99 protein-coding genes, 5 tRNA genes, 1 other RNA gene, 1 pseudogene and 1 riboswitch (2 of these 107 running past the window's edge) are annotated in these 115,343 nt (G+C 59.2%); of the genes and pseudogenes, 88 read left to right on the top strand and 18 right to left on the bottom strand.

What is annotated here, in order from left to right:
* The 15 genes from cobN to K341_RS0101605 all read left to right on the top strand — a co-directional run.
* On the top strand, positions 1 to 219 hold the 3' portion of the coding sequence (gene cobN, locus K341_RS0101675) for a cobaltochelatase subunit CobN (RefSeq protein ID WP_026761659.1). It extends 3,465 nt beyond the left edge of the window; 219 of the gene's 3,684 nt are visible here — the last part of the coding sequence; the start codon falls outside the window, past its left edge; it ends in the stop codon at positions 217 to 219.
* Positions 206 to 1,207 carry an ABC transporter substrate-binding protein gene (locus K341_RS0101670; RefSeq protein ID WP_026761658.1) on the top strand — a complete coding sequence of 334 codons (1,002 nt, stop codon included), beginning with the start codon at positions 206 to 208 and terminating at the stop codon, positions 1,205 to 1,207. The genes cobN and K341_RS0101670 overlap by 14 nt, the downstream gene beginning before the upstream one ends.
* A complete protein-coding gene (locus K341_RS0101665) occupies positions 1,204 to 2,193 on the top strand; it encodes an ABC transporter substrate-binding protein (protein WP_026761657.1) in 990 nt (329 codons plus the stop codon). The genes K341_RS0101670 and K341_RS0101665 overlap by 4 nt, the downstream gene beginning before the upstream one ends.
* An 84-nt stretch (positions 2,194 to 2,277) precedes the next feature.
* Positions 2,278 to 4,167: a TonB-dependent receptor plug domain-containing protein gene (locus K341_RS0101660; protein WP_026761656.1), complete on the top strand. Its 1,890-nt coding sequence runs from the start codon at positions 2,278 to 2,280 to the stop codon at positions 4,165 to 4,167.
* A gap of 21 nt (positions 4,168 to 4,188) precedes the next feature.
* Positions 4,189 to 5,208: a magnesium chelatase ATPase subunit I gene (locus tag K341_RS0101655; RefSeq protein WP_026761655.1), complete on the top strand. Its 1,020-nt coding sequence runs from the start codon at positions 4,189 to 4,191 to the stop codon at positions 5,206 to 5,208.
* Positions 5,209 to 5,257: 49 nt separating this feature from the next.
* Positions 5,258 to 7,189 carry a VWA domain-containing protein gene (locus K341_RS0101650; RefSeq protein WP_026761654.1) on the top strand — a complete coding sequence of 644 codons (1,932 nt, stop codon included), beginning with the start codon at positions 5,258 to 5,260 and terminating at the stop codon, positions 7,187 to 7,189.
* Between the two features lie 93 nt (positions 7,190 to 7,282).
* Complete coding sequence (locus K341_RS0101645) at positions 7,283 to 8,119, top strand: ABC transporter ATP-binding protein (RefSeq protein WP_009752539.1); 837 nt, start codon at positions 7,283 to 7,285, stop codon at positions 8,117 to 8,119.
* On the top strand, positions 8,116 to 8,925 hold the full coding sequence (locus K341_RS0101640; protein ID WP_026761653.1) for a nucleotide-binding protein: 810 nt from the start codon (positions 8,116 to 8,118) through the stop codon (positions 8,923 to 8,925). Before K341_RS0101645 ends, K341_RS0101640 begins: the two co-directional genes overlap by 4 nt.
* Complete coding sequence (locus K341_RS0101635; protein ID WP_026761652.1) at positions 8,915 to 10,213, top strand: nitrogenase component 1; 1,299 nt, start codon at positions 8,915 to 8,917, stop codon at positions 10,211 to 10,213. Before K341_RS0101640 ends, K341_RS0101635 begins: the two co-directional genes overlap by 11 nt.
* Entirely contained in the window at positions 10,206 to 11,501 is a 1,296-nt protein-coding gene (locus tag K341_RS0101630) for a nitrogenase component 1 (protein WP_026761651.1), read from the top strand. The genes K341_RS0101635 and K341_RS0101630 overlap by 8 nt, the downstream gene beginning before the upstream one ends.
* Positions 11,494 to 12,528, top strand: coding sequence for a FecCD family ABC transporter permease (locus K341_RS0101625; protein ID WP_026761650.1), 1,035 nt, complete (start codon positions 11,494 to 11,496; stop codon positions 12,526 to 12,528). Before K341_RS0101630 ends, K341_RS0101625 begins: the two co-directional genes overlap by 8 nt.
* 13 nt (positions 12,529 to 12,541) lie before the next feature.
* Positions 12,542 to 13,600: a radical SAM/SPASM domain-containing protein gene (locus K341_RS0101620; RefSeq protein WP_026761649.1), complete on the top strand. Its 1,059-nt coding sequence runs from the start codon at positions 12,542 to 12,544 to the stop codon at positions 13,598 to 13,600.
* A gap of 41 nt (positions 13,601 to 13,641) precedes the next feature.
* On the top strand, positions 13,642 to 15,612 hold the full coding sequence (locus tag K341_RS0101615) for a TonB-dependent receptor plug domain-containing protein (protein WP_026761648.1): 1,971 nt from the start codon (positions 13,642 to 13,644) through the stop codon (positions 15,610 to 15,612).
* A gap of 106 nt (positions 15,613 to 15,718) precedes the next feature.
* Positions 15,719 to 17,671 carry a TonB-dependent receptor plug domain-containing protein gene (locus K341_RS0101610; protein ID WP_026761647.1) on the top strand — a complete coding sequence of 651 codons (1,953 nt, stop codon included), beginning with the start codon at positions 15,719 to 15,721 and terminating at the stop codon, positions 17,669 to 17,671.
* A gap of 117 nt (positions 17,672 to 17,788) precedes the next feature.
* The gene (locus K341_RS0101605; protein ID WP_026761646.1) at positions 17,789 to 19,828 is read left to right on the top strand and encodes a TonB-dependent receptor plug domain-containing protein; all 2,040 of its coding nucleotides are present in this window, start codon (positions 17,789 to 17,791) and stop codon (positions 19,826 to 19,828) included.
* Between the two features lie 117 nt (positions 19,829 to 19,945).
* Here K341_RS0101605 and ssrA read toward each other — a convergent pair.
* Positions 19,946 to 20,297, bottom strand: a transfer-messenger RNA (tmRNA) gene (ssrA, locus tag K341_RS12195).
* A 138-nt stretch (positions 20,298 to 20,435) separates the two neighbouring features.
* Here ssrA and lpxC point away from each other — a divergent pair.
* From lpxC to K341_RS0101495, 22 genes are all read left to right on the top strand, one after another.
* The gene (lpxC, locus tag K341_RS0101600) at positions 20,436 to 21,260 is read left to right on the top strand and encodes a UDP-3-O-acyl-N-acetylglucosamine deacetylase (RefSeq protein WP_026761645.1); all 825 of its coding nucleotides are present in this window, start codon (positions 20,436 to 20,438) and stop codon (positions 21,258 to 21,260) included.
* A gap of 1 nt (position 21,261) precedes the next feature.
* Positions 21,262 to 21,702, top strand: a complete 441-nt coding sequence (gene fabZ, locus K341_RS0101595) for a 3-hydroxyacyl-ACP dehydratase FabZ (protein WP_026761644.1) — start codon at positions 21,262 to 21,264, stop codon at positions 21,700 to 21,702.
* Positions 21,703 to 21,872: 170 nt separating this feature from the next.
* Complete coding sequence (lpxA, locus tag K341_RS0101590) at positions 21,873 to 22,685, top strand: acyl-ACP--UDP-N-acetylglucosamine O-acyltransferase (RefSeq protein ID WP_009349740.1); 813 nt, start codon at positions 21,873 to 21,875, stop codon at positions 22,683 to 22,685.
* 12 nt (positions 22,686 to 22,697) lie between these two features.
* Positions 22,698 to 23,501 carry an LpxI family protein gene (locus K341_RS0101585; protein ID WP_026761643.1) on the top strand — a complete coding sequence of 268 codons (804 nt, stop codon included), beginning with the start codon at positions 22,698 to 22,700 and terminating at the stop codon, positions 23,499 to 23,501.
* Positions 23,502 to 23,519: 18 nt separating this feature from the next.
* Positions 23,520 to 24,653 carry a lipid-A-disaccharide synthase gene (lpxB, locus tag K341_RS0101580; protein WP_026761642.1) on the top strand — a complete coding sequence of 378 codons (1,134 nt, stop codon included), beginning with the start codon at positions 23,520 to 23,522 and terminating at the stop codon, positions 24,651 to 24,653.
* A 24-nt stretch (positions 24,654 to 24,677) separates the two neighbouring features.
* Positions 24,678 to 26,408 carry a lipid A export permease/ATP-binding protein MsbA gene (msbA, locus tag K341_RS0101575; RefSeq protein ID WP_026761641.1) on the top strand — a complete coding sequence of 577 codons (1,731 nt, stop codon included), beginning with the start codon at positions 24,678 to 24,680 and terminating at the stop codon, positions 26,406 to 26,408.
* Positions 26,405 to 28,930: a tetraacyldisaccharide 4'-kinase gene (gene lpxK / locus K341_RS0101570; protein WP_026761640.1), complete on the top strand. Its 2,526-nt coding sequence runs from the start codon at positions 26,405 to 26,407 to the stop codon at positions 28,928 to 28,930. Before msbA ends, lpxK begins: the two co-directional genes overlap by 4 nt.
* Before the next feature lie 32 nt (positions 28,931 to 28,962).
* Positions 28,963 to 29,697: a 3-deoxy-manno-octulosonate cytidylyltransferase gene (gene kdsB / locus K341_RS0101565; protein ID WP_026761639.1), complete on the top strand. Its 735-nt coding sequence runs from the start codon at positions 28,963 to 28,965 to the stop codon at positions 29,695 to 29,697.
* A 73-nt stretch (positions 29,698 to 29,770) separates the two neighbouring features.
* A complete protein-coding gene (gene kdsA, locus K341_RS0101560; RefSeq protein ID WP_026761638.1) occupies positions 29,771 to 30,598 on the top strand; it encodes a 3-deoxy-8-phosphooctulonate synthase in 828 nt (275 codons plus the stop codon).
* Positions 30,599 to 30,607: 9 nt separating this feature from the next.
* A complete protein-coding gene (locus K341_RS0101555) occupies positions 30,608 to 31,594 on the top strand; it encodes a KpsF/GutQ family sugar-phosphate isomerase (protein WP_026761637.1) in 987 nt (328 codons plus the stop codon).
* Positions 31,594 to 32,151 carry a KdsC family phosphatase gene (locus tag K341_RS0101550; RefSeq protein ID WP_026761636.1) on the top strand — a complete coding sequence of 186 codons (558 nt, stop codon included), beginning with the start codon at positions 31,594 to 31,596 and terminating at the stop codon, positions 32,149 to 32,151. The genes K341_RS0101555 and K341_RS0101550 overlap by 1 nt, the downstream gene beginning before the upstream one ends.
* A 115-nt stretch (positions 32,152 to 32,266) precedes the next feature.
* A complete protein-coding gene (locus K341_RS0101545) occupies positions 32,267 to 33,181 on the top strand; it encodes a lysophospholipid acyltransferase family protein (RefSeq protein WP_026761635.1) in 915 nt (304 codons plus the stop codon).
* Between the two features lie 2 nt (positions 33,182 to 33,183).
* Positions 33,184 to 33,726, top strand: coding sequence for an LPS export ABC transporter periplasmic protein LptC (gene lptC, locus K341_RS0101540; protein WP_026761634.1), 543 nt, complete (start codon positions 33,184 to 33,186; stop codon positions 33,724 to 33,726).
* The gene (locus K341_RS0101535) at positions 33,723 to 34,415 is read left to right on the top strand and encodes an LptA/OstA family protein (protein WP_026761633.1); all 693 of its coding nucleotides are present in this window, start codon (positions 33,723 to 33,725) and stop codon (positions 34,413 to 34,415) included. Before lptC ends, K341_RS0101535 begins: the two co-directional genes overlap by 4 nt.
* A 12-nt stretch (positions 34,416 to 34,427) precedes the next feature.
* On the top strand, positions 34,428 to 35,147 hold the full coding sequence (gene lptB, locus K341_RS0101530) for an LPS export ABC transporter ATP-binding protein (RefSeq protein ID WP_009349752.1): 720 nt from the start codon (positions 34,428 to 34,430) through the stop codon (positions 35,145 to 35,147).
* Positions 35,148 to 35,175: 28 nt separating this feature from the next.
* Positions 35,176 to 35,433, top strand: coding sequence for a hypothetical protein (locus tag K341_RS0101525; RefSeq protein WP_026761632.1), 258 nt, complete (start codon positions 35,176 to 35,178; stop codon positions 35,431 to 35,433).
* Entirely contained in the window at positions 35,430 to 35,678 is a 249-nt protein-coding gene (locus K341_RS0101520) for a hypothetical protein (RefSeq protein WP_026761631.1), read from the top strand. Before K341_RS0101525 ends, K341_RS0101520 begins: the two co-directional genes overlap by 4 nt.
* Positions 35,679 to 35,863: 185 nt before the next feature.
* Positions 35,864 to 37,390 carry a Na+/H+ antiporter NhaC family protein gene (locus K341_RS0101515; protein ID WP_026761630.1) on the top strand — a complete coding sequence of 509 codons (1,527 nt, stop codon included), beginning with the start codon at positions 35,864 to 35,866 and terminating at the stop codon, positions 37,388 to 37,390.
* Positions 37,391 to 37,654: 264 nt separating this feature from the next.
* Positions 37,655 to 38,581 carry a DUF1848 domain-containing protein gene (locus K341_RS0101510; RefSeq protein ID WP_026761629.1) on the top strand — a complete coding sequence of 309 codons (927 nt, stop codon included), beginning with the start codon at positions 37,655 to 37,657 and terminating at the stop codon, positions 38,579 to 38,581.
* Positions 38,582 to 38,795: 214 nt separating this feature from the next.
* Positions 38,796 to 39,092 carry a zinc-ribbon domain containing protein gene (locus K341_RS0101505; RefSeq protein WP_009657408.1) on the top strand — a complete coding sequence of 99 codons (297 nt, stop codon included), beginning with the start codon at positions 38,796 to 38,798 and terminating at the stop codon, positions 39,090 to 39,092.
* A gap of 101 nt (positions 39,093 to 39,193) precedes the next feature.
* Positions 39,194 to 39,970, top strand: a complete 777-nt coding sequence (locus K341_RS0101500; protein WP_026761628.1) for a basic amino acid ABC transporter substrate-binding protein — start codon at positions 39,194 to 39,196, stop codon at positions 39,968 to 39,970.
* Between the two features lie 178 nt (positions 39,971 to 40,148).
* Positions 40,149 to 41,471: an NAD(P)H-dependent oxidoreductase gene (locus K341_RS0101495; protein ID WP_026761627.1), complete on the top strand. Its 1,323-nt coding sequence runs from the start codon at positions 40,149 to 40,151 to the stop codon at positions 41,469 to 41,471.
* Positions 41,472 to 41,778: 307 nt separating this feature from the next.
* Here K341_RS0101495 and K341_RS0101485 read toward each other — a convergent pair whose 3' ends face one another.
* Both K341_RS0101485 and K341_RS0101480 read right to left on the bottom strand, forming a co-directional pair.
* Complete coding sequence (locus K341_RS0101485; RefSeq protein WP_009349762.1) at positions 41,779 to 42,300, bottom strand: YjbQ family protein; 522 nt, start codon at positions 42,298 to 42,300, stop codon at positions 41,779 to 41,781.
* Positions 42,301 to 42,339: 39 nt separating this feature from the next.
* Positions 42,340 to 43,047 carry a triose-phosphate isomerase gene (locus tag K341_RS0101480; protein WP_026761626.1) on the bottom strand — a complete coding sequence of 236 codons (708 nt, stop codon included), beginning with the start codon at positions 43,045 to 43,047 and terminating at the stop codon, positions 42,340 to 42,342.
* A 192-nt stretch (positions 43,048 to 43,239) separates the two neighbouring features.
* Here K341_RS0101480 and K341_RS11550 point away from each other — a divergent pair, with 192 nt between their 5' ends.
* The 14 genes from K341_RS11550 to K341_RS0101405 all read left to right on the top strand — a co-directional run bounded on the left by K341_RS11550 (position 43,240) and on the right by K341_RS0101405 (position 54,568).
* On the top strand, positions 43,240 to 43,923 hold the full coding sequence (locus K341_RS11550) for a GntR family transcriptional regulator (protein WP_390901068.1): 684 nt from the start codon (positions 43,240 to 43,242) through the stop codon (positions 43,921 to 43,923).
* 120 nt (positions 43,924 to 44,043) lie between these two features.
* Entirely contained in the window at positions 44,044 to 44,451 is a 408-nt protein-coding gene (locus K341_RS0101465; RefSeq protein ID WP_026761624.1) for a transcriptional regulator GutM, read from the top strand.
* A 44-nt stretch (positions 44,452 to 44,495) separates the two neighbouring features.
* Positions 44,496 to 45,485 (top strand): PTS glucitol/sorbitol transporter subunit IIB, encoded by a 990-nt coding sequence (srlE, locus tag K341_RS0101460; RefSeq protein WP_026761623.1) that lies wholly within the window; start codon positions 44,496 to 44,498, stop codon positions 45,483 to 45,485.
* 15 nt (positions 45,486 to 45,500) lie between these two features.
* A complete protein-coding gene (gene srlA, locus K341_RS0101455) occupies positions 45,501 to 46,028 on the top strand; it encodes a PTS glucitol/sorbitol transporter subunit IIC (protein ID WP_026761622.1) in 528 nt (175 codons plus the stop codon).
* 16 nt (positions 46,029 to 46,044) lie between these two features.
* On the top strand, positions 46,045 to 46,416 hold the full coding sequence (locus K341_RS0101450) for a PTS glucitol/sorbitol transporter subunit IIA (RefSeq protein WP_026761621.1): 372 nt from the start codon (positions 46,045 to 46,047) through the stop codon (positions 46,414 to 46,416).
* A 135-nt stretch (positions 46,417 to 46,551) separates the two neighbouring features.
* On the top strand, positions 46,552 to 47,511 hold the full coding sequence (locus K341_RS0101445; RefSeq protein ID WP_026761620.1) for a sugar-binding transcriptional regulator: 960 nt from the start codon (positions 46,552 to 46,554) through the stop codon (positions 47,509 to 47,511).
* A gap of 119 nt (positions 47,512 to 47,630) precedes the next feature.
* Positions 47,631 to 49,217, top strand: coding sequence for an ArnT family glycosyltransferase (locus K341_RS0101440; protein WP_026761619.1), 1,587 nt, complete (start codon positions 47,631 to 47,633; stop codon positions 49,215 to 49,217).
* Positions 49,214 to 50,203: a glycosyltransferase family 2 protein gene (locus K341_RS0101435; protein ID WP_026761618.1), complete on the top strand. Its 990-nt coding sequence runs from the start codon at positions 49,214 to 49,216 to the stop codon at positions 50,201 to 50,203. Before K341_RS0101440 ends, K341_RS0101435 begins: the two co-directional genes overlap by 4 nt.
* A gap of 163 nt (positions 50,204 to 50,366) precedes the next feature.
* A complete protein-coding gene (locus tag K341_RS0101430) occupies positions 50,367 to 50,747 on the top strand; it encodes a desulfoferrodoxin family protein (protein ID WP_026761617.1) in 381 nt (126 codons plus the stop codon).
* A 194-nt stretch (positions 50,748 to 50,941) separates the two neighbouring features.
* Positions 50,942 to 51,895, top strand: a complete 954-nt coding sequence (gene prmA, locus K341_RS0101425) for a 50S ribosomal protein L11 methyltransferase (RefSeq protein WP_026761616.1) — start codon at positions 50,942 to 50,944, stop codon at positions 51,893 to 51,895.
* Positions 51,895 to 52,641 carry an RsmE family RNA methyltransferase gene (locus tag K341_RS0101420; RefSeq protein ID WP_026761615.1) on the top strand — a complete coding sequence of 249 codons (747 nt, stop codon included), beginning with the start codon at positions 51,895 to 51,897 and terminating at the stop codon, positions 52,639 to 52,641. The genes prmA and K341_RS0101420 overlap by 1 nt, the downstream gene beginning before the upstream one ends.
* 16 nt (positions 52,642 to 52,657) lie before the next feature.
* Positions 52,658 to 53,203, top strand: a complete 546-nt coding sequence (locus tag K341_RS0101415; RefSeq protein ID WP_026761614.1) for a TlpA family protein disulfide reductase — start codon at positions 52,658 to 52,660, stop codon at positions 53,201 to 53,203.
* Between the two features lie 39 nt (positions 53,204 to 53,242).
* Positions 53,243 to 53,926, top strand: coding sequence for a cytochrome c biogenesis CcdA family protein (locus K341_RS0101410; protein ID WP_026761613.1), 684 nt, complete (start codon positions 53,243 to 53,245; stop codon positions 53,924 to 53,926).
* A 141-nt stretch (positions 53,927 to 54,067) separates the two neighbouring features.
* Positions 54,068 to 54,568 carry an ECF transporter S component gene (locus tag K341_RS0101405; protein ID WP_026761612.1) on the top strand — a complete coding sequence of 167 codons (501 nt, stop codon included), beginning with the start codon at positions 54,068 to 54,070 and terminating at the stop codon, positions 54,566 to 54,568.
* Between the two features lie 82 nt (positions 54,569 to 54,650).
* On the opposite strand, the gene K341_RS0101400 is transcribed toward K341_RS0101405, so the two are convergent.
* On the bottom strand, positions 54,651 to 55,673 hold the full coding sequence (locus K341_RS0101400; protein ID WP_026761611.1) for a LacI family DNA-binding transcriptional regulator: 1,023 nt from the start codon (positions 55,671 to 55,673) through the stop codon (positions 54,651 to 54,653).
* 253 nt (positions 55,674 to 55,926) lie between these two features.
* Between K341_RS0101400 and chvE the strand changes: the two genes are divergently transcribed.
* The 5 genes and pseudogenes from chvE (at position 55,927) to K341_RS11540 (ending at position 62,572) form a co-directional block, all read left to right on the top strand.
* Positions 55,927 to 57,024, top strand: coding sequence for a multiple monosaccharide ABC transporter substrate-binding protein (gene chvE, locus K341_RS0101395; protein ID WP_026761610.1), 1,098 nt, complete (start codon positions 55,927 to 55,929; stop codon positions 57,022 to 57,024).
* A 90-nt stretch (positions 57,025 to 57,114) separates the two neighbouring features.
* Positions 57,115 to 58,673: pseudogene (gene mmsA / locus K341_RS11545) on the top strand (multiple monosaccharide ABC transporter ATP-binding protein).
* Positions 58,674 to 58,689: 16 nt separating this feature from the next.
* Entirely contained in the window at positions 58,690 to 59,880 is a 1,191-nt protein-coding gene (gene mmsB, locus K341_RS0101385; protein ID WP_009657374.1) for a multiple monosaccharide ABC transporter permease, read from the top strand.
* Positions 59,881 to 59,905: 25 nt separating this feature from the next.
* The gene (gene xylB / locus K341_RS0101380; protein ID WP_026761609.1) at positions 59,906 to 61,381 is read left to right on the top strand and encodes a xylulokinase; all 1,476 of its coding nucleotides are present in this window, start codon (positions 59,906 to 59,908) and stop codon (positions 61,379 to 61,381) included.
* A gap of 282 nt (positions 61,382 to 61,663) precedes the next feature.
* Entirely contained in the window at positions 61,664 to 62,572 is a 909-nt protein-coding gene (locus K341_RS11540) for an AraC family transcriptional regulator (protein WP_248676858.1), read from the top strand.
* Positions 62,573 to 62,640: 68 nt separating this feature from the next.
* Here the strand turns inward: K341_RS11540 and xylA are convergent, their stop codons facing one another.
* Positions 62,641 to 63,969 (bottom strand): xylose isomerase, encoded by a 1,329-nt coding sequence (xylA, locus tag K341_RS0101370; RefSeq protein WP_026761608.1) that lies wholly within the window; start codon positions 63,967 to 63,969, stop codon positions 62,641 to 62,643.
* Between the two features lie 246 nt (positions 63,970 to 64,215).
* Here xylA and hcp point away from each other — a divergent pair, with 246 nt between their 5' ends.
* The 3 genes from hcp (at position 64,216) to K341_RS0101355 (ending at position 67,657) form a co-directional block, all read left to right on the top strand.
* Complete coding sequence (gene hcp / locus K341_RS0101365) at positions 64,216 to 65,880, top strand: hydroxylamine reductase (RefSeq protein WP_026761607.1); 1,665 nt, start codon at positions 64,216 to 64,218, stop codon at positions 65,878 to 65,880.
* 161 nt (positions 65,881 to 66,041) lie between these two features.
* On the top strand, positions 66,042 to 66,410 hold the full coding sequence (locus K341_RS12885; protein WP_248676857.1) for a hypothetical protein: 369 nt from the start codon (positions 66,042 to 66,044) through the stop codon (positions 66,408 to 66,410).
* A 500-nt stretch (positions 66,411 to 66,910) separates the two neighbouring features.
* Complete coding sequence (locus K341_RS0101355; RefSeq protein ID WP_248676856.1) at positions 66,911 to 67,657, top strand: hypothetical protein; 747 nt, start codon at positions 66,911 to 66,913, stop codon at positions 67,655 to 67,657.
* A 103-nt stretch (positions 67,658 to 67,760) separates the two neighbouring features.
* Here the strand turns inward: K341_RS0101355 and K341_RS0101350 are convergent, their stop codons facing one another.
* The 4 genes from K341_RS0101350 to K341_RS0101335 are packed head-to-tail and all read right to left on the bottom strand — an operon-like array spanning position 67,761 to position 72,769.
* Positions 67,761 to 69,389 carry a dipeptide ABC transporter ATP-binding protein gene (locus tag K341_RS0101350; RefSeq protein ID WP_026761605.1) on the bottom strand — a complete coding sequence of 543 codons (1,629 nt, stop codon included), beginning with the start codon at positions 69,387 to 69,389 and terminating at the stop codon, positions 67,761 to 67,763.
* A 27-nt stretch (positions 69,390 to 69,416) separates the two neighbouring features.
* Positions 69,417 to 70,949 (bottom strand): ABC transporter substrate-binding protein, encoded by a 1,533-nt coding sequence (locus K341_RS0101345; RefSeq protein ID WP_026761604.1) that lies wholly within the window; start codon positions 70,947 to 70,949, stop codon positions 69,417 to 69,419.
* A gap of 49 nt (positions 70,950 to 70,998) precedes the next feature.
* Positions 70,999 to 71,838, bottom strand: coding sequence for an ABC transporter permease (locus tag K341_RS0101340; RefSeq protein WP_037349232.1), 840 nt, complete (start codon positions 71,836 to 71,838; stop codon positions 70,999 to 71,001).
* 4 nt (positions 71,839 to 71,842) lie between these two features.
* Positions 71,843 to 72,769 (bottom strand): ABC transporter permease, encoded by a 927-nt coding sequence (locus K341_RS0101335; protein WP_037349230.1) that lies wholly within the window; start codon positions 72,767 to 72,769, stop codon positions 71,843 to 71,845.
* Positions 72,770 to 73,161: 392 nt separating this feature from the next.
* Here K341_RS0101335 and serA point away from each other — a divergent pair, with 392 nt between their 5' ends.
* From serA to K341_RS0101290, 8 genes are all read left to right on the top strand, one after another.
* A complete protein-coding gene (serA, locus tag K341_RS0101325) occupies positions 73,162 to 74,742 on the top strand; it encodes a phosphoglycerate dehydrogenase (protein ID WP_026761601.1) in 1,581 nt (526 codons plus the stop codon).
* A gap of 103 nt (positions 74,743 to 74,845) precedes the next feature.
* Positions 74,846 to 75,715, top strand: a complete 870-nt coding sequence (gene htpX / locus K341_RS0101320; protein ID WP_026761600.1) for a zinc metalloprotease HtpX — start codon at positions 74,846 to 74,848, stop codon at positions 75,713 to 75,715.
* A 123-nt stretch (positions 75,716 to 75,838) separates the two neighbouring features.
* Positions 75,839 to 76,828: a UDP-glucose 4-epimerase GalE gene (gene galE / locus K341_RS0101315; RefSeq protein ID WP_026761599.1), complete on the top strand. Its 990-nt coding sequence runs from the start codon at positions 75,839 to 75,841 to the stop codon at positions 76,826 to 76,828.
* A gap of 62 nt (positions 76,829 to 76,890) precedes the next feature.
* Positions 76,891 to 77,601 carry a purine-nucleoside phosphorylase gene (deoD, locus tag K341_RS0101310; RefSeq protein ID WP_026761598.1) on the top strand — a complete coding sequence of 237 codons (711 nt, stop codon included), beginning with the start codon at positions 76,891 to 76,893 and terminating at the stop codon, positions 77,599 to 77,601.
* Positions 77,602 to 77,672: 71 nt separating this feature from the next.
* Entirely contained in the window at positions 77,673 to 81,464 is a 3,792-nt protein-coding gene (locus K341_RS0101305) for a phosphoribosylformylglycinamidine synthase (RefSeq protein ID WP_026761597.1), read from the top strand.
* Positions 81,465 to 81,515: 51 nt separating this feature from the next.
* The gene (locus K341_RS0101300) at positions 81,516 to 81,965 is read left to right on the top strand and encodes a hypothetical protein (protein WP_026761596.1); all 450 of its coding nucleotides are present in this window, start codon (positions 81,516 to 81,518) and stop codon (positions 81,963 to 81,965) included.
* Positions 81,966 to 82,051: 86 nt separating this feature from the next.
* The gene (locus K341_RS0101295; protein ID WP_026761595.1) at positions 82,052 to 83,068 is read left to right on the top strand and encodes a macro domain-containing protein; all 1,017 of its coding nucleotides are present in this window, start codon (positions 82,052 to 82,054) and stop codon (positions 83,066 to 83,068) included.
* An 88-nt stretch (positions 83,069 to 83,156) separates the two neighbouring features.
* Entirely contained in the window at positions 83,157 to 83,804 is a 648-nt protein-coding gene (locus tag K341_RS0101290) for a vWA domain-containing protein (protein ID WP_026761594.1), read from the top strand.
* 139 nt (positions 83,805 to 83,943) lie between these two features.
* On the opposite strand, the gene K341_RS0101285 is transcribed toward K341_RS0101290, so the two are convergent.
* The 3 genes from K341_RS0101285 to rpmB form a co-directional block, all read right to left on the bottom strand.
* A complete protein-coding gene (locus K341_RS0101285) occupies positions 83,944 to 85,281 on the bottom strand; it encodes a PepSY-associated TM helix domain-containing protein (protein ID WP_026761593.1) in 1,338 nt (445 codons plus the stop codon).
* A gap of 27 nt (positions 85,282 to 85,308) precedes the next feature.
* On the bottom strand, positions 85,309 to 85,848 hold the full coding sequence (locus K341_RS0101280; RefSeq protein WP_026761592.1) for a beta-class carbonic anhydrase: 540 nt from the start codon (positions 85,846 to 85,848) through the stop codon (positions 85,309 to 85,311).
* Positions 85,849 to 85,937: 89 nt separating this feature from the next.
* Positions 85,938 to 86,129 carry a 50S ribosomal protein L28 gene (gene rpmB, locus K341_RS0101275; protein WP_009349805.1) on the bottom strand — a complete coding sequence of 64 codons (192 nt, stop codon included), beginning with the start codon at positions 86,127 to 86,129 and terminating at the stop codon, positions 85,938 to 85,940.
* 486 nt (positions 86,130 to 86,615) lie between these two features.
* Here rpmB and codY point away from each other — a divergent pair, with 486 nt between their 5' ends.
* The 5 genes from codY to K341_RS0101250 all read left to right on the top strand — a co-directional run bounded on the left by codY (position 86,616) and on the right by K341_RS0101250 (position 88,479).
* The gene (gene codY / locus K341_RS0101270) at positions 86,616 to 87,446 is read left to right on the top strand and encodes a GTP-sensing pleiotropic transcriptional regulator CodY (RefSeq protein WP_009349807.1); all 831 of its coding nucleotides are present in this window, start codon (positions 86,616 to 86,618) and stop codon (positions 87,444 to 87,446) included.
* Positions 87,447 to 87,547: 101 nt separating this feature from the next.
* Positions 87,548 to 87,622 (top strand) — tRNA-Glu (locus tag K341_RS0101265).
* A gap of 5 nt (positions 87,623 to 87,627) precedes the next feature.
* Positions 87,628 to 87,704, top strand: a tRNA-Asp gene (locus tag K341_RS0101260).
* A gap of 6 nt (positions 87,705 to 87,710) precedes the next feature.
* Positions 87,711 to 87,786, top strand: a tRNA-Phe gene (locus tag K341_RS0101255).
* A gap of 81 nt (positions 87,787 to 87,867) precedes the next feature.
* Positions 87,868 to 88,479, top strand: coding sequence for a DedA family protein (locus tag K341_RS0101250; RefSeq protein WP_009349808.1), 612 nt, complete (start codon positions 87,868 to 87,870; stop codon positions 88,477 to 88,479).
* A gap of 68 nt (positions 88,480 to 88,547) precedes the next feature.
* Here the strand turns inward: K341_RS0101250 and K341_RS0101245 are convergent, their stop codons facing one another.
* Entirely contained in the window at positions 88,548 to 90,512 is a 1,965-nt protein-coding gene (locus K341_RS0101245) for a methyl-accepting chemotaxis protein (RefSeq protein WP_026761591.1), read from the bottom strand.
* A 261-nt stretch (positions 90,513 to 90,773) separates the two neighbouring features.
* On the opposite strand from K341_RS0101245, the gene K341_RS0101240 reads away from it, so the two are divergent.
* On the top strand, positions 90,774 to 92,270 hold the full coding sequence (locus K341_RS0101240) for a nitrogenase component 1 (RefSeq protein ID WP_026761590.1): 1,497 nt from the start codon (positions 90,774 to 90,776) through the stop codon (positions 92,268 to 92,270).
* A complete protein-coding gene (locus K341_RS0101235) occupies positions 92,240 to 93,460 on the top strand; it encodes a nitrogenase component 1 (RefSeq protein ID WP_248676855.1) in 1,221 nt (406 codons plus the stop codon). Before K341_RS0101240 ends, K341_RS0101235 begins: the two co-directional genes overlap by 31 nt.
* A gap of 70 nt (positions 93,461 to 93,530) precedes the next feature.
* Here the strand turns inward: K341_RS0101235 and brnQ are convergent, their stop codons facing one another.
* Positions 93,531 to 94,874, bottom strand: a complete 1,344-nt coding sequence (gene brnQ, locus K341_RS0101230) for a branched-chain amino acid transport system II carrier protein (RefSeq protein WP_026761588.1) — start codon at positions 94,872 to 94,874, stop codon at positions 93,531 to 93,533.
* Positions 94,875 to 95,148: 274 nt separating this feature from the next.
* On the opposite strand from brnQ, the gene K341_RS0101225 reads away from it, so the two are divergent.
* From K341_RS0101225 to K341_RS0101195, 7 genes are all read left to right on the top strand, one after another.
* Positions 95,149 to 95,223, top strand: a tRNA-Gly gene (locus tag K341_RS0101225).
* Between the two features lie 6 nt (positions 95,224 to 95,229).
* Positions 95,230 to 95,303 (top strand) — tRNA-Cys (locus K341_RS0101220).
* Between the two features lie 68 nt (positions 95,304 to 95,371).
* A complete protein-coding gene (miaB, locus tag K341_RS0101215; protein ID WP_026761587.1) occupies positions 95,372 to 96,682 on the top strand; it encodes a tRNA (N6-isopentenyl adenosine(37)-C2)-methylthiotransferase MiaB in 1,311 nt (436 codons plus the stop codon).
* A 166-nt stretch (positions 96,683 to 96,848) separates the two neighbouring features.
* Positions 96,849 to 99,458 (top strand): DNA mismatch repair protein MutS, encoded by a 2,610-nt coding sequence (mutS, locus tag K341_RS0101210; protein ID WP_026761586.1) that lies wholly within the window; start codon positions 96,849 to 96,851, stop codon positions 99,456 to 99,458.
* Complete coding sequence (gene mutL / locus K341_RS0101205) at positions 99,455 to 101,320, top strand: DNA mismatch repair endonuclease MutL (protein ID WP_026761585.1); 1,866 nt, start codon at positions 99,455 to 99,457, stop codon at positions 101,318 to 101,320. The genes mutS and mutL overlap by 4 nt, the downstream gene beginning before the upstream one ends.
* Positions 101,317 to 102,114 (top strand): class I SAM-dependent methyltransferase, encoded by a 798-nt coding sequence (locus K341_RS0101200; protein WP_026761584.1) that lies wholly within the window; start codon positions 101,317 to 101,319, stop codon positions 102,112 to 102,114. Before mutL ends, K341_RS0101200 begins: the two co-directional genes overlap by 4 nt.
* 99 nt (positions 102,115 to 102,213) lie before the next feature.
* A complete protein-coding gene (locus tag K341_RS0101195; RefSeq protein ID WP_026761583.1) occupies positions 102,214 to 102,960 on the top strand; it encodes a metallophosphoesterase family protein in 747 nt (248 codons plus the stop codon).
* A gap of 66 nt (positions 102,961 to 103,026) precedes the next feature.
* Here K341_RS0101195 and K341_RS0101190 read toward each other — a convergent pair whose 3' ends face one another.
* The 4 genes from K341_RS0101190 to moaC form a co-directional block, all read right to left on the bottom strand.
* Positions 103,027 to 104,085, bottom strand: coding sequence for a sulfate/molybdate ABC transporter ATP-binding protein (locus K341_RS0101190; RefSeq protein ID WP_026761582.1), 1,059 nt, complete (start codon positions 104,083 to 104,085; stop codon positions 103,027 to 103,029).
* Positions 104,085 to 104,753 carry a molybdate ABC transporter permease subunit gene (modB, locus tag K341_RS0101185; RefSeq protein WP_026761581.1) on the bottom strand — a complete coding sequence of 223 codons (669 nt, stop codon included), beginning with the start codon at positions 104,751 to 104,753 and terminating at the stop codon, positions 104,085 to 104,087. The genes K341_RS0101190 and modB overlap by 1 nt, the downstream gene beginning before the upstream one ends.
* Positions 104,753 to 105,562: a molybdate ABC transporter substrate-binding protein gene (modA, locus tag K341_RS0101180; RefSeq protein ID WP_037349225.1), complete on the bottom strand. Its 810-nt coding sequence runs from the start codon at positions 105,560 to 105,562 to the stop codon at positions 104,753 to 104,755. The genes modB and modA overlap by 1 nt, the downstream gene beginning before the upstream one ends.
* A riboswitch (molybdenum cofactor riboswitch) is annotated at positions 105,555 to 105,688 on the bottom strand. (Overlaps the previous gene by 8 nt.)
* A gap of 7 nt (positions 105,689 to 105,695) precedes the next feature.
* Entirely contained in the window at positions 105,696 to 106,172 is a 477-nt protein-coding gene (gene moaC, locus K341_RS0101175; RefSeq protein WP_009439134.1) for a cyclic pyranopterin monophosphate synthase MoaC, read from the bottom strand.
* Positions 106,173 to 106,508: 336 nt separating this feature from the next.
* On the opposite strand from moaC, the gene K341_RS0101170 reads away from it, so the two are divergent.
* The 7 genes from K341_RS0101170 to fdnG all read left to right on the top strand — a co-directional run.
* Complete coding sequence (locus K341_RS0101170; RefSeq protein ID WP_026761579.1) at positions 106,509 to 107,537, top strand: molybdopterin-binding protein; 1,029 nt, start codon at positions 106,509 to 106,511, stop codon at positions 107,535 to 107,537.
* 8 nt (positions 107,538 to 107,545) lie between these two features.
* The gene (locus K341_RS0101165) at positions 107,546 to 108,748 is read left to right on the top strand and encodes a molybdopterin molybdotransferase MoeA (protein WP_026761578.1); all 1,203 of its coding nucleotides are present in this window, start codon (positions 107,546 to 107,548) and stop codon (positions 108,746 to 108,748) included.
* 21 nt (positions 108,749 to 108,769) lie between these two features.
* Complete coding sequence (moaA, locus tag K341_RS0101160) at positions 108,770 to 109,768, top strand: GTP 3',8-cyclase MoaA (RefSeq protein ID WP_026761577.1); 999 nt, start codon at positions 108,770 to 108,772, stop codon at positions 109,766 to 109,768.
* Position 109,769: 1 nt separating this feature from the next.
* The gene (locus K341_RS0101155) at positions 109,770 to 110,693 is read left to right on the top strand and encodes an MOSC domain-containing protein (protein WP_026761576.1); all 924 of its coding nucleotides are present in this window, start codon (positions 109,770 to 109,772) and stop codon (positions 110,691 to 110,693) included.
* Positions 110,690 to 111,835, top strand: a complete 1,146-nt coding sequence (gene mobB / locus K341_RS0101150; RefSeq protein ID WP_026761575.1) for a molybdopterin-guanine dinucleotide biosynthesis protein B — start codon at positions 110,690 to 110,692, stop codon at positions 111,833 to 111,835. The genes K341_RS0101155 and mobB overlap by 4 nt, the downstream gene beginning before the upstream one ends.
* Positions 111,836 to 111,854: 19 nt before the next feature.
* Positions 111,855 to 112,655, top strand: a complete 801-nt coding sequence (locus tag K341_RS0101145) for a formate dehydrogenase accessory sulfurtransferase FdhD (RefSeq protein WP_026761574.1) — start codon at positions 111,855 to 111,857, stop codon at positions 112,653 to 112,655.
* 100 nt (positions 112,656 to 112,755) lie between these two features.
* Positions 112,756 to 115,343, top strand: partial view of a formate dehydrogenase-N subunit alpha gene (gene fdnG, locus K341_RS0101140; protein ID WP_026761573.1) — the 5' portion only. 430 nt of this gene lie beyond the right edge of the window; 2,588 of the gene's 3,018 nt are visible here — the first part of the coding sequence; it begins with the start codon at positions 112,756 to 112,758; its stop codon lies off the right edge, out of view.

Raw genomic sequence — 115,343 nt, 5'->3', positions numbered from 1 at the left:
GACTGGATGTATGAGAAGTATGCCGAAAAATATGCGCTCGACGAGGACATGCGGGAATGGATGAACGAGGTGAACCCGTGGGCGCTGCACCGCATCGCGGAGACACTGCTCGAAGCGGCGCACCGCGGACTTTGGCGGGCGCAGGAGGAGACCCTTGCGCAGCTGCGGGAACTCTATCTGTCGATGGAAGGAGAGCTGGAGGAACGTGCGGACGGATAAACGACTAGGCGGCATTTTACTGCTCGTCCTATTTTTACTGACCATCATCGGTGCAGGATGTGGGAGCGATCAGGCGGCAAAGCCCGCGGAGAAGCATTTCGTCACCGACGCGCAGGGGACGAAGGTCGAGGTGCCTGCAAAGGCGCAGCGCATCATGACCTACTCCATGTCGATGGACGAGATCGTGCTCGGACTCGTCGAGCCGGAGCGCATGATCTCCGTCGACGAGCTGCACACCGATCCGATGCGCTCAAACGTGGCGGCATACGCGCAGCGCGTGCCGAACGCGATCCCGCGGATGCCCTCGGTGGAAAAGGCGGCGTCCATGAAGCCCGATCTCATCTTTACGATTCCCTTCATGCCCGCCGAGCAGGTCGACGCCCTCCGCGCGCTCGGTATTCCCGTCGTCGCGTGCCGGCAGGTGCGCAATCTCGACGATGTGATCTACAACATCCGTCTTGCGGCGGATGCCGTGGGCGAGCCGGAGCGCGGGGCAAAGCTCGTCGAAATGATGCAGACGGAGCTCGCGGCGCTCAAGGCACGCGTGGACGCCGTACCCGAGGAGGAGCGCGGCAAGAGCGTCGCCTTTATCTCCATCATGGCGGGCTACGGCGGCGCGGGGTGCAGCTTTGACGTCATGTGCGACTACGCGGGCGCGATCAACGCAAAGGCGGCGGCGGGGAATAAGAGCGGGACGGTCATGACGAAGGAACAGCTCGTCGCGGCGAACCCCGACTATATCTTCCTCCCGTCCTATCGGATTCCGAGCTCGAACGAGGAAACCTACGGGCGCGAGTACATGAGCGACCCGTCGCTCGCGCAGATGACGGCGGTGCGCGAGGGGCATATCAAGCATCCATGGGGGCACTATGTCTACAACGGCTCGCAGAACATCGTGTTCGGCGCGCAGGAGACGGCGGCGATGCTCTACGGCGACGCATTTGCACAGCCGACGAACCGTCATTTGACCGCCGTGGAGGGTGAATGATGAAAAAAATACGACTCTCGATTGCCGTCCTGCTCCTCTTCATGCTCGCGCTCGCGGGCTGCGGCAGGGACACGGCGCAGAATGTGCCGCAGGGCGGCTACGACGTCACCGATATACAGGGGCATGTCACGCATTTTGCAGAAAAACCGAAGCATATCGTGACGCTCTCCCTCAGCACCGACATCACCATGCTCGGACTGGTCGAGCCCGAGCGCATGGCGGCGATCAACGCACTCGCGGATGATCCCGTCAGCTCGAACATTGCGGGGATCGCGCAGAATATCCCCGAGAAAATCGGAATGCCGACGAGCGAGCAGCTCATGGCGCTGCATCCCGATCTCGTCGTCGCGCCCGACTGGGGAGACATCACGATCGTCGACAGCCTGCGCGATCTCGGTATCCCCGTCGTCGTCTGCAAGGGCGTGCGCAGCATCGACGAGATACGAGAGACCGTCACGCTCCTCGCCGCGGCGGCGGGAGAGCCGGCGCGCGGGGAAGACCTCGTGCGGCAAATGGATGAAAAACTCGCGGCGCTGAAGGAAGAGACAAGCAAGATCCCGACAGCGGAGCGCAAGACCGTTGTCCTCATCTCGCTCATGAGCTCGTACGGCGGCATCGGATCGACCTTTGACGACGCGTGCGGTTATGCGGGCGTGAAGAACGGCATGGCGGAGCTGGGGATACACACGGGGCAGGTCATGACGAAGGAACAGCTCGTCGCCATCGACCCCGACATTCTTTTCCTGCCGACCTACAACGCGCACGGCACGTATGATGTCGCCGCGTTCCGTGAGAAATACCTCGGTGATCCCGCGCTCGCAACACTGAAGGCAATCAAGACAGGCGCACTGCGCGAACCGCGCGAGGGCTACATCTACAACGGTTCGCAGGACATCGTATTCGGCGCGCAGGAAATTGCGTACATGGCGTACGGCGACGCGTTCGCGCAGCCCGACGGGCTGCACCTCACGGCGGTCAAGCGCTAGACAGTCGGATCATGCGCGTCCGTTCCTGTATGAGGAGGACGCGATGATATATATCCCGCTTTCAAACATATAGGAGGAACTGAAATGAACGCATGGAACACAAAGAATGCACATCGAAAACTCTCGGCTGCTGTTGCGGTTGCACTGCTGACGGGGGGGTATTGTACTAACGATGTGTATGCAAATGAGGTGCAAGATCGTGATACATATACACTGCCGGATGTCGTTGTGACGGCGGAGCGCGTGCCCACTCAGGTTTCTCAGACGGCGGCGAACGTCGCGGTTGTGACCGCCGAGGAGATCGCGGAGAATCACTACCGCAACGCTGCGGAGGCGATCTCTCATGTAAACGGTGTCGTCGTCATGCAGTCAGGTATGCAGGACATGGTACGACTGAACGGCGATGATCGAGTCCTCGTGCTCGTTGACGGCCGACGCATCAACAGTGATCAGGGAACGGGGAGCGGCAGAGCGGGCGCGTCACTGAAGGAAGTGCCGCCCATGTCGATGATTGAGCGTATTGAGATCGTGAAGGGCGGTGGATCGGCACTCTACGGCAGTGATGCGGCGGGCGGCGTGATCAACATCATCACGAAGCGCGGTAAGGAGAATCGTACGACAATCGATGTGGCTGCGGGGGCGTGGAGCACGCAGGAGTACCGCGTCATGCACGAGGGCAGCGCGGGGGACTGGAGCTGGAGTATTGCGGGCGGCATCGACCGACGCGGCTATATGCGTTATAAATCGGACGGTGAGACGCGGAAAATGCCGAAAAGCGACTACCGCAACAACGAACTGAGCCTGCGTGTCGATAAGAAACTCGGCGCGGGCGATTCGCTGACTCTTTCGGTTGTGCATCATAGGCTTGACGGAAACAGCCATAACCTGCAATTTGGGAACACCGACCATGTGGACCGGCTTTATAACGACTGGAGCGCTTCGTACAATTTTAAGGAAAATACGACGACGCCGGGCGTTCTGCGTGTCTTTGACAACTATAAATCCATGAAGTTCAGCGGGGCGTTCCAATCCCGCCTCACGGGTGTCGACTATCAGAACGGGTGGCAGCTCGGGAAGAACCATCGCCTTGTTGCAGGGGCGGAATGGCACCGCAGCAGCTCGACGAACCTTGCGAATGGCTACGATGGGGAGCGGCTGACAAATACGGCGCTCTATGTGCAGGATACGTTTGAACATGGGAAATGGTCGCTGATCCCGGGCGTGCGGATGGATCATCACAGTACGTTTGGCACACATTATACGCCGAAGCTCGCCGTGAACTATGCGGCCAGCGACAAGACGCAGCTCTACGCATCGTGGGGCAGGGTGTTCGCCGCGCCGCAGGCGGACGATCTCTTTTACCACAGCGTCAGCCCATGGGGCGGCATGTACGGCAACCGCAATCTGAAGCCCGAGAGCGGACATACGGAGACGATCGGCGTGCGCCATGCTTTTGATGCGAAGAAGTCCCTTGAGCTGAGTGTGTTCCAAAGCAAAATCCACGATGCGATTCGTTGGACGACGCCGAATTTCTCCGACTACTATGCGACGAATATCGACTTGGAGAAGAAGCGGGGGCTGGAACTGACCTACCGGCAAGAACTGAGTAAGGAGTGGAGCTACGATCTCGGCTACTCCTACATTCGTACGGAGCGTGACAAAGGAACGGGGCAGGGGCTCGTTTGGGAGAATACGAACGCGCGGCCGAACGGCTACCGCATCGGCATTCGCTATGGTGCGGGCGCATGGACGGCCAATCTGAATGCAACGATGGGAGCAGGGCTCGACCGCACGGTATTTGGACAGAAGAGTTATACGATCGTCGATTTGAATGTCGATTATGCGATCGATGCGCATACGAGCGCTTATGTGAAGCTGCTGAACCTTACGAACGCGCAGTACCCGGTGTATAACAGCAAGTATTATCCCGGTCAGGGACGTTTCTTCCAAGCGGGACTGACCTACGAGTTCTAACATATTCGACTGAGGTTTTTGATGAAACAGGAGTATACATATCCCTTTGCAGCCATTGTCGGGCAGGACGAGATGAAACTTGCGCTCATTTTGAACGTTATCGATCCGACGCTCGGCGGTGTGCTGCTGCGTGGGGAGAAAGGCACGGCGAAGTCAACGGCGGTGCGCTCGCTCGCGGCGCTGCTGCCGCCGCTGCATACCGTGCGCGGCTGTCGCTATCGATGTGCGCCGACGGGCGAAACGCTTTGTGCCGACTGCATGGAAAAAGTCGCGGCGGGGGAACAGCTCGCCGAAGAGACGCACCCCATGCGCGTCGTGGAGCTGCCTGTGAACGCGACGGAGGATCGCGTCGCGGGGACGCTGGACATTGAGGCGGCGATTCTCGAGGGGAAGAAAAAGTTCGAGCCGGGCATTCTCGCCGCAGCGAACCGCAACATCCTCTATGTGGACGAGGTGAACCTGCTCGAGGATCACATCGTCGACATCCTCCTCGACGCGGCGGCGATGGGCGTCAATACCGTGGAGCGCGAGGGCATCTCCTACGCGCATCCCGCGCGGTTCGTGCTCGTCGGGACGATGAATCCCGAGGAGGGCGAGCTGCGCCCGCAGCTGCTCGACCGATTCGCGCTGTCCGTGGAGATTCGCGGCGAACGCGACGCCGCGCAGCGCGCCGAGGTTGTGCGCCGCCGCCTTGCCTACGAGCGCGAACCTGCGGCGTTCGCGGAGGCGTATGCGGGGGAGCAGGCGGCGCTTGCCGCGCACATCGCCCGCGCGCAGGAGCGGCTTGCATCGCTCGTTCCGGATGATGAGAGCATCGACAAGGCGGCGCGGATCTCACTCGAACTCGGCGTTGACGGTCACCGCAGCGACATTGTGCTCATCAAGACGGCGCTCGCCCATGCCGCTTACGAAGGACGCGACGCCATCGCGGCGGACGACCTGCGCGCGGCGGCGCATCTCGCTCTTGCCCACCGCGTGCGCCGCCGTCCCTTTGAGGAGACGGTCGTCGACTGGGCGCGCGTGGGGGAGATTCTCGCATGAGGATACTTTTGCGCGCTCTGCCGTGCGGCATGTCGCGGCTCGATACGCTATGAAAAATACTGTTTATCCCCTGTCCGCGATTGTCGGACAGACGGCGGCAAAGCGTGCGCTCCTGATCGCCCTCGTCAATCCGCGCGCGGGAGGGCTTCTCCTCTCGGGCGCGCAGGGAACGGCAAAGACGCTCCTCGTACGCGCGGCGGGCGCGCTCCCGCAGGTGGGGAAACTCACGCAGCTCCCGCTCGGTGCAACCGACGATATGGTATTCGGCGGCACGGACATCGAGCGCCTGCTCGCGGACGGCGTACGCACGGCACAGCCGGGCATTCTCCGGCGCGCGGCGGGCGGTCTGCTCCTCCTCGACGAGGCAAATCTATTGCCGCGCCCCTTCCTCCACGCGGCGCTTGCCGCGGCGGCGGAGGACTCCTCCGTCATTCTCGTCGGGACGATGAATCCCGCTGAGGGCACACTGCCCGCCGCCGTGCTCGACGGATTCGGCATGTTCGTCTCGCTCTCGGGGGCGGACGATGCGGTGGAGCGGCGTGCCGTTGTCCGCCGTGCCTGTGCCTACAGCCGTGCGCCCGAGTCATTTGCCGCAGACTATTGTGCGGCGGAGGAGGAACTTGGCGCGTCTATTGCGGCGGCGCGGGAGCGTCTTGCGGATGTTGCCGTCTCCTCCGCGATGCGCACGCTTGCGGCGGAGTTCGTCGTGCGGGCGCGCTGTGCGGGCAACCGCGCGGAGCTGTTTCTCACGGAGACGGCACGCGCGATTGCCGCCCTCGCGGGACGCGCCTATCTCCTGCCCTCCGATATGGAGGAGGCGGCGCTCTACGTCCTGCCGCACCGCATGAGCGCGCCGCCCGAGATGCCCGCGCCCCCGCAGAGTGCGGAGGAAAATGAGGGGGACGGTGCGGACGGCGACACGCAGGATGCGGACGATACGGCGCAGGAAGAGCAGGGGCAGGATGCATCGCAGGGAGATCATCCCGAGGTGGGAGATGCCGCAGGGGATGATTCCCGTGCCGACGAATCCCCGACCGAGGAGCGCACGGAGGAAAGCGCGGACGAGGACGGCGGCGATTTGGGTGACGCGGAGCCGCCGCAGAATCCTGTCGGGGGCGGTACGGACGCGATATTCGACGCGCTCGCACAGATGACGATGCCGCTGCTGGATTTTACGCGGGAGCGGCGCGCCGTGGGAGCGGGCAGCGGCAAGCGCCTGACGGCGGCGAGCACGGCGGGCGGGCGCATGGTGCGTGATGCCGCCGCGCGCGAACGGGAGCATGATATTGCCCTTGCCGCGACACTGCGCGCCGCCGCGCCCTATCAGCGCCTGCGCCGCAGTGCGGCGGACGGGCGGCGCATCGTCATCGCGCGGAGCGATCTGCGGCGTGCGGTGCGCGAGCGAAAACGCGGTGCGAATATCCTCTTTGTCGTGGATGCGAGCGGGTCGATGGCGGCGCGCGCGCGGATGCGCGCGGTGAAGGGGGCGATGCTCGCCCTCCTGCGAGAGGCGTATGTGCGCCGTGACCGCGTGGGTCTCGTCGCGTTTCGCCGCGATCGTGCCGAGACACTGCTGCCGCTGACGCGCAGCGTGGAGCTGGCACAGCGGTTGCTGCGGGAACTGCCGACGGGAGGGCGCACGCCGCTCGCGGCAGGTCTGTCCGAAGCGCTCCTGCATCTCGCGGGGGCGGCGCGGCGCGGGGAACTCGCGGAGACGCTGCTGGTGCTCCTCACGGACGGGCGGGCGACTGCCGCACCGGAGGGAGAAGACCCCGCGCAGGCGGCGCTCACGGCGGCGGAGACCATCGGGAATACGGGCGTCCGCGCTCTCGTTCTCGATACCGAGCAGGACCTTGTGCGCCTGCACCTCGCGGCGCAGATTGCGGCGCGGATGCACGCGCCGTGTTATACGATCGAAGAGTTGTCGGTACAGAGAATTTTACATCTTGTCAAAGGCGTGACGCGGGATTTTGGCGCCTAGCGTCGTCATTTTTGGCAAACGCTTCGTCGACGTAGGTTATGCCTTACGGCAATCGATACCGAATACATTATTGCTCTTGAAAGGAGGTCTTTTATGAACGCTGTTCTTGAGGCGCGCGATTTGTCCGTCGGCTATGCACGGCATCATACGATTCTGCACCATATGAATTTCACCGTCGGGCGCGGCGAACTCGTCGGCATCATCGGTTCGAACGGTGCGGGCAAAAGTACCCTCCTCAAGACGATGCGCGGGCTGCTCGCGCCCCATGCGGGTGAGGCGCTCCTCTACGGGCGCCCCGTCGATAGGTACGGGGAGAAGGACTGCGCGCGCCTCGTCTCCTACCTCCAACAGCAGGTTGCCATCTCCTTCGGCTACACGGCGCACGACATCGTGATGGCGGGGCGCTATCCCTATCTGAAATTCTACGAGCAGGAGGGGCCGGAGGACGAGGAAATCGTCCGCGCCGCGATGGAGTACACGGGCGTCTGGGACATCCGTGACAAGGCGGTGCAGGAGGTCTCGGGCGGTCAGCGTCAGCGCGTCCTGCTCGCAAAGATCCTTGCACAGCAAGCGCCGCTCCTCCTGCTCGACGAACCGGCGACGGGGCTTGATTTCATCTATCAGGAAGAGATTTTTCGCCTGTGCAGTGAACTCTGCGCCGCCGGGCGCACCGCGATGCTCGTCGTGCATGAGCTGTCCCTCGCCGCACGGTTCTGCTCGCGGCTTCTGCTCATCGGGGCGGACGGCATCGTGGCGGACGGCGCGCCGGAGGCGGTCATGCGCGAGGAGACCCTCTCCCTCGCGTACGGCACGCCCGTGCGCGTCGCGGAGAACGCGCGGACGGGGCATATCGAGGTGTTTACGGAGTCGGAGCGGCGCACGCTCTCACCGCTGCTTGCGGTATCCGAGGACAAAGGAGCGACGGCATGAAGAAAATCGCGTTTTACGGCAAGGGCGGCATCGGAAAATCGACGACCGCGTCGAACGTCTCGGCGGCGTTTGCGGAGATGGGGCGGCACGTCTGTCAGATCGGATGCGACCCGAAGAACGATTCCACGCGCCTGCTGCTCGGTCGCATCTGCAAAGAGACAGTGCTCGATATCGAACGCGAGAAAAAGGGCACGGCGCAGCTCTCGGACATCGTTCACACGGGCTGGCACGACATCAAATGCATCGAGGCGGGCGGTCCCGACCCCGGCGTCGGCTGTGCGGGGCGCGGCATCATCGTCGCGCTGGAGCGGCTGAAGGCGCTGCATGCCATCGAGGACGAGGACATCGTGCTCTATGACGTCCTCGGCGACGTGGTCTGCGGCGGGTTCGCCGTACCGATTCGCGAGGGATATGCGACGGAGATCTACATTGTCTCCTCAGGCGAGCTGATGAGTCTCTATGCGGCGAACAACATCGCAAAGGGCGTCGCGCGCTTCGCCGCGCGCGGCAGCGTCCGGCTCGGCGGCATCATCGGCAACAGCCGCAACGTCGCGCGCGAGGAGGAACTGCTCACGGCATTTGCCGCGCGTCTCAATACGCGTCTCATCGCGTTCGTACCGCGCGCGCAGATCGTCCACGCGGCGGAGATTCGGCGCAAGACGGTCATCGAGCACGCGCCCGAGGATGCGCAGGCGGAGGTCTACCGCAGGCTTGCGCGCGCGATTGAGACGAACGACCGGCTCTCCGTCCCGCAGTCGATGGAGTTTGAGGAGCTGGAGGCATTGGTGGAGTCCTATGGCAACTGAGGCAAAGCGGCTCATCTTTCGCCGGACGAACTGCAGCTGCGCGATGCCGGGCGTTTGGCGCGCGCTTGCCTATGTGCGCGGCGTGGCGGTCGTGTTCCACAGCCCGCGCGCGTGCGCCCATATCGCGCGTACATTAGAGACCGGGGCGCATTACCGCAGCATGGCGCGCGGTGCTGCGGAGGAGCGCGGGGCTGTGCCGCTCTTTGTGAGCGGGATCGCCGAGGACGAGGCGGTGTTCGGCGGCGAGGAGCTGCTGCGCCGCTGTCTCGACCACGTTGTCATGAACGCGCATCCGGAGGCAATCTTCATCGTCTCGTCGTGCGTGGCGGGCGTCATCGGCGACGATGCGGAGCGCATCGCAGAGGAGGCGGCGGAGGAATACGGGATTCCCGTCATCGCGCTGAAATCGCACGGGTTTCTCGACGGCGAATACTTCGGCGGCTATTTGGAGACGATGCGTCTGCTTGCCGAGAACTTTATGGAGCCGTCGGCGGAAAAAAAGCAGGGGCGCGCCGTCCTTCTCGGCGACTGCGGCGGCGCGTCGGGCGAATACGTCCGCGAGGTGCGGCGTCTGCTCGCGGCACTCGGCGTGCGGGATGTCCTTCAGTTCCCCTCCTATCTCTCGCTCGCCGAGCTAAAAGCCGTGCCCGCCGCAGAGTTCTCCGTTTTGCTCGGCAGGGAAGGGGACGCGGCGCACGAACGGGAGGTGCGGGACTTTGCCCGTCTCCTCACGGAGCGGTTCGGCATCGTCTGCGCAGGGGACATCTACCCCGTCGGCATGGGAGAGACGCTGCGCTGGATCGCGCGTATCGGTGCGCTCACGGGACGCGAGGAGGCGGCGGAGGAGCTGATTGCGCAGGAGCGTACGGCGTTTGACGCGGTGCTTGCCGCGGGACGGGACGCACTCGCGGGAAAACGCGTCGTGCTCGCCGTCGGGCGTGCCGTGCGGTATTTTAAGCCGGAACCGCTCTGCCGTCTGCTCGAGGAACTGGGCGTTGTGCTCACGGGCGTGGTGATTCTCGACGCCTATCTGCCGGACGACCGCGCGGAGATGGAGCGGCGCGTGCGGGAGGCGAGTTCCGCGCCCGTGATTGCGGAGCGCGACGCGGAGCCCTTTTACGCGGCGGCGGACTTCGTGCTGACGACGCATGAGCTCGCGAATCCGCGTCTGCGGCAAATCTTCCTCCCGATGCTGCCCGTGGCGGGGCGGCGCGGGGAGGAACTGCGCATCGACTGTATGCGGCGCTGTGCGGCGCGGCGGCGGGAAGGGGGCGTGCTCTATGCCTGAGGACGCGTTTCAAAGCGTCTGCCGGCATTCGGATTCCTGCGCGCTCGCGGGCGCCGCGGGATTTTTCGCAGGGATTCAGGACGCGCTCATCGCCGTCAACGGCCCCATGTGGTGCTATTTTTACGCGATGCGGACGCTCGAACAGGAGTGCCCGATGATTGCGCAGCGCATGATTTCAACGCAGCTCGACAATGACGCCATCGTGTTCGGCGCGGAGGAGTACATCCGCGAGACGCTTGCGCCGCATCTCGACCCGCCGCCCGCCTTGCTCGCGGTGGAAAACAGCTGCGCGGCGGGGCTCATCGGCGACGATGTGCGGAGCATCGCGCGCGGCATGGGCTTTCCCCGCGTCGCCGCCTTTGACAGCGGCGGGCTCGGCGGCATGTTCGCCGCGGGCTACCGAAAAGCCGCGCGCGCCTGTATGGAGGAGATCGCCCCCCGGAGGGCGGCGCGGACGCCCGGACGCGTCAACCTCCTCGGGCTGACGCCCGCCTATCTGCGCGCGGGGAATGATCTGTGCGAGCTAATGCGGCTTCTCGAACTGTCGGGCTATACGATCGGCGCGCCGGTGGGCGGCGGATGTACGGCGGCGGAGCTCGAGACGCTCGGCACGGCGGAGCTGAACATCGTCGTTCACGCCGAACTCGGCGCGGAGCTTGCGGCATATTTGGAGCAAACGACCGATGTGCCGTACATTGCGCCGCTTCCGCCGTACGGCGTCGAGGGAACGCGCCGCTGGCTCACGGAGATCAACGATGCCCTGCGCGCGCCGCGTATCGACGCCGCGCTTACCGAGGCGGAGCGGGTACAGCGGCAGATCTTCTTCCGCATCAACGCGGCAAAGAGCATGTGGGGCGATCTCTGGTACGAGCGCGCCGTCATCGCGGCGCCGCCGTCTGCGGCACTGGGCATCGCTCACGCACTGCGCGGCGAATGGGCGGATATGGGGCGTCTGACCGTGCTGATGGAGGACTTTGGCGGCCTGGCGGAGCGATACGCCGCGGATATTGCGGACGAGATCGCCGCGCCCGAGAGCGCCCCGGGGCGCGCGGCGATTGCGGCGCTCCGTGAGGGAATCTTCCTTGGGAGCGGCAGCGAGACTGCGGGGGTGCCGCCCGAGGATGCGGTCGCGCGCTTTCATATTGCTCAGCCCGCACCCGACGCGGTGCTTTTGACCGATGCGCCGCTCATGGGACTGCGCGGCGCGGCATACGCGCAGGAATATCTTTGGAACGATCATATCCGGCGGGCGATCCGCCGTGCGGAAAAGGGGGGAGACCATGCCTAGAAAATTTTCACTGCGCGCGCTTGCGCCCGTCATGGGAGTGCTGCTTATTCTCGTGTCGTTGTTCTCGCTCTCGTGGGGACAGTTTGATATTTCCTTTGTGCAGGTGCTCGCCTCGCTCGCACACGCGGCGGGGCTGCCCGTGCTCACGGACGTTGCGGTCACGCCCGAGCAGGAAGCGGTGCTCTGGCATATCCGCTTTCCCCGTACCTTCGTCGGGCTGATGGTCGGCGCGAGCCTCGGCGCGTCGGGGACGGTCATGCAGGGCATTTTCAGCAACCCGCTCGCCGACCCCGGCATCATCGGCGTGTCGAGCGGCGCGGCGGTCGGCGCGGTCATCGCGATCTCGCTCGGGCTATCGGAGGAGAGCATGTTCTTTTTGCCGATGTTTGCCTTCCTCGGCTCGCTCGCGGCGGTCTCCCTCACGGTCATGCTGTCCATGCGGCACGGCAAGATTCCCGTGATGATGCTGCTCCTCGCGGGCGTCGTCGTCGGCATGCTGCTCGGCGCGATTACGGCGGGCATCTTGACCGTCATCAGCGAGCAGAAAATGCAGCAATATCTCTTTTGGACGATCGGCAGCCTCGACTATCGCCGCTGGGAGCATGTCCTGCTCGGCGTGGGACCCATCTGCATCGGGCTTGCCGTCATGCTCTTCATGGCGCGCCACCTCAACATCCTCGTCCTCGGCGACGTCGAGGCGCGCGCCGTCGGGATGCCCGTCACGCGCTATCGTCTCATTCTGCTTGCCGTCGCGTCCATGACAACGGCGACGGGCGTCTGCATCAGCGGCAACATCGGATTTGTCGGACTCATCGTGCCGCATATGATGCGCATGATCGTCGGTCCCGACCACAGGCGTCTGCTCCCCGCGAGCATCCTTGCGGGCGGGATGTTGCTTGTGTTCTGCGATACGCTCGGGCGCATCGTCCTCGACCCCATCGAGATTCGCGTCGGTATCATGACTGCACTGCTCGGCACGCCGTATTTCCTCTATCTCCTGCGGAAAAATCGGCGGATGCTCTCGTGACGGAGCGGCGCGGATGAAACACTGCAAGCTGCTTGTGCTCGCGCTGACGGGGGACTGCAACTTCGCCTGCCGCTACTGCTACGCGGCGGAGATGCGGCGCGAGACGATGGATTTTGAGACGGCACGGCGCGCAATCTCTCTCGCCGCGACGGGCGGCACGCCCTTTGTCCTCCAGTTCAGCGGCGGAGAGCCGCTGCTCGCGTTCCACCTGATCGAGGAAATCGTGCGCTATGTCGAAACGGAGCACATCCCCGCGCGGATGCAGGTGCAGACGAACGGCTCTCTCCTCACCGAGGAGCGCGCGCGCTTCCTGCACCGGCACCGCGTCGGCATCGGCGTGAGCATTGACGGGCGCGCGGCGGTACATGACCACCTGCGCAAGCTCCCTAACGGTGCGGGTTCTTTTGCCGCCGTCATGCGCGGCATGGAGGTACTGCGCGCCCTGCGGATACCCGTCGGCGTGACTGCGGTCGTCTCGCGCGAGAATGTCCGCGATCTACCGGGACTCGCCGAGCTCGCATACTACCTCGGCAACGTGCGGCGCATCGGGCTTGACCTCCTGCGCGGGCAGGGGCGCGGGAGAGGGCTCGTCCCCGCGGGGAAGGCGGAGACCGCGGCGGCGGTCACGGCGCTCTGCCGCCGCCTCGACGAACTCGCCGCGCTCACGGGCATCCGCATCGCCCTCACGCAGACGGAACGCTGCGGCGCGCTCGCGTGCGGGCGCATGGAGGCGTTCGAGCACTGCTTTGTCCTGCGCGGCGAGGCGGCGTTCGTGCAGGCGGACGGCGGCATTTATGCGTGTTCCTCGTTCTTCGGGGACGTGCGGTTCTTCCTCGGCAATGTCATGCAGGGCATCTCCAAGGAACGCGAACGCGCGGTCGCCGCGCTCGTGCATGACGGCATGGCGCGCTGCCGCTCCTGCGATACACTCGCCGCGTGCGGCGGCGGATGCTTCGCGCGGATGCACACCGCGGGCACAGATAGTGCCGAGTGCGGCATGAAGCGCGCCGTCATCGCCCATGCAGCGGGCGGCGTACAAGGAAGTATCTCTCATGCAAAGAACCGCATGTAAAGATAGATGAACTAATTTTTATAGGGAAAGGAAATGTTTTTATGAAGAAAAGCCTCTTACAGACGTTGGTCGTCACGGCAATTCTCTCCGGTATGAATGGAGTTGTGTCCGCAGGGGGGGGACAAGATACATCAAAACTCGATGAGTATACGCTCGACGATGTGGTTGTCACCGCACAGCGCGTCGAAACCAAGGATTTGGATACGCCCGCGACGACGACGGTGATCACCGCGCAGCAGCTGAAGGACAGCGGCGCGCAGACGGCGTTTGATGCACTCGAGCGTATACCGGGAGTGAATGCATATTCTTACGGTCCTGCAGGCGAGGGGAGTATTGATCTCTCCCGCATCAATATCCGCGGATTGGATAAGGGGACATTGGTACTGATTGACGGCAGCCCCGCTAACCTCATGAACTATAATCAGATGATGAATGCGATCCCCGTCGAGTCCATCGAAAAGATTGAGGTCGTTAAGGGAGCATCCTCCGTTCTCTATGGTGCGGAGGCGATGGCGGGCGTTATCAATATCATTACAAAGAAACCCACTGATGATAAACTTCATGGAAGTGTCACAGGGATGATTGGCAGTCATGAGAAGAACTATGGAATTGCAGTCTCAGGGCAGAATTTTAGTATTCAGTATAAGAAAGAATACCGCAAGGAGATTTCCCAGTATAACCGGATGTTTCCGTACACGTACGCAGGGCGGAACTTTACGCGCAAATCCAGCGATAATTCGATGCGGGATTCCATCTTTCTCAACCTGCGCCTGAGCGATAAGCTGACTGCAAATTATACGTACAATGAAACTGACCGCGGGCATCGGGAGTTTAAGTATGATACGCATGTAAAAGACTGGGTCACGCCGTATAAGCACTATCGCTACGAGTATAAGACCAACCGATTCGCGCTCATCTATGACGACAAGCATACGGGGCTGAAATCAAGCCTTGCCTATCTCAAGCATACGACGCGCCCGCTCAATGCCGACAGCACTACAGACACGGATGCGACGAGTTGGAACTTTGACACACAGAAGAAATGGGATCTGCGCGGCGGGCTTGATACCCTCGTCGCGGGATTTGATTTCCATCGCGAAGGGCATGTCAAGCGTCATTCCGCAAATCATGGCAGTCTCCATCGCGATCAGTATGCCGTTTTTGCAGCCTATACACGTCAAATGAACGATCGATTCTCAGCAACGCTTGGGATTCGCGAGCATTTTGTTAAGGGAAACGGGTACGACCGGGGGCAGAGCATCTTCCTGCCACAGGTGCAGACCCTCTACAAGATGAGCCCACGCGCTTCGTGGTACGTGAACGTAGGCAGGTCGTTTGAAACTCCCGCGGTGAACTCGCCCTACTACAGTGCCAAGGTGTCGACACGGTATCGACTCAATCCGCAGGATGGATGGACGTACGAAACGGGCATCAAGTTCGGCGACGTGAAAGAATCGCTGAAAGTCGCGCTCTTCCATATGGACATCAATAACAAGTTCAAATGGGTGAAAGAGAATACGGTGATTTCGGGCGGTGACCCCGATACGTGGGTACAGACCAATCTCGACAAGTTCAAGAACACGGGAATTGAGCTGGAATACAGCAGGCAGCTCAGCGACCGCCTGAGCATTCGTACCGGCGGTTACTACGGGAATCCCAAGGCAAAGAGCAGCAACGGCGATTGGACACAGTCTGATGCACGGGTTCAGCTCTTTGCAGGGCTCCAGTACCATGTCAATAAGCTGCGCCTTAACACGGATTGGTACGTTACGGCAAAGAGACAGCCGTCGGCATATCTCCTGACCGGTGTTTACGGAGCAAGCAGCGGGAAGTCGGATCATGCAATACCGAATCGTATTGAGGGAAATCTGACGATGGAATATACGATTTCTCCAGTGCAGACCGTATCGTTCGGCGTTTATAACCTGCTTGACCGAGATAATCCAATCAATGACAATGAGCATTGGTCGCTCCCGCGGAGCTATCGTCTGTCCTACACCTATCGCTTCTAAGATAATCATATGCATCGTACAGCGTCTAACCGCACGGAGCAGCGTGCCGTTAGACGCTCGCATAATATGTTGCCCAGAACAATTGAAAAATTAAGGAGGAACAGTTTTGAAGAAACAACTGCTGCAGACGGCTGTCATCACTGCGATTCTCTCCGGTATAAATGGAGTTGTGTCCGCAGGAGGAGAACAAGATGCCTCGAAACTCGATGAGTATACACTTGACGATGTGGTTGTCACCGCACAGCGCGTTGAGACCAGAGATTTGGACACGCCCGCGACGACGACTGTAATTACAGAGCAGCAGCTGAAAGACAGCGGCGCCGTTACGGCATACGAAGCGCTTGAACGCGTGCCGGGACTGAACTCAAGCGCCTATGGACATGGCGGCGAGCAATACGGCGGCATGTTCTCGCGTCTCAGTGTCCGAGGACTTGACCGAGGAACCCTTTTGCTCATTGACGGGACTCCGGCGAATTTGCTGAACTATAATTCTATGCTGAACTCGATTCCCGTGGATGCCATTGAGAAAATCGAAATCGTGAAGGGGGCGGGATCGGTTCTCTACGGTGCGGAGGCAATGGGCGGCGTCATCAATATCATCACGAAGAAGCCGGAGGGGAAGAAGGTGCAGGGGCACGTTACGGGTGCTGTCGGCAGCTATGATAAAAACTATGGCGTCATGGTCGGGAATGAGCATGTGATATTCTCCTACCGCAGAGATTACAGAAAGCCTGTTCACCAAACGAGCCGCATTTTTTTCAAAACGCCGACAACAACCACGACACGCAAGAGCCGCGAAGCCGGGACAAAGGACAGTGCGTTTCTCAGCCTGCGTATTACCGATAAACTAACCGCTACCTATGCCTATAACGATACCGATTCCACAACGAACGAGTACGATTACCAACCCGCCCTGCGCGACTGGTCAAAGCTCAAAGCGTCACGGCGGTATCACTATAGACAGCAGCGTGTCGGCGTGACTTATGATGATGCCGATCGGCAGTGGCACAGCAAGTTTGCGTGGATACGGCAGGAAGTTCGTCCCATGACCAAGGATGCCAGCTCCGATACCAATTCCAACGCATATCATTTCGAAGTCCAGAAGGCGTGGAATTTTCGTGAGGGCAAGGACAGTCTCGTCGGCGGACTTGAATTTCATCGTGAAAACTATCTGAATAACGTAAAAACAGAAGCGCATTTGGAACGTGATTCCTACGCCGCGTTTTTCTCTTACACACGGCGGCTCAGCAATCGGTTCTCCGCAACACTTGGCATGCGCGAGCATATCGTCAAGAAGAATACCTATGAGCGGCGCCAGAACGTATTTCTCCCGCAGATCCAGACGGTTTACAAAATCACGCCAAAAGCCTCATGGTATGTCAATATCGGAAAATCGTTCGAGATGCCGGCGGTCAACTCTTGGTTCACGAAGCGGAACGTATTCAAGCTGTATCCGATGAAACCGCAGGTCGGGTGGAACTACGAGACGGGAGTCAAGTTTGGCGACAATAAAGAATCGCTCAGGGTCGCAGTATTCCGCATGGCGGTCAAAAATCAATTTGTCTGGGCGGTAGAGGAAGACCCGGTTACTCATGAAAAATTTGATATACAGACAAATGGGGACGAGTTCCGAAACATCGGCATCGAGTTGGAGTATCACAAGCAGATTACGCCAAATCTACAGGCACGAATCGGCGGATACTACGCAAATCCGCGTGCAAGAGAGAAGGGGGAATGGAGACAGTCGGATGCGCACCAACAGTATTTTGCAGGACTCCTGTACCGCAAAGATAAGCTGCGCATCAGTACGGACTGGTATGTTACGGCAGGGCGGCAGTGGGCATATTATACACTGACCGGGAAAACCGCATCAGGAAAACCGGATCACAAAATCCCCAACCGCATCGAGGGACAGCTCACGATGAGCTATGAAGTAACGCCCGATCAGACGCTCTCGTTCGGCGTCTATAACATACTCAATCGAGAGAATCCGATCATTCAGCACGAATACTGGTCGCTTCCGCGGAACTATCGCCTGTCGTACACATATCGGTTCTAAAATTAAACATATCGCCGTCATATCTGCATGGATGCGGCAGCACCGTGTCCATGCGGGGCGGTATGTGAATAAATATCGCGCTGAAATGGTGTACAGCGCCAAAAAGGAGGAAAAACTTTGAAAAAGCAACTGCTGCAAACAGCGGTAATTACCGCGATTCTTTCCGGCGTGAACGGAATTGTATCCGCCGGGGGGGGACAAGATGCAGACGTCATGCCTGTTTATACTCTGGATGACGTTATCGTCACCGCGCAGCGCGTCGAAACTAAAGAGCTCGACACGCCGGCGTCAACGACGGTAATCACGCGCGAGGAGATCGCGCAGAGCGGGGCGAAAAGTGCCGCCGATGTGCTGAGCAAAGTCAACGGGCTGACCTATAAAACCTTTGGACCCGGCGGCGCGTCGATGGGGACAATGACGAACGAGGTCAATATCCGGGGCGTAGAGGGAGATGCACTCATTCTTGTCAACGGAAATCCCGTTGCGTGGCGCGGGAAATATAATCTCGACGCAATGGCGGCGGAGAATATCGAGCGCATCGAGATCGTTAAGGGAAGCGGTTCCGTTCTCTACGGCAGCGAGGCGATGAGCGGCGTCGTCAATATCATTACGAAAAAGGGCGGAGAAAATTCCGTTACCGTTGGCGCGGGTAATTTTGGGCAGCGTGCTTATGGCGTCAGTGTCGGCAACGAGCGCTTTGGACTCAGCTATCACGTAAAACGCTGGGGGGAAGTCGGCAGAATCAGTGCGTCCGATTTGAAATTGACGAACGACAGCGGAACCAAATTGCTCTTTGGCGAAAATCATACCGATGTCGATAAGGTAAAGAAGGAGGATCTCGCGCTGAACTACCGCATCAGTCCCTCGTGGGATATGGTGTATCACTATTACAATACCGAGGCGCGGTATAAGCGATTTATCGATCGTGTTGACTATACGCTTCCCACTGCAAGAATCAAAGCAGGAGAACCATACAATACGCGTATGTACGAGACGGATCAGCACACGATGCAGCTGCATTATAAGGCGCATGACTGGAAGGTCGATCTGTATTTCAACACGACGGAATCCAAAGGCGATGGACCGACCTACATCAGTCAGCGCACCGGCAGACGTACGACCGGCACGCAAAAGACGTCTGCCAACTGGTATCAAAGCCGCGAGCGCAACCGCAGCTATGGGGTTGACGCACAGCATGACTGGAAGTTCGGCGAGAAATCAAGTCTGATTGCCGGCATGAGTCTCGCACGCGAGGACTATCGCAAACTCGCAACAATTTCGACAGCGGAAAAGGACACGCTCCATTATGCACGTAATAACTGGGGACTGTTTGCGCAGTGGACGCAGAAATTTGACGAGCGCAACACGGGGGTTTTCGGGATGCGCGAGACGTGGACAACAGGCGAAAGCAACGGTTCAAATTTCAGCAATTTCAGCATGGCAGGACAGTTCCTGCACAAGCTGGACAAAGAGAGCAGTCTGTATCTGAACATCGCCCAATCCTTTAAGATGCCGACCTTCTCACAGATGTACAATTTGAATGACCGCGCGACGCCGAATCCGGGATTGAAACCGCAGACGGGCGTCAATTACGAGATCGGCTGGAAGAAGGATCACGGGGCGCACCGCCTGCGCGCGGCGCTGTTCCATATGCGTATCAAGGACAATATTACGGCATCGGTTGATAAAAAGACCGGGTCAGCCGTCTATACCTACGTCAACGAGGACTTCCGCAATACGGGGGTTGAACTGTCAGATACGATCACAGGCAAGCATGGGTTCACCTACAATTGGGGACTGACATGGCAGAACCCCGTGAGCAGGAAATCCGGAGACGCGTCCAAGAGTTACTGGGATCGGAAATTCGGCAAGATTCAGCTGACGGGCGGTATTTCCTATGCACACGGCAAATGGACGTCTGCGCTTTCGGCTTCGTATCTCGCCGACCGTGTGCAGACCCCTTCCAAGGAGCATTCTTACGCGTGCAAACCTTATCTTCTCACATCGTGGAACACAACCTACCGACCGGATGAGCACAGTGAGCTCTCTCTCTTGATCGACAACCTGCTTGATCGGGAGGATAATCTCGGACACTCCGGTTCGGTTTATTGGTCAACGCCTGTGAACTATATGCTCAACTATACGTATCGGTTCTAAAAGGCGTGCTGCTGTGACGCATTGAAGGATACAGGAGCACGATGCTCCGAATATATTACGGCAATGAAAAAATCCCGCGCCGGAGAAATTCCCCGCGCGGGATTTGTCGTATTCATTTGGTGGAGATGAGGAGAATCGAACTCCTGTCCGAAGATAACGTCACATGGGCTTCTCCGAGCGCAGTCTGTGCTTTTATTTAGGCGACGCATCCCCCGCAGACAAGGTATGCGCTGCCGATCACGATTGATTTCCCCTGAGAGTTATCGTGCGATGGCTCCCGGGTATCCCGCGTTTGACCCCTTGCTCCGTCCGTGCGGGAGACGGTCGGAAAGGGGCTGGCTTAAGCCGCCAGAGCGTAGTCTTCGTTTGCTTTTATGTTTAATAAAAGTTTTCACCTTACTAACGGGTTGATGACCCCCCGGCTCGCTGTCCACATACCGCCCATCCCCGTCGAGACCATTACATCCCCGGTACCGGAAGCATGTGATTTGCTTGCCCTTATATTATCAGATGTTATATCGTCTGTCAAATCTCTTGCAAGTTCGCAAAATTTTTAGTATCATGTATCGTGGATTGAAATGCGACAGAATTCGCAGGAGGCGATCGCTTGCAAAAAGAAAGAACGCTGGCGGCGCGTGCGGTCTATGACGGCATCGGGCTACATTCGGGACGCCGGGTTCATATGGAACTCGCGCCGGCACCGCCCGGGACGGGCATCCTGTTCGGACGCTCGGATCTGCCGGAGGAGCCGCCCGTCGCCGCCGTTGCGGCAAACGTGACGGCGACGCTGCGTGCAACGACGATTGGCGCGGGGGCGCTGAAATTCTTCACGATCGAGCATTTGATGAGCGCACTGCATGTGCATGGGGTCGATAACTGCCTTATAACGCTCGATGCGGAGGAACCGCCCGTCGTGGACGGCAGTGCGCACACTTTTTTTAACCTCATCGCGGACACCGGGACGGTGGAGCAGGCAGCGGAGCGCAGGACGATGGTCATTGACCGCATCTATCGTGTGGACGACGGCAGCCGGTTTGTGATGGCGCTGCCGTACGACGGGCTGCGCGTCTCGTTCACGTCGCTCAACGAGCATCCGCTTATCGGCGTGCAGTATTTCGACGTGGAGGTTACGCCGGAGACGTACGCGCGGGAGATCGCACCGGCGCGGACGATCGCCTATGAAAAGGAAATTGAGGCGCTGCGCGCGCACGGCCTCGGACTTGGCGGATCGCTCGAGACGGTCATTGTCTATAACGACGAGGGGTGGCTGAATCCGCTGCACTTCCCGAACGAGCTGGTGCGCCACAAGATTCTCGATGTGATCGGAGACATCCGTTTGGCGGGCATCATCCGGGGGCATATCGTAGCGGTGGCGTCGGGGCACGCGCTCAACACGGCACTGGCGAAGCAGATTGCAGAGAAGGGGAATTAGCATGACTTTGGACATCAATGAGATTCAGCAGATTCTGCCGCATCGTCCGCCGATGCTGCTTGTGGATCGTATCGTCGATCTGGTTCCGTTCAAATCGGCAACGGGCATCAAGTGCGTGACGATGAACGAGCCGTTCTTCCTCGGTCATTTCCCCGGGCACCCGATTATGCCGGGCGTACTGCTCCTTGAGGGAATGGCGCAGGTCGGCGGCGTCACGATGCTCTATCCGGACGAACACCGCGGCAAGATCGCGCTTTTTGGCGGGATGGAAAATGTGAAATTCAAACGCCCCGTCGTCCCCGGCGACGTGGTGGTGACAAAGGCGGAGCTTGTGCGCGTGCGCGGCGTGTTCGGCGTGCTGCACGCGGATGCCTATGTCAACGACGAACTCGTGGCGGCAGCAGATTTCAAATTTGCCCTGAAAAATGGGGATGAAATCTGAAAAAAGAGCCATAAATACAGGATAAAAGGACATAATCCACGCTCAGAAAGGAAAAAGCCCGTTTTCGGCGGATTTTTCGATGTGAATATGCGATGCTCACGCAGGATTATAGCAGAGAGTGGAATATGTCTGCCCTAGCGGAGACGCCGGGGCTGAAGGAGTTGAAATAGATGACAGGCAGCAGCAAGGTTATCGCCTATATCCATGACACCGCCGTCGTTGCGCCGACGGCGCGCATCGCGCGGAACGTGGAGATCGGCCCCTACGCGGTCATCTCGGATCATGTTGAGATCGGCGAGGGGACGAAGATCGAACCGCACGCCGTGATCAAAGAGTGGACGAAGATCGGCCGGGACTGCCATATTTTTCAAGGCGCTTCCATCGGCGAAGTGCCGCAGGATCTGAAATTCAAAGGCGAAAAGAGCTATACGTTCATCGGCGACCGCACGACGATTCGCGAGTGCGCGACGGTGCACCGCGCGACGGGCGAGGGAGAGGAGACGCGCATCGGAGACGACTGCCTCCTCATGGCGTATACGCATATTGCGCATAACTGCATCCTCGGCAACCGCATCATCATGAGCAATGCGGCGATGCTCGCAGGACATGCCATCGTCGAGGATGGCGTTGTGATCGGCGGCATGGCGGGCGTGCATCAGTTTGTGAAGATTGGGCGCAACGCGATGATCGGCGGCACGTCAAAACTCGTGCAGGACGTCGTGCCGTTCACGATGGTGGACGGACATCCTGCACGTGCCGTCGGTCTCAACAGCGTCGGCATCTCGCGCGCGGGCATTCCCATCAATGTGCGCCGCCGCATCAAGCAGGCGTACAAGATCCTCTACCGCTCGGGGCTGAACCTCACGCAGGCGATCGCCGTCATCGAGCAGGAGGTGGATTCCTGCGAGGAGATCGACCATCTCCTGCGCTTCCTCCGCAACGCGGAGCGCGGCATCTGCCGGGAACGTCACGAGGATGAGTAAGGGGAGAGATTCATGGAAAAAATAGGTCTGCTCGCAGGCGTCGGACATCTGCCTGCTGCGTGTGCACGTGCGGCGCGTGCGCTCGGCTATGAGGTGCATGCGGTTGCGCTTCTGCCGGATACGGATCCGGAGCTGAAGGATGCGGCAAATGTCTATCGCGAGATCAGCATCGGTCAGATCGCTTCCATCCTTGCGTATTTGCAGCAGGAGGAGATCAAAAAGGTCACGATGATCGGCAAGGTGACGAAGGAACTCCTCTTCACCGGGGCGATCGTGCCGGACGAGATGCTGCGCGGGATGCTGATGCAGCTGCCGAATCAGAACGACGATACCATCATGATGATGTTCGTCGGCGCCTTGATGAAGATCGGCGTGACGCCGCTCGATCAGACGGCGCTCATTCGTCCGCTCATGCCGGCGGAGGGGACACTCACGAGCCGCGCACCGAGCGAGGTGGAGCGCCGCGATATGGAGTTCGGTCTCCAAATGGCACGTGAGATCGGGCGTCTCGACGTCGGGCAGACTGCCGTTGTGAAGGATAGGGCGGTTATGGCGCTCGAGGCAATCGAGGGGACGGACGCCTGCATCCGCCGCGGCGGGCAGCTTGCGGGCAGCGGCGCCGTCGTCGCGAAGGCGGCAAAGCCGCAGCAGGACAGCCGATTCGATGTGCCCGCGGTCGGGCTGGATACCATCGAATCCCTTGTTGCCGTCAAGGCGTCGGCGCTCGCGATCGAGGCGGGCAAAACGCTCTTCATCGACAAGGAACGCGCCGTTGCACTTGCGGAGGCGAACGGCATCACGATCGCGGCGCTCTAAGAGAAGGAGGTCTTGCCGGTGAAGATCATGCTGTCGGCGGGCGAGACTTCGGGCGACCTGCACGGGGCGGCGCTCGCGCGGGAACTGCGGGCGATCGATCCGGAGGTTTCGCTCATCGGCTTCGGCGGGGCGCGGATGGCGGAGGCAGGCGTTGTGCTCCGCCAAAACTATACGGACTACAACGTCATGGGCATCTCGGCGGTGCTGATGAATCTGCGCCGCATTCTTGCCCTCCTCGACGACCTCACGCGGCTCATGGAGGAGGAGCGTCCGGATGTGCTCGTCATCATCGACTATCCGGACTTTAACTGGCGGCTCGCAAAGCGGGCAAAAGAGCGGGGCATCCCCGTCTTTTCTTATATTCCCCCTTCTGCATGGGCGTGGCGCAAGGGGCGCGCGAAGGACTGCGCAAAGATCGCGGACGAGCTCGTGGCGATCTTCCCGCATGAGCTCGCGCCGTATGAGGCGGCGGGGGCGAACATCTCGTTCGTCGGCAACCCTCTCGTGGATACGGTACGGGCGGAGCTGCCGCCCGAAGAGGCACGCCGGCATTTCGGCATCGCGGACGGCGAGGTTCCCATCCTGCTCATGCCGGGCAGCCGCCGTGAGGAGATCGAACGGCTCCTCCCCGCGATGCTCGGCGCGGCGAAGATTCTCTCAGCGGCGGATCCTGCGCGGCGTTTTTTTCTGCCTGTTGCGGGGGGCGTCGACGAGGAGCGGCTTGCCGCGCACCTTGCGGCGGCGTCCGTACCCGTGATGCTTGCCCGTGACGCGCGCTATGCGCTCATGGGCATTGCACGCGCGGCGATGGCTACGTCGGGGACGGTCGTGATGGAGGCGGCGATTATGGGGCTGCCTGCGGTCGTGCTCTATCGGCTCTCGATGCTGTCCTACATTGTCGGGCGTCTGCTCGTCGATGTGGAGCGGTTTTCCCTGCCGAACATCCTCCTTGGAGAGACCTTTGAGACCGAACTCCTGCAGGGCGACGTCGAGCCGCGGCGCATCGCGGCGGAGATGGAGCGTATCATCTGGGACGGAGAGGATCGCTCCTATGTGACCGAGCGCCTTGCGCGCGCTGTCGCGTGTCTTGGAGAAAAACATGCTGCGCACCGTGTCGCGGAGAAGATCATCGCTCTGGCGCGGCGCGCATAAATTTTTATTTTCACCGGGAGAGCTATGAAGAATTACAAGAGACTGCTTGCCTACATGCAGCCGTATGCAAAGAAATTTGCACTCGCCGTCTTGTGCATTATCCTTGCCTCGTCGGCGAATCTATACGTCCCTTGGATCATCAAGGACATGATCGACGATGTCCTCGCGGATAAGAATATGGCGCTGCTCAACGCGATCTGCGTGGGCATCGTTGTGATTTTCTTCCTGCGCGGGATTTTTTACTTCGGGCAGTCTTATCTTGTCTCCTACATCGGGCAGAAGGTCATCATCGATGTGCGCGAGGTCATGTTCCGCAAGTTCCAGCGGATGCCGCTTGCGTACTACGATCGCCACCAGACGGGCGAGATCATGAGCTATGTCACGAATGACGTTGCCGCGATACAGGCGGCGCTTGTGGACAATCTCATCGATATGGTGACGGAGGGGTGTATCCTTGTCGGATCGCTCGTTCTCATGTTCTATCTCGATTGGAAGCTCTCTCTCTTAACGCTTGTTGTTATTCCGATGGTCGGGCAGGCGATGAAGATCTTCGGGCGGAAGATTAAGAAGTCAAGCGGCGTTATTCAGGCACGGCTCGCGGAAATCACGGCGCTCCTGCAGGAGAGCTTTGCCGCAACGCGCGTGGTCAAGTCGTTCGTGCGCGAGGACTATGAAATCGATCGCTTCGTCAACTGCAACAACCGCAACTTTGACGCCGTGATGAAGAACGTCCAGCAGACGAGTATGCTGACCCCAACGGTCGAGTTTCTCGCGGCGATCGCCGTGACGTTCATCGTGTGGTTCGGCGGCTATGAGGTTGTCAACGGTGACATCACGGCGGGAGCGTTCGTCGCGTTCCTTACCTATGCAGTGAACCTTGCAAATCCCGTAAAGCGTCTCTCGCGCATCTACGGCAACCTTCAAAAGGCGATGGCTGCGGTGGATCGCGTCTTTTCCGTTGTGGATCTTAAAGAGTCGATCACGGATCAACCGGGGGCGCAGCCCCTGCCGCCCGTGGAGGGGCATGTCCGCTTCGAGAACGTTACGTTTTCTTACAAGGAGGGGCACGCGGCGCTCAGCGGCGTGACGCTCGATGCCGCCCCGGGAGAAATGGTCGCCTTTGTCGGCCCCTCGGGCGCGGGCAAATCAACCATCGCGAATCTCATTCCGCGGTTTTACGAGGTCGACAGCGGCACGATTCTCATTGACGGGCACGATATCCGCGATGTGACGCTCGCTTCCCTGCGCGGGCAGATTGGGCTTGTACCGCAGGAGACGATGCTCTTTTCAACGACGATTCGCGAGAACATCCGTTATGGCCGCCTCGATGCGACAGATGCAGAGATCGAGGAGGCGGCACGGGCTGCGAACGCGCACAACTTCATCATGGAGCTCGAGCGCGGCTACGATACGCAGATTGGCGAACGCGGTGTGAGTATTTCGGGCGGTCAGCGCCAGCGCATCGCGATCGCGCGTGCGATCCTCAAGGATCCGCGCATCCTCATCCTCGATGAGGCGACGTCCGCGCTTGATACGGAGAGCGAGAAGATCGTGCAGGCGGCGCTCGACCGGCTCATGGTCGGGCGGACGAGCTTTGTCATCGCGCACCGCCTTTCAACTATATTCAACGCCGACCGCATTTATGTCATCGACGCGGGGCATATCGTAGAGCAGGGGACGCACGAAGAGCTTCTCGCAAAGGGCGGGCTCTATCGGCATCTCTATGACATTCAGTTTCAGGGGGGCGACGTATGAGATTCCTCTACAATCTAGCGGCGATCCTCATTGTCACCATCATCATACCGATTTTCGTGTTGCGTGCGACACGGGAGCGCGGGTTTATCGAGCGCATCAAACAGAGCTTTGGATTCTACCCGCAGGAGACCATCGACAAGGTCGCGGGGAAAAATGCGATATGGGTGCATGCAGCGTCCGTCGGCGAGATCGTCGCGACGAGCCCGCTCGTACGCGAGTTCCGCAAGGTGTTCCCGGACAGCCCCATCCTCGTCTCGGTCGTTACGACGGGCGGCTACGAGATGGCGCACCGCATCATCAAGGACGCGGACGCCATCATCTACTTCCCGCTCGATCTGCCCTTCCTTGCCTCGCGCGTTGTGGGGCGCATCCGGCCGCGCGTATTCCTGCCCGTTGAGACGGAGCTTTGGCCGAATTTCCTCAAAAAAGCGAAGCAGCTCGACGTACCCGTCATGATGGTCAACGGGCGCATCAGCGATCGCAGCGTCAAGCAGTACAAATACCTCTTTGGAATGCTGCGCGAGATGATCGGCACGGTGAAATGCTTTGCCATGCAGTCCTCCATCGACGCCGACTATATCATGCGTCTCGGCGCGCCGCGCGAGCTGGTCACGGTGACGGGCAATACAAAATTCGACCAGGCGTATACGAGCGTCAGCGCGGAGGAGCGCGCCGCGCTCATCGAGGAACTTGGACTTTCGGGCGCAAGCCGGATCATGATCGCGGGCTCGACCCATCGCGGGGAGGAGGAGCTTGTCCTCGCCGCATTCAAGGCGGTGCGCGAGAAAGACCCGGGCGTGCGCCTGATCATTGCGCCGCGCGAGGTGCTGCGCACCATGGAGGTGGAGCACCTTTGCCGCAAGGCGGGCTTTACCGTTACGACGCGCAAGGAGCTGCAAAAAGGAGACGCCGCGCGCGGCGAGGACATCGTTATTCTCGACACGGTGGGCGAGCTCGGGCGCGTCTATGGACTCGGCGATGTCATCTACATCGGCGGCAGTCTCATCCCGCACGGCGGGCACAATATCCTGGAACCCGCGGCGCATGGCAAGGCGATCATCGTCGGCAATCAGATGTTCAATTTCAAGGACATTCACGCGCTGTTCCGCAACCGCAATGCCGTCGTCACCGTAACGAACGGTGAAGAGCTGACGCGCGAAACGCTGCGTCTCTTTGGCGACGCTGCGGAGCGTGCGCGGCTCGAGGCGGAGACCCTTGCCATCATCAACGAGAACAAAGGCGCGTCGGAGAAATCTGCACGCATTCTTGTCGAGATGCTTGAAACCTATGAATCGCGCCGCTCCATTCGTGCGCAGGAGCGGATTGTCGGGCATCGCGTCCGCGCGACGCAGAAGGTCGCGAACTTTCAGACATACTTCATCGATCTCGTGCATGATAAAGAGGTGCGCGGCATTTCGCGCAGGCTCATCATGGGCGTGTTCTATGTGTTCTCGCTCATCTACGAGCAGCTGGTCAACCTCAAACTCACCATGTACCGGTGGGGCTGGGCAAAGAAGGAGCGGCTCGGCTGCTACGTCATCAGCCTCGGCAACGTCACCGTCGGCGGCACGGGCAAAACGCCGACCGCGCAGCATCTCGCGCGTGAGATCTCCGATATGGGCTATCGTGTCGCGATTCTCAACCGCGGCTACCGTGCCAAATGGCGCGGCGAGGTCGGCATCGTTTCCGACGGACATACGCTGAAGATGGACGCGGAGACGGCGGGGGACGAGGCGTTCATGCTTGCAAAGCATCTGCCGAACGTTCCCGTGCTCATCGGCGCGCAGCGCGCCGTGACGGGGCGCTACGCCATCGAGCATTTCGGCGCGGAGGTTGCCATCCTCGACGACGGCTATCAGCACTGGCAGCTCGAGCGCGATATGGATATTCTGCTCGTCGATGCCGTCAACGTCTTTGGCAACGGCTACCTGCTGCCGCGCGGGACGCTGCGCGAACCGCTCTCGCATATCGACCGCGCGGATGTCTGCCTCATGACGAAGGTGGATCAGGCGGCGCCGGGCGCCATCGCGCACATTTGGGAGACGTTCCGCAGCTACAACCAGGACGGACTCATCCTCGAGAGTATCCATCAGCCGCGCCAATTTGTGCGGCTCTCGGACTGGTACGAGGATATCGCAGCGGGCGGCGTGCCCGTGACCGAGATGGAAGGCAAGAAAGTGCTTGCCGTCTCTGCGATCGGAAACCCCGCCTCCTTTGAACAGACCCTTGCCGACCTTGGCATCGAGATGGTCGAGAGTATGCGCTATCCGGATCATCACGACTACGGCGAGCGCGATATGGCGGAGGTGCTCTACCGCGCGGAAACGCTTGGCGTCGAGGCGATCGTCATCACGGAAAAAGACGCGGTGAAGGTGCCGGGCGACGTGGTTCGCGCAAAGTGGCGCATTCCCATGTATGTCATCTCCGTCGAGGTCACGCTCCAAAAGGGGCGGGAGGAGTTTTTCCAAGAGCTCAAACGCCAGCTCGCGGAAAAACTGCGCGGCGGCAATATGCCGTCGTAAATCCGTAGTTTTATGAAATCAGGTGAAGCATCGTGAAGGTCCTCTGCATCATCCCCGCGCGCTACGCATCGACGCGTCTGCCCGGGAAGCCCCTGCGCGAGATTGCGGGCAAACCGATGATCGTCCGCGTCTATGAGAGGGCTCTGCAGGCGCGTTTCGTGCAGGACGTTGTCGTCGCAACCGACGACGAGCGTATCCGCACGGTGGTGGAGGCGCACGGCGGGCATGCCGTTATGACGGGCGCCGACCATGCGACGGGGACGGATCGGCTCGCCGAGGTGGCGGCACGGATGACGGACTACGACCTCATCATCAACGTGCAGGGGGACGAGCCGCTGATCGAGCCGTCTGTGATCGATGCACTTGTCGAGCCGTTCCTTGCGGACGACCGGCTCGCGATGGCAACGGCAAAGACTGAAATCACGGACGAAGAAGAGCAGGAGAACCCGAACAACGTCAAGGTAATTACGGATAAAAGCGGCAACGCGCTCTATTTCTCACGCGCCCGCATCCCGTATGCGCGCGTTCCGGGGGCAAAGGTCTATAAGCACATCGGCATCTACGCCTACCGCCGCGACTTTCTGCTCGCCTACGCGCGAATGGCACAGACGCCGCTCGAGCTGTCCGAATCCCTCGAACAGCTCCGCGCTCTCGAGAACGGGTACCGCATCCGCGTCGTCGAAACGGACGCCGTATTCATCGGCGTCGACACCGAGGAAGACCTCGCCGCGGTCAACGAAGTGTATCGGAGACACGCTGCCGATTGACCGCGGCGCGAGAGTTCTTTATAATAGAACTACATACCGTGCTACTGCTTGTAGATTGAAAGGAGCCATGAAGATGAACAAAGTGAAGCTGGCGAATTTTGAGATCGGCGGCGGTGAGCCGCTTGTTCTGCTCGCAGGGCCGTGTGTCCTCGAGGGACTTGACCGCTCGCTCATGATCGGCCGCGGCATCAAGGAGATCACCGATCGTCTCGGCATCCCCTATGTGTTCAAGGCATCCTTTGACAAGGCGAACCGCTCCGCATTCCACAGTTTCCGCGGTCCGGGGCTGAAGGAGGGGTTGAAACTCCTCAAGACCATCAAAAAGGAGCTCGGCGTCCCCGTCGTCACCGACATTCACGAGACGCATCAGGCACGGCCTGCAGCGGAGGTTGTCGACATCCTCCAGATCCCGGCGTTCCTTTCGCGTCAGACGGATCTCCTCCATGCGGCGGCACAGACGAACGCGATCGTCAACGTGAAAAAGGGGCAGTTTCTCTCGCCGAACGATATGCGCAACGTCGTCGACAAAATCCATGAGAGCGGCAGCGAGAAGATTCTCCTCACGGAGCGCGGGGCGAGCTTTGGATACAACAACCTCGTCGTCGATATGCGTTCGTTCCCCATCATGCGCAGCTTCGGCTATCCCGTCATCTTTGACGGAACGCACAGCGTACAGCTGCCGGGCGGTGCGGGGACGAGCTCGTCGGGGCAGCGCGAGTTCGTGGAGTACCTTGTACGTGCTGCGGTCGGCGCGGGTGTCGACGGGCTTTTCCTCGAGGTGCATGACAACCCGCCCGAAGCCCTTTCGGACGGTGCAAACATGGTCTACCTCGACAAGCTCGAGGATCTGCTGAAGGACGCGCTTGCCATCTATGAAGTCGTGCGTAAAAAATTAGTCTGAGCGGGGGATATGTCTTTGCATACGAGCATGATACAGGAAAAAGCCGTCGAGACGCTTGACCTTGAGGCACAGGCGGTTGCGCGGCTCAAAGAGCGCATCGACGACGAATTTGAGGCGGCGGTACGCGCGATCCTAGAGTGCAAGGCGCGTGTCGTCGTGACAGGCATGGGCAAATCCGGGCACGTGGGGCGCAAGATCGCGGCGACGCTCGCGAGCACGGGGACGCCCGCGTTCTTCATGCACCCAGCCGAGGCGTTTCACGGCGATCTCGGCATGGTGACGACGGACGACATCGTGATTGCCATCTCCAACAGCGGCGAGTCGAATGAGGTCGTCAATATTCTCTCCATCATTCACCGCATCGGCGCGCGCATCATCGCTATGTGCGGACGGCGGCAGTCCCAGCTCGGGCGCAGCGCGGATTTTTACATTGACATCGGTGTGGAACGCGAGGCTTGTCCCCTCGGACTCGCGCCGACGAGCTCGACGACCGCGACGCTCGCGATGGGCGATGCCATCGCGATGGCGCTCATGGCGGCGCGCGACTTTAAGAAGGAGGATTACGCGCTCTTTCATCCGGGCGGCGCGCTCGGGCGCAGGCTTCTCCTCACCGTGGCGAACGTCATGCATACGAGCGACGAGAACCCGGTCGTCTCCTATCATACGAGTGCGAAGGACGCCCTCTTTGTCATGACGGACAAGGGACTCGGCGCAGCGTCCGTCGTCGACGCCAACGGCAAATTCATCGGTCTTGTCACCGACGGCATCATCCGCCGCGCCCTTGCGAAGGACTATACCTTCCTCGACGAGGAGGTGCAGAACATCATGTTCGCAACGCCGCTTACGATCGCACCGGATAAGATGGCGGCGGCTGCTCTGCATGTGATGGAGGCGCATAAGCCGCGCCCCGTCACCGTCCTGCCCGTCGTTGATGCGGCGGGCGTGCCCGTCGGTATCGTCCATTTGACGGATCTCCTCAGGCAGGGGGTCGTCTGATGCCGATACGAGAAGATGCCGTTGGGCGGGCGAAAAAAATCAAGCTCGTCATTCTCGATGTGGACGGCGTGCTCACGGACGGGAGCATCTACGTCGCCCCGGATGGGAGCGAACTCTATAAGCCGTTTTTCGCACGTGACGGGCTGATCATCTCGCTTGCACGGAAGGTGGGCATCAATACTGCCGTCATCACGGGACGTGCCTCCTCCATCGTTGCGAACCGTGCACAGGAGCTGCATATCGACCGCGTTTATCAAGGAAGTCTCGATAAACGCGCCGCCTATGCGGACATCAAGGAGCGGACGGGGCTGTTGGATGAGGAGATCGCCTATATCGGCGACGATATTGTCGATCTGCCGATCCTGCGCCGCGTCGGGTTGCCGTGCGCCGTGGGCGACGCCGTCCCCGAGGTGCGCGATGCCGTGCAAATCATTGCCGCCGCTTCGGGCGGACGCGGTGCGGTGCGCGAAATTTACGAGATCATCCTGAAGTCTCAGGGGCTTTGGAATGATGTGTTGACAGTTTTTTTACAGAACGAGGATGAAATTGCACAGTGAGACATCTGTCCCAGCGGTGTTATGATAACATCATGCGCAGAAGCATCAAGATAGGCGTGCCCTTGATCGGCTGATGTGCGCTTTGGATCATAGGTATAAGGAGGTGCGGTGCACCGTGCTGTATAATACTTTAATGCTGCTCAGCTATATCGCGTGCCGTACGCCGCGCCCCATCCTGCTCGCGGTCGGGTGGGTACTCGGCAACCTCTACTACCTCATCATTGCAAAAATGCGCCGCCGCGCCGTCGCGCAGATGATGCCCGCGCTCGGCATCGGTGAAGCGGAGGCAAAGCGGCTTGTGCGGGCTTCATTCATCAACATGGCGCGCAACGTTCTCGATATCCTTGCCATGCCGATGCTCAATGAGAAAAACCTCGGAGACTATATTGAGATTGACCATATGGAACGTATGGAGGAAGCCCTTGCAGAGGGGCGCGGCGTCGTCGTGCTCACAGGACATATCGGATGCTGGGAATGGCTTTCGGCGGCGTTTACACTGAATGGAATGCCCGTCAGCGCGATTGCAAAGCCGCAGCCGAACATCCAGTATACGCGCGTTTTGGACGATCTGCGCGCGACGATCCACGTTGAGATCTTCTCGCGCGGTACGAGTGAACTGCTCGCGGCGGCACGTGCGCTGAAGGGCGGGCGCATCCTCGGATTCCTCGCCGATCAGGACGGCGGCCCCGGCGGCGCATTTATCGAGTTCCTCGGGCGGACGGCATCGACGCCGCTTGGCCCCGCGGTCTTCTCGCGTAAGTTCAAATCGCCTGTGCTGCCTGCCTTTATCCTCCGCCAACCAAACGGCAGGCATCGGGTCGTCATCGGCGAGATTATGCGCTGCCCGAATACGGGGGACAGCGACCGCGACCTGTATGAATTTACCGTGCAGATGACGGCGATCGTCGAGCGCATCATCCGTGAGAACCCGACCCAGTGGATTTGGTTTCAGCACCGGTGGAACACCGCGCCGGAACAGCAGCGCACGGGCAAGCATCACATGTCGGTCGCACAGGAGGAGGGGACGTAACGGTGCAGAAAAAATATCTCTACGGTGGTGCTGCGGCATTCCTGATCCTCCTTATCGTGTGGGCAATATCGACCGCACCGCAGCCGCCAACCTCATCAGAGGTCTCCGATGCGCCGCGCATCATGTCCTACGAGAATAATACGCTCAGCGAGGAACGCGACGGGCGCACAGTATGGACGCTCACCGCGCAGCAGATGACTGTTGACATTGATACACAGGATACGAGTATGCAGGGGATAGAAGGCACCTTCTACAGCGAGGACGGGCGGACACTCACACTGCACGCGGATGAGGGGCACATGGATCACGAGACACGGGATGTTGTGCTCACGGGCAGTGTGAACGCTGCAATGAGCGACGGTGCGAGCCTCATGGCAAATGAACTCAAATGGACCTCAACAGAGGGGACTCTTACCGCGACGGGTGATGCACAGGTAGAGCGCGATGATCTGCGCGCGACAGGCGACCGCATCATGAGCATGGATGAATTCCGGCAGTTTCGTATCGAAGGAAACGCGCGGATAGAAAAGGGGGCGTCGAAATGACGAAGAAGAAACTCTATCGTGGGATTCTATTGCTGCTTGCGGCGGGCGCATTCTCCACGATGGCATCTGCGGCGGGCTCGAACGAGCCGACATCGCTCACGGCGGATTCCCTCAGTTATAACACGCAGACGGGACTTGTCACGGCGGAAAACAACGTGCGTATGGAGCAGGGTACGGGGCATATCGAGGGGCAGCGTGCCACCTATAATATCAAAACGCAGGAGGGGACGGTCGAGGGCGGCGTCCATGCTGTGCGCGACGATATGCAGCTCTCCTGCGACCGTCTCTTTGCCGCAGGGCAGGAGCACTGGCAGGCGATCGGCAGCGTACGGATGGTCAAGGCGGATCGTACCTTTACTGGCCCTCAGGCTGATTATTATCCGGGACAGGGAGACCGTATCCTCGCGGCATCAGGCGGAACGATTACAAGCGCGGACGGCACCTTTTCCGCAGACCACATTGAGGGATGGCTCAAAGAAGAGCATTATATCGGCACGGGGAACGCGCATCTTGTGAGCCCCCCGCGCGACATGGAGGGCGGCGGCGACCGTATGGACTACTACGGCAAGGCGGAGCGCCCTTACGTTGTCCTCGACGGGAATGCGTGGGTCATCCAGGCGAACAACATCGCGCGGAGCAATCATATGACCGTCTATCTCGCGGACGACGGCACGCCGGTGACGGAGTAAGGGGGCGGCATCTTGCATCTCGAATCCCGAAATCTCGTCAAGAAATTCGGCAGCCGCACGGTCGTCGACCGCATCTCCGTCCGCGTAGACAAAGGGGAGATCGTCGGACTTCTAGGCCCCAACGGTGCGGGCAAGACGACGACGTTCTACATGATCGTGGGACTTGAGCAGCCCACACACGGAGACGTCTATCTCTCCGACATTTGCATCACAGATTACCCCATGTACCGGCGCGCAGCGCTCGGCATCAGCTACCTCACGCAGGAGCCGTCCATTTTCCGCAAGCTCACCGTCACGGAGAACATCGCCGCGATCCTCGAGACGACGAAACTCTCCAAGGCGGAGCAAAAACATCGGCTCGACGGACTTCTCGAGGAGTTCCATATCGGTCATGTGCGTGATCGGCGCGGCACGGAGCTCTCGGGCGGTGAGCGTCGGCGCGTTGAGATCGCACGCTGTCTCGCACTCGAGCCGCAGTTCATCCTGCTCGACGAGCCGTTCGCGGGCGTCGATCCGCTCGCCGTCGCCGATATCCAAGAGATTATCGAGTACCTGCGCCAGCGCGGTATGGGCATCCTTATCACCGACCACAACGTCCGCGAGACGCTGCACATCGTCGACCGCGTCTACCTCCTCAGCGAGGGCAAGCTCCTCCTCGAGGGCGACAGCCAAACCATCGCCGACAGCCCTGTCGCACGGAAATTCTACCTGGGCGAGAACTTCTCCCTTTGAACGTAGCCGTACGAGGTGAGGGGCTTTCATGGATTTGCAACTATTTGCTATAGATTATACAAAATACGGTGATAAGGGACTTCGTTCCTCCATTCGCCATAATTTAGAGCAAATCGAAAAGCACAGAAATAAAATAGTCCATCCGGAAGATTATGTGACAGATTATCACCTGAGGAGCGAACAGTATCGGTCAGGGATTGTTCGTCATTGGGAAATGGAAATCGCTAATTTCCGGCGGCAAATTGTAAACGCACAAGAAGAGATGAAAAGGAGGGGACTCAAATGAGACTGCGTGATGATGTGACGCGTGATATGCTCGCGGATATGATGACGGAGATTATGGAGGATGTAAAATTTTATAAAGATGACGCCGCGAAGATGCTCGCGTCTGATCCCCATAACGAATTTCAAGCATGTATGCATACGGCATACCGCACGATAGAGGAGCTGATACAGTCGCGACTGGCAACGCTGGAAGAAACGTCCGCCGCGCCGCGCATACCCCCCGCCCGATATAAGCGTTTGGCATAGCCATGGGCGAGAACTTCTCCCTTTGAACGCGAGCGCTCCTTGGAGAGACTTCTTCGAGGAGCTTTTGTTATGGGCGGAGGAACTCGCAAAATATGTATCTTGATTCGCATCTTCGTTTGTTATAAAATAAACACCGATTGAAAAATGCAGAGCGCCGTCCGTGCGCTCGGAAAGTGGGTTAAACAATGGCGGAATCCGCATGGTCCGTACTTCCTCCGGTCATTACGATCGCGCTCGCACTGTGGACGAAGGAAGTTTATATGTCGCTCATTATCGGAATTTTCTCCGGAGCGATGCTCTTTACGAACTTTAACGTCCTCGAGGCAGTGCTCGTTATGTTCTCAGTGATGGAGGAAAAGGTCGGCGCGAACGTGAACATCCTTGTATTCCTCGCGATCCTCGGCATCCTCGTCGCGGCGATCACGCGCTCGGGCGCGACACGTGCGTATGGCGAGTGGGCGGCGCGCACGATTAAGGGCGAGCGCAGCGCACTGATGCTGACAGCATTGCTCGGCGTCGTCATCTTCATCGACGACTATTTCAACTGTCTCACCGTCGGTACGGTCATGCGTCCCGTAACGGATAAACTCAAGATCGCGCGTACAAAGCTCGCGTACATCATCGATGCCACGGCGGCGCCCGTCTGCATCATCGCGCCCGTCTCGAGTTGGGCGGCGGCAGTCGGCTCCTCGCTTCCGGAGAACAGCGGCATCGATGGATTCTCCCTCTTTTTGCAGACGATACCGTTCAACCTTTACGCACTCCTCACGCTCGCGTTCATGGTATTCATCATCTGGACGGGACGCGACTACGGCGCGATGAGACGCTCCGTGCGCGAGAACCAAAAGGAGTTCTTCATCCCCGCCGAGTACCGTGAAAGTGCGGGCGCGCGCGACGAGGAAGCGGGCAAGGGCAAGATGATCGACCTACTCCTGCCGCTCGCCGTCCTCATCGGCGCGTGTATCTACGGGATGCTCTACACGGGCGGTATCCACGAGGGCAAGAGCGTCGCGCAGGCGTTCGCCGACTGCAACTCGTCGAAATCGCTCGTCTTCGGATCATTCCTCGCCTTTGCCTTTACGGGACTTCTCTATCTGCCGCGCCGCGTGCTGCCCTTCACGGAGTTCTGCAAGAGCTTCAGCAAAGGCTTTAAGGCGATGGTGCCCGCGATCTTTATCCTCTGCCTTGCGTGGACGCTCTCGGGCGTGTGCAGTGATAAATATCTGAACCTCGGCGGATTCGTCGGCGGACTCGTGAGTGCGCATGCCTCCATCATCATGTTCCTGCCGCCCATCTTCTTCCTTGTCGCGCTCGGACTCTCGTTCGCAACGGGGACGTCGTGGGGGACGTTCGGCATCCTCATCCCCATTGCGATCGCCGTCCTCGGCGATATTGAAAGCTCCTCCATGCTCGTCGTCTGCGTTGCCGCAGTGCTCTCGGGCGCGGTCGGCGGCGATCACGCCTCGCCCATATCGGACACGACCATCCTCGCGTCTGCAGGCGCGCAGTGCCATCACCTCGACCATGTGAGCACGCAGATCCCATATGTGCTCACCGTCTCGCTCTGCTCGCTCATTGGCTATGTCGTAGACGGTATGACGCAGAACGGATGGCTCGGTGTCGCCGCGGGATTCGCCGCACTCGGCGTTGTCATGCTCGTGATCCTGCGTCGCGTGCCGCCGCAGGGGGAGCGCGCGGAACTGTCCGCATAATCAATACATCAGCTCGGACTGCCGTACTGCGTTTTACGCGTGTGCGGCGGTTCTTTTTTGTACCCACAGAAGCAGCAACAGTACGAATGCCGCTTTCATCAAGAGCTTGCGCAAAGATAAGATGCTTTATCTCTGCAGATGATGAATATGCTGTCCTGCAAAGCGCTGCATGTTTCATCCAATAGGGTTCTATCCGATGGAGTTTCTTTTCGTCGGCTTATGTTATGATATTAAGAGAAATATCTAGAAAAAGGGGGAACGCTGATGATCATCCACACAGGGATGCGCACGGACATCCCTGCGTTCTATACGCCATGGCTCTGCAATCGTCTGCGTGCGGGATCGGTCTGTGTGCGCAATCCCTTTGATCGGGCGCAGGTTACACGCTATCGCCTTGACCCTGCCGTCGTCGACCTGATCGGATTCTGTACGAAAAATCCTGCGCCGATGCTCCCGCATATGGAACTGCTCCGGGACTTTGGGCAGCTCTGGCATGTGACGATCACGCCCTATGGGCGTGACGTGGAGGCGCATGTGCCGCAGTGGCGGGAGGTCACGGCATCCTTTCGCCGCCTCTCTGCGATTGTCGGCACGCATCGGATTGTTTGGCGTTACGATCCCATCTTTCTCCATGGTCATTATACATTGGACTTTCATCGCCGTGCGTTCAAAGAGATGGCGGAGACACTTGCGGGAACGACGGAGAGCGTCGTCATCAGCTTTATCACGCGTTATGCAAAGACACTGCGGAACTTCCCGGGCATACGTGCCGTCCTCCCGGAGGAGCGCATGGAGATCGGCGCCTGCATCATAGAGACTGCACGCGCCCATGGCATGACCGTCTATCCGTGCGGCGGGGGAAGGGAACTCGCCGCCCTCGGCGCGGACTGCGGCGGATGCATGACGGCGCGCATCTACGAGCGTGCGCTCGGCGCGCGGCTCCGGTTTCCGCAGTATGTGCGGCAGCGAACGGAATGCGACTGTTATCTTGGCGCGGACATCGGCGCTTATGACAGCTGTCCGCACCTCTGCCGCTATTGTTACGCGACAAGTCACGCTGAACGGATGCGGAAGGGGATTCGCACGCACGACCCCGCATCCCCGTTTCTCCTCGGCGATGCGGAGCCGGACGATCGGGTACACGACGCCCGGCAGGAGAGCTGGCTGGAGCGGCAGGAAGTCCTATTTTGACAACTTCGATAAAAAATGCTTGCACTCTATGAAAAAACTCTGTATAATACAGAGCGTTGAAATCCTTTCCTCTTGACCTGTTAGTCGTTCGGCGAACGAGTGAAAGACTGCTTATTTGTTCAGTCCTTCTGTCGTACCGCATCTCAATGAACGCTCTCTAGTTCGGCGGATGGAGCGTCAAAATAATATCTATTCAAAGGGAGATTGTGGAAGAATGGCTTTTGAAGACAAAACCCTCGTATGTAAAGAGTGCGGAAATAATTTCGTATTCACGTCAGGGGAGCAGGAGTTCTATGCGGAGAAGGGGTTCGAGAACGAGCCGGCACGCTGCCGCGACTGTCGCGACAAGCGCCGCCGCAGCCGTGATGAGAGTCACAGCGGCGAGCGTCAGATGTTCCATGTCGTCTGCGCAGAGTGCGGAAAGGATACGGAAGTGCCTTTCGAGCCGAAGACGGATCGTCCGGTATACTGCCGTGACTGCTTCACTGCGAAGCGGCCTGCACGTTTCTAAGCGTTTATAAGGGGACTCAGCGTTTCCTTTGGGGAGAGGGATTGCTGCAAGCGTTTTGCAGCGTCCCTCTTTCGTTTTTATCCACATGAGGAGGTTTCCCAATGAAACTGAAAAAATTAGCAATGATCTTTACCGGTACTCTTCTGAGCCTTGCTATGGTCGGCTGCGGCGGCAGCTCGGGCGATCAGGCGAAGCAGGAGGCCAAGGTACTTCGCGTCGGTGCGACCATCGACTTCGCTCCGTTCGAGTTCCAGGATGAGGGACAGAAGGAATATCAGGGCTTTGACATGGATCTCATCCGTGCCATTGCAAAGGAGATGGGACGCGAGGCGGAGATACAGAATATCGGCTTTGACGGACTCATTCCCGCTCTTCAGGCAAAGAATATCGACGTCATCATCAGCGGCATGACGATCAATGATGAGCGTAAGGAAAAGGTCAATTTCTCCGCGCCGTATTACCAGTCCGGCCTCACGATGGTTGTGCGTTCGGACGAAGAGGCGATCAAGTCGTTCAATGACCTCAAGGGACACAAGGTCGCCGCGCAGATCGGCACGACGAGCGCCAACATGCTCAAGGAGCAGGAGGGGATTACCGTCCTCGAGCTGAATACACCGGCGGACTGCTTCATGGAACTCAAGGCACGCGGTGTGGATGCCGTCATAAACGACCGTCCGGTCAACGATTACTACATCAATCAGACGCAGGCGGTCGGAGTGAAGTCGCTTTCCGATATGCTTTCGGCAGAGGAGTACGGCATTGCGATTTCGAAGGACAATACCGAGCTGCAGAAGGAAATCGATGCGGCACTCAAAAAGCTGCACGATAACGGTGAGTACGACAAGATTTATCAGAAATGGTTCGGCACGGGTAAATAATCATCCAACCGACGATATAACGGGGCTGTGCACGGTATGGTGCGGCAGTCCCGTTTTTATGTGCAGTGTCGGTGCAAATGCAGTTATTGTCTTGTAAAGATATACTAGGAATGATATACTTTAATGCAGAAGAATCACTAGAAAGTACTGCCGATAGGCGGGCGAAAGGAGTTTCTCGATGCTGAATATGGACAAGAAACTCGCCAAGCGCGAGGAAGAGGGCAAAATCATCCGTGCAGGCATTGTCGGCGCGGGGCAGATGGGGCGCGGGATGGTTACGCAGATGGCGCTCATGAAGGGGATTATGCCCGCGATTGTCTCGGATATTAAGTTTGAAAATGTCATCAATGCGTTCCATTATGCGGGCATCAGCGACGATGAGATCGCGGTCGCAAAGACGCTCGAAGAGGCGAACCGCTATATGGAGCAGGGGAAATACGTCGCGACTGAGAACTCGGATTTCATCTCGCAGGCGAACCTCGTGGAGGTCGCGATCGACGTGACGGGCGTGCCGGAGGTCGGCGTGAAGATCGCGATCGACGCGATGAACAATCATAAGCACGTCGTGATGATGGACGTGGAGACGGACGTCGTGATCGGAAGCTACCTCAAGAAGCTCGGCGACAAGAACGGCGTCATCTATACAGGCTCTGCGGGCGACGAGCCGGGCGCGGTGATGGAGCTGTATTCCTTCGCGCGCGCGATGGGCATGGACGTCAAGGTCATGGGCAAGGGCAAGAACAATAAGCTGGACTACGACTGCAACCCTGACACGGTGCTCGAGGAGGCGACGCGCCGCAAGATGAGTCCGCGGATGCTCACGTCGTTCAAGGACGGCACAAAGACGATGGTCGAGATGACGGCAATGTCGAACGCGACGGGATTGGTGCCCGATGTGGTCGGCGGTCACGGCCCCTCGGCATCGCCAAAGGATCGCTGTGCGGATCTCAATGAAATCTTTAAGCTCAAGAAGGACGGCGGCATCCTGAACCGCCACGGGGTTGTGGAATATGTCAACGGCATCGCGCCGGGTGTGTTCGTGACGGTGACGACCTCGAACGAGGAGATCGCATATCAGATGGGCTATCACAGTATGGGACCGGGTCCCCTTTGGACGCTCTATCGCCCCTATCATCTCTGCAATCTCGAGACGCCGCTGACGGTCGCAAAGATCGTGATCGACGGCGAACCGACCATCATTCCGCTTGACGGTCCCGTCAGCGAGTGCATTGCCGTCGCCAAGCGCGATCTGAAGGCGGGCGAAACGATTGACGGCATCGGCGGCTACACCACCTACGGCTCCATTGCAACGGCGCAGGAGACCTATGAGAAAGGCTACGTTGTCTATGCGCTTGTCAACAAGAATACGCGCATGAAGTGCGACGTCAAGAAGGGTACCCTCCTCACCCTCGACATGGTTGAGCTCGACACCTCCACCCAGCTCTATCAGGTACGCAAAGAGCAGGATAAGATGTACAACAACGGTTATGCGCTGAAATAAAGAAGATGCCGCTGGTAGAGCCGGAGGAAGACTGAGCACCGTTTGAGCATCTGCCTTGCGAAAAAAGCGGGGCTTAAAAATCGCTGCGGCGGACGCCCAAACGGTACGTCACATGTCGGCATATACGAAAAGGGACTGCTGCATGAGTTTTCATGCGGCAGTCCCTCTTTTGTATCAGGGCGCCGATCTTATATCACCGCCGGAGCATTCGCCTTGCGAAAAAAGCGGGGCTTAAAAATTGCTGCGGCGGATGCCCCGACGGAACGTTACGTTCCGTATATCGGCGTTACGATCGAGGGGGATATCTTTATTCTCCCATAACGATGATGGTACATTTGCGTGTGCGGGGACGCGTGCGGTCAAAGTCGGCGAAGTAGCAGTAGCCGGTGGTGCCGACGCCGAGCTTGCCGTCCGCGACTTCGAAGGTTTCGGAGGAGCCGACGAGCGTCGCCTTGAGATGTGCGTCGCAGTTCCACAGCGCCGTTCGGTCACCGCCCGGGAGATACGATTCGGCGTCCTCCCAGTTCTCGACCGCCTTGTAATGTGCTTCGCCCGGATATTGGTACTGCCCCTCTGCGGTTTGATCGGGGATGATCTTTGCAAGGACGGCATTCAGGTCATTCTGTAAAAACTCTGTGCCGTTTTCGTCGACGTCGTGCACAAACTCCTCGAAGAATACGGCGCATGTCGTATGCGGGGAGATGACGGTCGCGATTCCCTCGCGGATGCCGCTCTCGGCAATGGCGGCGCGCAGTTCGCTCGTGATGTTGATAAAGGTAGGCGTTTCGCCGTGAGATTGTAGGGAAAGATACTTCTTAAAGACAGCCATAATGCACTCCTCTCCGCTTTCTATACAATGCGAATCTATTTACGCGGCACCGCCCGCGGCATCACGCTCGGCCGCTGCACGAACGATTGCCTCTGCCATCTCAAGGATACGCAGACCGGGATCGGGGGCATTCAAAATGCCGCTCGTTGCGCCGCTGCCGTCCGCACCGAGCCGTACGACGCGGTATACGTCGTCTGCCGTCGTGATGCCCGAGGCGATCATGATGCCGATCTCGGGTGCGATGCTGCGAATCTTCGCAGCGATGGAGATCGTATAGTTGTCGTCGGCGGTCTGTCCCGTTCCGATGAGGTCAGTCGGCTCGCACAGGAGAATATCAGGACGCAGCTCCGCGACGGCACTCCCCTCCGCGAGGGAATCGGCACAGGCGATGGTCTCAATGCCGAGTGCGCGTGCACGCGTGATAGTTTTTGCGAGCTCCGCCATCGTCATGGGGTGCTCGGCGTGGTTGAGGAAGGTCGCGCGTGCGCCTGCATCGAAGAGTGCCTCCGGGAGGAGGTGCCCCATGCCGCGCCCCGGCGTGAGACTCTCCATTGCCTGCGCGGTGACGATAATATGCGAGGTCTCCGCCGCGATATAGCGGATGTCGGAAAAGGGGCACGTGAAGTAAATCCTCAGTCCCGTCCGTTCAGCGGCGTCGTCGGCTGCCTTTGCAAGCGCAAGGGACTCTGCGCCATAGAGATAGGATTTCGGATTCACGACGAGAAACGGTGAAATTTTGTTGTTCATAACGGCAGCCTCCTACATTCAAAATGTTACCGGTGGATAAGAATATTTTACCATAGGTAATATTTTGTTACAATAGGAATACATGTTGACAAACGGACAAGTTCGCCACATACTATAGCAAGTGAAAAAGAGAGGGGAGTCGCTGTGACGACTGGAAAACGCCTGCACCTGCACGAGAAGATCCGCGATGAGATGGAGCGCCGCTTTGCCGATCTTTCCTATTTCTCGCCGGTTCCGGGCGAGCGGGAACTCTGCCGCTCCTTCGGCGTGAGCAGACCAACGGTGCGCAAGGCGCTTGATCTGCTTGAGGAGGAGAATAAAATCGTTCGGATGCAGGGGCGCGGCTCGTTCTATACGGGGGAGAAGATTCCCGTCGATTACTCGGAGACGCAGACGCGGGGGTTTGGACTCGCGCAGATGTTCTCGGCGGAGGGACGCGTTACGCGGAGCACGGTGCTCCAGCAGGTTGTCGAAGCCGCGCGCGGCAATCTGGCGGCGATGCTTTCTCTGCCGGAGGAGACGCTCGTCTTTCACCTGAAGCGTCTGCGCTATGTTGACGAGCATATCTATGCCGTGACCGACGATTATATCCCGCTTGCACTGTGCCCCGCACTTGTCCGGATCGACTTTACGACCCATGGGCTTTTAAGGACTCTTGAGGAATATGACGTGCGCCCCTACGCGGAGGACAAGACCATCGAGGTCGTCCGCGCAACGCCTGAGATTGCACTCTACCTCGAGGTGGCGGAGGAGGCGCCGATCTTTGTGACGCGTATCCTGACGACGGACGCTGCGGGGCGTGTGATCCAATATGCCACGTCGAAGGCGGATGCGTTCCGCAGCAGGTTCCGCGTGCGCTCCACGGCAGAAAAATAACCTATGGTAAGCGCCTATATTGACAAAAATTCCCGGAATAGATTATTGTAACAATCCATGACTAATGATATAATCCAAAATGTATATTCATGCTGTATGACGTGAAAGCGAGGGGATTGATTGCAGACGGAGATGCTGCTCGGCGGTCTGTTCCTGCTGTTCGTTGTTCAGGTGATCGGCACGCATTTGCAGGTGAAGGAATATCGGCGCGCGGTGAAGGAGCTGCATCGGCTCGGCAACGTCGGTATCGGTTCGCGTCGGCGGCGGCTCGGTCCTTCGAACATTGTCATCATCGCGTGCGATTCGGCAGGGGAGATTCGTGCGGGCAAGATGATGCAGGGCATGACGATTCTCAGCCGGTTCCGCCCGATCGAAGGGATTGCGGGGCGGACGATCTACGATTTACACGCAGAGTATGCGGCGCTGCCGGATAAGAGGCGCGCGCATTACAAAGGGCATATTGCGGCGCTCGATGCGCTGATCGCCCGTCTTGACAGCACGCAGCAGAAAAACAGTGCCGGCACATGATAGCAAAAATTTATAGAATTTATTGATGATTAGGAGGAAGGCGTATGTTCAAATCCGTGAAGATCGTTGCCGGCAACGGCGGCTGGGGCGGGCCACTCGTCCTCGTGCCGTCCGAGACGCGCAATAAGATTGTGAGCGTCACGGGCGGCGGAATTCATCCCGTTGCGGCGAAGATTGCCGAGATGACGGGATGCGAAGCGGTGGACGGGTTCCGCTCGGGCGTGCCGGACGAGGAGATCCTGCTCGCCGTTGTGGACTGCGGCGGCACGGCGCGCTGCGGCGTCTATCCGAAGAAGGGGATTTTGACGGCGAACCTCCTGCCCGTCGGTAAGATGGGCCCCTTGGCGCAGTTTATTACGAAGGAGCTTTATGTTTCGGCGGTGGATGCATCCTGTCTTTCCTATGCGGACGAGGCGGAGACCGCCGCCGTGCGCGCGGCGGCGGACTACGTGCCAAAGACCAAAGAGCAGGCAAAGGCGGAGGTCGCCCGCCTGCAGGGAAATCGTGAAAAGAATTTCGTCACGCGGCTCGGCATCGGCATCGGCGGCGTGGTCAATAAATTCTACGCGGCGGGACGCGAGACCATCGACATCACAATCAAGAGCATCCTGCCGTTCATGGCGTTCGTCTCGATGATTCTCGGCATCATCAGCGTGTCGGGACTCGGCAATGTCATTGCAACGACCATCTCGCCGTTGGCGAGTACGCTCCCGGGGATGCTCGTCATCTCGCTCATCTGCGCGATCCCGTTCATCTCCCCGGTGCTGGGCCCGGGCGCAGTCATCGCGCAGGTCGTCGGCACGCTGCTCGGCGCGCAGATCGGCATGGGAAATATCCCGCCGCAGTATGCGCTCCCCGCGCTCTTTGCCATCAACGCGCAGGTCGGCGCAGACTTCGTTCCCGTGGGGTTGAGTCTCGGCGAGGCGGATCCTGAGACCATCGAGCTCGGCGTTCCCGCCGTGCTCTATTCGCGCGTGATCACGGGACCGCTGGCAGTGCTCATCGCCTATGCGGCGAGCATTGGACTTTACTAAAAGGGGGGCATGGATATGGAACTCATTGCGGCGGCAGCGAACGGCTTTATGGAACTCTTCCGCGCGGGGGCGGCGACGTTCACCTCGTGGGTCACGGGCATCATTCCTCTGCTCGTCATCATGATGACGGCGGTCAACTCGGTCATCAAGCTCATCGGCGAGGATCGCGTGAACGGCGTGGCACAGCGCGCGACGGAGAACATCATCACGCGCTATACGGTGCTCCCCGTGCTTGCCGTGCTCTTCCTCGGCAACCCCATGTGCTACACGTTCGGCAATTTTGTCGAGCAGAAATATAAACCCGCATACTACGACGCGGCGGTCAGCTTCGTCCATCCAGTGACGGGACTCTTCCCGCACGCGAACGGCGGTGAGCTCTTCGTCTACATGGGCATCGCGGCGGGCATCACGACGCTCGGTCTGCCGCTCGGCGATCTCGCCGTGCGCTATTTCCTCGTCGGCGTTGTCGTCATCCTGATCCGCGGCATCGTCACGGAGAAAATCTATCTCTATATGACGCGCCGTGAGGAGAAACGGGCATAAAGAGGAGGAAGCGGTCATGAAATTCTACTGCGAAATCACGAGCTGGGGCGAAGAGGCACTGCACTTCCTTGACGATCCGAGCGCCAATTTCATTGTTATCTTTGACAATAACGCGCCGGCGGAGCTGGCGGAGTTTTCCGTCCTGCATACGACCGCGAACTATAATGAAGATCCGGCGGTCGGCGATACGATGATCATCTGTGACAAGGCATTCGACATCACGGCGGTCGGCGATGAGGCACTGCACACGCTGCGTCAAATCGGTCACTGCACGCTGTCCTTCAAGGGCGGAACGGCACCGGAGCGCCCCGGCTGCATTATGCTCACGGGGGATACGCCGCTCACAGCTGCGGATTTCAAAATGGGCGCGACCATCGAGGTTTATTAATTCCTTCATTTACGACGTTCCGGGGGCTGCCGCACGGACAGCCCCTTTTTTACACAGTCGAATAGAAAAAATGTCAACATTACGAATGGGTTTTGTAATAATTTCCATGCGTTTCGGTTATGAAAGGAGGGGCTTGTGAAGAAGATTATTGACGATGTGCGTCTCATATTCAAATGCTGCAGTCTCTACTATCTCGACGGTCTCGGTCAGAAGGAGATCTGCGAGACGCTCGGGATCTCGCGCCCGACGGTCTCACGCATGCTGAGCATCGGCAAGGAGCGCGGTATCGTCCGCATCGAGATACAAAATCCGGACAATATCGCCTATGGGCGTATGGAGCGTGACCTGGAGCAGAAATACGGCTTGCAGGAGGTTATCGTTGTCCCGTCCGCCCCTGTCTCGACGCCCGGGGAGGCTGCGCGCTCGGAGGTTGGCAGCGCCGCGCTCGAGTATCTTGCGCGCATCCTCGTGGATGGCGATCTTGTCGGCATTACGATGGGCTTTACCATGCAGCAGATCGTACGGTCGGATTACTTCATCCGCAGCGCCATCAGGGCGACTTTTGTCCCTCTTGTCGGCGGGGTGGCGGAGAGTCGCCTCGACATTCACTCGAACTATCTGGCGCAGGAGTTCGCCGACCGGTTTGCGGGCGACTGCGTGCAGTTCTTCTCGCCCGCTGTGTTCTCGCGCCGCGAGGTGCTCGAGGGATTCTTGGAGGAGCGCACGATCCGCAATGTGACGCGGCTCTACGAGCGTCTTGACATTGTGCTCATGGGGATCGGCGTCCCTTCCGTCGATGACTCGACCATCCTGCAGACGGGCTATGTGGACGGCACGATGCTCGACGACTTTACGGCACACGGCGCGGTAGGAGATATAGCGCTGCGCTACTTTAACAAAGACGGCGACACGGCGCCCTTTCGTGCCTTCAACGAGCGCGTTGCGGGCATCCCGCTCGATACGCTGAAAAAAATCCCGCGGCGCGTGGGCGCTGCGGGCGGCCGTCAAAAAACGGAAGCGGTGCGCGGGGCAATCCGCGGCGGATTCATCAATGTCCTCATCACTGATATTGACTGCGCGGAGCAGCTGTTCTGATCCAAAAGCCGCACATTCTCATTGAGGTGCGGCTTTTTTGTGCGCGGGGCTTTCTTCGGGCGGTGCGTTTATGATACAATGCAGGAAATGACTGCGGAATCTGTGAGGTGCGCGTTTGTATGAATGATGATAAAACCCTTGCGTGGCCGGTTTATCTCTTGTTGCTCGTGGTCGTCTCGTTTCAAATCCTCTACGGCATCGGGGCTGCGCCTTTGCTCGATCCGGACGAGCCGGTCTATGCTGAGACGGCGAAGGAGATGATTCGGTTCGGCGACTACCTTTCGCCGCGCATCTACAATGAGTATTGGTATGATAAGCCGCCGATCTTCTACTGGATGGTCGCCGCTTCGTTCAAAATTTTCGGCGGCTTCAGCGAGATTGCAGCACGTCTGCCGGCCGCGCTCATGGCGATCGGCGCCATCCTCATGACGGCACTTGCCTCGGCGCGGCTCTTTGGCGCGCGTACGGGCTTTTGGTCGGGGATCACCATGGGGACGAGCGTCATGCTTATGTATATGGGGAAGGCGTCCGTTACCGATACGACGCTGCTCTTTTTCGTGACGGCAGCGCTCTTTAGCTTTATCCATCGGCATTATTGGTTCATGTATATTGCCTGCGGCTTTGCCGTTATGACGAAGGGGCCCATCGGCGTTGTATTTCCGGGCGCGATTATATTTTTCTATCTTCTCCTGACCCATCGGCTTGAAGAGTTCCTGCGGATGCATGTTGTGCGCGGTCTGCTGCTTGTCGTTGCGGTCGGGCTGCCGTGGTACGGCTATATGTATGCGGTACACGGCATGGCGTTCGTCAACGAGTTCATCGGCTTTCATAATGTCAGCCGATTCACTGCGCCGCTGCATCCCGTGCGCGCACATTGGTGGTTTTATCTGCCTGTCATCATTCTCGGTTTTTTCCCGTGGACGGGACTGCTTGTGCAGTCGGTTAGAAATGCATTCTATCGCAGCTTTGGCGAGGAGGCACAGCTCCTTTCCTTTTTTCAAGTGTGGTGGATCTTCGTCCTTGTATTCTTCTCCATTGCGCAGACGAAGCAGGTCTCCTATATGCTGCTTCTGACGCCCGCGCTCTCGACGATCATTGCGTGGAACCTTGCACGTATGATGGAGGATTGGCGCGGGACGCATTTTGCATGGGCGGGCGGGAGTGCGCTCATGTTCCTTGTGCTCGGCCTTGGGTGGCTGATGAGCGGAGACAGCATGGCGGAACTCGCGGAGGGCGGGCTTTGGCTCGGCGTGCTCACGCTCGTTCTTGGGGCGGCGATCGTCTACTCTATCACTGCCTCACATCGGCTTCTCCTCGCGGCGTGGCTGCACGCCGCGGCGGGCGTTTTGACGATGATCCTCGCGTTTGGCGTGATGATCCCCGCGGTTTCCGGGCATTTCAGCGTCAAGGAGCTCGCCCTCCGCTATGCGCAGGAATATCGTGATTCTGCCGAGGCAGAGGGGCGTGTGCTCTACATCGATAAGCAGCTGCGCCCCGGGGTGATGCTCTATACGGATATTCCGGGCATCGAGGCGGATACGAACCGTGTGGAATCTCTTGCGGCGCTGCGCGAGGACGGGCGTCCGAAGTACATCATCATGCGCGACTATATGTATCAAAAGATGAAAAAAGAGCTTGGCGCGGATCATTGGACGCTCGTAGAGAGCCGCGACGGACTCTCTGTCTATAAGGACGATCGGTCATGAAGCCGCCCGTACTCTATCTCGTCGTTCCCTGCTACAACGAGCAGGAAGTGCTCGACGATACGGCACATGTTCTTACGGAAAAACTTTCCGCGCTGATTGCGTGCGGCAGTATCAGTGCGCATAGCCGTGTCGTGTTTGTCAACGACGGCAGCAGGGACGGGACGTGGGAACGCATCACCGCGTGGACGGAGAATAATAAACTGTGCACGGGCATCAACCTCGCACACAACGAGGGGCATCAGAATGCGCTTCTCGCAGGGCTCATGACCGTGCGTCCCTATGCCGACGTGACCGTCAGCATGGATGCGGATCTGCAGGACGATGTGGATGCCGTTGATGGCATGCTTGAAAAATACGCTGCAGGTGCGAATATTGTCTATGGTGTGCGCGCGAGCAGAGAGACGGACACGTTCTTCAAGCGGTTCACGGCGGAGAGCTTCTACCGCGTCATGCGCGGTCTCGGCGCGGACATCGTGTTCAACCATGCGGATTTTCGCCTGATGGATCGGCGCGCGCTCGATGCACTCGCAGCGTATCCGGAGGTCAATCTCTTCCTGCGCGGTCTCGTGCCGATGATCGGTCTTCGGCACGATGCCGTTTACTATAGCCGCGCCCCGCGGCGCGCGGGGGAATCGAAATATCCGTGGCGGCGCATGGCATCGTTCGCGTGGGAAGGGGTGACGTCGCTCTCGGCGCGCCCCATCCGACTCATCGCGCAGATGGGTATGTTCATCTCCTTTGTGAGTGGCTTGATCCTCCTGTGGTCGATCTTCCGCCACTTCATCGGCGAGACCATCGTCGGCTGGACGAGTCTCGTCGTCTCGCTGTGGTTCCTCGGCGGCCTCATTCTCCTCTCAATTGGAGTCATCGGTGAGTACGTCGCAAAAATCTATTTGGAAGTCAAACGGCGCCCGCGCTACCTTGTGCAGGATTTTATCGGCGTACATGTGCCAGTTGAGGACAACGAAAACAAAAATAAAAGATAAATTATTTTTACGGCAAAAGAAGGATATTTCCTTTTTATGGAGAATTATTATTCGTGAAAGGCAATATAGATGACGTTTATACCGTCCCGCCTTTATCTTTGCTGTGTATTTACTTTTGGGAAGCTCGACCGCTATGGGAGCTTCCGCGATAGGAGGGCTTTTTATGTCAAAATTTTATCTTGCGCACAACGCGCATGTCGTTGAGGTCTATGGGGATGAAGCGCATGAGCTGACGTGCTGCGGCACGGAGCTGAAGGAACTGACGCCGAACACGGTGGATGCCGCACACGAGAAGCATGTGCCGGTCGCGACCTATGATGCCGCGAAGAACGAAGTGCATGTGAGTGTCGGCTCGGTGGCACATCCGATGACGGATGCGCATCTCATCGACTGGGTTCTGCTTGTCACCAAGCGCGGTGAGCAGCGCGTGAACCTCACGCCGTCGGATGCGCCGGAGGTGACATTCCGCCTTGCGGACGGCGATGCCCCGGTGAAGGTACTTGCTTACTGCAACCTCCACGGTCTGTGGCAGACTGCGATCTAAGAAACGCCCGGCTTTTGACTGAGAGCTGTCGTACGCCTTTGGCGCGCGGCAGCTCTTTTTCAGAGGAGGCAGCTTGCGGGCGCTAAAAAAAAGAATATTCTAATCGCTTTTCCCGCCTATATCATGTATAATAAACTCAGCTATTTCCCACCGGAGAAGTGTGGATTGCGGAACCGGGAATAGGAGGAGTCGATATGCGCTGGGCAAAAGTAAGTGTAGTGACGACGCATGAAGCTGCGGATTTGATCGGGAATATTCTGCTCGAGCTCGGCGCGGGAGGCGTGGAGCTCGACGATCCGTCGCTGGTCAATGAGTACATTGATGCCGGGCTCTGGGACTACACCGACCTGCCGCGCGCCGAGGACACGGACACCGTGACCGTATCCGCCTATCTGCCGGATGATGCGCATCTCCAGGAGCGCCTGCGTACGCTCGCACAGCGTGTCGCGGCGCTGCAGGAGAGCGCCGTGCGCGTCGGTGCCGGGACGATTTCGCATACGTTTATGGCGGATGAGGACTGGGCGGAGACCTGGAAGGAATACGTTCATACGGAGAAAATCGGGCAGCGCATTGTCGTGCGTCCTACATGGGAAGAATATACGGCAAAAGACGATGAAATCGTCATTGATCTCGATCCCGGCGCGGCGTTCGGTACCGGTGCTCATGCAACGACCGCAATGTGTCTGCGCGCATTGGAACATCTCGTCGTCCCGGGGACGCGCGTCTATGATGTGGGATGTGGTTCGGGGATCCTTGCCATTGCCGCGGCAAAACTCGGTGCCGGGGAAGTTCTCGCGATGGACTGCGATCCGGTCGCTGTGCGTGTCGCGGAGCAGAATATCGTACAGAATGACGTGCGGGGGCATGTCGTCGCGATGGAGAGCGATTTGCTCGCTATCTGCCGCGGTATGGAGCCTGCCGGTCTCATTATGGCGAATATCATTGCGGACGTTGTCATCCGCTTGCTCGATGGACTTGACGAATTCCTTGCCCCCGGAGGTACATTCCTTGCGTCGGGTATCATCGACGACCGTATCGGTGATGTGGAGCGTGCCGCAGAACAGCACGGCTTCACCGTGCTTGACATGACCTGTGATAAAGAGTGGGCGGCGATGATCATGCGCCGCAAGGAGGAAGTCTTCGAATAATGCGCCGGCTGTTTTACCCGGGGGAACTCACACCCGAAATCCGTATTACGGGCGGCGATGCGCATCATCTCGCGCGCGTGATGCGCGCGCAGCTCGGTGCTGTACACGTCGTCGCGGGCACGGACGGACGCGCCGCGCGCATGACGGTCACGGCGGTTGCACGGGATGCAGTGACGTTGCGGCTCGATTCGTATGTGGAGGACGATGCCCCCGCCCGCGCGGAGGTCATCCTCGTGCAGGCTCTTCTCAAAGGGGAGAAGACGGACTTTATTGTGCAAAAGGCAGTGGAACTGGGCGCGGCGGCGCTCCACCCGATCGTGACCGAGCACGTCGTCGTGCGCTACGATGCCAAGAAGGCAGCAGCAAAGACCGCACGCTGGCAAAAGATCGCAGACGAGGCGGCAAAACAGTGTGGGCGCCTGTCGCTCATGCACGTTGCCCCTGTCGGCTCTATCGACAGCATACTTGGGGATGCAGAGATTTTTGGCGGCGTGGATACGACGGTAATTTTCTGCTATGAGGGAGAGCGGATGCAGTCGATGCGCGCCGTTCTTCGGACTGTGACGAGTGCGCGCGTCGTCCTCATCGTCGGCGCCGAGGGCGGATTTTCACCCACCGAGGCGGCGCGGCTGACGACGGTAGGGGCGCAGCCCGTATCGCTCGGGCATTTGATCCTGCGTGCGGAGACCGCGGCGATCGCAGCGCTGACCGTCGTGCAGTATGAATTTGGTAATCTCGATGTATAAAATGAAAGGAAATCCTATGAAACGAACATATATGGCAGCATTTGCGGGACTCCTCTCGCTCTCTCTCTTCGTCGGCTGCGGGAACAGCGACAGCGGTGCGGCGGCGGGACAGACCGCGAGCGCACAGCAGCAGTCACAGGAACCTGCGGGTAAGGGGCTGACGGGAGATGTCGCGCCGACCTTCACGCTGAAGAATCCAGCGGGCGAGGATGTCGCCGTCAAGGCGAACGGAAAGCCCTACGTTATCAATTTCTGGGCGACGTGGTGCCCGCCCTGTCAGGCGGAGATTCCGGACATCGCCGCGTTCTATGCCGCACATAAGGATCAGGTGGATTTCTATGCGGTGAACTTGCAGGAAGAAGCCTCGCCCGTACAGAAATTCCTCTCCGACCGCGGTGTGGAGCTGCCTGTTCTGCTTGATGCAAAGGGCGAGGCAGCGACGCTCTACGGGGTTCGTGCCATCCCGACGACCGTTGTCGTGAATGCCGAGGGCAAGGTAGTCTATCGCCGTACGGGCGGCGTGACAAAGGAGCAGCTTGAAGATGTCATTAACCACCTCTAAGCCGCTCTTTGATCCGGCACGCATGGAGAGGGGGCGGCTATGACCGTCACAATGCTCGGCGGGGCGTTCCTTGCAGGCGTCCTCTCCTTTGTCTCTCCCTGCGTTTTGCCGCTCTTGCCGACGTTCTCGCTCATTCTCGCGCAGAACAGCAAGCAGGACGGCGGAGAAGCGCGGCGTCTCTATGCAAATACGACGGCATTTCTCGCGGGATTTACCCTCGTCTTTGTCCTCCTTGGTGCGACCGCTTCACTCATTGGATCGTGGCTCTTCTCCTATCAGGACATTCTGCGGCAGGCGGCCGCGGTGCTCATCATCATCATGGGATTCTTCATGACGGGATGGGTGCGCATTCCACTCCTGCTTAGAGAGTATCGTCCGTTCCAGCGGCGCGGATTTGACGGCATCGGGGGAGCGTTCCTCCTCGGCTGCGGATTTACGCTCGGATGGACGCCGTGCACGGGACCTGTGCTCGGCACGATCCTCCTCTATGCGGGCGACACCGCAACGGTCGGCGCGGGCGCGCTCCTGCTCTTCGTCTACAGCCTCGGCTTTGCGGTGCCGTTCTTCCTGCTCGCGGTCATTTGGCGGCGGCATATCGTCAAGCTGCGGGCGTTCTACCAATATCTGCCAAAGATTCAGCGCGCCGCGGGCGTCGTGCTCATCCTCCTCGGCATCCTGCTCTGGTCGGATTCGCTGACGCGGATCGTGCGTATCCTTTCGTAACGATATATCAAAAATGACCTCCTTCACCATATTTGAGCGACGGAGGTCATTTGTTTTGCTGTGCTTACAGATGATACATTGTATTTTAATCCCGCATGTGCTATGTTATATTCTGTAAGATGAACAGAGGAGCATGATATTTTGTATAGCAGTTTTTCCACACGTGAAATTGTCTTTACGGGACTTATGACAGCGCTTGTTTTTATTGCAACATTTGTGCCTCATATCCCGATCCCGCTCGGCTATGCGCATCTCGGCGATGCGGTGATCTTCCTGTTGGCGCTCCTTGTGCCGCGGCGGCCGGCGATCATCGCCGCGTGTCTTGGCTCGGCACTCGCGGATCTGCTTGGCGGGTTTGCCCTTTGGGCTGTGCCGACGATTGTGATCAAATACGGTATGGCGGAGATTGTCTATCGCATTGCGCCGCAAGGACGAGCAATGGGGCAAGGGAGGATCGTGACGGCGCTGCTGCTCTCGAGCCTGTGGATGGCATTTGCCTATACGCTCGCGGGGGCAGTGCTCTATGACGGAGTTACAGCGGCGCTCGCCGCGACGCCGGGACTGCTTGCCGAGGGGATCGTCAACAGCATCGCCGCATTTTTGCTTCTGCCGATGCTGCGGGGGCGTATACCGCAGATTTGAGTGTAAAAATGTATTTACTGCGATCGATACGAAAAGAAGCTGCTGCACATGAGCGTGCAGCAGCTTCTTTTCATATCGGCAGTTAAAAATTTTCGATGATACGGATTTCGTTCTGCATGATATAGCGTTCGCGTGAGGGGGCGATGCCGCTGATGAGGCGGTCGTAGGTGAGCTGCATGGCAATCTCGCCCTGCCTGCGCGGGTGCTGATAGATGGCGGCGTCGATAATGCCGGCGCGCAGGGAGCGCTCGATGGCGGGGATGGTGTCAAAGGTGACGATGGTAACGTCCTGTGTGCGCCTGCGCTTGACGAATGCCTGGCAGACGCCGTGAGCGCCGCCTGAGGTTGCGATGAAAAAGGCGTTCATCTCGGGGTGTTCGTCGATCATGCGGAGCGTTTCCTCGTAGGCGTGGATGTCGTCGTCGGAGTCCTCCTCGACGGCGACGACGCTGCAGCTCTCCTCCATGGCGAGGCGGCTGCGGAACCCTTCGACGCGCCGGAGATGCCCGAGCATCCGCTCGCCGCTGTAACTGACGCCCGCGTTGATGCTCCCCCTGCAAATTTTGCGCAGGAGCGCCGCCGCCGTGCGCCCGCCCGCTTCGTAATCGCAGCCGACATAGATGTGCGGCTGCCGCGTCTCAAAGTCGTTGTTGAGCGAGATGACGAAGATGCCGTCTGCGATGGCCTCCTCGAGCGCGGAGATGACCTCCGGGTCGTTGATGGGGTTGATGATCAGCGCCTCCGCGCCCGCCGCACGCAGAGCGGCAATCGCATCGCATTGTTCCCGGACACTGTACCCTGTGAGGAGGTGAAACTGCGTTTCGAGCCCGAAACGGCCGTAGTAATCGGCGGCTTTGCGCAGGGCAGTGATGATGGGGGAGAAGAATTGTATTTCGCTCGCCGCGATGACGATGCCCGCGACGGGGCATTGTTTCTGTGAGACGAGCGCGCGTGCCGCAGGATTTGGACGGTAGCCGAACTCCGCCATGGTCTTGAGGATCTGCGCGCGTTTTTCCTCCTTGACGTTGCCGCGTCCGTTGATGACGCGATCCACTGTGCCGCGCGAGACACCGCACAGCTCGGCGATCTGTTTGATGGTGATCATAAACTCCCTCCCCGTTTGCCACATTATACGTTCTTTTTTCCTGTTTGACAAACATTTTATAGAAATTCTGTCAATTTGGACTTGACAACTCTATGCCGCTCTGATACTCTATAACTGTGCTCGAGCACAGAAAAAGATATACATGATAAATCAATAATATGAATCGTACTTTCGTGTATAAATTTTGCTCGAACACATATGGAGGAAAAAGTCCCGGGAGGGACGTCGGACACTATTTAGGAGGCTGATAAGGATGCGCATGAAGAAACTCCTCGCCTGCGGTCTGGCACTGGTGACGGCGGCGTTTTTTGCCGGATGCGGCAGCTCGAACGGGAGCAGCGGTGCGTCGGATGCCGGCAAAGGGATCAAGGTCGGCGTCTCGATGCCGACGAAATCGCTCCAGCGCTGGAATCAGGACGGCGCGAACATGGAGAAGAAGCTCCGCGAGAAGGGCTACGATGTGGACTTGCAGTTCGCCGAGAACAAGGTGGAGACACAGGTCTCGCAGATTGAGAACATGATCACAAAGGGTTGTAAGGTCGTCGTCGTCGGTTCGATCGACGGCAGCGCGCTCTCCTCGGTACTCAACGAGGCGAAGGACGCGGGCGTTGCGGTCATCGCCTATGACCGCCTCATCATGAATACGGATGCGGTCAATTACTATGCGACGTTCGACAATTATCTCGTCGGCAAGATTCAGGGACAGTACATCGCTGATAAACTGGGGCTTGCCGAGGGCAAAGGTCCATTTAACCTCGAGATTTCGACGGGGCCGATGGACGACAACAACGTGAACTTTTTCTTCGGCGGTGCGATGGACGTACTGAAGCCCTATATCGAAAAGGGGCAGCTCGTCGTGCGCTCGGGTCAGATGACGCGCGAGCAGTGCGCGACGCCGAACTGGGATGAGGCAAAGGCGCAGGAGCGCATGGACAACATCCTGACGACTTACTACACGGGCGCAAATGTGGATGCGGTGCTCTGTTCGAACGACTCGGTTTCGCTCGGCGTCCAGTCGGCGCTGAAATCTGCGGGCTATAACACGGTAGGCAAAAAGATGCCGGTGATCACGGGACAGGATGCGAATCTGCCGAATGTGAAGGCAATCATTGCGGGCGAACAGTCCATGTCGGTCTTCAAAGACACGCGTGCGCTCGCGGATGAGGTTGTGAAGATGGTCGAGGCTGTCCTGAACAAGCAGGAGCCGGAGGTCAACAATACGAAGGACTACGACAACGGCGTGAAGATTGTTCCCTCGTACCTACTCGAGCCGAAATTCGTCGATGCCTCGAATTATAAGGCGCTGCTGATCGATTCCGGATACTACACCGAAGCCGAATTGCAGAAATAAATAAGAGCGGCGTGCGTCCTCTGTCGATTCCTCGGGAACCGGAATGGTCTCATCGGATCGCAGAGGACGTTTTTTCTAGGAGGTGAAACTATGGCGGACGTACTGCTGGAAATGCAGGATATCGAGAAGGTTTTCCCGGGGGGCGTGCGCGCGCTTGATAAGGTCAACATCTCCGTGCGTGCCGGGGGGAGATCCACGCGCTCGTCGGTGAGAACGGTGCGGGGAAATCCACGCTCATGAACGTGCTGAGCGGCGTATATCCCTATGGGAGCTACGGCGGGAAAATTCTCTACGACGGGGAAGAATGCCGGTTCCGGGACATTCGCGAGAGCGAGCGTGTCGGCATCGTCATCATTCATCAGGAGCTTGCGCTTATCCCCTATCTTTCGGTGATGGAGAATATCTTCCTTGGAAATGAGCAGCAGCGGCGCGGTATCATCGACTGGGAGACGGTCTATGAACGTGCGGCAGAACTCATACGGCGCGTAGGCCTCAGCGAGTCACCGGAGATGCCGGTGAACAAGATGGGCGTCGGCAAGCAGCAGCTCGTCGAGATCGCGAAGGCGCTCGCCAAAGATGTGCGCCTCCTCATCCTCGACGAGCCGACGGCTGCACTCAATGACGACGACAGTGAAAAACTGCTGAATCTTATCTTGGAGCTGCGGCAGCGTCTCGGCATGACGGCAATCATCATCTCTCATAAGCTGAATGAGGTCACGCGCATCGCGGATAAAATCACGGTGATCCGCGACGGACGGACGATCGAGACGCTCACAAAGGGCACGGACGAGATCTCAGAGGAGCGCATCATCCGCGGCATGGTCGGGCGCGCGATCACGGATCGCTATCCCGCGCGCACGGAGCAGCATGTCGGTGAGGTCTGTCTCGAGGTGCGGGACTGGTGCGTGGATTCGCCCTACATCGCAGGGCGGCGCGTGGTGGATCGTGTGAATCTGCGCCTGCGGCGCGGTGAGGTGGTCGGCATCGCGGGGCTTATGGGTGCGGGACGGACGGAGCTGGCAATGAGCCTTTTTGGCAAGTCGTTCGGACGCAATATCACAGGAAAAATTTTTAAGGACGGCAAGGAAATCACTGTGAACAGCGTGGGCGATGCAATCGCGCACGGCATCGCCTACGTTACGGAGGATCGCAAGGGGCAGGGACTCATCCTCGGGCAGAGTATCCGCGAGAACATCAGTCTGCCGACCCTCCCGCGCCTTTCCTCACGCGGTATCATCCGCGAGGAGGAGGAGATCGGCGTCGCCGAGGACTATCTGAAGAAGCTGCGCATCAAGGCACCCGGCATCTATCAGCGCACGCGCAATCTCTCGGGCGGCAATCAGCAGAAGGTCATGCTCGCACGCTGGCTCTACGCCGATCCCGACGTGCTCATCCTCGACGAGCCGACGCGCGGCATCGACGTGGGGGCAAAATACGAGATCTACTGCGTGATCAACGAGCTGGCGGCAGCGGGCAAATGTGTGCTCGTCATCTCGTCCGAGTTGCCGGAGGTGCTCGGCGTCAGCGACCGCATCTACGTCATGAACGAAGGGCGGTTCGTGGGCGAGCTGCCTGCGGAGGAAGCCTCGCAGGAGAGCATCATGCGGTACATCATGCAGAGCAATACCCGGCGGGCAAATGCCGGATGACGGAGGAGGAATACTTATGAGCGGACAAAAAGAAGGGGCGGCGGGGATGAGCGCTGCGGGGATTTTGCAGACGGCGGTGCATAAATACGCGATGTTCATCGCGCTCGTCGTGATCGCGCTCTTTTTCCAGTGGTGTACGGACGGCGTGCTGCTCGCCCCGATGAATATCTCGAAGCTCGTCATGCAGAACAGCTACATTTTGATTCTCGCGATCGGGATGCTGCCCTGCATCCTGACGGGGGATATCGATCTTTCCGTCGGATCGGTGGTCGCCGTGATCGGCGCGGTCGCGGCGACGATGATCGTCACGATGGGGATGTCTGTGCCGCTGACGATCGCTGCGTGCATCCTGCTCGGCATCGCCATCGGCGCGTGGCAGGGCTTTTGGATCGCGTTCGTTCGCGTCCCCGCTTTCATCGTGACGCTCGCGGGGATGCTGCTCTTCCGCGGGGCGACGATGATTATTCTGGACGGCAACACGCTCTCGCCGTTCCCCGAAAGCTATCAGTTCGTCGCGCAGCGCTTCCTTGCGGACATTCCCGGCATCGGCGCGCTCCCCATGAGCACGATGCTCGTCGGCGTCCTCATCGCCGCAATCGGCATCTATCTTGTCGCAAACGGACGGCGGCAGCGCCTGCGCCACGGGATCCCCGCGGACAGTGCCGCCGTATTCACGGTGAAATGCGCGGCAATCGCGCTCGTCAGCCTCGTCGCCTGCTATTGGCTCGATCAGTTCAAGGGGCTGCCCGTCATTTTGATCCTGCTCGGCTTCCTCGTGGCACTTTATTCGTTCATTTGCAGCCGTACGGTCTTCGGACGTCACATTTATGCGGTGGGCGGCAATGAGCGTGCGGCGCAGCTCTCGGGCATCAAGACGCGGTGGGTGCGGTTCATCGTCTTTGTCAACATGGGGCTGATGGCTGCAATCGCCGGGCTTGTCTTCTCCGCGCGTCTCAATGCGGCGGCACCCTCGGCAGGCATGATGTTCGAGTTGGACGCCATCGCCGCGTGCTACATCGGCGGCGCATCCGCGAGCGGCGGCGTCGGGACGATTATCGGCGCTGTGGTCGGCGGTCTCGTCATGGGCGTACTCAACAACGGTATGTCCATCATGGGCGTCGGCATCGATTGGCAGCAGGCGATTAAGGGGCTGGTGCTCCTCGCGGCGGTTGCGTTTGACATCTACAATCAGTCGGCGAAATCGTAAGCGCCGCCATGGGAGAGGTGATGAAATGCTTTACATCGGCATCGATCTCGGCACGTCCGCATGCAAGCTGCTCCTGACAGACGAGACGGGCGATATTAAAAATATTGTGTCCCGCAGCTATCCGCTCGACTTTCCGCAGCCCGGCTGGAGCGAACAGGATCCCGCGGCATGGTGGCAGGCGGTGGAGGAGGGAATCCCTGCGCTTCTCCGCGGACATGACGGCGCGCAGGTGGCAGGCATCGGCGCGGGCGGGCAGATGCACGGCCTTGTCGTGCTCGACGCGGCGGATCGCGTGATACGCCCCGCGATTCTCTGGAACGACGGACGCACAGCGGATGAGGTCGACTATCTGAACGAGACTGTCGGCAGGGAGACGCTCAGCGCGCGTACGGCGAATATTGCCTTTGCGGGCTTTACGGCGCCAAAGCTCCTGTGGATGAAAAAGCACGAGCCGGAACTCTTTGCGCGCATCGATAAGATCATGCTGCCCAAGGACTATATCAACTATCGGCTCACGGGCGTGCACTGCACCGACCCGTCGGACGCGTCCGGAATGCTCCTCTACGATGTTCGGCGCGGCACGTGGTCGGCGGAGATGCTCGATCTCTGCGGCGTGCGGGAGACGCAGATGCCGCGGGTGTTCCCGTCCGCCGCCGCCGTCGGTACCGTGCTGCCGGAGGTCGCAGCGCGTCTCGGCATACCGGAGACAACGGTCGTCGCGGCAGGCGCGGGGGACAATGCCGCAGCCGCCGTCGGCACAGGTACGGTCGGCGAGGGCGCGTGCAATATCTCCATCGGGACATCGGGGACGATTTTCATCACGAGCAAGACGTTCGGCGTCGATCGGCACAATGCGCTGCATTCGTTTGCACACGCGGACGGCGGCTATCATCTGATGGGCGTCATGCTGAGTGCGGCGTCCTGCAACACGTGGCTCATGGAGCGCATCCTGCGCACCCGGGATTACGCAGCCGAGCAGGCGAAGATCGCCGAGGATCGGCTCGGGAACAATCCCGTGTTCTTCCTGCCGTATCTCATGGGGGAGCGCAGCCCGATCAACGATACGGACGCGCGCGCGGCGTTCGTCGGCATGTCTCTTGATACGACGCGCGCCGATCTCGTGCAGGCGATGCTCGAGGGCGTTGCATTCGGGATGCGCGACAGCCTTGCGGTGGCGCGCAGCCTCGGAATTCCCATTGTGCGGAGCAAGATCTGCGGCGGCGGGGCGAAGTCTCCGCTGTGGCGAAAAATCTTTGCCAATGTGCTCGGGATTACGCTGGATGTTCCCGCCGCGGAGGAAGGTCCCGGGATGGGGGGCGCGATGCTCGCGATGGTCGCCTGCGGCGCGTATCGCGACGTGGCGGAGGCAGCGGCGGCGATCGTGCGCGTCACGGAGACGATCGTGCCCGATCCCGCTCTTTCCGCACGTTACGATGTGCAGTATGAAAAGTACCGAAAACTCTATCCCGCGCTGAAAGAGGTGTTTCCGCAGCTGCATTGAGGTGGATTGAAGAAATGTATGAGCGGCGCTCGGGCATATTTCTTGCCGCTGCACGAAACGTCGCGCGCGGTTCCTGAATATCGCATAGAACCAGCGCCGCTGAAAACCGCTGCGGCTTTTCAATACATCGCTGCCTAGATGATTGTGCGGCGCCGCGCCGCCCCTGCGGGGGAGACGTTTCGCGGCTTCGATAACACGCCCTTCGCGCCGCACCGATGATTTCCACCGATGCGAAAGACTGTTGCGCACATATGCGGCGTCTCGCCGGGAAGGAGGGGAACTATGTCCGGTGAATACGAAGTGATTTCCTATGAACAACTCAGCGATCTGAACGTCTTTCTCGTTCGGATGCAGGAGCGTGCCACGCATCTGCATCCCGATATGGAACTCGGACTTGTGCTGGACGGCAGCATAGTGCTTGAGCGTGGCGGGGCGCGGCGTACGCTCCGCCGCGGCGATCTCTATCTCGTCAATCCGCTCGAGGCGCATTGCTTTACCTCCACCGAGGAGGGGGGCGGCGTGCTCCTCATCGCGCAGATTTCTGCGCGGCTCGTGGAGCGTATCTTCAGCGGTGCAAAGAATATCCGCTATGCCTGCGGCATTTCTCTGCGTACAGCGATGCCCCGGCAGTGTGAAGAGCTCTCCGCACTTCTGACGGAACTCGGCGGCGCTTTTTTTGCGCGACGATCGAGCTATGAGTTCCAATGCCTCGCCTGCGTGGGACGCATCTACCATCTGCTCAACACGCATCTGCCGTGGTCGTTTCTCGATACTTCGGAAGAAGTACCGCGCAGGGAGCGGGCAGACCGGATGCTTGCCGTCCTCGACTACATAGAGAAAAATTATACGCGCAAGCTCCTGCTCGGGGAGATCGCGCGCCGCGAACATCTGTCGCTGACGTATCTCTCGCATCTCTTTAAGGAGGTGCTCGGCATGTCGTTTCAGGACTATTTACGAAAAAAGCGGTTCACGCACGCGCGGCGGCTCGTGGCGGAGACGCGGCGGAGCATTCTCGACATCAGTCTTTGCTGTGGATTTTCCGACGTACGCTATCTGACGAAATTGTTCCACGAAGAGCTGGGCTGTACGCCGACGGCATACCGTAAAAAAAGCGGGTCTCCTGCAATCGGAAACCCGCCTCTGCGGTCTGTTCTGAAAATTTTTTTTCGGCGGCGGACAGCCTGCGGCTGATCGGCGCTTACTGTGCGACGAGGGCACAGACGCGCCGTCCTGCGCTGCGCGTCCGCTTCACGGCGGCGTTAGCACGCGGTGCCGAACAGTATGTTGTTCACGACGCCCTCTAGGTATTCCTGCCCCCCGGAACCGGGATCGGCGGGGGCTTTCAAAGCGGCGGCATGTGCGGCGCATTCTTCGAGCGTCGCCGTGCCGCTCTTTATTTTTGCGCCGATGCCCGTCTCGTAGCTCGCGTAGCGTTCCTTGACGAAAGCGTCGATGCGCCCGTCCTCGATGAGCGCCGCCGCCTTGATGAGCCCGAGCGCGAACGAATCCATGCCGATGATGAAGGCGGTGAACATATCCTCCGGCGTGTTGCTCGGACGGCGGTTCTTCGCGTCGAAGTTGAGACCGCCGCGCAGACCGCCCGCTTTGAGAATTTCGTACATCGCGAGCGTCGTGTCATAGACGTTGGAGGGGAACTGATCCGTGTCCCAGCCGAGCAGCATGTCGCCCTGGTTCGCGTCGACCGAACCCATCATGCCGTTCACCGCGCAGACGCGTAGCTCGTGCTGGAAGGTATGCCCTGCGAGCGTCGCATGGTTTGCCTCGATATTCATCTTGAAATCGCCGTCCAGCCCGTGCTTTTGCAGGAAGCCGATGGCGGTCGCCGCGTCGAAATCATACTGATGCTTCATCGGCTCTTTCGGTTTCGGCTCGATGTAGAAATCGCCCTTGAACCCGATGCTGCGCCCGTAGTCGCGGCTCATGCGGAAGAGCTGCGCCACGTTGTCCTGCTCAAGCGCCATATCCGTGTTGAGCAGCGTCTCATAGCCCTCGCGTCCGCCCCAAAAAACGTAGCCACGCGCGCCGAGCTTCACCGCGAGCTCAATGCCCTTTTTCGCCTGTGCCGCCGCAAAGCAGAAGACGTCCGCCGAGTTGCTGCTGCCCGCGCCGTTCATGAAGCGCGCGTTGCTGAACATGTTGGCGGTCGCCCAGAGGCACCGGATACCGGTGCCTTTTGTCTTTTCGAGGAGGTAGTCGGTCAGCTCGTCGAGGCGGCGGTTCGTCTCGTTGATGTCGGTCGGATCCTCGGGGACGATATCCGCGTCGTGGAAGCAGTAATACTTGATGCCGAGTTTCTGCATGAACTCGATGCCCGCATCCACCTTTGCCTTTGCGTGCGACATCGTGCCGGGCTGTGCGCCGAACGTCTTGTCCGCCGTGCCCGCGCCGAACATATCTACGCCCACGGCACAGAGATTGTGCCACCATGCCATTGCGAACGTGAGGTGCTCCTCCATCGTCTTGCCGAGGATCACGCGCTGCGGATCATAGTATTTGAACGCCAGACGATTTTTACTGTCTCTGCCCTCGTATTTGATCTGAGGGACATTAGGGAAAAACTCGCTCATGCTCCCACTCCTTTTCTGTTTGTCGGATAAGCGTGCCGCCGACCTGCGGCATATAACAACATTATAGGAGGGGTGCCGGGAAATTTCCTGCATAAATCGGCTGTCAAAGACGATTAGTTTGCTGTCTGTGTATAAAACTGAGAATTTCTATTGATTATTGGCGAGTAACATATGTTACATCCTTCACAATATTACCTTTGCTATAATCGCATCAAGAATTGTGTATTAGGCAAAGGAGATTTTGTTATGGATGCTAAAATGTTTTGTTATCAGTGCCAGGAGACGGCGGGCGGCAAGGGCTGCACCGTGCAGGGCGTCTGCGGCAAGAAGCCGGACGTTGCGGAGATGCAGGATCTCCTCGTCTATGTGACGAAGGGGCTCGGCGCGGTGACGACGGCGCTGCGCGCCGAGGGCAAGCCTGTCTCGGTGGAGACGAACCACCGCGTGACGATGAACCTGTTCATCACGATCACGAACGCAAACTTCGATCTCGAGGCGATTAAGGACGCCGTCGAGGAGTCGCTCGCGCTCAAGGCGGAGCTGCTTGCACAGCTCGGCGACGCGTCGAGTCTCCCCGAGGCGGCACATTGGACGGCGGCGCGCGCGGATTTTGCGGCAAAGGCAAAGACGGTCGGAATTCTCGCGACGGAGAACGAGGACGTCCGCAGCCTGCGCGAGCTGACGACATATGGGCTCAAGGGGCTCGCCGCTTATGTGGAGCACGCCAACGCGCTCGGCTATGAGAACGAGGAGATCGACGCGTTCTCGCAGCGTGCACTCGCACAGCTCCTCGACGACTCGCTCGACGGCGGCGCGCTGACGGCACTCGTCCTTGAGACGGGCAAGTGGGGCGTCGCGGGTATGGCGCTCCTCGATACGGCAAATACGAGCTCGTACGGAAATCCCGAGGTCACGAAGGTGAAGCTCGGCGTCCGCAACCGCCCCGGTATTCTCATCTCCGGGCATGATCTCAAGGATCTCGAGCGTCTCCTCGAGCAGACGAAGGGCACGGGCGTCGACGTCTACACGCACGGCGAGATGATTCCCGCGCATTATTATCCGAAGTTCAAGCAGTACGACAACCTCGTCGGCAACTACGGCAACGCATGGTGGCAGCAGAAAGAGGAGTTCGAGAAGTTCAACGGCGCGATCCTCATGACGACGAACTGCGTCGTTCCGCCGAAGGACAGCTACAAGGATCGCCTCTTTACAACAGCGGCGGTCGGCGTCGCAGGCTGTACGCACATTCCGCTCGTGAACGGCGACAAGGATTTCACGCCCGTCATTGAGTGCGCGAAGAAATGTGCACCCCCGACGGAGCTGGAGACGGGCGAGATCGTCGGCGGATTCGCGCACGAGCAGGTATTTGCCGTCGCGGACAAGGTCGTCGAGGCGGTCAAGAGTGGTGCGATTAAAAAATTCGTCGTTATGGGCGGCTGCGATGGGCGCATGAAGTCGCGCGACTACTATGGCGAGTTCGCGGAAAAACTGCCGCAGGATACGGTCATCCTCACGGCGGGCTGCGCGAAGTACAAGTATATCAAGAAGAACCTCGGCGACATCGGCGGCATCCCGCGCGTGCTCGATGCCGGACAGTGCAACGACTCCTACTCGCTCGCGCTCATCGCGCTGAAGCTCAAGGAAGTCTTCGGTCTTGAGGATATCAACGATCTGCCGATCGCATACAATATCGCGTGGTATGAACAAAAGGCGGTTATCGTTCTTCTCGCCCTGCTCCACCTCGGCGTGAAGAACATCCACCTCGGCCCCACGCTCCCCGCGTTCCTCTCCCCGAATGTAGCGAAGGTGCTCGTCGAGAACTTCGGTATCGGCGGCATCACGAACGTCGAGGACGACATGGCGATGTTCGGTATCGAAGTCGAAGAGGAACTGCGCGCCGAAGCTGTGTAATTAAATACGCTGTGTATAGAAAAAGCGTCTGCCCGATTGCGGCAGGCGCTTTTATGTATGGTATATTTTGTGATATGATAACGCTGTTAAAATATAGGAAAGGAGAACCTCATGACTGCTGAAAAGATTGTAAAGAAAATAGGGACAGTCTTCCGTGTGTTTTGGACAGAGATATGTATATTCAGTCTACCTGTCATAGTCTTTTTACTGGGGCTGGGATGTGCGGCATTTCTCTCTCTATTCAGCTCTTATATCGGCGGAATAATGCTGTTTTGCACGATTTTATTCTATCTCCTATCGCGCAGATCCGACTTCTGGATGCAGGTCTTTTTGGGGAGCGGATTTATCATGTTTATGGGAGCAGCTTCTTTTTCACCCTTATGACAGCGCTTTTTATTGATTTGGATTTTCCGCCGAACGGCGCGGAAAATTACAAGCATGTGTTGATAGGGGACTTTTTTCCGAGTGAAATCCCGGAGACAGCATACGATGTGCAGGTTTACAGTATCTCAGGATTTGGCCAGGGGTGAAACGAGGCGTATCTATCCTATCGCGATGCGCCCGAGCATATCGCGCCCTATGCGGAGATGGCACGGGAGCGGGCGCAGAAACAGTCGCGGTCGCCCTATATCAACGAAGGAATACGAGTGCCAAAGATAACGGTTGATGAGACATGCATAGATCCAAGGTTTCTTGAAGATCCATGGGCACGGTTTTTTCTCGACTATGTGCCGCATCCCGTCAAAATTGAGAGCTTAGACGAACCGTTTGTCTTTTATATTTGGGATACGAACGAGAGTTGGAACCATCCGAAGGGAAGCATAGTTGGTGTCTCTGAGGACGGCACGCATATCATCTTTTATTTGGTCGGGCCATGATGTGTGTGCGCAGAAAAATATGAAGCCTCGGATATTTATTTCATATACTTTTCTTAACAAACACTTTTTTAGATTTAATATTTGTGGTATGATAGCGGAGAGAGAAATGTGTAAGGAATTGTTGTGTGATGTTTTTGAAAAAGTGTTTATCTGTGGTGAAGCCGGGATTGCGCGTCATTTTCGAAGATTTGCGCGCATTCAATGCACCCGCTTTGCTCCTTGCGCTCGGCAGCTGCTGTACGCTGCTGCTGCATACATGGGGGTCAATCTATATCACGTGCATTATGGCCGTATGCACACTGCTCGTCTATCTTGCTGCGCGGAAATGCGGCGGGTGGGGGCAGACTTTTTTAGGTGTTGTTTTTTCCTTCTTTATGGTAGTTGTGGGGCTTGCGGCGGTTGCCATCCGATTTTTTCTCTATCCGGATTTCTCGCCGAATGGGAAGGACAGTTACACATATGTGCGGCGTGATTTTTTCCCGGAGGAGATTCCGGATACCGCCTACGACGTGCAGGTCTGGAGTCGTGTCGGATTTGGACCCGGGGAGGATGAGGCATATCTCTCATATCATGATACGAAGGCGAATATTCGCCCCTATGCGGCAATGGCGCGGGAGCGTTCGGAGATGCGTACGCGCATTCCGCGCATCAATGATTTGATCAGTGTGCCAAAGGTGTGCGTGGACGAGACGGCGGTCGTGCCGCGCTTTGAGGCGCTCCCGCTGTGGCAGCACCTCTTCATCGATTATGTGCCGCATCCGGCGGAAGTCGGTGTGCTCAAGGAGAAATTTGTCTTTTATGTGTGGGGGATGGGGGAAGATTTTAGCCATCCGCGTGCGAATATCGTCGGCATCTCGGAGGATGGGACGCATATTATCTTTTACTGGGTCGGCGGGTGAGGCATGAAGCGTGATCGCTGCGCCCCGCGTCGTTACATAAAGACAGCCCCGCATACGCTGAAACCGTATACGGGGCTGTCTTTATGTAATACGTTGCCCGGCGTCAGAGCGCCGCGCGCAGGAGATTTTTGGTATAGTCGTCCGTGGGATTTACGAGCACGTCGCTCGCCGATCCTTCCTCGACGATGCGTCCCGCCCGCATGATGAGCACGCGCGATGCGATGGAACTCACAAGCGGGAGGTCGTGCGAGATAAAGATGAGGCTCATGCCGTGTTCCTTTTGCAGATGGAGCAGGAGGGACACGATCTTTGCCTGTACGGACACGTCGAGCGCCGAGGTCGCCTCGTCGCAGAGGAGTATGTCTGGATGTACCGCCATCGCGCGCGCGATCGCGGCACGCTGGCATTCGCCGCCGCTCATCTCATGCGGATAGCGATGCGCGTAGGATGCGGGCAGTCCCACCTCGGAGAGGAGGGCTGCGACGCGTTCCTCCGTGCGGCGCCCGTCGGGACTGCACAGGCGGCAGATGGTCTCGCCGATCATGGCGCCGATCGTGCGGCGTGGGTTGAACGAGCCGGGCGCGTCCTGAAACACCATCTGCATACGCGTATAGAGTGCGCGCCGCTCTTTGCCCGATGCGCGGGTAATGTCCGTGCCGCCCAACAAAATGCGCCCGTCCGTCGCCGTATGCAGTCCCGTGAGGAGCTTTGCAACGGTTGATTTCCCGCTGCCGCTCTCTCCGACGATGCCGAGGAGTTCTTTTTGCCGCAGGGAAAACGAGATGTTATCCACCGCCTGTATATGCTCCGCGCCGTCTTTGAAATGCATGGAAACATTCTCAAAACGTAGGAGATCGGAAGCCGCATGCGCCGTATCGTGCGCGCGGGTATGTACCGCGGACGGATGCGCGGCGTGCATGTGGCACGGATCGCAGTCCGTCTCGGACGCGTCCCGCACATACATCTTCGGCACTGCTGCGAGTAGCGATTTCGTGTAGGCGTGCTGCGGATGTTCTAATACCTCGCGCACACTGCCCTGTTCGACGATGCGCCCCTTTGACATCACGGCGACGCGGTCGGCGATGTGCCGCACGACGCCGATGTTGTGCGTGATGAGGAGAATCGCCGTTCCCGTGCGATCCTTCAGCGCGCGGAGCTCGTCGAGCACTTGCAGCTGGATCGTCGCGTCGAGCGCGGATGTCGGCTCGTCCGCGAGGAGGAGCTGCGGGCGCAGGATGACGGCAAGTGCGATCGCCGCACGCTGCGCCATGCCGCCCGACAGCTCGAACGGGTAGGAGGCGAGGATGCGCCCTACGTCCGTAAAGCCCATGCCGCCGAACACTTCCTCCGCCCGCGCGCGAATCTCGGCGGCGCTGCGTTTTTCGTGTGCGCGTACTGCCTCGACAAGCTGCGCTCCAATCGTCCGCGCGGGACTGAGCGACGCGCCCGCGTATTGGAATACCATCGCAAGCTCTTCGCCGTGGAGACGGCGTTTATCCGCCGCCGAGACCATAGCCATGTCGTGTTCTGCAAAGTGCACACTGCCTGCGATGATTTCCGCCGCAAGCCCGCGCACCTGTGCGACGGACTTGAGCAGGGTCGATTTGCCGCTGCCGCTCTCTCCGACGATGCTGAGCACCTCGCCCGGACGGAGCGCCAGCCGGACATCCCGGATGACGGGGACGCCGCCGTAGCCGGCTGTGAGCCCCTCGATCCTCAGCAGTTCCTGCATGACACTCTCCTCCGGATGCTTTACAAATTACTTCTTGTCGAGATCTTTCGACACCTGATAGTAGTCGCTCGGCGAGGTCAGGAAGCCGGTGACGTTCTTCGAGATGCCGGTCAGCATATTGTTGAAGCCGATGAAGTCCATCGCGCCGTCGTCGATCGCCTGCTGCTGAATACGGTTGACGAGCGCGACACGCTTGTCAAAGTCAAACGTATTCGGGAGCTCTGCGAGCATCCCCTGTACCGCAGGGCTGTGATAGCGGCTGAAGTTTGCCGCGCCCTTCTCGCTCATCGTATCGCGCAGGAACGCGTACGGATCGCCCGTCGGCATCGTTACGACGGAGTAGAGGGACATCTCGAAATCGCCGGGTTTCAGATAGTTTGCCTTCTCGTGCGGGACGATCTCGACGTTGATGCCGATCTTCTTGAGCTGCGCCTGCATCTCCGTCGTGATGTTCTCGTTGAAGAGACGCTTGTAGACGCCCATCTGCACCGTCAGCGGCTTGCCGTTCTTCTCGACGATGCCGTCGCCGTCGCTGTCCGCGTAGCCTGCCGCGGCGAGCACAGCCTTTGCCTTCTCTGCGTCAAATGCGCGGATCTTGAGCGCGGGATCACCGAACGGCGTTGCGGCGAGGAATGCGCTGCCGGAGGCGGTCATCGCGCCCTTGAGCACGTTGTCGCCGATGGTCTTTTTGTCCACGCCGTACATGATCGCCTCGCGCACGGCGGGATCGGTCAGCTTCTCAAGGTTGAAATAGAGCTGGTAGGTGCGCGACTGCGGTGTCTTGACGAGCGTGTGCTTGTCCGACTTTGCAATCGTCTCCGCCGTCTCGGGGCTCAGATCGAGCGCGACGTCGATCTCGCCCGACTGGAGCGCCGTTGCGAGCGTGTTAAAGTCCGCAATGCGCGTGTACTCAAGACCGTCGAGCTTCACCTCGCCGCCCCAGTACGTTGCATTCTTTTCCATGACGGCGGATTTCTCCGAGTCAAATGCGGTCAGGATAAAGGGCCCCGTGCCGATGGGGGCGTTGTCGAAATCCTTTGTTCCCGCGACGTCGAGAATGACGGCGTACGGATCGCAGAGATCGTTGACGAGCGTAGCGTACGACTCTTTCGTCTTGATGGTGAGGACATTGCCCTCCGCCGTGAACACGGCGTCCTTCAGCCATGCCGCGCGGTCGTTCGTTTCGGTGGTGCGCTTCAGGGACTCGATGACTTTTTCGGCGGTCATCTTCTCGCCGTTGGAGAACGTGACGTTATCCTTCAGCGTGATGCGCCAGACCGTCGGTTCGATATTCTCCGCCTTTTCCGCGAGCCACGGCTGTGCCTTCATCTCGTTGTCCAGACGGAACAGTGTCTCGCCGACGCCGTAGCGCACGGCATACCAGCCGTTCCAGTCCTTCGCAGGATCCATCGTGCCGCTCGTGACGGCGACGGTGCCGCCGACGTGGACGATCTTTTTTCCGCCCGCTGCCGGGGCATCTGAGCCGCCGCAGCCGGCGAGAGAGACAGGCAGGGCGACCATCAGAGCCGCACACAGCGCTTTACGGAAATTGAATTTCATGTGTACCTCCTGTGTATAAAGAGACTATATATTCAACGTGCCGCTTTTCTTAACCGGCGCGTCGTTCACGCATTTTGGGATCGAGCAGATCACGCAGCAGGTCGCCGAACAGGTTAAATACCATCATCACGGCGACCATCACCGCGCTCGGGGCGAGTACCGCCCACGGCGCCTGCTGGAGATATTTTTGTCCCTCGCTGATCATCGCGCCCCACTCCGCCGCCGGGATCTTGACACCGATGCCGAGGTAGGAAAGCCCCGCGAGCCCCATCATGATGATGCTGATGTGGAGTACGGCGGTCACGACGAGCGTCCCCGCGATGTTCGGCAGGATGTGCAGGAGGAGGATGCGCATATCGCCGCATCCGCTCAGGCGCGCCGCGTGGATGTACGTCTCCTCCTTTGCCGCAATCGCTGCGCTGCGCGCAATGCGCGCGTACTGCGTCCACGTCGTTGCTACGAGCGCGAGCACGGCGTTGAAGAGCCCGCCGCCGAGGACGCCCGCCACCGCAATCGCGAGCACAATGTCGGGGAACGCCTGAAAAATGTCCGTGATACGCATGAGCAGGGCGTCCGCCCGCCCGCGATAGTAGCCGGCGAGAAGTCCGACGAGACTGCCGAGCGAAGAGGCGGCGAGCACGATAAAGAGCGCCGAGAAAATCGACGTGCGCCCGCCCGCGAGGATGCGCGAGAGAATATCCCTGCCGTAGTTGTCCGTGCCGAGGAGATGCTCTCCCGAGGGCGGCGCGAGGATGAGCTGCGGATTTGTCTCGTATGGATCGTAGGGAACGAGCTGCCCTGCAAAGAGCGCGGCGAAGAGGATGAGCGCACAGACGAGCGCGCTGATGCGAAATGCCGGCGGCAGATGTTCTATCATTGATATGCGCATGGCGTTATAGATCCTTGATTTTTGGATTGAAATAGCGGTAGGAGAGATCGGCGAGAAGATTCACGAAGAAGAATGCTAGCGCCATCCATACCACCGTTGCCTGCACGATAGGATAGTCGCGGTTGCTGATCGCCGTCATGATGAGATGCCCGATGCCCGGCCAGTTGAAGATCGTTTCTACAATGACTGTGCCGCCGAGCAGAGAGCCGACCGAGATGCCCGTCAGCGTGATCACAATGACCATGATGTTCTTGAGCACGTTGCCGAAGAGGATCTGCCGCTCGGGTATGCCGCGTGCGCGCAGACCGACGATGTAGTCCTTGTCCAGCTCGTCGAGCGCCGCCGCGCGAATCTGGCGGATGTAGCGCGAGGACATGACGATCGCGAGCGTCGCCGACGGCAGGATCATCCCGATGGGCTTTGTCGTTGCGAGCACCGGGATGAGGCCGAGCTTGAATGAGAAAATATACATGAGGACGATGGCAATAACGAAATTCGGCATTGCGTTTGTGACAAAGGTCAAGAGACGTATGCCGTAGTCGAAGCGGCTGCCCCTGAGCGCCGCGATCGAGATGCCGAGCGGCAGAGAGACGAGGAGCGTGAGCAGCATCGCCATGCCCGCCATGCGCAGCGTGTAGGGGAGGGCGGACGAGAAGGTCTTTGCGACCGGAATATCCGTGATGTAGGATTTGCCCATATCGCCCTGCACGAAATGCGTGAGCCATGTGCCGTACTGCACGAGGAACGGTTCGTCGAGCCCCATCTCCGCCCGCATCCGCGCGACGACCTCCGGATTCGCCGCCGTGCCGTCCTCCGTCAGACGTATGCTCACGGGATCGCTCGGCGCGATGTAGAGCAGTACGAACGAGAGAAGCGTGATGCCAAAAAAGACGGGAATGAACTGCAGGCATCTCCGCAGCAGTGGTTTCATCAGCACAAATCCCTCCTCCGCGTTCTTTTCGCATCCTTTTACCTATAAATGTGATAAATGAATACATAGTATATAATGTTTCTTAGAAAAAAGTCAATGGGATTGCATAATTTTATCAAAATATTTTGCTTTTATGCGAGAGTCCTTATATATTCATATGTTGTGTTCAAGGAGATGGCGATGTTTATCGCGGGCATAGAGAAGATGATGCGAAGAGCGCGGTGTGATTACGATAAATTTTTCATATGAGCCTACGAAATATCAGTATATGAACAAATAGAAATGCAACAATGGGGAGAGAGATGAAAATTTGACAAATTACTTCTATCGTCTATAATTGATGAAATGTTATTCAGCAGAGTGCGGTCATGTGCCGCAGGGAGGAACCGATGATGAAGATTTTGGCTGCCGACGGGATTTCACCCGAGGGGATCGCACTGCTCGGGGATTATGAGGTCGATGTGCGCGACAAGCTCTCGCATGAGGAGCTGCTGGACGTCATCGGCGGCTATGACGCGCTGATGGTGCGTTCGGCGTCAAAGGTGTCGGCGGACGTGATCGCGCGCGCGGAAAATCTGAAGATCATCGGCAGGGCGGGTGTCGGCGTTGACAACATCGATGTGAAGGCGGCGACCGAACGCGGCATTATCGTCATCAACTCGCCGGGCGGCAATACGATTGCGGCGACGGAGCACACGATGGCGATGATGCTCTCGATGGCGCGCAATATCCCTGCGGCGGATGAGACCATGCAGCGGGGGGAGTGGAACCGCAAGGCGTATGTCGGTGTCGAGCTGCGCGGCAAGACGCTCGGCGTCATCGGCATGGGACGCATCGGCAGCGGCGTTGCAAAGCGCGCCCTCGCCTTTGACATGAACGTCATCGCCTACGATCCCTATATCAACGAAGAGCGTGCAAAGGCGCTCGGCGTGACGGTCGGTTCGCTCGACGATATTGTAGAAAAATCCGACTTCATCACTGTCCATATGCCGCTCACGAAGGAGACGCGCGGCATGATTTCCATGAAGGAAATGCGGCGCATGAAAAAGGGGGTGCGTCTCGTCAACTGTGCGCGCGGCGGCATCATCAACGAGACAGATCTCGCTGCGGCAGTGCGCGAAGGGCTCGTTGCCGGGGCGGCGATCGACGTATTCGAAGAGGAACCAATGGCGGCGGATCATCCGCTGCGCGGTGTGCCGGGCGTCGTCCTCACGCCGCATCTCGGCGCATCAACGGTTGAGGCACAGATCGGCGTCTCCGTTGACGTTGCCGAGGGCATCCGTACCGCACTGCGCGGGGAGCCTGTGACGACGGCGGTCAACATGGCGCCCGTTTCAAAGGAAGTCATGCGCGTCATCCGCCCCTATATCACGCTCGCGGAGCGGCTCGGCTGCACGGTGTGCTCGCTTGCCGAGGGAGCGGTGACCCGTGTGGAGGTCATCTACAACGGCGAGATCACGGAGGTCAATACGAGCTTTCTCACGACGGCGATACTCAAAGGGATGCTCAATCCCATCCTCGAGAGCGAGATCAACTACGTCAACGCCCCGAGCATCGCAAAGTCGCGCGGCATCAAGGTGACGGAGGTCAAGGAGAAGGAAGCATCCGATTTCTCCACGCTCATCACTGTGCGCGCCGCGGCGGGGGATAAGGTCACGGAGGTGCAGGGAACCCTCTTCGGCACGGAGGGGCGCATTGTCCGCATCAACCGTTTCCGCGTGGATGTCGATCCGCATGCGCGCATCCTCATCTGCCCGCACATCAATCGCCCCGGTGTCATCGGCACGATCGGCTCCATCATGGGGGAGGCAGGCGTCAACATTTCCGCCATGCAGGTGGGTAAGTCCGACCGTGCGGGGACGAACATCATGGTACTCACGGTGGATCACGACATTCCCGACGAGACGCTTGCGCGTGTTGTAGCGCTCGACGGCATCTTTGATGCAAAACTGGTCAATTTCGAGTCGGTTTGACGTAGAAAGATTCCCGTGGACACAGGTATATTTCAGCCTATTTCCATAATCCTTCGCTATTATAGTCAAAAAGACAAAGTTGATTGATCAAGGAGGAATTTTTATGAACTCCCTTAAGACAACAATGCTCATGGCGCTGCTCATGGCGCTCATGGTTGCGCTCGGCGGCATATTCGCCGGGCATACGGGCATGACCGTCATGCTCGTCATTGCGCTTGGCATGAACTTCTTCTCGTATTGGTTCTCCGACCGCATGGTGCTCAGCATGTATAACGCGCAGGAGGTCGACCGGTCGAGCGCACCTGAGCTTTACGGACTGGTCGAAAAACTCGCGGGGCAGGCAGAGCTGCCGATGCCGCGCGTCTACATCATCAACGAGGACGCGCCGAACGCTTTTGCCACGGGGCGCAATCCGTCGAACGCGGCGGTCGCCGTCACGACGGGGCTGATGCGTGCGCTCGACTACAACGAGATCTCCGGCGTGCTCGGGCATGAGCTGGCGCATGTCAAGCATCGCGATATCCTCATCTCGACCGTTGCGGCAACGATGGCGACCGTCATTTCCTATGCGGCAAATATTGCCCAGTGGGCGGCGATCTTCGGCGGCGGACGCTCGAGCGACGACGACCGCGGCGGTATCATCGGGCTGATTGCCACAGCGATCATCGCGCCGATCGCGGCAGCGCTAATCCAACTGGCGATCTCACGCTCGCGCGAATACAGCGCGGATGAGACGGGCGCAGAGTTCTGCGGCAACCCGAACTACCTCGCCTCAGCGCTTGAAAAGATCGAATACTATGCGATGCACGGCGCCCCGCTTCCGGAGGCGACTCCTGCGACCGCGCACATGTGCATCATCAACCCGCTCACGGGCAGAGACATCTCCTTCAAGAGTCTCTTCTCGACACATCCGGACACGCAGGAACGCATCGCACGCCTCCACGCACAGGCGCAGCGCATGGGTGTTCGGTGAGCAGCCTGCTTATAGATGTCATATGGAATGACCATATGGCATCTTTTTTATTGCCGTATTTCCATGTGCCGCCTTGCCAACTTCGCTGCGGGACTGTAAAATAGAGCGGAAAGGAGCATGTTCATGGCTATACTGGTTTGCGGCGGTGCGGGCTACATCGGCTCTCATGCGGTGCATCAATTGATTGCGAGGGGCGAAGAGGTCGTCATTGTCGATAATCTGCAGACGGGACATCGGGGCGCGCTGCATCCGCAGGCGACGTTCTGCGAGGGGGATATTCGCGATGCGGCGGCACTTGACCGTATCTTTACGGAGCGCAGCATCGATGCGGTAATTCATTTCGCGGCAAATTCTCTGGTGGGGGAGAGCATGGAGAAGCCGCTCCTCTATTTCAACAACAATGTCTACGGGATGCAGGTGCTGCTCGAAGCGATGGTGCGGCATGGTGTGGATAAGATCGTCTTTTCTTCGACGGCGGCGGTCTACGGCGAGCCGAAGCGCGTGCCGATCCGCGAGGACGACGAGACGAATCCGACGAATGCGTACGGCGAGACGAAGCTCACCATGGAGAAGATGATGAAGTGGGTGAGCCGCGCAAGCGGCGTGCGCTATGTTTCGCTGCGCTATTTCAATGCGGCGGGGGCACTGCCGGACGGCTCGATCGGCGAGGATCACAAAACGGAGACACATCTCATTCCGCTGATTCTGCAAGTGCCGACGGGCAGACGCGATCATATCACGGTCTATGGCGACGACTATCCGACGCCGGACGGCACCTGTCTGCGCGACTACATTCACGTCGTTGATCTCGCGGATGCGCATATGCGTGCGCTTGACTATCTGCGGCGCGGCGGGGAGAGCGACATTTTTAACCTCGGGAGCGGCAGCGGCTTCTCGGTGAAGGAGATGATCGCCGCGGCGGAAAAGGCGACGGGGAGGACGATCGCTGTGGAGATCGGCGCGCGCCGTGCGGGCGATCCGGCGCAGCTCATCGCGTCGAGCGAGAAGGCGCGTACGGTGCTCGGCTGGCAGCCGCAGTTCACAGATGTGGAAGAGGTCATCGGCACGGCATGGCGGTGGCACGCCGCGCATCCGCACGGGTATGAGGACTAAAGGAACGTGAAAGAGCTTTTGATAGGAATATGGCATTTACCAAATTGTAAAGGAGCATTTTTATGAGTACACCGCATATTGCCGCCGCCCCCGGAGAGATCGCAGAGCGCATTCTGCTGCCCGGCGATCCGCTGCGCGCGAAGTTCATCGCGGAGCATTTTCTTGAGGGCGCACAGGAGTATACCTCTATCCGCAACATCCTCGGTTATACGGGGATATATCGCGGCATGCGTGTCTCTGTGCAGGGGACGGGCATGGGGATGCCGTCAATCTCCATTTATGTCAATGAGCTGATGGAGCACTACGGCGTGCAGACGCTCATTCGTGTCGGCACCTGCGGCGGAATGCACGAGCGTGTGAAGCTGCGCGACGTGCTCATCGCGCAGGGGGCGACGACGGACTCGTCGATGATCCGCAACATCTTCGGCGGGAGCATCAACTATGCACCGCTCGCAGACTATGATCTGCTTGCCGCGGCGGTGGCACATGCAAAGAAGCTGCGTCTCTCCGTACGCGTCGGCAATGTGATTTCGGTCGATCGGTTCTACGATGAGGAGATCGACAATGAGAAGCTGCGCAAATACGGTGTTCTGGCGGTCGAGATGGAGGCCGCGGCCCTCTACACGCTCGCAGCGAAGTTCGGGCGGCGGGCGCTGGCACTCTTTACGGTCAGCGATCATCTCGTGACGGGTGAGCGCTGCACGGCGGAGGAGCGGCAGACGACATTCGAGGATATGATCAGGATCGCGCTCGAGACGGCAGTCGGGGAATAGCGGTTGCATATTTTATGCAGTTCGGATAAAATAGAACATGGGATGATAGCTTCATAGAAGAGGGGGTTCCTATGTCTGTCAAACGAATCTTTGTGGAAAAGCGACAAGGATTTTTCGATATCCCGGCGCAGCGCCTGTGCACCGACCTTGTGGAGACGTTCCGTCTTACGCATCTGCGTGCAGTACGCCTGATCACGCGTTACGATATAGAAGGGCTGAGCGAAGAGGAGTTTGCGCAGGTGCGCAATATTGTCTTTGCCGATCCGCCCGTTGATACGGTGTATGAGGATGCGCTTCCGTATTTTTCGGATGCACATATCTTTGCGATTGAGCCTCTGCCGGGGCAGTTCGATCCGGCGGCGGCAGCCGCGGCGGAGTGTGTGCAGCTCGTGATGCAGGGGGAGCGTCCGGTGGTTCGTACGGCGCGTGTTGTGGTTCTCGTCGGCAAGGTAGACGATCCAACCTGTGAGCGCATTAAAAAGTATCTCATCAATACGGTGGAGAGCCGTGAGGCATCACTGGCGACCCCCGCAACACTCGATGCGCAGGTGTCGATGCCGATGGATGTGGAGGTACTGACCGACTTTACGCGCCTCACGCGTATTGAGCTGGAGCGATTCCATGCGGCACGCGGCTTTGCGATGAGCGAAGCGGATCTCGAATTTGTGCAGCAGTATTTCCGCGACACAGAGCGCCATGCGCCGACGATCGCGGAGCTGCGCGTCATCGACACCTACTGGTCGGATCACTGCCGGCACACGACATTTACCACGGCGATTGATGCGGTGAATATCGAAAACGGCTTTTTCTCTCTGCCCATTCTCGAAGCCTATCAGCAATATACGGACGACCGCCGGGCGCTCTATACGGACGGAAAAAAGCGTGAATCTACGCTGATGGACATCGCGGTCATCGGCATGAAGGCGCTGCGTGCGGAGCGCAAACTCAAGGATCTCGACGAATCGGAGGAGATCAACGCGTGCAGCATCCGCATCAAGGTGGACGTGGACGGCAAGGACGAGGACTGGCTGCTCATGTTCAAGAACGAGACGCATAACCACCCGACGGAGATTGAGCCGTTCGGCGGTGCGGCGACCTGTCTCGGCGGCGCGATCCGCGACCCGCTCTCGGGGCGCTCCTATGTCTATCAGGCGATGCGCGTCACGGGGGCATGGGATCCGCGCGTACCGATCGAGGACACCTTACAGGGCAAGCTCCCGCAGAAGAAAATCACAATCGGCGCGGCAGAGGGATACAGCTCTTACGGAAATCAGATCGGACTTGCGACGGGGATTGTGCGTGAAATCTATCATAAAGGATACCTCGCCAAGCGCATGGAGATCGGTGCGGTCATCGGCGCTGCTCCTGCGGCGCAGGTTGTGCGCGAGCGCCCCGCGCCGGGCGACGTCATTGTCCTGCTCGGCGGACGCACGGGACGCGACGGCATCGGCGGTGCGACAGGCTCATCGAAGCAGCATACGGAGGCGTCGCTGACGACCTCGGGCGCGGAGGTGCAGAAAGGAAATGCACCGACCGAGCGAAAGATCCAGCGGCTGTTCCGGAATCCTGAAGTCAGCCGCATGATCAAGCGCTGCAATGATTTTGGTGCGGGCGGTGTCGCCGTTGCGATCGGCGAGCTCGCCGACGGACTGATGATCGACCTCGATGCCGTGCCGAAAAAATACGAGGGGCTTGACGGCACGGAGCTTGCCATCTCAGAGTCGCAGGAGCGTATGGCGGTCGTGCTTGCGCCCGGGGATGTTGAGGCGTTTCTGCACCACGCAGACGCCGAAAATCTCGAGGCAACCCGCGTCGCGGTCGTGACGGCGGAACCGCGTCTCGTTATGAAGTGGCGCGGCAAGGAGATCGTGCGGCTCGCGCGCAGCTTCCTTGCGACGAACGGTGTGCGTCAGCGCGTACGCACGCTTGTCGAGACGCCGAATGAGAAGAATCCGTATCTGCAGCAGGTTCCCGGCGTTGTCAGACGCGCCGGACGTGATCTTGAGAAGGCGTGGCTCAGTAATCTGCGCGACCTGAACGTATGCAGTCAAAAGGGGCTCGGCGAGCGCTTTGACGCCACCATTGGCGCAGCCTCCGTTCTCATGCCGTTTGGCGGGAAATATCAGCTGACCCCCGCAGAAGCAATGGTTGCAAAGATTCCTGTGCGGACAGGGGCGACGAATACGGCGTCGGCGATGGCGTTCGGATTCGATCCAGATCTTTCGACATGGAGTCCGTTCCATGGTGCAGTCTACGCGATCGTTGAGGCAGCGTCGAAGATCGTTGCAACAGGGGGCAATCCACAACAGATTCGCTTGACCTTACAAGAGTATTTCGAGCATCTTGGCACCGACCCGAAGAAGTGGGGCAAGCCCTTTGCCGCGCTTCTCGGCGCGCTTTATGCCCAGCACGCGCTGGGGATGCCCGCCATCGGCGGAAAGGACTCGATGTCCGGCACGTTCGAGGATCTGAACGTGCCGCCGACGCTCGTGGCATTTGCCGTTGCGCCCGTTCGTGCGGATGAGGTGATCTCGCCCGAGTTCAAATTCCCGGCGAACCGCGTCGTCATGATCCCCGTGCCGCGCGATGCGCAGGATCTGCCCGTCTTCCCGCGCCTGAATAAAAATTTTGAAAAGATCTATCAGCTGATCGCCGGGCAGAAGGCATTCTCTGCGCAGACCGTCGGAAAGGGCGGAATCGCGGCGGCGCTTTCGAAGATGTGCCTGGGCAACAATCTCGGCTTTAAGTTCAAGGCATTTATTCCGCAGGATGATCTTTTTAAGCCTCTTTATGGAACGGTATTGCTTGAGGTCGCTTCGACACTCGATATTCCGAAGGAGCTTGCGGGGACGGGCGCCGTTGAACTCGGTGAGACGCGCGACGTGCCGAGTATCATCACGGATCTCGATACCATCGTGCTTTCCGATGTCAAGGCGGCGTATACCGAGCCGCTGGAGAAGATCTTCCCAACAACGGTGCCGCAGACGGTGCGGCAGATCGACCGCCCGACCTATGCGCCCTATACGAGCGGACGCCCGCTGAGCCGTGCGGTAAAGATTGCGCGTCCGCGCGTACTCATTCCCGTATTTCCGGGGACAAACTGCGAATATGACTCCGCGCGCGCATGGGAGCGTGTCGGCGCGGTTCCGGAGATCCTCGTTGTGCGCAACCTCACGCCGCAGGCGGTTGAGGAGACCGTGCACGCGATCGCTGTGGCTCTGCGGCAGACTCAGATTCTCATGCTGCCGGGCGGGTTCAGCGGCGGTGATGAGCCGGGCGGATCGGGCAAGTTCATTGCGGCGATGTTCCGTGCGCCCGAGATCGCGGAAGGAGTGCAGCGTCTCCTGCGCGACCAGGACGGGCTGATCCTCGGCATCTGCAACGGGTTTCAAGCGCTCCTCAAACTTGGACTGCTGCCCTACGGGAAAATCTGCGATCTCGACGAAAACACGCCGACGCTCACCTACAACAATATCGCACGTCACGTGTCGCAGACCGTGCGCGTGCGCGTTGCGTCGAATCTCTCGCCGTGGCTGACGAACGTCAACGTCGGCGATGCACATACGATTGCCGTCTCGCACGGCGAGGGGCGTTTCTATGCCGATGCGAGAACCGTGGCGAATTTGCGCGTGCGCGGGCAGATCGCGACACAGTACGTGAACGATCAAGGCGATCCGACGCTCGAGCAGCCGTACAATCCGAACGGATCGGTCAACGCGATCGAGGGCATTACCAGTCCAGACGGGCGCATCTACGGGCGCATGGCGCATGCGGAGCGCATTGGCGAGAACATCGGAAAGAACGTTGTCGGCGATATGAATCAACAGGTGTTCGAGTCCGGCGCCGCGTATTTCATGCGGTAACATCAAGGAGCAGGAAGCATGCCTGTCAACAGGAAGAGGAGTTTATTTTTTGTGTATATCACAGCGTTTATTTTATTGCTCGTTGGAAAACGTCTCCTGCAGACGATCGTTTGGTATCGGCGGGGTGAAGCAAGCGGTGCCGCGCTCATGTGTACGGTCGGCGTCTTCGGATCGGTACTCATCGCGCTCATTCCGTTTGTGATCCACGACCTAGACCTCGTGCCCGGATACGATTTTGAATCCGAGAAAGCACAATCCATGCTCAGATTCTTCATCGGCTGTATTCTGCTTTGCGGCGGGCTTCCTCTCTATTTCATTCGGCGTTCATTTGCGGCACGCATCGGCATGGCGGCCAATGAAGAAACCGTAAAACAACTGCCGCGTGCCGATCAAGGGCTGTACTTCTTCGTGCAGCGTCTGCCGCGCGCCGGCGTCTACGCGTGGGCTGTCGGCATTCTCCTGATCATTTGGGGACTTGCCGACGCATTTATGTACGCGTGAGTGAGAGATATACACATGACGAATGAAAAGGCTTTCCCGAGAAGAGGAACTCGGGAGAGCCTTTTTCTGCAAAGGGGAGAATCACGGTGCCGTTTGAACTCATACGAAATGATATTACAAAGATGAATGTCGATGCGATCGTGAACAGTGCGAATCCGCGCCCGATCATCGGGGGAGGTGTGGATGGTGCGATTCACCGTGCAGCGGGGGCAGCGCTGATTGCGGCACGCCGCAAAATTGGCGATATTCTCACAGGCGAGGCGTTCATCACGCTGGGATTTGACCTGCCTGCGCACTATGTCATCCATACGGTCGGCCCCGTGTGGCAGGACGGAAAGCACGGTGAGCCGGATCTCCTGCGTGCGGCATACCTATCGTCGCTGCGTCTTGCACGGGAACATGGCTGCAAGACGGTTGCATTTCCGCTCATCTCGGCGGGGATCTTTGGCTGTCCTGTCGAAGCTGCCCTGGAGACTGCCGTGGGAGCAATCAGTGAATACGTTTTACGGCACGATATGACTGTCTATCTCGTTGTGTTCGACCGCAAGTCATTTCAACGTTCGGGACACCTTTTTGACGATGTGCGTGCATATATTGACGAGAATTATGCGGCACGGGCGGCAGCGCGGGATATGCGTACTGCGGAGGAGGAGCCGATATTTGAGGTGCGGCGTCCCCGCGGCGCGGGGGCGAGACCGCCGCGCCGCTTGATAGGTCTCGGCACCGGAACGGCATCCTCTCTCGGGCGATGGCTGGGACGCAGGGATGAGACGTTTTCCGAGCGGCTGATACACTATATCGACGCGAAAGGATTTAAGGATCCCGAGGTCTATAAGCGGGCGAATATCGACCGTAAACTGTTCTCAAAGATTCGCAGCAATTCGGATTATCAGCCGCGCAAGAGTACGGCACTCGCGCTTTCCGTGGCGCTTCGTCTGAGTCTTGATGAGACGCGCGATCTCCTTGAGCGTGCGGGCTATGCGCTCTCGCACAGCAGCAAAGCGGATCTCATTGTCGAATACTTTATCACACGTGAAAAATACGATATTTTTATCATCAACCAGGCGCTGTTTTCGTTTGAGCAGCCGACCCTCGGCAGCTGATTTGTCGCTTTGCAGGCGACCGCCGCGCCCTTCCTTTTTGCTAAAATCATGACAGTAAAAGTCTTTCAGCAGAGAGGGAGGATTTATCATGAACAAGGTAACGGAGATTGTATTTATTTTGGATCGCAGCGGATCAATGGGCGGTCTCGAAGCGGATACTGTCGGCGGATTTAACTCCATGCTTGCAAAGCAGCAGGAGGAAGAGGGAGAAGCGTATGTATCGACGGTGCTCTTTGACAACGAAATCGATGTGATCCACGATCGCCTGCCGATCGCAGAGGTTCCGCAGCTCACCGCGCGCGAATACTTCGTACGCGGCAGCACGGCGCTCCTTGATGCCGTGGGCGGCGCGATACGGCATATTGCCAATGTCCATAAGTATGCGCGGCGTGAAGATGTGCCGGAAAAGACACTTTTCATCATTACGACGGACGGCATGGAAAATGCAAGCACACGCTATACCTATGAGCGCGTGAAACAAATGGTGAAGAAGCAAAAGGCGCGTGGTTGGGAGTTCCTCTTCCTTGGGGCAAATATTGATGCCATTGAGGCTGCTGGGCAGTTCGGCATCGGCGCAGGGCACGCTGTGAACTACCGTGCGGATGCCCGGGGGACAACGCTGAACTTCATGGCAATGTCCGAAGCGATCAGATGTGTGCGTGTCTGTGAGGAGCCCCTTTCCGCGGACTGGAAAAAGGGGATCGAGGAGGATGTGCGGCGGCGCGGCAGATCATAATCCGCACATTGTTATCGAAAAGAGCTGCGGCACATATGTATTGTACAATGTGCTGCAGCTCTTTTTAGCGGGGAAAATGGCGCAGTGCGAGGGCATTTATCGCAGCTGCGAAACGTCAGTATTCGACGGCATGATGAACCTAGGCACGGTGATCATGATTCATGCGCACCAGCAAATAGACAAAATATACGACCGGCAGACCCAACGCGAGGACACCGACGATGTTGCCGATGCCGCCTGTGATGGGGGCGAATAGACCGATCACAGAGAGAGCGGCGATCAGCATGGGGGCGCGCCATACGGACATCCCGATGCGGCGCATCACGGGCGGCACGTTCCGGTAGACGGCATTGTATTTGCGCGTCCAGAGGAGTACGCAGCCCGTTACGATCATCGCTGCTGTCAGAAGGAGCATCGCCGCCCAAATAATCTTGAGAGGGATCGTATCGTGATTGTGGATGTGCAGATTGAGGAAGATCGGTGTCATGCGCAGCCAGTCCGGCGGCGGGACGAGCAGCGGTTCAGCTCCGCGGTCGTCCGGCAGGAACACCATCTCGTCAAGGACAAAATTTGTCGGCTTCGCAGGCGGGTCGGCGATGTGGAACGTATAATGCCCGCCGTCGTGCTCGGGCAGCGCCATCGTGAGGATGTTCTTGTCCGGATAGGCCTCCTGCACCGTGCGAAGCGCATCCGCAGGAGTGATCGGGATACCGAACGGCACATAGGAGGAGAACGCCTCCATCGCAGCTATATGCGCGTCGCGGTGGTAATTTCGCGAGCCCGCGGAGTAGGAGGCGATGAAGACGGCGCTGAGACAGAGTACAAGAGCCCACACGAGCGCAATGGCGGAGACGTATTTATGCCAATCCGACCACAGCACGCGCCGCGCATTTTTCCGGATCGTACCGAATGCGAGCCCCTTCATCATCGGCGCGTAGAGGATAACACCTGAGATCATAGAGAGGATCGCGAGGAGACACATGAGCGCGAGAAAATGTTTACCCGCCATGCCGGCGGTGCCGAGCTGCGTGTGCAGGAGATGTGCCCACCGCAGTATCGTCTCGATGCCCTGCACACGGTAGACGCGCTCCTTGCGGTTAAAGACCTCTCCCGTGCGTACGTCGTACATGATCTGCTCACCGCCCATGCGCATGTGTGCGCGCTCGGCAGTCTTGCTGCCTTTATCCTGCACAAGGAAATAGAGCGTGCCGTCCGCAGGATTTGGCGTTACGGCGCGGATTTCCTTGCCGGGGAAGCGCGCAGCGACTGCGGAGAATCCCTCCGGCAGTGCCCGCCAGATCTCCCCTTGCGGAAGCGGATCGCTTGCTGCGGGCAGATTGACCGTGTTCCACGCGCGCAGCTCGTCGCGAAAGAGCATGGGGAGCCCCGTCAGCGTCAGCATCAGGAAGAACAGCGCGCAGACGAGACTCACCCACCGGTGGATTTGATAACAAAGACGCATTGCCATATTGGTCATCTCCCATGAATGGCAGGAAAGAAATTTTTACACGCGTGCCGCACCGATTTTATTTGCCTCCTCTGAGAGCGCGAGGTGTCCCGTCTCCACGTCGTAGATGTAGCCGTGGATGATTATCTCGGGCGGGACGAGCGGGTGCAGGCGCAGGCGGCGCACATCGCGCACGACGCTTTCCTCGATCGTGCCGCGGATGGGCATGAAGTCCATATAGTACGCCTCGGGCGATCCCGTATCGGAGGCGAACTGCTCCTGCGCCTCTTCGTTGGTAAAGGACTGCATCCCGCAGTCCGTATGCTGAATGACGAACCACTCCGTCGTGCCGAGCCTCTTGTGCGAGATCAGCAGCGAGCGGATCACATCCTCCGTCACTCGTCCGCCCGCGTTGCGGATCACATGCGCGTCCCCTTCGGCAAGCCCTGCGAATTTCGCGGGGTCGAGCCGGCAATCCATGCAGGTGACGACCGCAAAGGCGCGCGTCGGATGGTGCGAGAGCCGCCCCTTATCTCCAAAGTCCGCCCGATACGCTGCATTGGCGGCGCGAATCTCCCGCGCATTTTCCGTCCCCATCGTTATACCTCTTTCCCGTTGATTCAATATTCTCCAAAAAAGAAAAAACCGCCCGGCGTGCCGGACGGCTTTCTCTATGCACTGAATGCTCAGACGGCACGATCGACGTTGCCCGAACGCAGGCAGCGCGTGCACACATTGACGTGTTTGATTTCACCCTTCACAAGGGCGCGGACACGCTGGATATTCGGCTTCCATTTGCGTTTCGTCTTTACATGGGAGTGACTCACATTATTCCCGCTCATCGGTCCTTTGCCGCAGACCTCGCATACACTTGCCATTGTTACACCTCCTCGGCGCAGACTTCACTCAAGCCGTGCGCAATACCAAGCTATTATACTATGCTTCCTGACATTAGGCAATATGCCGTGAAAAATTTTTCTGCACATCACGAAAAAATACGTGAAATTGTCCTTTGCGTCACAATATTATTGAAAATATTTTTTTCGATTTATTTTTTTGAAAAATTTTTGGAAGATGTTTGCATTTTCTATTATATGTGATAAAATCATGCCGGTCTATTTTTTGTTTTCTCCTTTTGCTATTTTTGTTCTGAATCAAGTAGAACTGAATCTCTACGAATTGGAATCTTCTGAGTCGTGTTTTTTATTGCTTAATGTAGCAAAAATGAAAAACATTCAAGTTTTTCTTGAAATTTAGAAAAAAAGTAGTATGATATATACAAGAGGAGATATTAAAGTAGGTATGGGGTATGGCAACATGGTTTCACGGGCAGCGGATGCAGCCTGAGAAAGAGGGGGATTCACATGATTTCACTGTTGGGGAAGACACGGCAAATCAACCGTCTCCTGCAGCGCTCCGAAAGCGTTGAGTATGATGGGATTTCGCGTGTGTTGAGCAACGTCCTTGAGGCGAATGTCTACATTACCGACGAGAGCGGCGCGATATGCGGGTATGCCCTCTTCGATGATTACGACGAGGATCTCATGGTCAATGAAGTAATCGAACAAGGGCGCTTCCCGCGCAAGTATGTCGATTGGCTCAACCGTCTCGAGGAGACGCACGTCAATCTGCGTGTCGAAGGGCAGGCGTCCTATGAAAAGGAGATTGCACAGCTCTTCAGAGGGCAAAACATCGCGATCACACCGATTTTTGGTCCGCGGCGTCGTTTGGGGACGCTCGTTGTGGCAACGGGGAAGAAGGAGTTCGGCGATCCGGATCTCCTGCTCTGCGAGTATGGCGCAACCGTTGTCGGCATGGAGATGCTGCGCGACGAGGCACAGCGCAGCGAGGTGGAGGCGCGGCAGCGCGAGGCAGTGCGCATCGCGGTCGAGACGCTTTCCTACTCCGAGCGCAAGGCGGCACACGCCATTTTGCAGGAGCTCGCCAGTCAGGGCAAGTTTGAGGGCAGGCTGATCGCCTCGCGCATCGCTGACGAGGCAAAGATTACGCGTTCGGTCATCGTCAATGCACTGCGCAAGTTTGAGTCGGCGGGCGTTATCGAGTCGAAGTCGCTCGGTATGAAGGGGACGTTCGTGCGCGTGACCAACTCCTACCTTATGGAGAAGCTGCCGGAACTTGAGGAGTATGCCGCCGACGTCCAGTGGGCGAACCTTGGCAGCGGCATCAATCTCTGACATGCACGTATAAAGGTATTGACAACAGCGTGAAAATCCAATATAATGGCGTCCGTGAGTGTGTTGCGAACGCCATTTTATTTTGCAGCCGAAACAGTCACGGCGCGTTGGTCAAGTGGTTAAGACACCGCCCTTTCACGGCGGCTTCACGGGTTCGAATCCCGTACGCGTCACCAAATACGGCCCGGTAGTTTAGTTGGTTAGAATGCCGCCCTGTCACGGCGGAGGTCAGGGGTTCAAGTCCCCTTCGGGTCGCCATTTTTTGCCTCGGTAGCTCAGTTGGTAGAGCAGGGGACTGAAAATCCCCGTGTCAGTGGTTCGATTCCGCTCTGAGGCACCACCACAAACACATGTCTCCGGTACGACAGCACCGGGGCTTTTTTTGTAGGGATTCGAGGATTTTATAAGGGAGCGCATTTCGGTGGAGTATTTCAATCAGATTTTTCTCTCGTTTATCGCATCGTGGGGCTATGCCGCCGTCGCCCTTTTGATGGCGGCGGAGAACGCCTGTATTCCCATTCCGAGTGAGCTCATTCTCGGCTTTGCGGGCTATCTCATCTTCGCGGGTCATATGTCGTTTGAGGGAGCACTTGCTGCGGGCATGACCGGCGGTCTGCTCGGCTCGATTTTTGCCTATGAGGTCGGTGCGTACGGCGGCCGCCCGTTCGTGGAGAAATACGGGAAATATTTCCTCATCAAGCAGTCCCATGTGGACGTGGCGCAGCGCTGGTTCGACCGCTACGGTCTCAAGGCGGTCTTTTTCAGCCGGATGCTGCCCGTCGTGCGTACCTTCATTTCGCTCCCCGCAGGATTCGCGCGTGTGAATCGAAATCGGTTCTTCCTCTATACGATTGCGGGATCGCTTCCGTGGACGGCCGCCATTCTTTACGCGGGAATGCTGCTCGGCGAGAGCTGGACGGATCTCATGGCATACGGACATGAGGCGAGCCTCATTTTTATCGTCGGCGCGGTGATTGCGGCAGTTGTCTTTTATGTACGTTGGAAAAAGAAAAAGGAGCGCAGGCTGCGCTGACAGTATAAAAATAAACCGACCGATAAGACATAATCTTATCGGTCGGTTTATTTTTGTGTGGTTTTAGTTTAGGATAAACGGAACTGCTTGGTGGCCTGCTGCAGCTCTTGTCCCAATTCGGAAAGCGTATGGCTCGCGGCAGCAATCTCCGACATGGCGGCGGACTGCTGTTCGGCGGCGGAGGAGATTGCCGATACTTCTTCCTGCATCTTGGTATCGGCATCGCTTGACCCGCTCTTGATGTTTTCGATGGAGCTGACCGCGCGGTGACTGGTCTTCTGAACCGAGGCGGCGATTTCTGCGATGTGGTTGATTTGTCCCGAGAGACCCTCAATGAGTTCGGCGATGGCGGCAAACTTCTCACCGGAGCGATGTATCTCTTCGACACTCTCCTCAACGTTGGTGGTCTGCTCTTCCATTGCACGGAAAGTTTTATCCATCTGCACGGCGTTGCTGCCGAGGAGTGTAGAGATGTTCTGTGTTGCTTCCTTCGACTGCTCGGCGAGCTTGCGTACCTCGTCCGCTACGACGGAGAAACCCTTGCCGTGTTCGCCCGCACGAGCGGCTTCGATCGCGGCGTTGAGCGCCAGGAGGTTGGTCTGTTCCGAGATATTTGTGATCATCTCGACAATGGAAGAGACCTCGTGCGCGCTGCTTTGCAGTTCCTTGACCGTATCCGTGACGGCAACCGTTCCGTCTTTGAGACTGTTCATCTTGCTGATCGTATTGGAGAGGATCGTCTGACCTTCGCGGGTTGCTTCCTCTGTTGCTTTCGCGGAGTCGACAATCTCGCTGATGACGTCCGTGACCTGAGAGATGCTGGATGAGGACTCCTGCATGAGCCCTGTCGCCGACGAGATGGTCTCACTCTGCGCACGCGATGCATCCGCCACCTGTGCGACGGATTTTGCCGTGTATTCCGAAGCCTGTGCCGCCTCTTTGGTATTTTCTGAGAGATCGGCAGAGGACTCGGCGATGTGTCCCGCGACCTCGCTGACCTGGCGAATGAGTTTGCGCAGATTGTGTGTCATGTTGCAGAACGAATTGTGCAGTGTGCCGATTTCGTCCGTGCGCTCGACCGGCAGCGCGGTTTTGCGCAGATCTCCCTGCGCGATGGTCGCGGCGAATCCGGCGAGATCCTCGACCGGTACGGAGATCAGGCGTGCGATGTAGAAGAGAATGCCCGAGAGGATAATGAACGCGACGACTGCAATACCGACCATGATTCCGAGGAGGGCGCGCGAGGAGGCAAAGACCTCGGACTGCGGCACGCGCAGGACAAGAACCCAGCCCGAATCACCGACCGGGGTCGAGGCGTAAAAACTATCCGCGCTCTCGCTGAAGGCGGACGACCCGGAAAAGAATGTAGGGGCAAGCGTTTGGAGCTCCGGCTCGTTCACGGACGAAATACTGTCGTCGATCGAGTATTTTTCATGATAGATAAAATTGCCGTCCTTCGTGAGGAGGAATGCCTTGCCCGTGTCGTAGACTTTTGCCTTGGAGAGCATGTCGGCGACGAGGCTGAGGTTCAGATCGCAGCCCGCGACGCCGACGACGGTATTGCCGTCGCGGATGGCGGAGCTAAAGCTCATGACGGGCATACCGTTGGCTGCCTTGTAGACGGAGGACTGGCAGACCTTGTTCGAGGAGAGCGCATCTTTGTACCAGCCGCGCGACGTCGCGTCGAAATCGCTCGGTATATCATATCCTGCACCGTCGATGAACGGCTTATCGGGGAAACCCACAAAGAAATCGGAGTTCTGCGTCGCAAACTCCTTTGCACCAAGCGTCATGTCCTCATAGGAGGTGGGTTTTGTACTCCATAGACGCGTGACCGTTTCGAGGGTACGCGATTTTGCCTGGAGCGCCGTGTTGATGTTGGCAGCGTAAACATTCGCCATCTGAAGCATTTCTTGTGAGGCGACTTGCTGAATACTTTCCGAAGCCTTCCAGTAAATCGTGCCCAACATGATAAGAAATATGCAGATGAGCGGAACACCGACAAGTGCCATGATTTTTGCACGCAGATTCATAGGAGTCCTTCCTTTCTAGAACCGAAGGTACAATGTACCTATAATTTCCATATGGGCATATTGTACCTCTTTCTCCTGCATGTTGTCTATAACATTTTATCAATATTGAAATAAAAATTTAAGAAAAAATCATGAAAAATAATTATATTGCAAAAATAATATGTAAAAAACTTCTATGCATGAAGAAAAATCACAGATCTGTTGTAACTACTATGATAAAATAAAATCTAATCAATATGATGCTGTTGGGAGGCGGGCAGAATGAAGCGATACTATGAGAGGCGCTTGTGGCACGGTATACAGGGAATCGACGTCATCCATAACTATGCGCTGAACGGGAAGATCACGGGGGCTCTTGCGGCGCTGCGCGAGATCCCGGGGTGCATTCCCGTGCTGCACGGGCCGATCGGCTGTGCGTTCCACTACCGGCGTTCGACGCGTACGCCTGCGCCCGTCTACGAGGCGCTGTCCACGCGGCTCGATGATTCGGATGTGGTGTTCGGCGGTGAGGAGAAGCTGATCGATGTGCTCGAGCGCGCGGCGGCGGAGCAGCCGGAGCTGATTGCGGTGCTCCCGACCTGCGTGACGGACGTGATGCAGGAGGACATCGACGGCATTGTGCGGCGGTTCCGCGAGATGCATCCGGGGGCGCCGCCCGTCATCTCCGTGGCGTCGTCGGCGTTCTCGCACCGCAGCAGCAGTACGGTGGTCGAGCATCTGAAGGAGCGCATCGCGGCAAAGGGGCGTGTCTATGGGAAAAAGACGAAGGTGGAGTACCGCGGCTGCGGGTTCGTCGAGGTTCTGGAGGCGCTCGTCGATCAAGTGATGGAGGAGCAGGAGGTCGCGCCCGGGACGGTCAACATTGAGGCATTTGCATGGGGGGATCACAGCACCCGTGCGGTGCAGTCCGTCATCGACACGCTGCGTGCGATCGGCATCGAGACGAATACACTGCTCCCCGCGGTATCCTGCGCGGAGATCGTGCGTGCGCCGCGCGCGGCGCTGAATATTGCACGGCGGATGCGATGGGCGCGGCGCATGGAAGAGCGGTTCGGCACGCCGTATCTCCATTTTTCAAATCTGTACGAATGGTACGGCGTCGATGGGATTCGTGACTTTTATCTGACGATTGCGGATGCGCTCGGACGCAGGGAAGCGGCGGAGCATGTTCTCGCGGCCGAGGAGCGGCGTGTGACACCGGAGCTGAGGGAGCTGCGGGCGTATCTTGGAAGGTTCCGGTACGGTCTCGTGAGCGCGTCGTTCAGTAAAATTCCGGAGTTGATTCAAATCTATGAGTGCGAATACAATATGAAGCTGGACTTTGTTGCGCTGCTCCTGCCGCCCGATTATGAGCGGACGCGGGGGCTGGAGGAGGGGACGGCGGCGCGGATGCATGAGAAGATTCGTGCGGCGATCCGCGAGACTGCGCCGCATATCGCGCTCTATGTGTGCCCCGACGAAGGGACGCTCGCCCGACTCGCTGCGGGTGTCGATGCGCTCGTGGGGAGCGGGGCGCAGCGGTGCGAGCATTTTGGGGCGCCGTGGATTCCTGCAATGTACGATCGGCGTGCCTTTTCGATGGAGGATTATCGGGATGTGCTCGCGGGGCTTGCGCGTGCGGTGGAGCGGCGGCGCGGAAAGCGGCATTTGCTCCTCTCGCGGCTCAGGTACAGCGAGGAGCATTATCCGATGACGGACGAGCCGAATGCGCTCGCCTCGCGCGAGATGTGGGACAGGATGTGGAGGATGAGGCAGTGAAACCGGGGGAGAGCTGCAGGCTGTTCGGTGCGTACCGTGCATGTATCGGGATTCGCGATGCCGTGATCCTCTTTCACTCCGTCGTGGGGTGCAATGCTGGGACTCTGCTGCTGCATCTGGCGCAGCACCCCGCGGATGTGCGGCAGGCGTGCACGGTCATGTATGAGTCGGACGTCCTCTACGGCGGTACGGAGACGCTTAGGGATGGGCTGCAGCATGCCGCAGAGCTCTATCCCGATCCGCAGGCGATCATCGTCATCAGCGGCTGTGTGCCGAATCTCATCGGCGACGATATGGCGGCGGTGATCGCGGCCGCGGGGCTCGACGTGCCCGTCCTGCACGTAATGGGCGCGGGCACTGTGGGAACGATGGGGGACGGCTACGAGGCGGGGCTGCGCGCGCTCGGCGCATATATGCGTCCGGGGGAGATCGTTCCAAGATCGTGCAATATCCTCGGAATCTCTTATGACGATCCGTGCGCGGAGGGGGATATTGCGGCGCTTCGAGAGATGCTCGCGCCACGTGTGCAGGTGCAGTCTGTGCCCGGCTGCGGCAGCTTTGCAGAGATGCGGGACGCACCGCGTGCCGCGCTCAATATCGTGCTCGGCGGCGGGGGACGCGAGCTCGCGGCGTATATGCAGGAGCAGTTCGGTACGCCCTATATCGTGGCAGACTATCCCTACGGTATTCACGGCATGACGGCGTTCATTGAGTGCGTGGCGGACGCGCTCGGCATCGCGGAGATAGATGCGTGGACGGCGCCGTTTGTCCGGGCGGCGGAGGAGATCGTTCGCCGTGCCGCAGAGCCTCTGCGGTATCTCTATGGAACGCCCGCCGCTGTGCTCGTTGACGCCGTGCACATGGCGGGGCTTTGTACGTTCCTTGCGGAGGAGCTAGGCATGGAGGTCGCCCTTTCGAGCGACGGGCGCGGCGATATGCGGGAAGTGTACGATGCGGTGCGGGCGTCCGACGCGGTCGTCGTATTTGGAAGTTCCTATGAGAAGGAGCTCTGCACGGACGGGGGACGTGTCCTTGTGCGCATCTCCTACCCCGTGTTTGACCGGTTGCAGCTCGTGCCGCACGGATATTTGGGCGCGGAAGGGCTTGCGCATCTCATTGAGGAGATCGTCAGCGCCGTTCTGCAGCATGAGTACAGCCCAACGGAATACGGAGAGGTTCGCGTGCGCTGAATTTATTTTTGCAGAAAAAAAGATATGCCGCATCGGTATGGATGCAGCACGCCTTTTTAGGTTAGGATGCTTACGCCTCTGCGCGCGTCGTTTGGAACTGGGAGACAACGAACCCGACGAGTGCGCCGACGATCGCGGGGCAGACCCAGCCCATCGTGATGTCGTAGAACGGCAGATGCGCTGCGAGCAGCGCGTCGAGCGCCGTGCTGCTGATGCCTGCGACGCGCAGACCGTCGATGACGGAGAAGGCGAGCGTGAATCCGACGGCATATTGGTAGATCGCCTTGTGCCGCCCGGTATAGAAGTCAAACAGTGAGATGATGACAAAGACGATGACGAGCGGATAGATGGCAATGAGGAAGGGGATCGTGATGGCGATGATCTGCGTCAGACCGATGTTCGAGATCGCAAAGCTGACGAGGTTGAAGAGGAGGAGCAGACGTTCATAGGTGATGCGTCCGTCAAAGAGCCGATTGAAGTACATCGCTGCGCTCGAGTTGATGCCGCAGGTGGTCGTTAGACACGCCAGACCAATGATGACGGCGAGGAGCAGGTTGCCGCCCGCGCCGAAGAAGATGCCGACGGCATCGGAGAGCAGCTGTCCGCCGTTCTCAGAGTGTCCGAGAACTGCGGCGCTCGTTGCGCCGAGGTAGGCGAGCGAGCCGTAGACTGCCGTCATGAGGACGACTGTCATGAGACCTGAGCACAGGCATGTGAGGCCGATAGCGCGGGTGTCGCTGACGCCGCGCAGGCGGATGGCGTTGGCGACAAGCGCGCCGATGCCGATGGAGGCGAGCAGATCCATCGTCTGGTAGCCGTCCTGAAAGCCCTGCGCGAACGGCGCATCGATGTAGTTGCCCGTTGGGGGGAGAATTTCGCCGAGCGGCATTTGGAACGCACGGGCGAAGAGAATGAGCAGAACGATGAGGAGCGCGGGCGTGAGGATCTTGCCGACGCGGTCGACGATCTTGCTCGGCGTCAGCGCAAGATAATGCGCCGCAGAGAAAAAGATGGTCGTGTAGATCAGTTGCCCAAGCGCGATATTGTCTGCGCTGAGGAAGGGACGAATACCGATCTCAAAGGAAACCGCGCCCGAACGCGGCATCGCAAAGAGCGGCCCGATGATGAGATAGAGGAGGACGAGCAGCATTGCCGCGAACCACGGCGAAGTGCGCTTGCGAATGAGGGGAGCATAGTCGCCGCCGCACAGAGCAATCGCGGTGATGCCGAGCAGCGGCAGACCGATGCCCGTTGTCATGAACCCGAGCATAGCAACGAACGTATTCTCGCCGGCAGCCTGACCGAGTACAGGCGCGAAGATGAGATTGCCCGCACCGAAGTAGATCGAGAACATCATCAGTCCGAACGTGATCAGATCTTTTTTTGTCAGAGGGTATATACTGAGTCCCTTCATAGAACATTTCTCCTTTGTATGTGAAGTGTGCTTCTTCGCCGATACCATGCGGCAAAAAAAGCAGGTAAACTGCATTATTGCAGACTTGGCGCCGCATGTCAAATCAATCTGCAACATTATGGTAGTATTTTCTTTCCGGCGTAAAAAATGTCAGTTCATACCATATTTTTATGAAGGGGGCGCGTAAATATAGATGCGGTGTATTTTGGGGTTGACAGGTACAGGGATTGTGGCTATAATAACTCATGTCGCGTATCGCGGCGTGAAGCATCATGCGGAAGTAGCTCAGTGGTAGAGCACCACCTTGCCAAGGTGGGGGTCGCGAGTTCGAGCCTCGTTTTCCGCTCCATGATTCGGCGACATAGCCAAGTGGTAAGGCCGAGGTCTGCAAAACCTTTATCCCCAGTTCGATTCTGGGTGTCGCCTCCAATATGAAACGCGGTCCGGAAGAGTTCTTCCGGACTTTTTTACTATCTGTGTTAGGGTGAACGAAACGAATGTCCACAGGTCGCTATAAGATACTCGTCTACGGCTGCCAAATGAATATCGCCGACGCCGAGCGGATGGAGGGGCAGCTCCAATCGGTCGGCTACACGCGGACGGAGGAGACGGCGGATGCCGACGTGATCCTCATCAACACCTGCTGTGTGCGCGAGTCGGCGGAGGACAAGGTTTATGGCAAAATCGGCGAGATCAAAAAGCTCAAGGAACGCAATCCGCACCTCATCTTCGGCATTGCAGGCTGCATGGCGCAAAAAGAAGGGGACAACCTCATGCAGCGCGCACCGCACATCGACTTCGTGCTCGGCACGGGAAAGGTGCAGGAACTGACGCGCATCATCGCGGAGATCCGCGCGGAGCACTCGCCCGTGGTTGATACGGTCATCGGGAATACGATCGCGGAGAATCTGCCCATCGCGCGCGGGGGGAAATTCTCGGCGTGGGTGCCGATCATGTACGGCTGCAATAATTTCTGCACGTTCTGCATCGTTCCCTATGTGCGCGGGCGCGAGCGCAGCCGCACGCCTGAGGACATCGTGGCGGAGGTGCGCCGCGCGGTCGCGGAGGGATATACCGAGGTGACGCTCCTCGGGCAGAATGTCAATTCCTATGGAAAGGATCATAAGGCGGCGGATTTTGCCGACCTCCTCCGGATGGTTGACGAAGTGGAGGGCATCCGCCGCGTGCGGTTTATGACCTCGCATCCGAAGGACATCAGCGATAAGCTCATCGATACCATCAAAAACGGGCGGCATCTCTGCGAGCACATCCACCTCCCCGTGCAGTACGGCAGCAACCGGATTCTGAAGGCGATGAACCGCGTCTACACAGTGGAGTCCTACCGCGAGCGCGTACGCCGCGTGCGCGAGGCGCTGCCGGACGCGAGCCTGACGACCGATCTCATCGTGGGGTTCCCGGGGGAGACGGAGGAGGACTTCGCCGCGACGCTCGATTTCCTCCGCGAGATCCGCTACGATTCGGCATATACGTTCCTCTACTCGAAGCGCTCCGGTACGCCCGCCGCGCGCATGGAGGATCAGGTGCCGGACGATGTGAAGCACGCGCGCCTGAATCTCCTCATGGAGGAGCAAAATAAGATCAGCCGCGACATCAACGAAAAACTCGCGGGCACGAAGCTGGAGGTCATGGTGGAGGGCGAGAGCAAGAACGATCCCGCCGTGTGGAGCGGGCGCACGCGCACGAACAAGATCGTGCTCTTTCCGCATGGGACGGAGCAGGCGGGCGACTTCGTCCATGTCCGTATTGACCGCGCTCAAACGTGGGTGTTGAAGGGCGAAATCTGTTGACCTCGCCGTAATATGCACATAGAATATATAGTACGGTTCGATGTGCGGTGTCGTACCGTCTCTGTGTGGAATGCACAAATCATGCGTGCCGAACCTCGCGGTCAGTCGCAACAAACGATGCGCGTGTTACATTGAAAACTATTATTAACATATAAGGAGGATCGCCGTGGAGCCACAGAATATCACACCGATGATGCAGCAGTATCTCTCTGCAAAGAAGGCGCATCCGGGCGAACTGCTCTTTTTCCGCCTCGGCGATTTCTACGAAATGTTCTTCGACGACGCAAAGATTGCGGCAAAGGAACTCGGGCTGACGCTCACGAGCCGCAGCGGTGACCTCGACAAGAACCCCATGTGCGGCGTCCCTTATCACGCCGCGGACAGCTACATCGCGCGGCTCGTGGCAAAGGGATTCAAGGTCGCCATCGCCGAGCAGATCGGCGATCCGAAGGCAAAGGGACTGACTCCGCGCGAGGTGGTCAAGGTCGTAACGCCCGGCACCGCTCTCCTCGGCGAGGAGCTCAAGGACGCTGCCAACGTCTACATCGTCCTTATCCATGAGACGGCACCGGGGTGCTATGCACTCGCGGGGGCGGACATCTCGACGGGCGAGTGCTTCTACGCTGCCTATACGGGGGACGCCGCCGTGCAGCAGATACAGGACGAGCTGTACCGGCGGACGGCGGCGGAGCTTCTCTTTACCGAACCGCTATCCGTCGCGGACGATGTGCGCACCTTTGCCGTACAGAGGCTGCCGCACTGTGCAATTACCGTTGTTGCACCGGACGCCGATGACGAACTGCTTGCGCGCCATTTCCCGCCCGAGGAGATTCCCGCGGACGCGGGCGCGCGCACGGCGATTGCCGCGCTCCTGCGCTATCTGCACGCGACGGTGATGGCGGATCTCTCGCAGATCAACCGCCTCTCGTTCCTCGATGCGGCGGCGGGAATGCAGCTCGACACCTACACACTGCGCAACCTCGAAATCACGCGCAGTCTGCGCGACGGCGGCAAGAAGCATACGCTCTTCGACGTACTCGACTTCACGCGCACGCCGATGGGGACGCGTCTCTTAAAGTCGTGGCTCGAGCACCCGCTGCTCGCACCGCACCGCATCGATGCGCGTCTCGACGCGGTGGCGGAGCTCGTGAGCGCGTCGTCCCTGCGCGGCAAACTGCGCGATCTCCTGCGTTCGATCTATGACTTTGAGCGCCTGCTCACGCGTATCGAAACGCAGGCCGCGAATGCGCGCGACCTCGTCGCCCTGCGCGTGTCGCTCGCGGCGCTACCCGGCGTGCGTGCGGCGCTCTCGGGGGCAAAGAGCCGCCTGCTGACGCGTGCGGCAGAGGGGATAGAGACCTTTGACGACCTGCGTGAACTGCTTATGGCGGCGATCGTCGACGAGCCGGGACTCTCCGTGCGCGACGGCGGCATTATCCGCATGGGATACAGTGACGAGCTTGACGAGCTGCATCGCTTTTCACACGACAGCAAGTCGCTCCTGCAGGAGATGGAGGAGCGCGAGCGGGATCGCACGGGCATCAAGACGCTCAAAATCGGCTACAACAAGGTGTTCGGCTACTACATCGAGGTGCGCCACAGCGGCAGCGACCGCGTACCTGCGGACTACATTCGGAAACAAACCCTCGCGAATGCGGAGCGGTTCATCACCGAGGAACTCAAAGAGTTCGAGACGAAGATCCTCAGCGCGCAGGAGAAGATCGTTGCGCTCGAGTACAGCCTTTTCGCAGAGCTGCGCGATCGGGTCAAGGAGCGGCTTGTTCCCATTCAGAACGTCGCCCGCATGATCGCGCGCGTGGACGTCCTTCAAAGCATGGCGGAGGCGGCGGCATCGTATCGCTATGTGCGCCCCGTGATCCGCCCCGCATCGGACGGCGAGATCATCATCAAGGACGGGCGGCACCCGCTCGTAGAGCGTCTGCTCGAACGCGATCTCTTCGTGCCGAACGACACGCATCTCAGTCATGGTGCGACTGAGACGATGCTCATCACGGGCCCGAACATGGCGGGCAAATCCACCTACATGCGGCAGGTCGCGCTCCTCACGCTCATGGCACAGGTCGGCAGCTTTGTCCCCGCACGGTCGGCACAGATCGCGCCCGTCGACCGCATCTTTACGCGCATCGGGGCGAGCGACGACCTCGTGAGCGGGCAGAGCACGTTCATGGTCGAGATGAACGAGGTCGCACAGATTCTGCGCGAGGCGACGCGGGACAGCCTCGTCATTCTCGACGAGATCGGGCGCGGCACGAGCACATTCGACGGCATGAGCATCGCGCGCGCCGTCGTGGAGCACATCGACACGCGCATCCATGCCAAGACGCTCTTTGCAACGCATTACCACGAGCTGACTGAGATGGCGGGCGAGCGCATTCGCAACTACTGCATTGCCGTCCGGGAAAAAGGGCGCAGTGTCGTGTTCCTGCGCCGTATCGTCGCGGGCGCGGCAGACAAATCCTACGGCATCCACGTCGCGCGCCTTGCAGGGCTCCCTCCAAAGGTGACGGAGCGCGCCGAGGAGATTCTAAACACGCTCGAACAGTGCGCCGTCACGCAGCGCGCCGCAGCCGCCGCAGGACAGCCGGAGACGGATCTGCCGATCGCGGCGGAGGAGCCGGGCATGGCGTCGCTCTTTGCGGGCGGCACGCTCGAGGAACTGCGCGGACTCGACGTGATGACCATGACGCCGCTCGAAGCGATGAACACGCTCTATCGCCTGCAGGAGCAGGCACGGAAGGAGGCGGGAGAGAGATGACACGGATTCATGTCCTCGACGATACAACCATCAATAAGATCGCGGCGGGCGAGGTCGTCGAGCGTCCCGCCTCCGTGGTGAAAGAACTCGTGGAGAACGCCATCGACGCGGGTGCGACCGCCATAGAGATAGAGATCATGGGCGGCGGCACGAGCTTTATCCGCGTCACGGACAACGGGCGCGGCATGGAACGCCCCGATGCCGAGACCGCGATCCTGCGCCATGCGACGAGCAAGATTTCGACCGTCGCGGATTTGCAGACCGTCGGCACGCTCGGATTTCGCGGCGAAGCGCTTCCGACGATCGCGTCCGTGTCGCGGTTTTCCCTCATCACACGCACGGCGGATGCCGACCTCGGGACGCGCGTCGAGATCCTTGGCGGCAAGACGACCGAGATCGAGGATGCGGGCTGCGACGTCGGGACGACCGTGCGCGTGGAGGATCTGTTCTTTAACACGCCCGCGCGAAAAAAATTTCTCAAGATGGATCGCACGGAAGCGGGCAAAATCAGCGACTATGTGATCATGCTCGCACTCTCGCGTCCCGACATCGCGTTCCGGTTCGTCAACAACAACCGCCTCACACTCATGACGGCGGGCGACGACAGCCTGCGCCGCGCGATCGAGAGCATCTACGGCGGTGACGCCGCGGGGGCACTCATCCCGCTCGATTTTACGGACGAGACGGGGGACATCCGCATCACGGGCTATATCTCGAAACCCTCCATGATCCGCAGCAGCCGCGCGTGGCAGACCTACATCGTCAATGGGCGCACGATCCAAAACCGCGCGATCGCCAAGGCAATCGACAACGTATACCGTGCCCTCGTGCCGAAGATGGGCTTCCCGCTTGCCGTGCTGCGCATCGAGGTGCCGCAGCGCACGATTGACGTGAACGTGCACCCGCAGAAAACGGAGATGAAATTCGAGGACGAGGGGCGCATCTTTAAGGCGGTCTACAAGACCGTCCTAGACGCCGTGCGCGGTGCGGCGGGCGAAACGGCATCGATTGCCGCCGCCGTCGAAAAGCCGAAATTTCACTATGAATCCATGCCGCTACGGATGCCCGCCACACCGCCCCCTGCGTCCGTACCGCACACTTACGCACCGACCGCGATGCCCGCGCAGACCGTTCACGAGGCGGCACAGCGCGCGGCGAGCGCTGACCTGCGCAGTGTGCAGGATATTGTCGGCAGAGCGCGCAGTGAGGAACGTGCCGCGCTGATGGCGGAGGAATCCCCGGGCGCGTACCGCGCGGAACCTGCGCCCGCGGGGACGATCGAGAGCGGGCTCATCCCCATCGGACAGGTCGATCTCACCTACATCGTTGCGCAGAGCACACGCGCACTCTACATCATCGACCAGCACGCCGCGCACGAGCGCATCCTCTTTGACAGATTTTGTGCGCTTGCGGAGGGGATTCCCTCGCAGCAGATGCTTGTGCACGCGATTCTCTCCTTTGATGCACGCGAGGCACAATATATTGAAGAGAACGCGGAGCTCTTTTCCCGGCTCGGCTTTCGGATGGAACCTGCGGGCGATCGCGAGTACCGCCTGACCGAGTTGCCCGCCGACGTGCCGATGGACGAGGCGGAGGACGTCATTCGAGAGATCCTTATCTCCCTCGGCGAGCTGCACGCCGCGACACCCGCTCAGCTCAGGCAGGCGGGACTTGCGACCATGGCATGCCGTGCCGCGATCAAGGCGGGCGAGGAGCTGAGTTTTCGCCAAATGGAGATTTTGCTCGAAGAACTCCGCACGACGCCGTTCCCCTTCACCTGCCCGCACGGACGCCCGACGATCCTCACATTCGATACGACCGACCTCGCGAAGATGTTCAAGCGCACGGGGTTCAACCTATGACGGCGCGCGTCGACGCCGTTGTGACGACCGTGCGGCGGGGACATAAATATACCGCGGCGAACCGGCGGCTCGCGGCGGAGACGGCAGAACGGCTCGGCATCCCGAACGTGCCGCGCGGGAGCGATTCGCTTGACGATCTGCGCGCCCGCTACGGCGTCGGAAACGTCCTTGTCGCGCGGAGCGGACGCCTTACCCTCGACACCGCGTCGGGGGAATTATTTTTTCACCCCGGAATGTCGCATCTGCGCATCAAGAACCTCATGCGCGGGCAGGGGGATCACCTCGTTGCCGCGCTCGATCTCCGCGCTGGAATGCATGTGCTCGACTGCACGCTCGGCACGGGCGCGGATGCCATTGTCGAGAGCTATGCCGTCGGCGAGACGGGGCGCGTCACCGCACTCGAATCGAGCCCCCTCATCGCCGCGGTCATCGGCGACGGGCTTGCCCATGCCACCGGGGACAACTATGACATGCACGCCGCCATGCGCCGCATCATCGTCCACGCCGCGGACGCCTTGACCTATCTGCGGGAACAGCAGGACGATAGTTATGACGTCGTTTACTTCGACCCCATGTTCCGCCGCCCCCTGCATGAGAGCGCGGGCATGAACGCCCTGCGCGCGCGCGCCGACATGCGCGCCCTCACACCCGAGACCGTCGCCGAAGCGCGCCGTGTCGCCCGCCGCCGCGTCGTTATGAAGGAGCGAAGGGAGAGCGAAGAGTTTGAGCGGCTGGGCTTTTTTGAAGTTGTGGGAGGGAAGTATAGCCGAGTTTCCTACGGCGTAATGAAGTGACAGCTTCTAGCTATGCATCTATACACACAAGAGAGATAATTCCGCTCACTTCGATCAAGGGGTTCCTAGAGGAAGTGACTCTATATAAAGGGGGATCTTATGGATTTTCAGCGGATTTTAGCTGTTGGTGATATTCATGGCGATATACAGCGGCTGCGTGAGCTGTGGAAGAAAGTAGATTTTGATGATACGCGGGATTTGCTTGTTTTTCTAGGAGACTATATTGACCGCGGTCCAAAACCCCTTGATGTACTGACCTTCGTGCAAAGGGTTACCGAACGTTATGAGAATGTCTATGCATTGCTTGGTAATCACGAAGCGATGATGCTGCACTATTTGACTCAGAATGGGCGAGATGGATTTGATCCGACAGATATATGGCTTTCAAATGGTGGGGGAACGACCTATCACCAACTCCGTACGATGCGGGAAGAGCCTGCAGAACAACTCATCCAATTTGTGAAATCACTTCCTCTCTATTTTCGTACCTTCTATGAAGAACAGCGCATCCTCTTTGTCCATGCGGGCATTAATCCTGCGCAGAAAAAGCAGACGGCACGCGATCTCCTCTGGATACGCGATTCGTTTTATGAAAACTACCGCGGCAAAGAGCTTGTCGTCGTCGGACATACTCCCACACAGTCCATGCCGCGCGGCGGTAATACCCCACTTTTTCTCCCCAACAACATCATTGCCTGCGACACGGGGAGCTTTCTCCCCGGCGGACGCATCAGCTGTGTCGATGTCCAGCGGTATCTCAATCTCTGCGCACGCGGGGAAGCACCGTCCGCCGAGGAACTTGCTTCTTGTTATGTGCAGAGCAGTATGCTCAGAGTTGTAAGATAAAAACACAGGAAAAACGGCCGTACGAATGCATTTTGTGCTTTCGTACGGCCGTTTTTTGCGATCCCGCTAATCCCGCAGCAGCATGAGATGTTCGGTGGGGAGGCGGAACGGGACGATGTCGCCGAGGCTCAGCGGGTGCTCCGCCCAAATGGGTTTGTCTACTTCCCAGCGGATGCTCTTCATGTCCGAGGCGAATCGGAGCATGACGATGTAGGAGAATGTGCTCTCGATGATCTCGGTGACGGCGGCGGGGAATGTGTTCTCCGCACCCGTTTCGGCGATGCTCATATGGTGCGCGCGGATGGCAACGGATCGGACGTTCTCAAGGCAATCCCCGGCCTCCTGCGGCACGGCGAGCGTGACGCCCCAGTCGATCGCACCGATGTGCGTGTCGTCGATGCGGCGTGCGGCGGAGATATTCTTGCATCCCGTGAGGATGGTCGCGGCACGCGTGCCAGGATTTTTGAAGAGGGCGTGCTTATCCATCGGCGGGGTGAGTGTCCCGCGGTCGACGGTTGCGATCTCCTGCGCGATGCGGAACGCTTCGTCGCGGTCGTGCGTGACGAGGATGGCGGAGATGTCCTGCGCGGTGAGTATCTCGCGCAGGACGGTCTCGATCTGCCATTTGAGATGCGTGTCGAGCGCGGAGAGCGGCTCGTCGAGGAGCAGGATCTCCGCGCCGCGCGCGAGGATGCGCGCGAATGCGACACGCTGCTGCTGTCCGCCGGACAGCCCTGTGGGATAGGCGTTTTCAAGGCCTTGCAGGGAGAACCGTGCGACGTTTTCGGTGAAGATGCGCTCCTTTTCCGCGTCCGTGCCCGTGAGCGCGAAGACGATGTTCTCGCGCACGGTCATGTTCGGAAAGAGGGCGTAGTTCTGAAAGAGGTAGCCGACGTTCCGCTGCTGCGGCGGGAGGTCGATGCCCTTCGTACTGTCGAAGAGCGTGCGCCCGTTGAGGACGATGCGTCCGCTGTCCGGGTGTTCAAGTCCCGCGATGCATTTGAGCGTCATGCTCTTGCCGCTGCCCGATGCGCCGAGGAGGGCGAGGGTCGTGTCCCCGAGTGTGAAATCCGTTCGCAGCGTGAAATCGCGCAGCTTTTTCTCGATGTTTACAATCAGCTCCATCAGCGCACCTCGCTCTTGAGATAGAGGTTCATGGCGCCGATAAAGACGAGTGAAAAGAGCGAGATGACGATTGCCCAGCGAAATGCGAGGTCGTAGTCGTTTGCCTGCACCGCCGCGTAGATCGCGGTCGACATCGTCTGCGTGTGCCGCGGAATGTTGCCGGCGAACATGATGGTCGCGCCGAACTCGCCGAGCGCACGGGCAAACGAGAGGACGAGCCCCGCGAGGATGCCGTGGCGCGCGTTCGGCAGGACGATGCGCCAAAAGATGCGCCAATTGCTGACGCTGAGCGTCTGTGCCGCGTGGATCATGTTCCGGTCGATCGCCTCGAAGGCGCCGCGCGCCGTGCGGTACATGAGCGGCAGGCTCACGATGACCGCCGCGATGACCGCCGCGCGCCATGTAAAGACGAGCGGCAGGTCAAGCGAGAGGAGGAAACTCCCGATGGCGCTGCGCTTTCCAAGAAAGAGCAGGAGGAAGAATCCGACGACGGTCGGCGGCAGGACGAGCGGGAGCGTGATGATCGCGTCGGCGGCGGTGCTCGCAAAGCGGCTGCGAATCTGCAGGACGCCCCATGCGAGCGCGATGCCGACGAAGAATGTGATCACGGTCGCCAGCCCCGAGACCTGGAGCGATATGATGAGCGGTGAGAGTGTTTCGTCCGTCATTATTTCACGGTGAAGCCGTATTTCTTAAAGACTTCCTTCGCTGCATCCGATTGAATGAATGTGAGGAATTCTTTCGCGGCTTCCATATGCGGCGCATCCTTGAGGACGGCTGCGGGGTAGACGATGGGCTTGTGCGTGTCGGCGGGGGCGACGGCGGCGACCTTTACCTTATCGGAGACGGCTGCATCCGTTGCGTAGACGACGCCGCAGTCCGCGTCGCCCGTCTCGACCCATGCGAGCACCTGACGGACGTCGGAGCCGTAGACGGCACGCTCTTTGACCTGATCGAGGATGCCGAGCTTCGTAAAGACCTCTTCGCTGTACTGTCCGACGGGGACGCCCTTCGGCTCGCCGAGCGCGATGTGCTTGACCGCGGGATCGAGCACTGCCTTAAAGTCGGGCAGGTTCAGCTTGCTGTCCTTCGCCGTGATGAGGACGACGTCGTTGATGAGGAGGTCGACGCGCGTGCCGCCCTCGAGGAGCTTCTTCTCATCGAGCGCGTTCATCTGCTTTTGTGCGGCGGAGACGAATACGTCGGCGGCGCCGCCGTTTTCGATCGCCTGCTGGAGCGCGCCGCTGCTGCCGAAGTTATAGACGAGCTTCACGTTCGAGTGATCCTTCTCGTACATCGTGGTGAGGTCCTTCATGGCGTCCGTGAGGCTCGCCGCCGCGGAGACCTGCAGCTCGACGTTCTCGGCGGCTTTCTTCGGCGCGTCGGCGGCTTTGTTGTCTCCGCCGCCGCAGCCTGCGGCGAGCAGTGCCGTCGAAGCGACGGCGACGGTCAGCATTTTCTTGATGTTCAGGTTCATTTGGTATACTCCTTTACAAAAATAGGTAGGCATGAGGGTTTCCTCCCATACCCCGTGACGCGCGTGCGTCAGGCAGGAGCTCGTAGCCGTGCCGTAGAGCCGTCCTGCTCGGAGTTCCCCGTGGGGACTGTGGTCAGCGGATGAATGTGCCGCTTTTGCCGCCGGACTTGCGTTCGAGGCGGATGTCCGTGATCTCCATGCGCTTGTCGATCGCCTTGCACATGTCGTAGACGGTCAGCAGCGCGACGCTGACGGCGTGCAGGGCTTCCATCTCGACGCCCGTCTCGCCCGTGACCTTGACGGTCGCGGCGGCGCGGACGATCGGCTGCGGATCGCGCGTGAGCGTGAAGTCGACGGTGCATTTCGAGATCGGCAGCGGGTGGCAGAGCGGGATCGTGTCCGACGTGCGCTTTGCCGCCATGATGCCCGCGATGCGCGCGACGCCGAGGACGTCGCCCTTTGCCGCCGTGCCGCCCTCGATGGCGGCATAGACCGCCTCGCTCACGCGGATGATGCCCGTCGCGAGGGCTTCGCGGTGCGTCGTTTCCTTGCCGCTCACGTCGACCATGACGGCGGCGCCGTGCTCGTCGAAATGCGTTAGATTCGGCATGATGCTCCTCCTTTCCGTTCTAATGTGTTCATCATATCCTAGTGGTGGGAGAAAATCAATGCCTTTTGTCACTTTCATGGAAAAGAAACACTGTGAGAGCCGGCTCAGAGGCAAAACTATTCTAGTTATTTTGCACGGTTGCTGTGAAAAAAGTCATAGAGAAAATTTATTTGATGTGCTATAATCAATAAAAAGAATGTATAAGTGAGAATGAGTTTTAACTAGATGTTAATTTGAAACGAGTCGCTCTAGATTCGTTCGAACTGTGTATTATATTGCGGCATTTGTGCGAATATGGGCGCGCGGATGTCGGCACCGACGGAACGGGGGGAGACTATGCGTGAGGTGCGTGTGCAGGATGCGGTCGGTATGACGCTTTGCCATGACATTACCGAGATTGTGCGCGGCAGGACGAAGGGCGCGCGGTTCCGCAAGGGAGATGTGATCCGGCTGGACGACATTCCCGTGCTCCTGCGGCTGGGCAAGGAGCATCTCTATGTGTGGGAAGAGAACGAGCGGATGCTGCACGAGAACGATGCGGCGGCGATCCTGCGCGATCTTTGTCAAAACGAGCACATGACGGCGAGCGAGCCGAAAGAGGGCAAGATCGAGCTGAAGGCGACGGTCGACGGCGTTTTTGAGCTCGACGAGGAGCGTCTTGACGCGGTGAACGACATCGACGACGTGATGATCGCGACGATCGCGCAGCATTACCCGGTGAAGGCGGGGGCAAAGCTCGCAGGGATGCGCGTCATCCCTCTTGTGATTGAAAAAGGAATTATGGAACAGGTACGCGTTGCGGCGGGCAATGAGCCGCTGCTGCGCCTTTTGCCATACAGAAAAATGAAAGTCGGCGTCGTGACGACAGGCTCCGAGGTGTTCCATGGGCGCATCAAGGATACGTTTACGCCCGTGCTTGACAGTAAGCTGCGCTCGTTCGGGCTGCGTGTGGACGAGCACCGTCTCTCGGACGACGGAACGGAGCACACGCGCGCGGCGATCGCGGAGCTGCTCGACATGGGCATGGACATGGTGCTCTGCACGGGCGGCATGAGCGTCGATCCCGACGACCGCACGCCCGCCGCGATCAAGGCGACGGGGGCGCGCGTCGTGACCTACGGCGCACCCGTACTCCCGGGCGCGATGTTCATGCTCTCGTATTATGAAAAAGAGGGGCGGCAGGTGCCCATCATGGGACTGCCGGGCTGCGTGATGTACTCGCCCGCGACCATCTTTGACATCGTATTGCCGCGCGTTGTGGCAGGGAGCGAGTGGACGCGGCGTCAGATTCGCCGGCTCGGCATCGGCGGGCTGTGCATGGAGTGCAAGGTCTGTCACTATCCCGTCTGTCCGTTTGGAAAGTAGGCGCTGCAATGGAACTTTTGGAACTCGAGCACGCCGTTGAGGTGCTGCTCTCGTATGTAAAGACACCGCAGACCGAGCGTGTGCCGCTCATGGAGGCGGCGGGACGCACGGCGGCGGAGGACGTCTATGCGGCGATCTCCAATCCGCCGTTCGACCGCTCGCCGCTCGACGGCTATACCTTTGCCGCGGCGTGCGTCGCGGGGGCGACGGCGGAGCGCCCTGTGCGTCTGCGCGTCGTGGGCGAGGAGTGTGCGGGCGAGTTCTACGCGGGCACGGTCGGTGCGGGCGAGACTGTCCGCATCATGACGGGCGGCGCGATTCCTGCGGGCTGTGACTGCGTGATCCGACAGGAGGATGTAAGGGAGGACGGGGACGCGATTCTCGTGCCGTTCCCCCTGCGCGCGCATGAGAATTACTGCGACGCGGGCGAGGATGTGCGCGCAGGCACGCATATTATTCGGAAGGGACAGACGCTCCGCGCGGCGGATCTCGCGGTGCTCGCGAGCCAAGGGCATACGGAGGCGGCGGTCTATCGCCGTCCGCGTGTGGCGGTGGCGAGCACGGGCGACGAGCTCCTGCCGCCGGGAGAAGCACTGCGCCCCGGGAAAATTTACAACAGCAATCTCTTCCTCATCGCGGCGCGGCTGAAGGAACTCGGGCTCGATCCGGTCGTGCTCGGCATCCTGCCAGACGACGTGGAGGAGGCGGCCCGCGAAATCGCGGCGCACGCGGAGGGGATCGATCTGTTCCTCACGACGGGGGGCGTCTCCGTCGGCAAGAAGGACATCATGCACGGTGTCGTGCCGGCGATGGGGGCGGAGCGCATCTTTTGGCGGGTCAATATGAAACCGGGCGCGCCCGCGATCGCCTACACGCGCGGGGATATGCTCGGCATCGCGCTCTCGGGCAACCCGTTCGCGGCATACGCGACGTTCGAGCTGCTCGCGCGTCCCGTACTCGCGCGGATGCGGGGGTGCGACGAGGTGCAGCTGCGCCGCACGCGGGCAAAACTCGCCGACGCGTTCCCGAAGGAATGCCTCGGGCGCAGATTTCTGCGCGCGCGCATGGGAGACGACGGACTTGTCTATTTGCCCGACCAGCATGAGTCGGGCACACTCTACTCTGCGGCGGGCTGCGACGCGTTCGTCGACGTGCCGGAGGGAACACCGCCGCTCGCCGTCGGGACGACGGTGGACGTCGTGCTCCTTTGAGCTTAGATACAGGGGATTATTATGCGGGATCAATTTGAACGCAAAATTGAATATCTGCGCATCTCCGTGACGGACTGCTGCAATCTGCGCTGCCGCTACTGTATGCCCGCGCACGGGGTGAAAAAACTCGCGCATGAGGACATCCTCTCCTACGAGGAGATTCTGCGCGACGTGCGCGCGCTCGCGGCGCTCGGCATCCGCAAGGTGCGCCTGACGGGCGGTGAACCGCTTGTGCGGCGCGACATTGTGACGCTCGTGCGGGGCTTAAAGGAAATTCCCGGCATCGAGACGGTCGCGGTGACGACGAACGGCGTGCTCCTCGGCACGATGCTGGACGACCTCGTCGCGGCGGGTCTCGACGCGGTGAACCTCAGTCTCGACACACTCGACGGGGGGAAGTTCTTCTCCATTACGCGGCGTCCGCTGTTCGGCAGTGTGATGGAATCGCTCGAACGGCTCGCGGCGGAGCGGCGCATTACGGTGAAACTCAACTGCGTGCCGATCGCGGGCGTCAACGACGACGAGATCCCCGCGCTCGCGGCGATTGCGCGCGACCACGCGGTGAGCGTCCGCTTCATCGAGCTGATGCCGATCGGCTGTGCGCGTACGGCGGGCTACCGCGGCGTGCCGATGGACGAGGTGCGGGCGCGGTTGAGATCCGCATTCGGCGCGCTCCTCCCCGTGGGAGACGGCGCACACGGCGCGTACGCCGTGCCGACGGGACCCGCCGCCTATGTGCGTCCCGCGGGATTTGCGGGGAGCATCGGCTTCATCGACGCGATGGAGCATAAATTTTGCAGTACCTGCAATCGTGTGCGCCTGACGGCGGAGGGATTCCTAAAACTCTGCCTCTACAGCAATGCGGGGCTCGACACACGCGCGCTCCTGCGCGGCGGAGCGACGGATACGGAGCTTGCGGCGGCGGTTCGAAACGCCGTTTGGCAAAAACCGGAAGAACATTATTTTGAAAACGACACGGCGTCGCGCGATCGGCGCGCCATGTATCAGGTGGGAGGTTAATATGGGCAAAATCCGAGCGCTGTGCATCAGTGAGAAGCGCGGCACGCAGAAACACGCGCTCGACCGCGTGTTCTTCGTCACGGAACACGGCATGGACGGCGACGCGCACGCGGGGGACTGGCACCGTCAGGTGAGCCTCCTCGGACTTGGCGAGATCGACGATTTCCGTGCGCGCGGGGCGGATGTGGACTTCGGCGCATTCGGGGAAAACCTCGTCGCCGAGGGATTCCGGTTCAAGGAATTGCCGATCGGGACGCGCCTGCGCGTGGGCGACGTATTCCTTGAGATCACGCAGATCGGCAAGGAGTGCCATAGCCACTGCCAGATCTATCATCAGGTCGGCGACTGCATCATGCCGCGCGAGGGCGTCTTTGCACGCGTCCTGCACGGCGGCTGGGTGACGGTCGGCGACGAGCTGGAGCTTACGACGGAGAAGATTCCGCTCGATGCGGCGGTGCTCACGGCGAGCGACAAGGGATCGCGCGGCGAACGCGAGGATAAGAGCGGCGCCGCCATCCGCGAGATGCTGACAGAGGCGGGCTACGCGGTTGCGGGACACGGCGTCGTGCCGGATGAAAAGGAAGAGATCGCGCGCGAACTCACGCTGTGGTCGGATCGCGGCGTCGCGCTCGTCCTCACGACGGGCGGGACGGGATTCTCCGTGCGTGACGTGACGCCCGAGGCGACGCGCTCCGTGATCGAGCGCGAGACGCCCGGCATCCCCGAGGCGATGCGTGCGCTCTCCATGCAGATCACGCACCGCGCGATGCTCACGCGTGCGGCGGCGGGCATCCGCAAACGCACGCTCATCGTCAACCTGCCCGGCAGTGAGAAGGCGGTGCGCGAATGCCTTGGATTCATCTTGCCGGAGCTGCGGCACGGCATTGAGATCCTGCGCGGCGATACGGGCGAGTGTGCGCGATGAATCTCTCCGAGATCACGCTCGTTGTCGCCGCAGGCGGCAGGAGCACGCGCATGGGACGCGACAAGCGATTCCTCGATCTCGCGGGCGAGTCCCTGCTCGCACGGACGCTCCGAAAGGGGCGTGCGACGGGGTTCCGTGAGATCATCCTCGCGGCGGAGGGGGAGACGGAGGAGCTGCGCGCCGCTGCGGCACGGTTCGGCGCGCGGCTCGCGGTTGACGAACGCCCCGCGCAGGGACCTGCCGCAGCGATTGCGGCGGGGCTTGCGGCGTCCTCGTCAGCATGGGCGCTCGTCCTCTCGGGCGATATGCCTTTTTACGATTTTGATCTCGTGCGCGCACTCCTCCCGGAGGTGCGCGGGGAGCGGCAGGTCGTGCTCCCCACGCTGCTCGGATACTGGCAGCCGCTCGCCGCGCTCTACCGAAAGGAAGCGGGCGCGGCATTCGCCGCAGGAATCGCGCGCGGCGACCGCAAACTCGGCATCATTCTGAGAGAGCTCGCGGTCAAGGAAGTGCCGCTTACGGTCGACGCGGGGCTGTTCTTCAACGTGAACACGCCCGCCGCCTATCGGCTCGCACTCGGGCGGATCGCGAACGAGCGGCGCGCCGTGCCGATGCTCTCGGTCGCCGCGCCCGCCTCGGGGACGGGCAAGACGACCTTTATCGAGCGGCTCATCCCGCGTCTCGCCGCGCACGGCATCCGCATCGCCGTGATCAAGAGCGACGCGCACGGCTTCCGGCTCGATACGAAGGGAAAGGACACCGACCGATTCACGGCGGCGGGGGCTGCGGCGGTTGCTGTCAGCGCGCCGAATGGCTACTTTATTGAGCAGGAGACGGCGGAACGCCGCAGCTTGACGGACATCGCCGAGAAGCTCGATCGAGCGTCCGTGGACGTATGCATCACGGAGGGCAGAACGCGCGGCGTTGCCCCGCTGTTTTTACTCTACCGCGGGCGAGGGACACCGGAGACGGACGAGCGTACAATCGCGTTTTTTTCAAAGGCGCCGGAGGCCGCGCCCCTGACGGAGGATGCGCTTCTGCGCGTGGATCTCGACGACCTAGAGACGGCGGAGCGGCTTGCGCTGTTCCTCGTGGGACGCGCGCTCTACGGTGCGGACGGCGCGATGTTTTTGACGATGTAATATGGGGGAAGGGGACACAATGGAGCTGCAGCGCAGTGAATTTATCGACGTACCGGTCGTTCGCTATGTATCGGAGGACAATGCCTTTGTCCCCGATCATAAATACACCTCGGAAGAAGTATTCTTCGATATTGAACTCAACGGCGCACCCTTTACGACGGCGTTCTGCTCGCCCGTCGCCTATGAGGATCTCGTGATCGGGATGCTCGCACAGGTGGGGCGCATCCGTACGGCGGACGACGTGACCGCGCTCACCGTCGACGCAGAGGGGCTGCACGCCGCGGTCGAGACGACGCCGGACGCGCAGGCATGGGCGGCGGAGGCAATCAAGAATCCGCGCTACTTCTCCGCGCGAAAGATATTAAAACTGCGCCCGGAGGAAATCTTCGAGCGTCCGCGTGATGTGCATTTTCGCGCGCGCGACATCCTAAAGACGGCGGACACGCTCCTCTCGGAGCTGTCCAAAACCCACGACACAACGAACGGCGTCCACAGCGGCGTCATCTATGATCAAAAGAACGAGAAAATACTTGTCTTCCGTGAGGACATCGGCAGGCACAATGTCTTTGACAAACTCTACGGCTGGTCGCTGCGTCATCATGTGGAGATTTCGGATAAAATCATCATCTTCAGCGGGCGGTGCTCGTCCGAGATGATGTTGAAGCTCGGGCGCATGGGCATCTCGACGGTCGCGGCAAAATCCGTCCCGACGACGCTCTCGCTCTCGATTGCGAAAAAACTCGGCATCACACTTGCAGCGCGCATGGCGCCCGGTTCGTTCTGTGTATATGCGAACCCGGAGCGCATCGTGCTCGACTGACTTTGATGGAAACGGGCAAGCCCCGATTTCATAGATAGATTCATTCAGGTTTAGGGGAGCCTATCGGCGGCACATCCGCCGATGAGAAAGGAGAATCACGATGAACCTTAGCAGACGTGACTTTTTAAAAGCCACCGGGCTAAGCGGCGTCGGGCTGGCTCTGGCGAGTCTCGGACTCGACGTTGCCCCTGTGAAAGCGGCTGCACAGACGTATAAGCTGTCGGGGGGACGCGAATTTACCTCCGTCTGTCACTTCTGCGGCTGCGGCTGCGGTACGCTCGGCTACGTCAAAGAGGGGAAACTCATCAATCTCGAGGGGGCGCCGGATCATCCGGTGAACCGCGGAGGACTATGCCCGAAGGGGCTTGGTTACGGACACATCCCAAACTCGGCGGAGCGGCCGAAGAGCCCGATGTACCGCGCGCCCGGCAGCGACCGGTGGGTGGAGATTAGCTGGGAGGAGGCCATCGACCGCGCGGCACGCGCGCTGAAGAAGGCGCGTGACGAGCACTGGGTCGGTCAAGACGAAGCGAACGGCTATAAGTTCATGAGCAACCGCACGGACGCCATCGCCTTCATCGGCGGCTCGCAGGTCAACAACGAGGAGTGCTATCAGCTCATCAAGATGGCGCGCGCACTCGGCGTCGTCTATATCGACAATCAGACGCGCGTTTGCCACGCGACCACGCCGCCCGCGCTGAACGCCGCGTTTGGCCGCGGCGCGATGACCGGCTCGTGGTATAACTTAAAGCACGCCAAGATGATTTGGATCGAAGGATCGAATATGGCGGAGTGCCATCCAATGGCGATGAAGAACGTTATGGAGGCGCGCGACAACGGCGCCATCGTCGTCCATGTCGACGTCCGCTATACACGCACATCCCGCGTTGCCGATCACTTCTTCCAGCTCCGTCCGGGGACGGATATCGTCTTCCTCGGCGCTATCATCAACTACATCATCCAGAACAAAAAATACGATGCCGATTATCTGCGGCGGAACACGAACGCCTTCTGCCTTCTGCGCGACGATTACGAATTTGACGCCGGTATTTTCTCCGGCTACGACGAAAAAACACGGACTTATAACAAAGAGACTTGGGGCTACCAACTGGATGCGAACGGCAAGCCAATGAAGGCGAGCAGCATGGCGGCAAAGAACACCGTCATGGATCGTCTCGCAGAACATTTCCAACGCTATACGTTCGAAAAGGCGGCGGCGATCACGGGGATGCCCGAGGCGGATATTAAGAAAGCCGCGGAGCTGTTCTCCACCATTACGCCGACGGTTATGATGTATGCGCTTGGCATGACGCAGCACACGGTCGGTGTGGAGAATCTGCGCTGCTTCACCATCATCCAGCTCCTCATGGGCAACATCGGCGTCTCGGGCGGCGGCATCGACGCGATGCGCGGGCAGCCGAACGTACAATCCTCGACCGATTACGGCATCATGTTCCAGTATTATCCCGCGTACCTTTCGTACCCGACGCACACGGACGATACGCTCGCGAAGTGGACGCACCACAATGGCACGTTCCGCGCGAAATTTCTCAAGAACCTCCTCAAAGCGTGGTTCGGCGACGCGGCGACGGCGGCGAACGACTATATGTTCAACGCGCTCCCGATCCGCAACGGCACGCATAACGATTCCATGTACGTCATGTTCGAGAAGGCGATGGAGGGAAAGGTCAAGACGATCTACGTCTGCGGACAGAACCCGCAGATGACGAATGCGAACCTCACCATCGTCAACAAGGGGCTCAAGGGCATCGACACGCTCATCGTGCAGGACGTCTTCGTCAACGAGACGGCGGCGTTCTGGGAGCGTCCGGGCGATAATCCTGCGGACATCAACACCGAGGTCATCTTCCTGCCGGCGGGCTCCTATCTCGAGCGCTGCGGCACGATGACGAACTCCATGCGCATGATCCAATGGCGCATGAAAGGTCCCGACCTCGTGAACGATTCGCGTCCCGATTACTGGATCTGCGACAAACTGTGGAAACGCATCGTCGAACTCTACAAGGATTCGACCGATCCGAAAGACAACGTGATCAAAATGATGACGTGGAACTACGGCGACCCCGAGGACGGACAGACCTACGTCGAAAACGTCATGAAGGAATGCAACGGCTACGATCTAAAGGACGGCCATCTCCTGCGCGGCATTCGAGAGATCCGCGACGACGGCACGACGATGGCGGGCATGTGGATCTTCACCGGTGTCTACGGCGACGGCGTCCATATGGCGCGGCGCCGCGGGCAGGAGGACGAGGGCGGCATGGGCATCTATCCGAACTTCGCCTGGGTCTGGCCGGACAACATTCACATGCTGTATAACCGAGCCTCCTGTGACGAGAACGGCAAACCGGTGCGGCCGGGGCAGAAACTCGTCTGGTGGGACGAGAAAAAGGGCATGTGGGACGGCTACGATGTCCCCGATGTCGGCGACCGCACGCAGGGACCGAACACCCCGGGCGGACAGAAGCCGTTCCGCATGAACGGCGAGGGCATCGCCCGCCTCTTTGCCGCTGAGTACAGCGACGTTGAGAACGGCGAGACGCGCGATCACTCCTACGTTCCCGTTGACGGTCCTCTGCCTGAGTTTTACGAACCGGTTGAGAGCCCGACGAAGAACATGATGAACGAAGGACAGCGCACACAATTCAACCCCTGCGTCATCTATCC

Source organism: Centipeda artemidis DSM 19719 (assembly GCF_000426665.1).
Lineage (GTDB): Bacteria > Bacillota > Negativicutes > Selenomonadales > Selenomonadaceae > Centipeda > Centipeda artemidis.
Note: the sequence above shows the minus strand (reverse complement) of the source record. Positions and strands in the feature narration are given on the sequence as shown.

What these genes read in the sequence shown, in the direction of transcription:
- K341_RS0101665 (WP_026761657.1), top strand. Translation starts at nt 1,204, where the DNA reads ATGATGAAAAAAATACGACTCTCGATTGCCGTCCTGCTCCTCTTCATG.
- K341_RS0101660 (WP_026761656.1), top strand. Translation starts at nt 2,278, where the DNA reads ATGAACGCATGGAACACAAAGAATGCACATCGAAAACTCTCGGCTGCT.
- K341_RS0101655 (WP_026761655.1), top strand. Translation starts at nt 4,189, where the DNA reads ATGAAACAGGAGTATACATATCCCTTTGCAGCCATTGTCGGGCAGGAC.
- K341_RS0101650 (WP_026761654.1), top strand. Translation starts at nt 5,258, where the DNA reads ATGAAAAATACTGTTTATCCCCTGTCCGCGATTGTCGGACAGACGGCG.
- K341_RS0101645 (WP_009752539.1), top strand. Translation starts at nt 7,283, where the DNA reads ATGAACGCTGTTCTTGAGGCGCGCGATTTGTCCGTCGGCTATGCACGG.
- K341_RS0101640 (WP_026761653.1), top strand. Translation starts at nt 8,116, where the DNA reads ATGAAGAAAATCGCGTTTTACGGCAAGGGCGGCATCGGAAAATCGACG.
- K341_RS0101635 (WP_026761652.1), top strand. Translation starts at nt 8,915, where the DNA reads ATGGCAACTGAGGCAAAGCGGCTCATCTTTCGCCGGACGAACTGCAGC.
- K341_RS0101630 (WP_026761651.1), top strand. Translation starts at nt 10,206, where the DNA reads ATGCCTGAGGACGCGTTTCAAAGCGTCTGCCGGCATTCGGATTCCTGC.
- K341_RS0101625 (WP_026761650.1), top strand. Translation starts at nt 11,494, where the DNA reads ATGCCTAGAAAATTTTCACTGCGCGCGCTTGCGCCCGTCATGGGAGTG.
- K341_RS0101620 (WP_026761649.1), top strand. Translation starts at nt 12,542, where the DNA reads ATGAAACACTGCAAGCTGCTTGTGCTCGCGCTGACGGGGGACTGCAAC.
- K341_RS0101615 (WP_026761648.1), top strand. Translation starts at nt 13,642, where the DNA reads ATGAAGAAAAGCCTCTTACAGACGTTGGTCGTCACGGCAATTCTCTCC.
- fabZ (WP_026761644.1), top strand. Translation starts at nt 21,262, where the DNA reads ATGACTTTGGACATCAATGAGATTCAGCAGATTCTGCCGCATCGTCCG.
- lpxA (WP_009349740.1), top strand. Translation starts at nt 21,873, where the DNA reads ATGACAGGCAGCAGCAAGGTTATCGCCTATATCCATGACACCGCCGTC.
- K341_RS0101585 (WP_026761643.1), top strand. Translation starts at nt 22,698, where the DNA reads ATGGAAAAAATAGGTCTGCTCGCAGGCGTCGGACATCTGCCTGCTGCG.
- msbA (WP_026761641.1), top strand. Translation starts at nt 24,678, where the DNA reads ATGAAGAATTACAAGAGACTGCTTGCCTACATGCAGCCGTATGCAAAG.
- lpxK (WP_026761640.1), top strand. Translation starts at nt 26,405, where the DNA reads ATGAGATTCCTCTACAATCTAGCGGCGATCCTCATTGTCACCATCATC.
- kdsA (WP_026761638.1), top strand. Translation starts at nt 29,771, where the DNA reads ATGAACAAAGTGAAGCTGGCGAATTTTGAGATCGGCGGCGGTGAGCCG.
- K341_RS0101555 (WP_026761637.1), top strand. Translation starts at nt 30,608, where the DNA reads ATGTCTTTGCATACGAGCATGATACAGGAAAAAGCCGTCGAGACGCTT.
- K341_RS0101550 (WP_026761636.1), top strand. Translation starts at nt 31,594, where the DNA reads ATGCCGATACGAGAAGATGCCGTTGGGCGGGCGAAAAAAATCAAGCTC.
- K341_RS0101535 (WP_026761633.1), top strand. Translation starts at nt 33,723, where the DNA reads ATGACGAAGAAGAAACTCTATCGTGGGATTCTATTGCTGCTTGCGGCG.
- K341_RS0101525 (WP_026761632.1), top strand. Translation starts at nt 35,176, where the DNA reads ATGGATTTGCAACTATTTGCTATAGATTATACAAAATACGGTGATAAG.
- K341_RS0101520 (WP_026761631.1), top strand. Translation starts at nt 35,430, where the DNA reads ATGAGACTGCGTGATGATGTGACGCGTGATATGCTCGCGGATATGATG.
- K341_RS0101515 (WP_026761630.1), top strand. Translation starts at nt 35,864, where the DNA reads ATGGCGGAATCCGCATGGTCCGTACTTCCTCCGGTCATTACGATCGCG.
- K341_RS0101510 (WP_026761629.1), top strand. Translation starts at nt 37,655, where the DNA reads ATGATCATCCACACAGGGATGCGCACGGACATCCCTGCGTTCTATACG.
- K341_RS0101505 (WP_009657408.1), top strand. Translation starts at nt 38,796, where the DNA reads ATGGCTTTTGAAGACAAAACCCTCGTATGTAAAGAGTGCGGAAATAAT.
- K341_RS0101500 (WP_026761628.1), top strand. Translation starts at nt 39,194, where the DNA reads ATGAAACTGAAAAAATTAGCAATGATCTTTACCGGTACTCTTCTGAGC.
- K341_RS0101495 (WP_026761627.1), top strand. Translation starts at nt 40,149, where the DNA reads ATGCTGAATATGGACAAGAAACTCGCCAAGCGCGAGGAAGAGGGCAAA.
- K341_RS0101485 (WP_009349762.1), bottom strand. Translation starts at nt 42,300, where the DNA reads ATGGCTGTCTTTAAGAAGTATCTTTCCCTACAATCTCACGGCGAAACG.
- K341_RS0101480 (WP_026761626.1), bottom strand. Translation starts at nt 43,047, where the DNA reads ATGAACAACAAAATTTCACCGTTTCTCGTCGTGAATCCGAAATCCTAT.
- K341_RS11550 (WP_390901068.1), top strand. Translation starts at nt 43,240, where the DNA reads ATGGAGCGCCGCTTTGCCGATCTTTCCTATTTCTCGCCGGTTCCGGGC.
- srlE (WP_026761623.1), top strand. Translation starts at nt 44,496, where the DNA reads ATGTTCAAATCCGTGAAGATCGTTGCCGGCAACGGCGGCTGGGGCGGG.
- srlA (WP_026761622.1), top strand. Translation starts at nt 45,501, where the DNA reads ATGGAACTCATTGCGGCGGCAGCGAACGGCTTTATGGAACTCTTCCGC.
- K341_RS0101450 (WP_026761621.1), top strand. Translation starts at nt 46,045, where the DNA reads ATGAAATTCTACTGCGAAATCACGAGCTGGGGCGAAGAGGCACTGCAC.
- K341_RS0101440 (WP_026761619.1), top strand. Translation starts at nt 47,631, where the DNA reads ATGAATGATGATAAAACCCTTGCGTGGCCGGTTTATCTCTTGTTGCTC.
- K341_RS0101435 (WP_026761618.1), top strand. Translation starts at nt 49,214, where the DNA reads ATGAAGCCGCCCGTACTCTATCTCGTCGTTCCCTGCTACAACGAGCAG.
- K341_RS0101430 (WP_026761617.1), top strand. Translation starts at nt 50,367, where the DNA reads ATGTCAAAATTTTATCTTGCGCACAACGCGCATGTCGTTGAGGTCTAT.
- prmA (WP_026761616.1), top strand. Translation starts at nt 50,942, where the DNA reads ATGCGCTGGGCAAAAGTAAGTGTAGTGACGACGCATGAAGCTGCGGAT.
- K341_RS0101420 (WP_026761615.1), top strand. Translation starts at nt 51,895, where the DNA reads ATGCGCCGGCTGTTTTACCCGGGGGAACTCACACCCGAAATCCGTATT.
- K341_RS0101415 (WP_026761614.1), top strand. Translation starts at nt 52,658, where the DNA reads ATGAAACGAACATATATGGCAGCATTTGCGGGACTCCTCTCGCTCTCT.
- K341_RS0101410 (WP_026761613.1), top strand. Translation starts at nt 53,243, where the DNA reads ATGACCGTCACAATGCTCGGCGGGGCGTTCCTTGCAGGCGTCCTCTCC.
- K341_RS0101400 (WP_026761611.1), bottom strand. Translation starts at nt 55,673, where the DNA reads ATGATCACCATCAAACAGATCGCCGAGCTGTGCGGTGTCTCGCGCGGC.
- chvE (WP_026761610.1), top strand. Translation starts at nt 55,927, where the DNA reads ATGCGCATGAAGAAACTCCTCGCCTGCGGTCTGGCACTGGTGACGGCG.
- mmsB (WP_009657374.1), top strand. Translation starts at nt 58,690, where the DNA reads ATGAGCGGACAAAAAGAAGGGGCGGCGGGGATGAGCGCTGCGGGGATT.
- xylB (WP_026761609.1), top strand. Translation starts at nt 59,906, where the DNA reads ATGCTTTACATCGGCATCGATCTCGGCACGTCCGCATGCAAGCTGCTC.
- K341_RS11540 (WP_248676858.1), top strand. Translation starts at nt 61,664, where the DNA reads ATGTCCGGTGAATACGAAGTGATTTCCTATGAACAACTCAGCGATCTG.
- xylA (WP_026761608.1), bottom strand. Translation starts at nt 63,969, where the DNA reads ATGAGCGAGTTTTTCCCTAATGTCCCTCAGATCAAATACGAGGGCAGA.
- hcp (WP_026761607.1), top strand. Translation starts at nt 64,216, where the DNA reads ATGGATGCTAAAATGTTTTGTTATCAGTGCCAGGAGACGGCGGGCGGC.
- K341_RS0101350 (WP_026761605.1), bottom strand. Translation starts at nt 69,389, where the DNA reads ATGCAGGAACTGCTGAGGATCGAGGGGCTCACAGCCGGCTACGGCGGC.
- K341_RS0101345 (WP_026761604.1), bottom strand. Translation starts at nt 70,949, where the DNA reads ATGAAATTCAATTTCCGTAAAGCGCTGTGTGCGGCTCTGATGGTCGCC.
- K341_RS0101340 (WP_037349232.1), bottom strand. Translation starts at nt 71,838, where the DNA reads ATGCGCATATCAATGATAGAACATCTGCCGCCGGCATTTCGCATCAGC.
- K341_RS0101335 (WP_037349230.1), bottom strand. Translation starts at nt 72,769, where the DNA reads ATGAAACCACTGCTGCGGAGATGCCTGCAGTTCATTCCCGTCTTTTTT.
- serA (WP_026761601.1), top strand. Translation starts at nt 73,162, where the DNA reads ATGAAGATTTTGGCTGCCGACGGGATTTCACCCGAGGGGATCGCACTG.
- htpX (WP_026761600.1), top strand. Translation starts at nt 74,846, where the DNA reads ATGAACTCCCTTAAGACAACAATGCTCATGGCGCTGCTCATGGCGCTC.
- galE (WP_026761599.1), top strand. Translation starts at nt 75,839, where the DNA reads ATGGCTATACTGGTTTGCGGCGGTGCGGGCTACATCGGCTCTCATGCG.
- deoD (WP_026761598.1), top strand. Translation starts at nt 76,891, where the DNA reads ATGAGTACACCGCATATTGCCGCCGCCCCCGGAGAGATCGCAGAGCGC.
- K341_RS0101305 (WP_026761597.1), top strand. Translation starts at nt 77,673, where the DNA reads ATGTCTGTCAAACGAATCTTTGTGGAAAAGCGACAAGGATTTTTCGAT.
- K341_RS0101290 (WP_026761594.1), top strand. Translation starts at nt 83,157, where the DNA reads ATGAACAAGGTAACGGAGATTGTATTTATTTTGGATCGCAGCGGATCA.
- K341_RS0101285 (WP_026761593.1), bottom strand. Translation starts at nt 85,281, where the DNA reads ATGACCAATATGGCAATGCGTCTTTGTTATCAAATCCACCGGTGGGTG.
- K341_RS0101280 (WP_026761592.1), bottom strand. Translation starts at nt 85,848, where the DNA reads ATGGGGACGGAAAATGCGCGGGAGATTCGCGCCGCCAATGCAGCGTAT.
- rpmB (WP_009349805.1), bottom strand. Translation starts at nt 86,129, where the DNA reads ATGGCAAGTGTATGCGAGGTCTGCGGCAAAGGACCGATGAGCGGGAAT.
- codY (WP_009349807.1), top strand. Translation starts at nt 86,616, where the DNA reads ATGATTTCACTGTTGGGGAAGACACGGCAAATCAACCGTCTCCTGCAG.
- K341_RS0101245 (WP_026761591.1), bottom strand. Translation starts at nt 90,512, where the DNA reads ATGAATCTGCGTGCAAAAATCATGGCACTTGTCGGTGTTCCGCTCATC.
- K341_RS0101240 (WP_026761590.1), top strand. Translation starts at nt 90,774, where the DNA reads ATGAAGCGATACTATGAGAGGCGCTTGTGGCACGGTATACAGGGAATC.
- brnQ (WP_026761588.1), bottom strand. Translation starts at nt 94,874, where the DNA reads ATGAAGGGACTCAGTATATACCCTCTGACAAAAAAAGATCTGATCACG.
- miaB (WP_026761587.1), top strand. Translation starts at nt 95,372, where the DNA reads ATGTCCACAGGTCGCTATAAGATACTCGTCTACGGCTGCCAAATGAAT.
- mutL (WP_026761585.1), top strand. Translation starts at nt 99,455, where the DNA reads ATGACACGGATTCATGTCCTCGACGATACAACCATCAATAAGATCGCG.
- K341_RS0101200 (WP_026761584.1), top strand. Translation starts at nt 101,317, where the DNA reads ATGACGGCGCGCGTCGACGCCGTTGTGACGACCGTGCGGCGGGGACAT.
- K341_RS0101195 (WP_026761583.1), top strand. Translation starts at nt 102,214, where the DNA reads ATGGATTTTCAGCGGATTTTAGCTGTTGGTGATATTCATGGCGATATA.
- K341_RS0101190 (WP_026761582.1), bottom strand. Translation starts at nt 104,085, where the DNA reads ATGGAGCTGATTGTAAACATCGAGAAAAAGCTGCGCGATTTCACGCTG.
- modB (WP_026761581.1), bottom strand. Translation starts at nt 104,753, where the DNA reads ATGACGGACGAAACACTCTCACCGCTCATCATATCGCTCCAGGTCTCG.
- modA (WP_037349225.1), bottom strand. Translation starts at nt 105,562, where the DNA reads ATGAACCTGAACATCAAGAAAATGCTGACCGTCGCCGTCGCTTCGACG.
- moaC (WP_009439134.1), bottom strand. Translation starts at nt 106,172, where the DNA reads ATGCCGAATCTAACGCATTTCGACGAGCACGGCGCCGCCGTCATGGTC.
- K341_RS0101170 (WP_026761579.1), top strand. Translation starts at nt 106,509, where the DNA reads ATGCGTGAGGTGCGTGTGCAGGATGCGGTCGGTATGACGCTTTGCCAT.
- K341_RS0101165 (WP_026761578.1), top strand. Translation starts at nt 107,546, where the DNA reads ATGGAACTTTTGGAACTCGAGCACGCCGTTGAGGTGCTGCTCTCGTAT.
- moaA (WP_026761577.1), top strand. Translation starts at nt 108,770, where the DNA reads ATGCGGGATCAATTTGAACGCAAAATTGAATATCTGCGCATCTCCGTG.
- K341_RS0101155 (WP_026761576.1), top strand. Translation starts at nt 109,770, where the DNA reads ATGGGCAAAATCCGAGCGCTGTGCATCAGTGAGAAGCGCGGCACGCAG.
- mobB (WP_026761575.1), top strand. Translation starts at nt 110,690, where the DNA reads ATGAATCTCTCCGAGATCACGCTCGTTGTCGCCGCAGGCGGCAGGAGC.
- K341_RS0101145 (WP_026761574.1), top strand. Translation starts at nt 111,855, where the DNA reads ATGGAGCTGCAGCGCAGTGAATTTATCGACGTACCGGTCGTTCGCTAT.